Genomic DNA, 113038 nt, shown 5'->3' on the forward strand with positions numbered 1-113038 from the left:
CGCCACGAATCGCAGATTTGAAAGTGAACAGGAAAGTCAATGAAATCAACGATCTACCAACACCACCTCCGCGCCAGTGCTAGCTTTTCGTACCGTCACTTATTGCACTGAAAACGAGGAGACCCCGATTCGAAATCTTGTTGAAAAGCACGCTTGCAATACGCCTGACTCCGTCAGCAAAGTCATTCGTCCTGCCGACCAACGCATCCAATGGGACCTCAAGCCCGAGCCCTTCGGCCTGGACTGGCGGCCGTACTTTGCCGAGGGGTTGGCGATGTACGGGCGTGCCAAGAAGTCCTACGAAGAAGGCAAGTCCGCGATCAAGCGCGAAGACCGAGGCACCAAGCAAGTGCTGGGCGTGTTTGACCTGCACGCCTTCTTCGAGACCTTCCCGTTCGACGAGATTGACCCCGAGAACAAATCGCCCGACTACACGGCGATGATCAACGACTTCGCGTTCTACCAAATGGCCCCAGAGGACGCGCAGCAAGCCCTTGGCTTCGAAAACCAGCGCAAGCCCGTCGAGCAAGGCGTGGTCGCCATGCTGGCCCACGTGATCCGGCGCGACCCGAAGCGCACGGCGGCCTACCTGAACCTGGCCGACGCGCTGTGGCGCAACAGCAAAGACGCGCAGGCGGCCGGGTACTATACACAGTACGTCGCGCTCATGCAGCAAGCCGGCCAGTCCGCGCAGATTCCCAAGCGAGTCTTGCAGCGAACGCAGGTGGGGCGATAGGGCACGACCTGCAACGAGCCACCTGCACCTCGGCAATCGGGAAATATGGCGTAGCGGAGTAAACGCCCGCGCCGCTGGGCTGCGGCAGAGTCGACCTATTTCGGCGGGGGAAGCCTGACGATCAGCGGCTGTTGCTCGGCGCCGCTGTCGGCCCATCCAGGCGAATGACCCGGCGCGCGCGGCCTTCGGTGTCTTGCAGGGATTCGCTGACCAGGCGGTTGTGTTGCTCCCAGTCTTCGGCGCTGCGGATGATGCTGGGTTTGATCAGCACCACCAGTTCACGCTTGCGGCCGTTGTTGGCGCGGTTGCCGAACAGGGTGGAGGTGAGGGCGTTGCTGTCGGCGCCTGGCAGGCCAGAGCCGCGGCGGGTGGATTCCATCTGCATCAGGCCGCCGATGGCGACGATGTGCCCGTCGGGGATGCGCACCACGGTGTCGCTTTCGTTGACGCTGGCGCTGGCCAGCGGTAGGCGGAAGTTGCCCACCGAGCCCAGGTCCACCTGCTTGACCTTCTCTGTCACGCTGGACACCGAGGGGTGGATGTGCAGCGTGATCATGTCCGCCGCATCGATTTGCGGCGTGACGTCGAGCGCAATGCCGCTGAAGAACGGCGTCAGCGTGAGCGTCGGAATTTGGTTGGTGGTGCCATTGGTGCCGGAGTTGTTGGTGCTGCCGGAGTTGCTGCCGCTGATGCCGGTGATGAAGTAATCGTCAGTGCCGACCTTGAGCACGGCCTTTTGGTTGTTGAGCGTGGCAATGCGCGGGCTGGACAGGATTTGCGTGTCGCCGTGGCTTTCCACAAAGCTCAGCAGCGCCTGGAAACCGCCCCGGGCCAGTGCGAGGCCGAAGGTGCCGCCGCCCGCAGAGGGCAGGGGGATCAAATCGGGCCACGCGGGACTTTGGGTGCCGGTGGACAGCGTCGGCAAGCCGCGCGAATTGCTGACCAGCGGGTTGATGATGGAGCCCACGCCGCTGGGAATGGACGGGTTGACGCTGGTTTGGCCAATGGCACCCCGGTCGCCCACGCGGGACCAGTCGATGCCGCTTTGGTAGCCCTCGCGGAGTTCCACCTCGACGATCTTGGCTTCCAGCATGACTTGGCGTTCGACGGCTACGCGCGTGGCCTTCAGCCAGGCTTCCACGTGCCGCAGTTCGTCGGGCATGGCGCGCACCGCGACCGTGCCGGTTTGCGGGCTGGTGATGACGGTGCGGCCTTCGCCTGCACCCACCAGTGCCTTCAGGGCGTTGGCAGTTTCGGTCCAGAAGTCGCCAGACACCTTGGTGCTGAGTTGGCTGCTTTCCTGCTGCAGCACGGTGTTGTTGGCGCCGCCGGATGCAGGTGCGCCCGCACCCGGTGTGCCATTGCTGGCCGGTGCAGCGCCGGAGCTGACGCGAACTTCGCTGCGGCCCGAGCGTTGGTGGGCCAGCGCGTTGATGGTGAACACGCGGGTTTGCAGGGCCGGCGGGAACACGGTGATGCGTCGGCCGTCGATGGTGTAGTCAAAGCCGTAGACCTCGCGGATCGCGTCCAGCGACTCGCGCACGGTCACGCCTTTGAGCGTGACGGACAGCTGGCCCTGCACCGTCGGGTGCACGAGCATGCTGTAGCGCGTGTCCGTCACGAGAGACAAGAACACGTCGCGTGCGGGTGCGCCGTTCACGACCAGATCGAAGCGGGGCTCGGGCGGCAGCGCAGGCGCGACGGGCGCAACAGGTGCTGCTGCGACCGGGGCAACGGTTGCGGCCGACGCCGCCGCCGCGACGGCACCGGGCGCTGCGGGTGCCACACGCTGGGCTTGCAATTCATCGCGCAGGCTTTGGCTGGGTTGGGCCAAGCGCAGGGGCTTGTCGGCGCAGGCCGCCAGCAACAGCGCGGTGCTGAGCAACAGCAGACGGGGGGCGGGGGCCTTCATGGCTTCTCCTTGGATTTCTTGACGCCTGAGGCGACCGGGCTGGGCGTGGCAGCGGCGCTGTCGGGCCGCTTCTCCACGCCGCCGTACAGCGATTCGCGGCGCACGGTGCCGCTGGGCTCACGCAGCCAAACCGCGTGCTCGGTGATGCGTTCGATGCGCGCGCCGTCCAGGCTTTCGCCCACGGCGTAGCGGCGGCCGCGCTGCACAAGAAACGCGCGGCCCTCCACGAGCATGACCTGCCGCACGGCGGCGGCCGGCGCAGGGCCATCGACGCCCGAGGCTGCGGATGCGGCCTGCGCGGCGGCCACGGCGCTGCGCAGCGCGCTGGGCCACGTGGTGGGGTCGCGGGCCTCTTGCTGCGCCTGCGCGCAAACGGCGGCCACACACAGCAGCCCAACACCGGCCTTCATGGTGCCACCTTCAGTAAAAAGACTTGCACTTGCATGCGCGGCGCCTCCTGCCCCGCGCCCGCGGTGAGCGTGAGTTCACCCCAGCGCAGGCCGGGCAGTTCGCGCTCCAGCAATTGCACGTAGCGCTGCGCGGCGGGGTAGGGCCCTTGCACTTGCAGCTCTACGCCTTGCCAGCTCATGCCGGGCAGCAACGGCATGCCGTTTTGGCCGGGCTGCGCGGCGGGGCCGGACGCCGGGGGCGCGCTGACCGGGGCGTCTTCCAGCAGGCGCAGGCGCTCCAGCACAAGCCCGGGTTGCTGCGACAGCAGACGTTGCAGCACGGCTGACAAGCCCTCCGCCGAGCTGACCGCAGCGGTGTCGCGCAGGCCGTCGTCCAACCGGCTGCGTTCGGCCCGTGCGGCCTCCAGCTGTTGGCGCCAGGGCAGGGTGGCGTCGCCGGTGTTTTGGCTTGCCGCCACAAACTGCGCGCGAAGCTGAGCGATCTCGGTGTCTTGCTGGCGGCGTTGGTCAATGCGCGCCTGCTGCCGGGCAGCCATGGGCGACAGCACCCAGCTGTCAAACGCCGCAGCCAGCACCGCCACGAGGCACAGGAACAGGATGCCGCGCTCGCGCAGGCTCAATGCGTCGATGCGCTGCGCCTGGCGCGCCCACGCCGCTTGCAGCGGGGCGAGTTGCCGGGTGAGGAGCGCCCGGTCGATGCGGGTTTGGGCTTTCATCGCGCACCTCCTTGCGGTGCCGAGGCCGCTGCCGCGGGCGCGCTCACGACGCGAAAGCCCCACACCGGCAAGGCAGCCGGCAAGGCACCGGCATTTCGGTCAAACAGGTTGTTGGCATCGGCGGGCGAAGCGCCCACGCGGTCCACGCGCAGAGCGGTCAGCTCCTGACCTGCCATCAGCGGGTGCACGGCCAGTTGGCTCAACCAAGGGCGCAGCACCGCTGTGTTCAAGGTGCCACCGGCGAGTTCCAGGCGTCCGGGGGTGTAGCGCACTTCAGTCAGCCACGCGGCATGGGGCGCGCTGCGGGCCAGCAGGGCCAGCAGGTCAGAGTGCCTGAGCCCTGCGGCGTGGGCGCCATCGCGGCCTAGGCTCGTGAGCAGCGCACGGCGCTGCGCGTTGCCGGTTTCAAGTTGCTGCAGTTGTTGTTGCAAGGCGCTGGCGTCCTGCGGCGGTGGCAGACCCGCTTGGGCCACTTGCAACTGCTGGCGCTGCTGGGCCCACTGGGCCATCAGGGCTTGGTGCTCGGCTTCGGTGTGGCGCTCGCGCTGCTGCAGCCAGACCGATGCAGCCACGCCGGCCACGAGCATCACGGCCGTAGCCTGCAGCAACGTCAGCGCCGAGAAGTAGCGCTTGGGTGCCAGCAGGATGGGCGTGAGGAGGTTGATCTGCTGTGCCATCAGAGGGCCCGGTGTTCAGTGCGCAGGGCGGCGCCCAGCAGCGGCAGGCAGGCCGCAAGCGCGGCGCGCGCATCACCTTCGGGCGCTGGCGCTTGAGGCGCGAACGCGGCCCAGGGGTCCAGAGCCACGGTACGTTGGCCGAGTTCGCGCTGAATCAAGGCGGCCACGGCCGCGCCGTGGTCGGCTGTGACGACGTACAGCCGCGCCAGCGGCAGTTCGGGCCAGCTGCGCTCCCACACATCAATGGAGCGCTGCAACTCCACCACCAGGGGGGACTCCTGGTGGCTGGCGGCTTCAAAGTCACCGCCGGGTTGGTATTCGAACCCGAGCGGCACTTCGGCCGCGCTGGTGCTCGGCGCTTCACCGCGGGCGCGGGCCAACAGGCCGGGGTCGGCTTCCATGCGACGGGTGTAGAAGAGTTCGTCGCCCGCGCACACCACCAGCAGGCATTGGCTGTCGTCAATCAGCACAGCGGCGCAGGCGCGCGCACTGAGCTCGTCGCGGCGGGCTTGGTCGGCCAGCAGGTTGCGCAGGCCGGTCTCCCAAATGTCGACGATGGAGATCTCGGGGTGCACTTCCGCGGCGCCCGTGGTGAGCGCCTCGATGGCGCGGTTGCGGGCCGCCACCACGAACAGCTGGCGCTGCGGGCGATCCACATCACCGCCCACGTGCAGCACGTCCAGCGTCAGTTCGGTGCCGTCTACATCCACCATGTCTTTGATTTGCCAGCGGGCGGCGGCTTTCAGCTCCTGCTGAGGCACGTTGGGCGTGTCGACCTTGAGGATCTGGTAATGCGGCAGGTCCAGCACGGCAATCGCTTCACCGGCAGCCAGTGCGCGAGCTTCAGGCAGCAACCCCCAACGCAGCACCTGAGCGGGTTGCCCGTTGGGTGCGCCGTCGGTCAAGACAAAGGCGTGCTGCTCGCCCACGCGACGCAACACCAGGCGTTGCCCACTGCGGCGGGGCGACCAAGGCCAGCGCATCAATAGTTCTCCCGCTGGTAAATCACGCCATTGCTGCCGCGGTACAAGCCCCACACCGCGCGAGCGCTGGGGTCGCTGGTGGCCGCACTGCCGCACCATGCACCGCGCAATGCGGTGGCATTGGCACCCGTGGTGGCTGCGGTGGTGGCCGCCCAGCCGGCGGAGGTCTTGAGGCAAGACTGGTCGGTCGGCGGCGCACCGGCGCCCAGCGCAATCGCCAGGTCCAGGCTTCCCACGCGACCGCCGCCGGGGGCGGCGAGGGTGATGGCGCTGGTGCCACTCGGGTTGACCGTGACCGTGCTGGGGCTCATGACCGCATCGGCCGCGGTCAGTGTTTTGCGGAAGTTGCCGAAGCTCAGGTTCGCAGCGGTCACGCGGGTGCAGGCATCCAGAGGGTTGGTGATGAAGGCAGTGCCGTTCCAGTACTGGGCCGACAAGAGCAGCGTCAACGGCCGGTTGGCCGCGCTCATGCCATTTTGTAGGCGCAGCCGACCGTACCGAAGCGGGATTTGCCCCAGCAATGTGCGGTCCGTCCCATTTGCCGGTGAGTCGGTGTCGAGGTTGAAGCTCAGCATGCCCACGTTGTCAGCGTCCAACGGTGCGATGCCGAACTGTGCCGTGTCAAAAGGCCCGTCGGCGGTGGCCGCGCGCGCAGCCTTGGCGGTCAGGGTCACGGCCGCGGTGCCGGCGCTGCCACCGGTGGCCCAGGCGCCGGTGCTGGCCGAGGTGCTCAGCCGTCCGCCAGACTTGAACATGGTGGTGCCGCCAATGCCGGCCAAGTTGAAGTTGGCTGGCGTCGTCAGGCCCAGTTTGGCAAAGGTGTCGGTGTAGTTCTTCGTCGTGCCGCCGGCTGTGTTTTGTGCGGTGAGGGTGAAGCCGACGGTGAAATCTTCGTCCAGGTACGTGAAGCTGGATGCCGGCGTGCAGCTTTGCGCACTGCGGTGAACGGTGCTCACGCCGCTGACCGCAAAGCCGGCCGGCACAAAACGGCCCACGCGGTTGACCTGCGCGCCGCTGGCGTTGAACACGGTGGCGTCCAGCGCCAGGCCGCTGGACAGGAAGTTGGACACCACGCCCGTGGTGTTGAACTGGAAGCTGCCCGCCTCGCTGTAGCTCAGGTTGATGAACGACACCGTGCCCGAGCCTTGGCTGGTGATGACGCCGCTGCTGAACGTGCCGAGCACTCCGCCGACGGCGGCCGTGGGCGTTTGCGACCCGGCCAGTGCGGTGAGGGACACCGCCGTGCCGTAACTCGGCGTCAAGCCAGAGGCGGACACCTGGGCCAGCGTGGCACCGGCGTCGGGAATGCCGTCGCTGTTGCTGTCCGCCGTGCTGGACCAGCGGTAGGCGGACACCAGGCCGGTGAAGGCGGCGCCGGCTTTGCCAAACACGGCATCGGTGGCCAGGCTGCCACCCGGGTTCCCCACGCCCGACATGACCAGGCTGTTGATGGCCAACGTGAACGGCCGCACGATCAGGTCGCCGATGGAGCCACTGACCGTGGTGGCGGCGTAGGTGAGGGAGTCGTCGTCGAGGTTGAGCGTGTATTTGCCGATGTCGGTGGTGCCGAGGTTCAAGCTCGCCACGCCGGCGCTGAACGACAGGGCCAGGTTGTTGCTTGCTGGCCGCGCAGCGGGAATCGTCAGCGCCGGGCTCACCACGGTCGGCGCGGCCCAGGTACCGCCGCTGTCGGTGCGCCACAGCTTCAGGTTGCGTGTGCCGGTGAAGTCGGTGGCCACGCCGCAACTGCCCGTGGTGGGGTCTTTCTTGATGAGCGACACCTGCATGTCGTGCGGTCGACCGGCGACCACCACGTTGCTGCCCGCAATGCGGTTGCTCAGGTCCTCGGCCCAGACGAAGGCGTTGTCTCGGAAGCTGATCGTTGCGGACGTGGTGCTGGAACTGGGCACGGTGGGGTCCACCACCGTGAAGGTCAGGTTTTGGGCCAGGCTGTGGCTCAGACGCAATTGCACCGAGCCCGCATCGGCCACGGCGAACTGGTAGCTGGCCAGTCCGCTGTTCGCGGCACCTGGCGTCAACGTGCCTTGCGGCGCCCGGGCAAGGCCAGCTGTCCAGTCTCCGTCGGTGGTGGACGTGCTCAGGTTCACCGTGCCCGTGTAGTTCGTGATGGTGCTGCCCGTCGAATCTCGGGCCGTGATCGTGAGCGTTTGGGGCACGCAGGTCGACGCGGAACCCGTGCCGCTGATTGCAAAGCTCGCGACGGTGGCGGGCACGCAGTGGAACAGCTGCGACGCCGGGATGGCCACGTAGCTGCTGCTGCCGGGCGTGGCCCACTGAAGCCGGATCACAGCACCGCCCCCACGTTCGAAGAACTCCAGCGTGACCGGCACGTAGCTGCCGGCGTTCAGCGTCACGGTGCTGCTGACGTCATAGCTGGGGCTGTGGTCGGTCCAGTTGTCGATGACGTTGGTGCCGTTGATGTAGAGACGCACGCCGTCGTCCGACTGGGTGCGGAAGACGTAGTTGCCGGTGGTGGGCACGAGGATCAAGCCGGTCCAGCGGACCGAAAAGTCGTCGGCCCCGATGTTGGTGACGCCCGGCGTACCGCCCCCCCAGTCGAAGTCGACCGTGCTGTCGGTCCGGTCCACCTGCGTGCCACCAAAGTAGGCCCGCGCTACGCCGTTTTGGTTGTAGTAGGAACCGACCAGGCCGCCGGCCAAAGTGGTGGGCGCAAACGGAACGGACTGCGTGCTGTTGGCGAGGATGACATTGCCCGCCAGGTCTTTGACGTTGTTGACCGTCAGCGTTCGCGTGGCGGTCATGGCCGGCGTCATGGTCAAGGCCACGGCGGTACCGTCGCCCGCCAGCACCGCGCTGGTGATGGTGTGGCCGCCTGACAGGCTGTAGTTCGCGGCAGTCTGGGCCGTGGTGGGGTCCACGGTTTCCGAGAACGTGACCAGGATCTGGCTGGTGGCGCCGCAGGCCAACTGGGCGGAGCTGATGGTCGGCCGCGTGGTGTCGATCACGCCGCTGTACAGCCCTTGCGTGGCATTGCCCTTGGGCACCACCACGAAGGTGCTGCCCACCGGCGAGGGCCCGGCCCAGCTCAGCCGCACGCTTTGCTCGCCGCCGCGCTCGTAGTACTCCAGCTTGAACTTGTAGCGCGTGCCGGCGGTGAGGTTGTTGCTGCAACTGACTTGGTAGGCCGTGGTGGACTGGTCCACCCAGCGGTCCAGCAACAGCTCGCCGGCCTGGAAGATGCCGTCACCGTTGCAATCAATGCTCAAGCGAACGCCGTCATCCGCTTCCACCTGGAAGGTGTAGGCGCCGGTGCTGGGGATGAGGATGCTGCCGGTGTAGCGCGCCAAGTAGTTGTCGCTGCCCACGCCAGGCGCGGGCGAAGCGGTGGAGCGCAACACGGCGATGTTGGACTCGACCCGGTCCACCACGGCGCCCGAAGCCGGCACGGAGCTGGGTGGATTGCCGGTGTAGTTGAAATACTCCACGCGCACGCCCGGGGCGTCCTGCCCCCAGCTGACGGCAGGCCAGCAGGCGGCGCCGAGCGCGGCAACGCACCAGACCAGGCAACGCAGCAGCAAGTTCATGATGGGCTCATCGCGCCAGGCTCCGGCTGAGCTGGCGTTCGGTGTAGGTGGGTTCGTTGGACGCCGCATTCGGGCAAGCGCCGCCCGCGGGCAGGTTGCAGGCCGTGGCCAACAATTCGTAGAACACCAACGCGGTGCCACCGTCGCTCACGGTGCCGGAGCTGGGGGTGCGCACGCAGGTGACGGTGACGGTGAAGTCGGCCAACTGGCCGGGCAACTGGAAACTCTTCGTGGCCGGGCAGGCCGGCGGCGAGGTGGCCGTGAGCACCTGAAAGCTGCCCCACTCCAGCCCTGCCAGCGCGGCTTGGTAGGCCTTGGCGGCCGCGAGCTCGCCCGCGGAGCCAAGCTGCTGACGCTGGCTCAGTTGCGCGAGCGCCGTGCCCAAGGCGGCCAGCACCACCAAGATGAACAGCATGGACATCATGGTGAAACCATGGGCGCGATGGCGGCCACTGGTGGGGTGGGGCAGGGCACGCGTCATGGCAGGTTGTCCACGTGAACCGCGTGATACAGCGACACCGATTCGCCGTTGCGCGCCAGCGTGATCTGCAGCGACGCAAGTGCGTAGCGGGCACCCACGGCTCCGGCGCTGTAGGTGAATGTGCAGGCGCTGACGTCGCGACTCAGCACAGCGCTGGTGCCCGCTGTTGGCGGGTCAGGTTGGGTGCTGCTGAAGCCGTAGCCGGTGTAGCGGGTCAGCGTGCCGGCGGCGGTGTTGCATCGGTAGGTGACCGGCGGCTCGATGGCGTAGACCCGGTAGGGTGGCGCCATCAACGCGTTGGGCAGGGCCGCGCCGGTGAACGTGACGTTGCTGGCATTGCCGGCCGCGCTTGTGGCGGTGCGCACGTTGGCGAGGGTGTAGGCGTCGGCGTCGGCAATGCCGGCACCGAGGTTGAACCAGGCCAGCTGCTGGCTGGTATGGCTGAGCTTGCGCGGTGGGCCGATCACATCGAAACTGGTGTCCGCCGGCGAGGTGCCGAACTGCAGGGTGTCTCCCGACTCAGTGGCGTACCGCGCGCCGCCGCTGACCGGAATCAGCTCCACCGCCTGCGCGCTGGCCGACACGCGCACGCTGTTGGGCAGGGCGAGGGTCAGGTCGCGCGCCATGCGGCGCAGGGCGGTGTCGGCTTGGTCGCCCAGCTGAGCCCGCGAGCTGCTGGACAAATACGCGTTGGTGGCCGGCAGGATGAACACCGACACCACGCTGATGACGATGCCGGTGATGACGATCACCATCACCGCCTCGATCAGCGTGAAGCCCCGCTGCAGCGCCCAGGGGCGCGGGCGCTCAATCCGGCGAATTGGGCGCATAGCGGGTTCGCCAGCCTTGCAGGCTGAGGGTGGAGTTGTCAGGTGCGGTGACCGTGACGGTGATGCGCAGGGCGTCGGTGGACGCCACGGTGTCCAGCGCAGCCGCAGCAACGGCTACAGACGCGCTGTAGCCGCTGAGTCCCGCCACGGCGGTGTTGGCCGCGTCGCGGATGCCCGTCATGGAAAAGCCCGCGTAGTCGTTGACGTTGTTGAAGTAATTGGTGGGACCGTAGCGTGTCTGACCGGCCTCTGGCCCGCTGCTTTCGGCGAGCGTGGCGCAGCCGGATGCAGATGTGGCGGTTTCAACGTTGGCGTCGGTCGGGTCGCACCAGGTGAAGGGCATGAGCTCGACTTCACGCAGCAAAGATTCAGCGATGGCGAGTTGCTGGCGCCGGATCATGGGGTCGGCGCTGGCCAGCGTGGCGGTGGTGAACACGCGCAGCATGGCCGACAGGGCGATGCCCACGACCACCACAAACAGCAACAGTTCGATCAGGGTCAGGCCGTGCTCGCGCAGCCTGCGGTGCGAAGCCGGCATGGGCCGGATGCTAGCCGAGCGGTGCATGGGCAAAGGCTCAAGGAGTCGGATAAATCAGCCCGGTATCGGCCTCGATGCGGTAGGCCTGGCTGTAGCTGCCGTAGGCCACCGTGGCCACCAGTGCCGTGCCGGTGCTGGTGACGACCGCGCCGGTGTTTCCACTGTTGAAGGTGACGGTGCGACTGCCGCCTTCCGCGATGCAGGGCGACTCGGTGCTGGGGCAGCTGAGCGTGCCCAGGGCGGTGCCGTTGCTGTAGGCCCAGCTCACGCCAGAGCCGGTGAGGGTGGCCACGATGGGCCGACGCTGCTGCAAGGCCAGCCGCAGCATGCCCTGGTGGCGCGCCTGCAGGTCGTCTCCAAATGAGCGCAGCCGCCACATCGTGGTGTCCAGCACCTTGGGCAGGGCGAACACCGCGAGGGCGGCTGTGATCACGATGACGAGGATGAGCTCGACCAGCGTGAAGCCCGCGTCAGCGCGCGGGTGGCTCCGCATGGATCAGGAGATGCCGGTGGCCGTGAAGGTGGCCGTCTTGGCGCTCACGCCCGTCACGGTGCAGGTGGTGGTGGCGTCAGCCGCGATGGCGGCAGCAGTGATGGTGTAGCCCGACGGCAGGCCGCCTTGCAAGGCGTTGGCCACATCGGTGCAGTTGGCCACAGCCACGGTCTTGTTGGTGGCGGCGTTGCCGGTTTCGCCCTTGGCCTTGCGGCTGGCGTAGTTCACTGCAGAAGCCGAACTCAGCGCGCCAGCCACGCCGTTTACGGCGGCTTGCTTGGCGTCGTCGTCCACGTTGACGAACTTGGGCAGCGCCACGGCGGCGAGCACGCCCAGGATGACGATGACCATCACGAGTTCGATCAGGGTGAAGCCGGCTTGTTGGGACTTGTTCATGAAGACCTTCCTGCGCAGTTGCGAAACGCCCCGCTGGGGCAGTGCCTGAACTATCGGCCAGCCACAACCGCCCTCCAAGTGAATTGCGCACGCGTTTCGTGACAGGCTGCCGCTCGGCTGCAATCCGTTGCAGGCTTCACACGCGGCGCCACACACGTCACTTGCCCATGGCGGCCTGACCCAAGTTCCACAGCGGCAAGAACACGCCCAAGGCCAGCACCAGCACCAGCGCGCCGATGATGGCCAGCAGGATGGGCTCGATGGCGGCAGACAGCCCCTTGATGGCGTAGTCCGTCTCGCGCTCGTACATCTGCGCGATCTCGGTCATCAGGGTGTCGAGCTCGCCGGTTTCTTCGCCCACCGCAATCATTTGCAGCACGATGGGCGTGAACACGCCAGTGGCCGTGGCGCAGCGCGAAATGCTTTCGCCGCGCTCCACGCCGTCGCGCATTTGCTCGATGCGAGCGCCGATGTAGGCGTTGTCCACGGTCTGCGCCACCACCGTCATGGCCTGGCTGATGGGCACGCCCGAACTGCTGGCCAGCGCAAAGCTGCGGGCAAAGCGCGCCAGCGTGGCCTTGAGCACAATGTTGCCGGCAATGGGCAGCCGCAGCTTGAAGCGGTCCCAGGCGTAGCGGCCCGCCGGCGTGCCCACCCAGTGCTTCCAGCCATACACGGCCGCGCCTGCACCCGCCAGCACAGCCGGCCACCAGCGCACCGTCCACGATGAGAAACCCAGCAGGATGCGGGTCATCAGCGGCAGGTCCGTCTTGAAGTGCGCGAACACGTCCGCGAACTTTGGCAACACGAACAGGTTGATCACCATCAGCGCGATGCCCATCGCAATGATGACCATCATGGGATAGCGCAGCGCCTGTTTGATGCGGGCACGGATGTCGAGCTCGAACTCCAGGTGCGACGACAGGCGCTGAAACACTTCGGTCAGCCGGCCCGTCAGTTCGCCCACGCGGGTCATGGCCACGTAGAACGTGCTGAACACCGCCGGATGGCGCGCAAAGGCGGTGGCCAGCTCGCGGCCTTGGTCCAGGCTGGAGCGCACGTCTTGCAGCAGGCGGACGAGCCCCGGGTGCGAGGTGGAGGCCTCCAACCCCGCCAAGGAGCGCAGGATGGGCACGCCGGCCTTTTGCAGGGTGTAGAGCTGGCGCGTCAGCACCAGCGTGTCTTCCGCGCTGACGGGGCGGGCCAGCAGGGCCTCCAGCCAGCCGCCCTGCGTGACCGGGCCCGCCACGTCCTGCGTGGCTTCGATGCTGACCGGCACCACGCCGCCCGCCAGCAGCTGGCTGGCGACAGCGTCGCCGTTGACGGCGTCCATGACGCCTTGCACCAGTTCACCCCGGCCGTTGCGGCCCTTGAAGGCGTAGTTCATGCGGCAACCTCAGTGCGGTAGGTCGAGCCGGCAGCACGCGTCATTCGGTATCCACGCTGATGCGCACGGCCTCGGCCAGCGAGGTTTTGCCGGCGCGCACCAGCGCCAGGCTGCGGTCGGCCAGCGTTTTGCCGCGCAGCGAGCGGCGCGCGGCCGCCAGGAAGTCGCCCGCATCGCTGCGCTGGATGGCCAGGGCCATGTCGGGGTCGATCTCCAGCATCTCGTAAATGCCACGGCGCCCTTGGTAACCCGTGCCGTTGCATTCCGAGCAGCCCACGCCCTTCACGCTGGGCACGGGGCCGGGGGCTTCGCCGTTCAGCGTCAGCACCTCGTTGACCCAGGCCTGCTCTTGCGGCGTGGCCACATGGGGTTCGGCGCAGTGCTTGCACACGCCGCGCAACAGGCGCTGGGCCAGCACGGCCTGCAGTGATGTGGCCACCATGAAGGGCGGCGCCCCCATGTCCAGCAGCCGGAAGGGCGTGGAGAGCGTGTCTTTGGTGTGCAGCGTGCTCAGCAGCAGGTGGCCGGTGATGGCGGCGCGAAGGCCGATTTCAGCGGTCTCGGCGTCGCGCATTTCGCCCACCAGGATCACGTCCGGGTCTTGCCGCAGGGCCGCGCGCAGCACGCGGGCGAAGTCCAGCTCGATCTTGTCGTTCACCTGCACCTGGGTCAGCCCGGGCAAGCGGTATTCGACCGGGTCTTCCACCGTGATGATCTTCTGCTGCTCGGCGTCAATTTCTGCCAGTGCGGCATACAGCGTGGAGGTTTTGCCCGAGCCCGTAGGGCCGGTCACCAAAATCATGCCGGCGTCGCGCCCGAGCAGCTCACGGAAGCGCTTGAGCATGTCGTCGGGCATGCCGATGTCGCCCAGTCGGCGCAGCGCCGAGCCCTGGCCCAGCAGGCGCATGACGACGGATTCGCCGTACTGGCTGGGCATGGTGGACAGGCGCACATCCAGCGTGCGGTCGCTCAGGCGCAGCGTGAAGCGGCCGTCTTGCGGCAGGCGCTTCTCCGAGATGTCGAGGCCGGCCATCAGCTTCAGGCGCTGGGCCAGCGCGGGGGCGATGCGCTTGTCAGCCTGCGTCATGGTTTGCAGCAGGCCATCCACGCGGTTGCGAATCAGCAGTTCACCTTCCTGCGGCTCGATGTGCACGTCTGACGCGCCGGCGCGCGTGGCGTCTTCGAACACGCTTTGCAGCAGGCGCACCACTGGCGCGCCTTCCTGGCCGACGCTGGCTTGCAGGGTGCCAAAGTCCACCGCATCGCCGATGTCCTTTTCCAGCGCCTTGGCCAGGCCGGAGATCTCGTCGTTGCGGCGGTAGTGCTTGTCGTACACCGCAGCCAACTGGCTTTCGGCCACCACCGCCATGGCCAGGCGGCGCTTCAGGACCTTGGCCAGCTCGTCAAAGCCGAACAGGTCCAGCGGGTCGGCCATGGCCACCAGCAGCGTGTCGCCGCGCTCCTCCAGCACCAGCGCGCGAAAGCGCCGGGCCGGTGTTTCAGGCAGCAGCCGCACCAGTTCCGTTTTGAGCGGAAAGGTCTTGAGGTTCACGAACGGGGCCCGCAGCTGCCGCGCCAGCACGTGGGCCAGGGCTTCCTCGGTGATGAGGTTGGCCTCGATCAGGATGCGCCCCAGCTTCTTGCCGGTGGCCCGCTGCAGTTCCAGTGCCTGCGTGAGTTGATCGGCGGAGATGAGCTGCTGCTCGACGAGCACGTCCCCCAGGCGCAACTTGGGGCGGGGGGCGGCGGCGGTCTCGGCGGTGTCCGTCATGTGTTGCTGGTGGCGTGAACTTCAGCGATGGTGGTGATGCCCTGGAGCACTTTCAGAATGCCGTCTTGCCGCAGCGTGCGCATGCCCTCGGCCAGCGCGGCCTGCTGCAGTTCCTCGGCGCGGGCGCCGGTCTGGATCAGCCGGCGCAGGGTTTTGCTGACCGACAGCAGCTCGTGCAGCCCGGCGCGGCCCTTGTAGCCTGTGCCGCCGCAGGTGCCGCAGCCGGGGCTGGTGTGCTTCATCAGTCGGCCTTGCTGGCCGTGATTCTTGATCCACTCCGCCATCAGCGCGAGGCGGCTGGGGCGTGCATCGGCGGGGAAAACGTGCACATAGTCATCCAGCAGCTCGCCCAGTTCCGCCTCCGTCATGGGCACGCTGGTCTGGCAGGCCGTGCAACTGCGGCGCACCAGGCGCTGGGCCAGCACGGCCAGCAACGAGTCGGCGAAGTTGAACGGGTCCATGCCCATGTCCAGCAGGCGCGTGATGGTTTCCGGCGCGCTGTTGGTGTGCAGGGTGGAGAGCACCAGGTGGCCGGTCAGCGAGGCCTCGACGGCGATCTCGGCGGTTTCCTGGTCGCGGATTTCGCCCACCATGATGACGTCGGGGTCGGCGCGCAGGAAGGCGCGCAACGCCTTGGCAAAGGTCCAGTCGATCTTGGGGTTCACCTGCACCTGGCGCAGCCCGGCCTGGGTGATTTCCACCGGGTCTTCAGCCGTCCAGATCTTGCGCTCGGGCGTGTTGATGTGGCTGAGCGCCGAGTGCAGCGTGGTGGTCTTGCCCGAGCCGGTGGGGCCCACGCACAACACCATGCCGTAGGGCCGCGCCACCGCAGCTCCGAGCGCAGCAAAGTTGGCCGGCGTCAGCCCGATGCGGTCCAGCGGCATGGGCTTGCTGCTGGCCAGCAGGCGCATCACCACATCTTCCAGGCCGTTGTTGGTGGGAATGGTGGCCACCCGCAGCTCCAGCTTGTGCTGGGCCGAGAAGCGGGCGAAGTTGATCTTGCCGTCCTGCGGCTTGCGGCGCTCGGAGATGTCGAGGTCGCACATGATCTTGATGCGCGCGATGACCGCGTTGCGGTAGGTGTGCGGCAGCTCCAGGTAGGGCTGCAACACGCCGTCGCGGCGGAAGCGGATCTTGAGCTTTTCGCGGCCCGGGTAGGTCTCGATGTGGATGTCGGACACGCCCTGGCCGTGGGCTTCGATGATCATGGTGTTGATCAGCCGCACCAGCGAGTTGTCGCTCTGCTCGATCGACGACTCTTCTTCCTTGTGGCCCCGGTCGCTGCTGTCGCGCTCCAGGCTTTCGATCAGCTTGTTCGAGGTGTCCAGCGCGAAGTCGGGCTGGAAGTCCGGCAGCGTGTCGGTGTTGCTGCGGTTGACCGCCTCGGCGCCGAAACGGTCGAAAGCCGAGGGAATGGCGAACTGCAAGGTGCCGAGCTTGGTCAGCGTGGGCACCACCTTGAGCTGGGTGATGAACTCCACCTCGTCCAGCGCATCGCGGCGGGTGGGGTCTTCCATGGCCACGATCAGCCGGCCTTCGCGCAGCACCAGCGGCAGCACCTCCAACCGCTTGGCCACGGCATGAGGCAGCTTGCGCACCGCGTCGGGCTCGATGGCGAAGCGTTCGACGTCCACCACCGGATAGCCCATCTTGCGGGCCAGGGCCGATTGCAACTGCGCGCGGCTGATCACGCCCCGGCGCACCAGCAGTTCGCCCAAGGGCACCGAGCGGTCGTCGCGTTGCTGTTCCAGCGCCAGTTCCAGCTGTTCTGGCGTCACGAGCTCCAGCGCCAGCAGCGCCTCGCCGATGCGCACCATGGGCATGCGTGCCTGCTGCTCAATCGCCAGCAACAGTTGCTCGGCAGTCACGATCTGCCGGTCCACCAGGATGTCGCCCACCCGTCGCTGGCGCAGCGCCGCCTGCTCTGCCGCCGCGTCGTCCAGCACTTCGGGCGACACCAGGGCTTCTTTCACCAGCAAGTCGCCCAGGCGTTCGCCCACCTCGAAGTGCTGCAGCACTTCGCGTGGAATGAACACGCGCCGCACGCTGTCGTCGGTGTCGGACAGCGGGGGGAAGAGGAACAGCCCCAGCGCGTCGTGGTGGTGGCCGATGGTCACGCCCTTGAGCTCACCCCCGCCGTTGAACGTGACCCGGAAGTCCGCACGGGGCCGGTGGTCCAGGCTCAGCGGCGAGCCGAGGTCCGCCGGGTCGCGCGGTGGCACACCGATGGGCAACTGCAGCTTGATCGCCCGAAACTGGCTGAACTTCAGCGGCATGCTGTTGCGGGCCGGCGGCACGTTGATGTGCACCGTGCGCTGCGCCGTGTCCAGCGACAGCAGCTGACCCAGGCTTCGGCTGTTGTTCAGCCCCAGGATCTCGCAGGCCTCAGGTTGGCGCTGCACCTGCGGCTGCGGGTAGGCCGCATACGGCGGGCTTGGCCACGCGAAACCGTCCAGAGTGACCTCACCCGACGCGGGCGGCGTCGGGGTGTCGGCATGGGGCCAGGGCAGGGGCTGGGACGGGTCGATCATGAACTGCGGCAAGAACTTGCGTTCGATTATGAAGGCCGAGCCTGAAGTTCAGCCGCTGAAAAACACACGCTGCGCCGGCCTTGAAGCGGGCGTTTGAGCTCGCGCAAGGGTCAGAGTTCGGAGAATGCGCAGCCATGAACATCCTGCTCACCGGCTTCGAGCCGTTCGACGGCGACGCCATCAACCCGTCATGGGAAATTGCCCGCGCCCTGCACGGGCAGGTCATCGGGGGCGCCACGGTGCATGCGCGCTGCCTGCCGACGCGCTTCCAGGGCGCGCCGCAGGCGCTGCACGATGCGCTGCTGCGGTTCCGGCCGCAGGTGGCGGTGAGCCTGGGTCTGGCCAGCGGCCGGGCGGACATCTCCATCGAGCGCGTGGCCGTGAACCTGATTGACGCGCGCATTCCCGACAACGGCGGCGACCGCCCGCAGGATGTGCCCGTGCGCGCGGGCGCGCCGGACGCCTACTTCTCCACGCTGCCCGTGAAGGCCATGCGTGACGCGCTGCGTGCGGCCGGACACCCGGCGGGGCTGTCACTCACCGCCGGGGCGTTTGTGTGCAACCAGGTGTTTTTTGAGCTGCAGCATGCGCTGGCCGGGCAGGGGCGGCGCAGCGGGTTCATCCACGTGCCCGCGCTGCCGGAGCAGGCCGCCCGGGCGGCCCCGTCGGTACCCAGCATGGGCTTGAGCGCGCAAATCGACGCCATCCGGCTCGCCGTGGCCGTGGCGGTGGGGGCTGTGGAGGTGCCGGCAGGGCGGGGCGCGGACGAAGGCGCGCCCACGGCCTGATCAGTCGCCGCTGTACTGCCGCCAGCGGGCGCTGGCCTTTTGCATCAGCGCCAGTTGCCGAGCAAAGGCGCGGCAGTTGCGGCACACACGCTGGTGCAGGCGCATGGACAACCGCTGCGTCAGCGGCAGGCTGCGGTCTTCGGCCTGAACCGCCAGGCGCGTGGCCTCGCGGCACGTGATCATCCAGCCCTTCACTTCACGCCTCCTGCCGGCAGGTTGTCGAACCAACTCAGCTGCAGGCACTCGCGCAAGCGCAAGCGTGCCCGGTGCAGCATCACCCACAGGTTGGTCGAGGAGATCGCCAATTCCTTGCAGATCTCGTCGGTGTCCAACTCCAGCCACTCGCGCAGCATGAAGAGCCGCCCTTGCTGGCCGGGCAGCTTCTCGACGCAGGCTTCCAGCACCTTCATGAAGTCCACCTGACGCAAGGCGTCGTCCGGCCGGCCCCAGTCGTGCGGAGCGTCACGCCAGTGGCCGTCGGGCCCGAAGAGCAGGTCGTCCAGGTCTTGTTCGTCTTCGTCCGACGTCGGCAGCGCCGCCTCGCGGCTGTTCTTGCGAATCTGGTCGATCAGCTTGTGCTTCAGGATGCCAATCAACCAGGTCTTGAGCTGGCTGGCGCCCGTGAAGGCCTGGGGCTTTTCGAGGGCGGCCAGCAGGGTGTCGGACACCGCATCCTCCGCCCACGCCGGGTTTCGCAGCTGCAGCCCGGCGTACTTCATCAGCACGGGCCGAAGGGTTTCAATCTGGCGGGCAAACTCGGTGTGCGCGGTCATGGCGCGGCGCAGTGTAAGGATTTCGCCACCGCTTGCGACCGAAGGTGGCGCGACGCATCATGCGCCGCCGAGAACCCCCGTCAACCTTTTCAAGGACCGTCCCATGAAGAACCCCACGATCGTCTCCACCGCCCTGGCCACCGCCCTGTCGCTCGGCCTCGTGGCCCACGCGCAAGCTGCTGAAGGCGGCAAGGAGAAGTGCTACGGCATCGCCAAGGCGGGCCAAAACGACTGCGCCAGCGCCAGCGGCAGCCATTCGTGCGCCGGCCAGGCCAAGGCGGACAAGCTGCCCGACGAATGGAAGTTCGTGGCCAAGGGCACCTGCGAGAAGGAAGGCGGCAAGACCCAAGCGCCGGCCAAGAAGTAAGTTGTTGGCGGAGCCTCTTCACACGCCGGGCACGCCGCGGCCCGGTGCGGTGGGCATCGGCTGGCGCCAGCCTCACTACGAGGCGGTGCTGGCCGAGCTTCCGGCCGTGGACTTTCTGGAAGTCCACAGCGAGAACTTCTTTGCGGAAGGCGGCGTCAGCCTGGCCGTGCTGGAGGCCGGCCGGGCGAAGTACCCGGTCAGCCTGCACGGCGTGGGTCTGGGGCTCGGCTCTGCCGCGGGGCTGGACGCCCACCATGTGGACCGCTTAGCGCGGCTGGTGCAACGCATCGAGCCCGCGTGGGTGTCCGACCATGCCTGCTTCGCCCAGGTGGGCACGGGCCTGCATGCCGGCGACTTGCTGCCGGTGCGTTTCGACGACACCACGCTGGCCGACATGGCCCGCCACGTGGAACAGGTGCAAGAGCGCCTGGGCCGCAGCATCCTGGTGGAGAACATCAGCGCGTACGTCGGCTGGGCCGGTGACACCCTGGCGGAGCCGGAGTTCTTCAACCTGCTGACCCAGCGCAGCGGCTGCGGCTTGCTGCTGGATGTGAACAACCTGGTGGTGAATGCCCGCAACGAGGGGGCATCACCGGACGCTGCTGCGCGTGCCGCCATGGCCTGGATCGACGCCCTGCGGCCCGGCATCGTGGGCGAAGTCCACCTGGCCGGCCACGCCGTGCGGCCCGATGGTTTGGTGATCGACGACCACGGCAGCTTGGTGCCTGATGCGGTTTGGACGGCCTACGCCCATGCGCTGGAGCGCTGCGGCCCTGTGGCCACGCTGATCGAGTGGGACACCGATGTGCCGCCTCTAGACGTGTTGCTGGGGCAAGCCCGGCGCGCTGCACGGGGTGGTCATGTCGTTTGACGCCCGAGCCGAACAGCAGGCGCTGCTGGACGCGCTGCTTGGGCGTGGCGCCGCCCCGCACAGCCTGCGCAACTCGGAGCGGGGCCTGCCGGTGTACCGCGGCAACTTGGCCGCGCTGGCGGCGCAGGCCCTGGCCGTGTCGTTCGGCCGCCTGAAAGCCGCCTTGGGCGAGGCCGATTTCGCATCGCTGGCCTGGACTTTTTGGCGACACGACCCGCCCGTCGACGGTGACCTCGGCGAATGGGGCCAGCGTTTGCCAGAGTTCCTGGCCGAGCGAGCCGGGGAGGGCTCGGGCCTGCCGGACCTGGCCCGGCTGGACTGGGCGTTGCACGCCTGTGAACGCGCCGTCGATGGCGTGTTCGATGCCGCGTCGCTGCACCGCCTGGGCGACACGCCGGCGGAGTGCCTCATGCTGGCGCTGCGGCCGGGCCTGCGTGTGGTGCCGCAGCAGACCGGCGATGTGTTGGTGTGGCGGCTGGGCTTTCGGGCCCGCACGCGCGAACTGGAAGTCGGCGAGGCTGTGTTCTTTCGGGCGGTGTTGACCGGAGCGACCCTGGCCAGTGCATTGGCGAGCGCGTCGGCTGCCCCCCAGGTGAAAGGTTTGGCTGGCTGCACCGACTTTGACTTCAGCGCCTGGCTGCAAGCGGCCCTCCAAGAAGGGTGGCTGTGCGGTGTGCGTGTCACTCCTGCCACCTGATCGGACCCTTCATGAAAGCCTTCATCACCACCGCCTGGCGCCTGGCCAGCGATCCCGGCCTCGACATCCAAACCTTGCCTGCGCCCCTGCAGCGGGTGCAGTCGCACCTGCAATCGCTGGCCCTGCTGGCGGCGCGCCTGTACGTGGCGCAGGTGTTCTTCGCGTCCGGGCTGACCAAGCTGCGAGACTGGTCGTCCACGCTGGCCTTGTTCCAAGACGTCTACCAAGTGCCCTTGCTGCCCCCGGTGCCTGCCGCCTACCTGGGCACAGCCGGCGAACTGGCCCTGCCCGTGTTGCTGGTGCTGGGCCTGGCCGGCCGCTTTGCAGGCGCAGGCCTGTTCGTCGTCAACCTGATGGCGGTGCTGTCGCTGACGGCGGATGACCTGTCTCCCGCCGCCCTGGCTCAGCACGCGCTGTGGGGCACGCTGGCCGCGGCGATTGCCTTGTGGGGCGCGGGCCGCTGGTCAGCCGACCGCGTCATTCGCGGGGCCGGAAACTGAGGATCAAGACGGGCGGCACCCGGCCGTCCACATCGCGCGGCAAGGTTTCGGCCTTCTCGATGGCACGAAGCACCGCGCGATCCCAGTCGCCGTCGCCGCTGGGCTTGAGCACCTTGGTGCCCAGGATGCGGCCGTCAGGCCCCAGCGTGACCTGCACCTCGGCCGTCGGGTTGGCGCTGCCCTCATCGGCGTAAATGATGAGCGGGCGGATCTTGCCCTTGATGCGCCCCGCGTAGCCTGCCGACGGGGCCGCGTTCTGAGCCGCGGTGCCCGTGGAGCCCGGCGTGCCCCCGGCCATGCCCTGGATGCGGCGCAGGTTCTCCTGCCGCAGGGCCTCGCGGCGTGCATCCGCCTCCTTGGCTTCCTTCGCCGCCTTGGCGTCTTGGGCCTGTTTGCGGTCAGCCTCTTCCTTGGCGGCCTTGTCTTTGGCGGCCTTGTCGGCTTTTTCCTTGGCCAGCTTGTCTTTAGCGGCCTTGTCGCGGGCTTCTTTCTCGCGCGCTTCCTTGGCTTCTTTCTCCTTGGCGTCCTTCGCGGCTTTTTCCCGTTCGGCCTTGGCGGCCGCTTCGCGGGCCTTCTCGCGCTCCTCTTTGACTTTGCGGGCCTTCTCGATCGCGATCTCCGCCTCGCGCTGGGCCGCGGCTTCTTCCGCGGCGCGCTGCTGCGCGGCCTTCAGGTCCGGCTCGGGGGCGGCTTTGGGGGGCGGTGCTTCGGGCTCGGGTGGCGCTTCCTCACGCGGGGCAGCGACTTGCGGCACGGTGGACCACAGCTCGGCCTCGAACGCCGGGCTCGGGTCACTTCGCCATTTCAGCCCGTAGCTGAGGGCCAGCACCAGCAGGCCGTGGGCCAGCACTGCCAGGGCCACGCCCCGGCCCGTGCCAGCCGCCTCGGGGGGACGCAGAACAGCAGCCGTCATCCGTTGGACGCCGCGCCGCTCTTCACGGCCAGGCCGACGCGCTGGATGCCGGCGCGCTGCAGGGTGTCCATGACCTGCACCACCGCTTCGTACTTGACGTTTTTGTCGGCCGAGATCACGACCGGGCTGGTCGCGTCCTGCCCTTGGCCCTTCTTCACCCGCTCGGCCAGCCGGTTCATCGGGATGGACTCGGGCTCCAACTGGTCGATCTTGATCTTGATCTTTTCGTCAGTCCCGACGATGACCTGAATCACATGCTCCGGTTGCTGGCGGCTCTTGCCCACGCTGGGCAGGTCCACCAAGCCGGTGGTGATGAGCGGCGCGCTGACCATGAAGATGATCAGCAGCACCAGCATCACGTCGATGAAGGGCACCATGTTGATTTCATTCATGGTGCGGCGGCGGCGCCCGCCGCCTCGGCTGACGGTGGCGGCCATGTCAGTGACCCTGCGTGGCGTTGCGCTGCAGGATGTTGGAGAACTCTTCGATGAATGTCTCCAGCGTGATGGCGCTGCGGTCGATCTGGCGCGCAAAGCGGTTGTAGGCCAGCACCGCCGGAATGGCCGCGAACAGGCCGATGGCCGTGGCCACGAGGGCTTCGGCAATGCCCGGCGCCACGGTCGCCAGCGTCACCTGCGTCAGGTTGGACAGGCCCACGAACGCGTGCATGATCCCCCAGATGGTGCCGAACAGGCCCACATACGGCGACACCGAGCCCACCGAGGCGAGGAAGGACAGGTTGCTTTCCATCGCGTCAAGTTCCCGCTGGAAGCTGGCGCGCATGGCGCGGCGGGCGGCGTCGAGCAGGGCGCCGGAGTCGGCCACGCGTTTCTCGCGCAGCTTCAGGAACTCGCGCATGCCGGACGCAAAGATGCGCTCCAGCGGCGCACCGTCGGTGCGGTTGCCCACGGCCTGGTAGAGGTCGTTGAGGTTCTTGCCGCTCCAGAACTCGGCCTCGAAGGCGTCATTGCGGCGCTTGATCTGGCCCAGCCCGATCAGCTTGCCGAAGATCACGCTCCAGCTGGCCAGCGACACCAGCAGCAGGCCGGCAATGACAAGTTGCACCGCGAAGCTGGCGTGCAGGATGAGGGAAACGATGGACAGGTCTTGATTCATGCGGATGCACTCGGGCTGCCCACGGCGGCCAGCACGGCCGGGGGCAGACGTTGGGGTTTCAGGTCATGGTCGCGCACGCAACCGATGCGGATTTCACCTTCGCACAGCAGGGTGTCGCCCCGCCATGCCCGCTGGCGCACCACGAGGCTGGCGCGCCCCAGCGGCTCGGGTTCGACCGTGACGGTGAGCAAATCATCCAGCCGGGCCGGGGCGAGGTAGCGCAGCTCGGTGCCCGTCACCACAAACATCAGGCCGGTGTCGGCCCGCAGCTGTTGCTGCTCCACGCCGGCGGCGCGCAGCCATTCGGTGCGGGCGCGTTCAAAGAATTTCAGGTAGTTCGCATAGAACACGATGCCGCCGGCATCGGTGTCCTCCCAATACACGCGAATCGAGAACTCGAAGTTCACGCCAGCACCTCGCGAAGGCGCGCCATGGCTTCCTCGAGGTCGGCCTGTGCGGAGGCAAAGGACAGGCGCATCCACCGCTGCGGGTCGGCCACACCGAAGTCGCGCCCCGGCGTGAGCGCGACCTGGGCGCGCTGCAGCAAGTCGTGCGCGAACTGCCAGCTGTCGGCGTGGCGGGCGGAGACGTCCATCCAGGCGTAGAACGCGCCATCCGGTGGCACCGGCACGTGCAGGCCCAGCGACTGCAGCGCCGGCACGATGTAGTCGCGCCGGGCGCGCAGCGTGAGGCGGCGCCGCTCGAACTCTTCCAGCGCGGCCGGCTCGAAGCAGCTCAAGGCCGCCCGCTGGGCCAGTGTGGACGGGCAGATGTAGAAGTTCTGCGCCAACCGCTCCACCGCGGGCACGAGCGCCGGCGGCAGCACCAGCCAGCCCAGGCGCCAGCCGGTCATGCCGAAGTATTTGGAGAAGCTGTTGACCGAAATGACCTCGTCGCCCAGCCCGTTCGGCAGGGCCAGCGCCGTGTGGCCGAAGCGGTCGTCATAGCTCAGCGGCAGGTAGATCTCATCCACCACCAGCGCGCCGCCGCGTTCCGCCACGGCCTGCGCCATGTCCTGCAGTACCTCAGGCGCGATGGACGTGCCGGTCGGGTTGCTGGGCGAGGCCAGCAGCACGCCGCGCGTGGCGGGGGTCCAGGCGCGGCGCACCTGGTCGACGTCGAGCTGAAAGCGGCCGGCTGCATGGGTCGGCAGCAAGCGGGGCGTGGCGTCGGTCGCGCTGACGAAGTGCCGGTTGCAGGGGTAGCACGGGTCCGGCATCAAGACTTCGTCCCCGCGCTCGAAAAGCGCGAGGCAGGCCAGCTGCAAGCCGGCGGAAGCACCGGCGGTCACGACGATGCGCTCTGGCGCGACGTTCAGGCCGTGGCGCTCGGCGTACCAGCGCGAAATCGCTTCACGTAGGGCGGGCAGGCCCAGGGCGTCGGTGTAAGGCGTGGGGCCGAGGGCGGCTTGGGCTGCGGCCTCGCGCACGGATGGGGCCGCGCCGAAATCAGGCTCGCCGATGTTGAGCCGGATCATCCGGCGCCCACCGCGCGCCGGGTCGCACAAGGGCCCGGCCGCCATCTCGGCAGCGGCCTTGGCCAGTTCCATCACGTAAAAGGGCTCGATTCGATCGAGCCGCGAGGCCAGCTTCACGGGCAGGTTCAGCGCTTGGCGGCGAGTTCCAGCGGGCGAAGGTCGACGGCGGCGCGGTCGAGCACGCCATTGACGTACTTGTGGCCGTCGGTGCCGCCGAACGACTTGGCCAGTTCCACGGCTTCGTTGATCGCAACCTTGTAGGGCACGTCCAGGCAGTGCTTGAGCTCGTAGGCACCGATCATCAACACGGCGTGTTCGATGGGCGAGAGCTCGGTGGTCTTGCGGTCGACGTGGCGGGCCAGGATGGCGTCCAGGTCGGCGGCTTCGTGCACGCAGCCGCCCATCAAGGCTTCGTAGTGCTTCAGGTCCAGCTTGGCATAGCCTTCCTGTTCGCGGCCCAACGCAATGATGGCGCCGATGTCTTCACCGGTCAGCAGCCACTGGTACAGGCCTTGAAGCGCGGCTTCCCGCGAGCGGCGGCGCGCCGATTTCACCGGTGCGCGCTTGGCGCCGGGCTGGCCGGCCGTCTTGGATGCGGTCTTGGGTGCGTTCACTCGATGTCTTTCAGCAAATTGGCCATTTCCACGGCAACCCGTGCGGCGTCGCGGCCCTTGGGTTCGGCGCGGGCCCAGGCTTGCGCCTCGTTTTCCACGGTCAGGATGGCATTGGCAATGGGAATGCCGTGGTCCAGCCCCACGCGGGTCACGGCCGAGCCGCTTTCGTTGGCCACCAACTCGAAGTGGTAGGTCTCGCCGCGGATGATGCAACCCAGGGCGATCAGGGCATCGTAGTCATTGCTCTCGGCCAAGGCCTGGAGGGCCAGCGGCACTTCCAGGGCGCCGGGCACGGTCACGTGGCGAATCGCTTCTGCCGGCACGCCCAGCACCGACAGTTCGGCCAGGCAGGCGCTGGCCAGCGCGGAAGTGATGGCGTCGTTGAAACGCGCCTGCACGATGGCGACGGTCAGCTCGCTTCCGTCCAGTGCGCCCTCGAAGCTGGGCATGCCTTGTTCTGCGTGTTGCATGGGGTGCTCCGAATCAGCAGGTGGGAGAGGCGACAAAGCCCGTCACTTCCAGGCCATAGCCGGTCATGCTGGGCATGCGACGGGGGCTGCCCAGCAGCTTCATGCGGTGCACGCCCAGCGCCTTCAAGATTTGTGCGCCCACGCCGTAGGTGCGCAAATCCATGGCGCCCTTGGCGGCTGGTGCCGCATCGCTGCTCTGGATACGGGCCAGCACGCCCGCCGGGCTCTCGCCGCAATTCAGCAGCACGGCCACGCCCGCCGGGCTGGCCTTGAGCGCTGCCAGCGCGGCCGGCAAGCCCCAGGAGTGCCCGCAGCTGCCGGCTTCCAGCAGGTCCAGCACCGACAGCGGCTCGTGCACGCGCACCAGCACTTCGTCATGGGGCTGCCAAGCCCCGTGGCTGAGGGCCAGGTGGGTTCCGCCCGTGCGGTCCGTGAAGACCTGGCACTGGAATTCGCCTTGGGCCGTGGTCAGCGAACGCTCGGCCACCCGGGTGATCAGGCTTTCGTTGCGGCTGCGGTACTCGATCAGGTCGGCGATGGTGCCGATCTTCAGGCCGTGTTCCTGCGCAAACACCTCCAGGTCGGGCAGACGGGCCATGGTCCCGTCGTCCTTCATGATTTCGCAGATCACCGACGTGGCGGACAGCCCCGCCATGCGGGCGAGGTCACAACCCGCCTCGGTGTGCCCGGCGCGCATCAGTACGCCGCCGTCCTGCGCTTGCAGCGGGAAGATATGGCCCGGCTGCACCAGATCGGCCGCCTTGGCGCCCGGCGCCACCGCGGCTTGCACGGTGCGAGCGCGGTCTGCGGCAGAGATGCCGGTCGTCACGCCCGTGGCGGCTTCGATGGACACGGTGAAGGCCGTGCCGTGCTGCGTGCCATTGCGGCGCGTCATGGGCGGCAGTTGCAGGCGTTCGCAGTGTTCGCGCGGCAGGGTCAGGCAGATCAGGCCGCGCCCGTACTTGGCCATGAAGTTGATGGCTTCAGGCGTGACGCAATCGGCGGCGAGCACGAGATCGCCCTCGTTTTCGCGGTCTTCCTCGTCCACAAGAATGACCATGCGACCGGCCGCCATGTCGGCGACCAACTCTGGAATGGGGGAGATGGGCATAGCCAGTGATTGTAGGTGGCGACCCTAGGTTGGACGCAGGCGAAGCCGCAGATCCTGGCCGATGGGTGTGGCTTCCAGGAATTGCCAGCGTGTGGCCGTGTCAAGCCCGGCCAGTTCCTGCAAATGCGCCAGCGGCATGCCGGGGCCGATCAGCAGGGGCGCCATGTAAATGAGCAATTCGTCGGCCAGTCCGGCGGCGAGCACGGCCCCGGTCAACCGAGCGCCGGCTTCGACATGCACTTCGTTGATGCCTTCGGCGCCGAGATCCTGCATCAACTGCGCCAAGTCCACGTGGCCAGGCCCCAGCACCCGGGCTTGGCCCGGAGCCTCCAGCACACGGGCATCGGTGGGCATTTGGCCGTGCGGGTCGAGCACCACGCGCAAGGGTTGGTGCGCAGTCGGCACCAGGCGCACGTCCAGGCGCGGGTTGTCGGCCAGCACCGTGCCCATCCCGGTCAGGATGACACCGGCACGACGCCGCCAGGCGTGGCCATCGGCCCGGGCCGCATCACCGGTGATCCAGTGGCTGCGCCCGTCGGGCAAAGCGGTGCGGCCGTCCAGCGATACGGCCGACTTGACCCGCACGAACGGCCGGCCTCGCTGCATGCGCGAGAAAAAGCCGATGTTCAGTTCGCGCGCCGCGGTGGCGATTGCCGGGTCGGCTTCGTCGACTTGAACGCCGGCGGCGCGCAGGCGAGCCAGGCCCTGGCCAGCAACCGCGGGGTTGGGGTCTTGAATGGCGGACACCACGCGCGCAATGCCGGCGTTGATGAGTGCATCGCAGCAGGGTGGCGTGCGGCCGTGGTGAGAGCAGGGCTCCAGCGTCACCACAGCCGTGGCGCCGCGCACATCGTGCCCGCGTGCTGCGGCGTCGCGCAGCGCCATCACCTCGGCATGCGCCTGCCCGGCCGCCTGGGTGTGGCCGCTGCCCAATTCCCGCCCGTCGGGCGCCAAGATCACACAGCCGACACGCGGGTTGGGGTCGGTGAGGCCGATGGCACCTTCGGCCAGGGCCAGGGCGCGTTGAAGCGCAGCCTGCAATGGAGGAAACAGCATCCCGGCAGTCTAGCCAGGGCGCCTGCGGTGCGGCCGATGCCCTTGCGCCAAGCGCTGCGTCGTCAGGGCGCGGGCGAGGGCGCGACGGCCAGTGCGGCGGCAAAGATCGGGTCCACCTCGGCAATCACCGCATCCAGTTGCACCTGCTGCGGCGTGCCAGCCCGGTCCGTCCAACGCACGCCCACGCGCACCAGGCGGCCGCGGCCCGCGGTAGGCAGGGGCATCACGGTGTGCTGCACGTGGAATGTGGTGTTGGAGTCGGGGGGCGTCACGGGCAGCGGCTGGGACTGGTCGGTGATGTCGGCGTAGGCGCGGGTTCCGGGCGGGGTGGCGGCCGTGCGCGACAGCACGCCAAAGCTGCGCAGCGTGGCCAACTCGGCCCGCGCCAGCGTCAGGGCTTCGCTGCGTTGGCGCGCCACTTCCGTGGAATGCCGCGCGCCGGTGATCAGGCCCACCAGCGCCAGCATGCCGGCGGCCATGATGAGCAGCGCCACCAGTGCTTCGACCAGGCTCGCCCCCTGCTGGGTGGGGCTGCGGCTCACGGCGGTTGAATTGCGGGCAAGGGGCATCAACGTCTCACTGGGTTTCAAGGTCTTGCCAACCACCGGACACACGCACGTAGCTGCCGACTTGGTTGCGCAGCGCGTCGGCGATTGGGCCATTCCACTGCAACTGCGCAGCCCCCTCCAGGTGCATGTCGCCCAGGGCCAGCAACATGCCGTTCAGCTGTGCGGGTGCTGGGCCGAGGTTGCTCCAGTGCACATCACCCAGCACCACCAGCAACCCGTTGAACTGCAGCGGGCCGGTGAGGTGGGCATCGCCGGCCACCACCAGCACCAAAGGCGCTGCAGAGGTGCCCAGCACGCCGCCGCCCGTCCAGCGAAGCGGACCGTCCACCCACAGCATGCGAGATCCTGCCGCTTCGGCGGCATGCAGCGCTGCGGCGCAATCGGTCACGGGGCATGCCACCTCGCGCAGCGCGGGGTGCTGCCGGTAGCGCTGCGGCAGCCAGCCCATATGTCCGTGAAAGAGGCGGTCCACCGTGAGCGCTGACACCGCCCCATCGCTGAACCGTTTGCCCTGCGCCACGGTCATCCCAGGGCGGGTTGCAAGGCGGCTGTCGTCCAGCGCGGGAGACGACTGGCCCGACAGCACCAGTTGACCGGAGCCGGCCGGGTCGGTGTTTTGCAGGGCGAGGCTGGCGCCCGCTTTCAGCGTGAGGTGGCCGCGAACCGTCAGCGGCACGTTGGGCGGCGTCGGCACGGCAGCCACAAACCCCACGGCAGCCCGCTGACGGCTCACGGCCAACGCGGACTCGCTGCGCGTTTGCGCTGACGCTTGGCAGGCATCCGCAGCGGCCTCGGTGCACCCCCAGGACTCGATGATCCAGCTGCCGAGGTGAGGGTTCGGTTGATCCACACCCAGGGCCAGCGCGAAGCTGGGGGTGTAGTCCGCGCCAGCGGCCGCGGCGGCCGCGGGCGTTCGGCTGCCGGGTGCCGGGCAGCGGCACTCCAGCCCCGCAGCGGTGCGGGTGCAGTCCACCACCCATTGGCCGGCGGGCGCCTTGGGTTCGGTGCGCCGGTTAGCCGCGGAGACCGTCAGGTACCGGTCCACGAAACGCTGCCCTTGCAGGGCGGGCTTGCATTGGCTGTCGATCGCACCGGCATTGAGCAGGGCCACCGCCCAGTCGATGCCAGCTTCAACCATCTCGTCGGCCAGCGCGCCCCGGTAGTGGTGGCCGGCCATGCGTTGTTCCAGCATCAACGTTCTGGCGGCGAACGTCGAGATCAGTCCCATCACGAGAAACAGCCCGATGACGATGGCCAGGGTGCCCAGGCCGTGTTGTTCGCCGTGAGGCTTGGGTGTGCGCTTCATGGGCAACTCCCGCCGATGGCATCCGCGCGCAACTTCTCGGACACCGTCACGGTGCGGGTGAGTGCAGCGTCAGCCGCAGCGTGCGCTTTGATCGTGAATGTCACCCGGCGCACGGCCGATTGGGGGCAGGGCGTGCCGGCATCGCAAGCGCACAGGTCATCCAGGGGTACGGGTTGGCTGTCCACCTGTGCCGTGAATGCGTCGATGACCACGAGGTCCGGGTCGGTGATGGGCTGCCAGTTTGGCTGCCCGTTGGCGGCACCCAGCTGCAGGTACAGGGTACGGTTGTTGAGCCGCACGCCGAATTCCTCGTTGGCGGCCACCACATTGGTCCCGTTCATCGCAGCGGCTCCCACGGCGCGGGCGTAGCGGTATTGCAGTTCGGTGCCGCCGGCCAGGGTTTGCAAGGTTTCGTAGGGACTGGCTTGGGCCAGCCGGGCGGGTTGCGGTTGGCCAGCCACGAGGTGCGGCGGCGCCCACACGCCATTGGCAGCCACCCCACGAAAGCCGGCTCGGCGCAAGTCGCGTTGCAGCAATTCGGCCGCGGTGCGCAGGTCTTGTTGAAGCTGGACTTCCAGCATCAGGCGGCGATGCTCATGGATCTGACGCGTGGCCGTGGCGACCGCGCCCACAGCAACGAGCAACCCCACCGTGAGACCGATCATCAGCTCTACCAGCCCCATGCCGCGCTGATCGAGGCCGGGCGTGCGACTGCGGTGAGCTGGAGCCTGGAGTGACATCTGGGCAACTCCCGTGCTCATTTCGGCCAGCACAGCGCCGTGGTGTCACGCGACTGACCGGTACCGTCCGGGTCGCCGGTGGCGGTGTAGCTGGGGATGGCGCCCACCACGGTGAGGGTGAAGCGCTGGCAGCTGCGGTCGCTGGCTTGACGCCCGCCCGCGGTTGGCGTGGCGACGGCGATGTAACCTGTGTCGAAACTGCCGTTGGCCCCGGCGCCCGTGAGGGTGATTTGGTAATGGGACGTGAGCCGGGCCATGTCCAGCTTCAGGTCGTTCTGGAGCGAGCTGGCGTAGGCCGGCGCGTTGCTGCGGTATCGCTCCTGCGCCTGCAGGATGGTGGTCAGGGCGGCCAGCGCATCGGCGCGGCGGCTGCGTTGCACCTGGGCGCTGTAGGCGGGGTAGGCCACGGCGGCAAGCACCGCGGCAATCACGGTGGCGAGCATCAGCTCCACCAAGGTGAAGCCACGTTGAGCGCGGGCGGGCGAGGGCGTCGACACGGGGCAGCTCCTTGTCATGCGCACTTGGGCAGGCGGGCCAGGCGCTCGCCGACGTAGCAGCTGCGCACGCGGCCGGTGATGGCCACCACCTGGCGGATGCCGCTGCCATCGGCCAAGCGAGCTTCCACGGAACCGGTTTGCGTGACCAGCCCCTGGCGATGCTGGAACTCCAGCGATTCGGCATTGCTGCTCAATTGCACGGGGTGGCCGCTGCCCAGCCATTCCGCCCGCAGCACCGCGCTGCTGCTGGACTGGCAAACGGCGCGGCCACCCGTGCAATCGCAGTCGCCCTTGGTGCCGGTGTGCATCACGTAGCAGGCGTTGGCGCCCTTGCCACTCACCCGGAAGTGCACGGGGTGGCCCAGCCGCACGGCCTCGGCGCGGGCATAGCGCAGGTCAGTGGCCAGCGTTTCGGCGGTGGTGCGCAGCTTCTGCTGTTGATGGAACTTCGCGAACGACGGCAGCGCCTGGCTCGCCAGCACCGCGCAGATGCCCATGGCGCTGCAGGCTTCAACGAGCGTGAATCCGCGTTGGCGTCGGTGTTGAGGGGCGGTGTTCATGCGGCGTTCCAGAGTTCGTTGACTGTGGAACGCACTGTAGAAATCGCCGCCGCACATGCCTCTCCCCCGGAGGGCGGTGGGCCGACACAGACGGAGGGGGAGGGGCAGCCGGCATCCCCCGGCGGATCACCCGAAGGTGGGAAGGGTTTCCCCGGAGTCAGATCTCGCGGATCAGCTGACGGAACTCGTCCACGTCCTCAAAGCTCCGGTAGACGGACGCGAAGCGGACATAGGCCACCTTGTCGATGCGCTTGAGTTCCCGCATCACCAGCTCACCGAGCCGGGTGGAGGCGATTTCTCGTGCGCCGGAGGCCAGCAGTTTTTCTTCAATGCGATTGATAGCGCCGTCGATTTGCTCAACGCTCACCGGGCGCTTGCGCAGCGCCAATTGCATGGAGGCGCGAAGTTTGGACGCATCGAAGTCGGCACGGCGGCCGTCTTTTTTGACCACCGACGGCAGGGCGATGTCCGCCCGCTCGTAGGTGGTGAATCGTTTGTCGCAAGACAAGCACCGGCGCCGGCGCCGAACCACGTCGCCCTCATCCGATTCCCGGGTTTCAACGACCTGGGTCTCGGTGTGAGAGCAAAAGGGGCAACGCACGGCGCGGGTGCTTCAGCCGATCAACCGCGGTAGACCGGGAACGCGGCGGTCAGGGCCGCCACCTTTTCGCGCACCGCAGCCAGGTTGGCTTCGTCGTGCGGCTTGTCCAGCACATCGGCGATCAGGTGGGCCGTGGCGCGCACTTGGTCTTCCTTGAAGCCGCGCGTCGTCATGGCCGGCGTGCCGAGGCGGATGCCGCTGGTCACCATGGGCTTTTGCGGGTCGTTCGGGATGCCGTTCTTGTTGCAGGTCATGTGGGCGGCGCCCAGGATGGCCTCGGCTTCTTTGCCCGTCAGGTTCTTGGGGCGCAGGTCGACCAGCATGACGTGGCTTTCCGTACCGCCCGACACGATGCGCAAGCCACGCTCGATCAGCGTCTCAGCCAGCACCTTGGCGTTCTTGACCACCTGTTCCTGGTAAGCCTTGAACTCGGGCGTCAGCGCCTCCTTGAAGGCCACGGCCTTGCCGGCGATGACGTGCATCAGCGGGCCGCCTTGGATGCCGGGGAAGATGGCCGAGTTGATCTTCTTGGCGATGTCTTCCTTGTTCGTCAGGATGATGCCGCCGCGCGGGCCGCGCAGGCTCTTGTGCGTGGTGGAGGTGACGACGTCGGCGTGCGGCAGCGGGTTGGGGTACACGCCCGCGGCGATCAGGCCGGCGTAGTGGGCCATGTCCACCATGAAGTAGGCGCCGATTTCCTTGGCGATCTTGCCGAAACGCTCGAAGTCGATGCGCAACGAGTAGGCAGACGCACCAGCGATGATCAGCTTGGGCTTCTTCTCGCGGGCCAGGGCTTCCATCGCGTCGTAGTCGATGGCTTCATTGGCGTCCAGGCCGTAGCTGATGACGTTGAACCACTTGCCGCTCATGTTCAGCGACATGCCGTGCGTCAGGTGGCCGCCTTCGGCCAGGCTCATGCCCATGATGGTGTCGCCAGGCTGCAGCAGCGCGAAGAAGACGCCCTGGTTGGCTTGCGAGCCGGAGTTGGGCTGCACGTTGGCGAACTCGGCGCCGAACAGTTGCTTCACACGGTCGATGGCCAGTTGCTCGGCCACGTCCACGTATTCGCAGCCGCCGTAGTAACGCTTGCCGGGGTAGCCCTCGGCGTACTTGTTGGTGAGCTGGCTGCCTTGGGCTTCCATCACGGCCGGCGAGGTGTAGTTCTCGCTGGCGATCAATTCGATGTGGTCTTCCTGGCGGCGGGTTTCGTTCTGGACAGCGGTCCAGAGTTCCGGGTCGACCAGGGCGAGGGTGGAGGTGGTGCGGTCAAACATGGCAGTGTTTCCGAAGGTCAGGCGGTGAATCCCGGGCGCTCACGAGCGGGCGTGACAAACCAGGCTGCCCAGGCGAACGGCTGAAAGCGATTCGCGAGAACCGCCTCACGCTCCCCGGTGGTGGCCCACCTCAGGGCAGCGGGTGCCCCTGATCGCCAGTCGCGTGAAGCCCCAGTGTAGTGCAGGGTTCAGTGCAGCAACGCAACTTGCGCCGCCTCGGCGGCCGGCGCCGACGCGGCTTCGCGCAACGGGCGGGCCACGCTGGTGGCTGGCACACTGCGGCCCGAAACCACCGACTTGAGCAAGTCATGCTCGGCCAGCACGCGGGCGGCATAGCCGGCGTCTTCGGGCAGGTTGGCCGCCCCGACGTAATAACGCAGGCCTTCTTCAAGGCTGCCGGCGCGCTGGATGCATTCCTTCAGCACCTGCACGCCCACGCGCAAGTTGGTCACGGGGTCGAACGCGGCGAGCGTGCCGCCGAAGGCCTCGTATTTGTCGTCGTGAACGCGGGTCATGACCTGCATGAGCCCTTGTGCGCCGACTGCGCTCTGCGCAAACGGGTTGAAGCGCGACTCGATGGCCATGATGGCCAGGATGAGCGTGGGCTCAACCTTGGCACGCTGCCCCACGGCCCAGGCTTCCTGCACCAGGCGGCTGATGGGCTCGGGTGCCACGCTGTAACGGCGCGCCAGCCAGTGCGCCACGGCGGCTTGCTGGCGGTTCAGCTCACGGGGGTCGGTGGCGGTGGCACGGGCGATGGCGTCCGGCTCGGCCTGGGCTAGCAAGGTGTTGCCTTCCGCTTCAGCGCGGGCCTCGTGCCGCGCGTTGAGCCAGCCGAGGGTGGCCGACTCCACCCGGTCACGCAGGCCCGCCTGGCTGAAAAACACCAACAGCACGGACACCACGGTCAGCCCCACCAGCGCCAGGGTGTTGTGACTCACCACGAGCAAGCCGTTCCCGATGTCCTTCACGAACAACGAGGCGCAGGCGCGTGCCTGCGTGGCCAGATCGATGATGTCTTGACGTGTCGTCATGCGACTCCTTGTGTCACGCCGCTGTTCGGAAGCCCCTGGGATGGGGCGCCGTCGAGGGCGACAGTGATAATTTCTCGGCACGTGCTGGGCGGTCTGTGGCGACGTTTCGCTCGGAGGACCTTGCCGACTCGGGTTCAGTGGAAACCCGAACGATCGAATTTTACGGGGTCAAGATAACCAGTCAAGGTTGCTTGACCTCTCCAACATTACTTTTGGTTATGAAATACAGCGACCTGCGGGACTTCATGGCCGGGCTTGAACGCCTGGGTGAACTGCGCCGCGTGCGCGAATCGGTCTCGCCCAAGTTGGAGATGACGGCGCTCAGTGACCGGGTGCTGCGCGCTGCCGGGCCGGCGCTGCTGTTCGAGAACCCGACCGGCTACAACACGCCTGCGCTGACCAACCTGTTCGGCACCCCGCGGCGCGTGGCGCTGGGCATGGGGGCCGAATCGCTGGCCGAGTTGCGCGAAGTGGGGCGGGTGCTGGCCAGCCTCAAAGAACCGGAGCCACCCAAGGGGCTGAAGGACGCCGGCAAGTTGCTGCAGATGGCCAAAGCCCTGTGGGACATGAAGCCCTCCGTCCAGCGCAAGGCGCCGTGCCAGGACGAAATCCTGTCGGGTGACGAGATCGATCTGGGTCGCCTGCCCATCCAGCATTGCTGGCCCGAAGACGCCGCGCCACTCATCACCTGGGGTTTGGTCATCACCCGGGCACCGGGCCGCAGCCGGCAAAACCTGGGCATCTACCGCCAACAGGTCATCGGGCCGCGCCAGGTGATCATGCGCTGGCTCGCCCACCGCGGTGGGGCGCTGGATTTCCGGGAATTCGCGCTTGCGAACCCAGGCCAGCCATTCCCTTTGGCGGTGGCCTTGGGGGCCGACCCGGCGACCATCCTGGGCGCGGTCACGCCGGTGCCGGATTCACTGTCGGAATACCAGTTCGCCGGCCTGTTGCGGGGTTCGCGCACGGAGTTGGTGAATACCGCCGTGGGTAAAGACCAGCCGCTGCAGGCGCCCGCCTCCGCGGAAATCGTGCTGGAAGGCCACATTCCGCCTGCGCCGGCCGGCTACGCCGGCACCAGCGCGCACGGCGTGCCGCTGGAAGAGAAGGGCGGCTACCTGCACGCGCTGGAAGGCCCTTATGGCGACCACACCGGCTATTACAACGAACAAGACTGGTTCCCGGTGTTCGAGATCACCCGGCAAACCCAGCGGACGAACCCGATTTACCACTCCACTTACACCGGCAAGCCGCCCGACGAGCCGGCCATCCTCGGTGTGGCGCTGAATGAAGTGTTCGTGCCCATCCTGCAAAAGCAGTTCCCGGAGATCGTCGACTTCTACCTGCCGCCGGAAGGGTGCAGCTACCGGATGGCGGTGGTGTCGATCAAAAAAGCATACCCGGGGCATGCCAAGCGGCTGATGTTCGGCATTTGGAGCTTCCTGCGCCAGTTCATGTACACGAAGTTCATCGTCGTGGTGGATGACGACATCGACACGCGCAACTGGCAGGAAGTCATCTGGGCGATCACCACGCGCATGGACCCGGTGCGCGACACCACGCTGGTGGACAACACCCCCATCGACTACCTGGACTTCGCCTCACCGGTCAGCGGCCTGGGCGGCAAGATGGGGCTGGATGCCACCAACAAGTGGGCGGGCGAAACCAGTCGGGAATGGGGCCGCGGCATCCAGATGACTCCGGACATCCAAGCCCGCACCGACGCCTTGTTCGAAAAAATCTTCTTGAAAGCCTGACCAGCGTCGCCTAAGTTTTCAAGGCCTACTCAGGCGCTTCCTCTGGCGCAATCGTTGCGCGCCAGGAGCCCTGCGGCATTCGCCCGCAGAGCCCCACGGTGGCCTCGCCACCCGCCCCGCCCGGCCTGCAAGCCCGGCGGGGTTTCTATTTCCGGCGACTGCTGGCCTGCGCGTGTCTGAAGGTTCAGCGCCCCGCCCACCAGGCCAACTGTTCGTACAGCACGTAACGCACCCGGCCAAAACCTTCAACCGACGGGCACCAGTCGTCCAGGCTGCTCAGTGCGTCGACCCGAGCGCCGACGGGCGCCGGCACCACCTCAACACCCAGCGGCTGGGCCGCGGCCTGAAAAGCCCGCAGCGCGCGGCGCATGTGGGTGTCGTGCGTCACCAGCAGCACATGCTTCACGCCGGATGCGGCCAGCAGCGGCAGCGTCTGCGCCGCGTTCTCCCGGGTGTCGCGCGAACGCCCTTCGGCCCAAGTCAGCGGCAATTGATACAGCGTTGCCGCCGTGCGCCCCGCAACCAGCGCCTCTGGCTGCTTCAACTGGGTTGCCGTCCAGCCCACACCGCCCGAAAAACCCAGCGGCCAGCCGGTTTGCCGCGCAAGCCACGCCCCGTAGGCCAGCCGTTCCGCGGTGATGGCGTTCGGCACCGCCTCGCCGTACTCCGGCGCTTGCCGGCGCACGCCGCCTCCCAGCACCAGCACGGCGCCGCCAGGCTGCCCCCGCCATCGAGCCACCTCCGAGCGTGTCAACGCGGGTGGCGCTCCGACGGCGCGGCTCAGCAATTCGCCTGCCGCGTCGGTGGCCGAGAACCACAGCCCAAGCAGCGCCACGCCCAGCATGGCTAGGCCTGCGCGGCGCCCCCGGCGCAGCCGAAACCCACCCCAAGCGGCCAGCAGAATCAGTGGGGCCGGCGGCAGTGCTGCGGCCAGCAGGAAGGACTTGAATGCGGCATAGTCAATCGGCATCACGGGGGCATCATCGCCGACCCAATAATCTGGCCCAGTGAGCGGACGCTCGCGTGGCAGCTCCTGAGTGGGCGCCCGCCGCGTCCCACCATGCCCGGCGGGCTGCTGAGGCTTGGTCGAGAAAGAGGGAACGACATGTCAGAACAATCGCTGGAGCGCATCACCCTCGGTGGCGGATGCTTTTGGTGCCTGGACGCCGTGTTTGAACGGGTGCGGGGCGTCGAACGGGTGGAGAGCGGCTATTGCAACGGCCAGCACCTGCGGCCCAACTACGAGCAGGTGTGCAGCGGCAACACGGGCCACGCTGAAGTGGTTCGGCTGGATTTCGACCCGCAGGTCGTGTCGCTGCGGGAACTTCTGGAAGTGTTCTTCACCATTCATGACCCCACCAGCCTGAATCGGCAGGGGGCGGACGTGGGCACGCAATACCGCTCGGGCATCTATTGGCACACGCCGGCGCAGGAAGCCCTGGCCCTTGAGGTGCTGGCCGAGGTCAACGCCCATCACGCCGGCCGGGTTGTGACCGAATTGCTGCCCGAAACCAACTACCACCCCGCCGAGGCGTACCACCAGCAGTACTACGCCCGGAACCCCGACCAAGGCTATTGCGCCTTCGTGGTGGCCGGCAAGGTGGACAAATTCCTCGCCAGCTTCAAGCGCCTGGTCAAGTGATGCTGGCTTGGCGCGGGCTTCGATACGCGTACCCCCGCAGCGCGGCCATCGCGTACCCCGACTTCAGCCTGCGGCCGGGCCACCACCTGCTGTTGCGCGGCGCGTCAGGCGCGGGCAAGTCGACCTTGTTGGCGCTGTTGTCGGGGTTGTTGCGGGTTCAGGCGGGCGAGTTGCACGTGGCGGGCACCGCCTTGCACGGCATGCCGGCCCGAGCGCTGGATGCCTGGCGCGGCGCCACGCTCGGTGTGGTGCCGCAGCGCCTGCACCTCAGTGAGGCATTGACGGTGGCCGAGAACCTGGCGCTGCCGGCGTTGGCGGCGGGCCAGCCGGCGCTGCCGGAGCGGGCGCGCACGCTGCTGGACGCGCTGGATTTGTCCGGCCTGGCCCAGCGGCGGCCGCACCAACTCAGCGTGGGGCAGGCGCAGCGTGTGGCCCTGGCTCGCGCACTGATGCGCAAGCCGCAGATCCTGTTGGCAGACGAACCCAGCGCCAGCTTGGACGACGAACATGCGCTGCACATGCTGGCTTTGTTGCTGGATGCCGCCGAGCGCGAACGTTGCACGCTCGTCATCGCCAGCCACGACGCGCGTGTGACCGAGGCCCTGAGCGTGCGGGATGACGTGAGCGAACTCGTGTTGGCCGCTCCTGACGGCAGCGCGCAGGCGGTGGAAAACACCCGCCATTCCAGTGACCGCACCACCTACTGGGTAGACGAGGCGTCCCAATGATCCGGCTCGCGTGGCGATACCTGTGGTCCAGCCCGCTGACCACCGGGCTCAATCTGCTGCTGCTGACCCTGGGGCTGGCGGCGATGACGTTCGTACTGCGTGCCGGCGCCCAGGTGGAAGCGGGCCTGCGGCGTGATTTGGCGGGCATCGACCTCGTGGTGGGCGCCAAGGGCAGTCCAATGCAGCTGATGCTCGCCGGCGTGTTTCACTTGGACAGCCCGACCGGCAACATCCCCTTGAGCACGCTCGACAAGCTGCGCCATCAGCCGCTGGTGGGGCTGGCCGTGCCGCTCTCGCTCGGGGATACGTTCCGCGGCTTTCGTGTGGTGGGCACATCGCCGGACTACCTCGGCTTGTATGGCGGCCAGTTGGCCACCGGCACGCTCTGGAGCGGCCCACTGGAGGCGGTGCTGGGCGCCGACGTCGCGCGTGCCGCCGGACTCAAACCGGGAGATCGCTTCGCCGGCAGTCACGGACTGGGCGCGGGCGGCAGCGAGCATGCCGAGCGGCCTTTCCTGGTGGTGGGTGTGCTGGCGCCATCCGGAACCGTGCTGGACCGCCTGGTGCTGACCGACCTGCGTTCCATTTGGGCCTTGCATGAGGGGCACGGCACGCCGGCCAAGCCTGCAGGGTCTGCCGCGGCCGGCCCTCACGACGCGCATGGCGAACACGACGACGACCGCGAGACGACGCTGGTGCTCGTGCGCTACCGCAGCCCGCTGGCCGCGGTGATGTTGCCGCGCTGGGTCAATGCGCAAGACGGGCTGCAGTCTGCCGCGCCGGCGCTGGAAACCGCCCGCTTGATGCGGCTGATGGGTGCCGGCGTGGAGGTGCTGAAGGGCTTCGGCGGGGTGCTGCTGCTGGCGGCGGGCTTGTCGGTCTGGGTGGCGCTGATTCACGCGGTTCGCGCCCGCCAGGGCGACCTCGCCATGATGCGCATGCTGGGCGCGCCGGCCTGGCGCGTGGCGCTGCTGATTGGGCTGGAAGCCCTGCTGTTGGCGGTGCTGGCCACGGTGCTGGGCCTCGGGGCCGGGCATGCGCTGGTGCAGGTGCTGGGCTGGGTGCTGACCGAACAGCAGTCGCTTCGCCTGGGCCCACTGGGCTGGAGCGAGGCCGAGCTGTGGGTGCCGATGGCGGCGCTGAGCCTCGCGCTGCTGGCGGCGGCCTGGCCCGCTTGGCGGGCCTATCGGCTAGATGTGACCACGCTGCTGCAAGCGCCGCGCTGAAGTTCGACAATCCGCGCATGACGTTCAACTTCCATTTTTTGACGCGCGAGGCGGGCCGGGCTACACGCGCTGCGGTGTGCATGCTCGCCACAGTGGCCTCGCTGGGTCATGCGCAGGTGGCGCCCAGCATCGGCCAGGGGCCCGGTTATCACGATCCGCGCAGCCCGTTCAAGCCACTGGAGGAGCGCGCGGACATCGTGTCGTGGAAGCTGCTGTCGCAGGTCACCGCTCGGGCCGAAAAGAAAAAGATCGTGCCGACCTTTCCCGCCGCCGTGCAGGCCCTCGACCGCAAGACCGTCAAGGTGCAGGGCTTCATGATGCCGCTGGAGGCGGGCGACAAGCAGCAGCACTTCCTGCTGTCGTCGGTCCCCACGAGCTGCTCGTTCTGCGTTCCGGCCGGCCCTGAGGGCTTGGTGGAGGTGCGCACACGCAAGCCGGTGCGCTACACGCTGGAACCCGTGGTGGTGGAGGGCACGCTGGCCGTGCTGACGGACGACCCCTACGGCTTGTATTACCGCGTGGAAGACGGCAGCCCCGTCAATTGACGCAACGCGCCGCAGGCGGCGTCGGGGCCGCGCGCAGGTCGTCGCACCGTGGTGCAGGAGTCAGGGCGCCAACCGGGCACGCACCCATTCACCGTTTTCAAGCGTGAAGCGCAGGCGGTCATGCAGGCGAGAGCGACGGCCCTGCCAAAACTCGTAGCGGTCCGGCACCAGGCGGTAGCCACCCCAGTGTGGCGGCCGCTCGGGGTTCAGGCCGTGCTGCACGGCGGCTTTGGCGGCATTCGCCACCAGCACAGCGCGGGTGCTGATGACCTGGCTTTGCGGCGAGGCCCAGGCGCCCAGGCGGGAGTCCAGCGGGCGGCTTTGAAAGTACGCATCCGACTCTTCAGCCGCAGTCTTTTCCACGCGGCCTTCGATGCGCACCACGCGCTCCATTTCCACCCAGTGGAACTGCAGCGCGGCAAAGGGCAGGTGCGCTAACTCCTCACCCTTGCGGCTTTCGTAATTGGTGAACCACACCATGCCGCGTGCGTCGCAGCCCTTGAGCAGCACCACACGCGTGGACGGGCGCCCGTTCGCGCCCACGGTCGCCAAGGTCATGGCGGTGGGCTCGGAGACGTCATGCGCGATGGCTTCGTCCATCCACTGCTGGAACAACGCGAGTGGGCCGTTCGCGGCTTGTGCCTCGTCCAGTTCGCCCAACTCGTAGCTCTTGCGAAAGTCACTCAGTTTGCTCATGGGGCCACAGTATGCAGACCTTCCCCTAAAGGCCTTCCCCTAGGTGAACGTACCAGTTTCAAGCGCAGGGGCACTGGGCATGCTTGTGGCACTGCAGCAAACACCGGAAACCGCTGCGTCCAGTGGTTTTTTGGAAGGGATTGATTGCACATGACCCCACGACGCCCCGCCGTCGTCGTTCTGGCCGCCGGCCGAGGATCTCGCTTTCGAGGCGCCGGCCACAAGCTGGAGCAGGCCCTGGGCCACGCGTCCGGCAGTGACACCTTGCTCAGCCGCACCTTGGCGCACGCCATCGCCTCACGCCTGCCGGTGGTGGTGGTCACCACGCCGAGCCTCGCGCCTGTCGTCTACCGGCAGGTGGCCGCACGGGACGTGGTGGTGCTGGCGGACCGGGACGCCCAAGGCCGCCCCCAGCCCATCGGCATGGGGCATTCCATTGCCGCAGGCGTCGGGGCGGCAGGCGATGCGGCGGGCTGGTTGATCTTGCCGGCCGACATGCCGCTCGTGCAGCCCAGCACCTTGCAGGCCGTGGCGGAGGGCTTGGCGCGCTATCCGGTGTGCTACGCGCAGTACCGGGGCATGCAAGGGCACCCGGTCGGCTTCGGCACCGAGCTGTACTCCGAACTCACCGCCCTGCAAGGCGACGAAGGCGCACGGCGCATCGTGGCCCGATACGCGGCCCAGGCCATCCCGGTGAACGACCCCGGCGTGCACATCGATGTGGACACCGTGGAAGACCTTGCGCGCCTGCGCGGCTGACTGGCTCGACCGTTGAGGCGTTGACGCGCGGCTTCAGATCGTCGGCGTGCATAAGCCGTGTGCGGCCGCCAGGCGAGCCTGTCGCTCCAACTCCCGGTCTCGGATGCCGTGGGCGCGCAAGCCGTCCACCGTTCTCAGCAGATAGTCGAGCGTCGTGCCGTAGCGGCCACGCGCGTGCTGAAAGATGTGCAGCAACTCCGAGTCGCTCAGCGCGCCGCACCAGTTCGCGCTGCGGCGCGACAGCGTGAACCCGAGCGCCCGCACCGGGCCATGCGGCGTGTCGCACACCAGCCATTTCGGGTCGTACACACCGGTGGGCATCTCGCGGGCCCACAGGGCGGTCAGCACAGCTTCGGCGTCGTGGCGGGCCACGCGGTAGACCAAGCCCCGGCAACTGCCGCCCGACACCAACGCCAGCACCAGGCCCGGCGCCTCGGGTGAGCCCCGGTTCACCCGGGAGCGCATGCGCAGCACCCGGTGATAGCCCTGCACGCGTGCCGGCAGCGCCTGTTCCACCTCGAAATCTGGGCGCCAGATGAGCGAGCCATAGGCAAACAGCAGCAAATCGTCGCCGCTGGCTCGCCATTGAGCCTGAGTTTCTTCCAGCAATCGGGCGCTGCGGGCCGCCCCTTGAAGCATGAGTGCATGGGCCGATGACATCGCGCCATGTTGGCACGGCAGTACCCAGCCCGTAACCCGCACACCCCAGGAGGGAAGTAATATGGTTACTTAAATCCGCAAGAGCCAGTTACGACAGCAAGGCTCAGGAGACACAGACATGCATTCCATCCTCCAAGACGTCACCGCACGCATCCGCGAGCGCAGCTCGAAGCTGCGGGGTGACTACCTGGCCCGCATCGACCAACAAGCCCACCGCCAGCGTGGGTTCGAGCGCATGGGCTGCGCCAATGTGGCCCACGCTGTGGCAGCGCTGCCGGCCCACGACAAGCTGCGCATCGTGGCCGAGAAAGCACCGCACCTCGCGGTGGTGACGGCCTACAACGACATGCTGTCGGCCCACCAGCCGTACGAAGGCTACCCCGCGCAGATTCGCGCCGAGGCGCACCGGCTGGGCGCGACCGTGCAGGTGGCGGGCGGTGTGCCGGCCATGTGCGATGGCGTGACGCAAGGCCTCCCGGGCATGGAGCTGAGCCTGTTCTCGCGCGACACCATCGCGATGAGCACCGCCATTGCGTTGACGCACGATGTGTTCGACGCGGCCCTGCTGCTGGGCATCTGCGACAAGATCGTGCCCGGTTTGCTGATCGGCGCATTGCACTTCGGCCACCTGCCGTGCGTGTTCGTGCCTGCCGGCCCGATGAGCTCCGGCATCTCCAACAGCGAGAAAGCCAAGGTGCGCGAGTTGTACGCGCAGGGCAAGGTGGGGCGAGATGAGTTGCTCAAGAGTGAGTCCGCGGCTTACCACGGCGCCGGCACCTGCACCTTCTACGGCACGGCCAACAGCAACCAGATGCTGCTGGAAGCCATGGGCCTGCACGTGCCGGGCAGCGCCTTCGTGCATCCGCACGACGACCTGCGCGGCGCCCTCACGCGGGAGGCCGTGGCGGCAGCGCTGAACATCAGCGGCCGTGTGGCGGGTCAAGCGGCCAAGCCCATTGGCCACGTTGTGGACGAGCGCTGCATCGTCAACGCCATGGTGGCCTTGTTGGCCACCGGGGGCTCCACCAACCACCTCATCCACTGGGTGGCGGTGGCGCGGTCGGCCGGCATCTTGATCAACTGGACGGATTTCTCCGACCTGTCGGCCGTGGTGCCCTTGCTGGCCCGCGTGTACCCCAACGGCAGCGCCGACGTGAACCAATTTCAGGCCGCTGGCGGCCCGGGTTTCGTGATCCGTGAGTTGCTGGACGCCGGCCTGATGCACGAAGACGTGCTGAGCGTTGCGGGCGACACGCTGCGCCCCTACACCTGGGTGCCCCAGGCCGTGGGGCAGGGCGGCGAGGTGGTGCGCGAAGCGCTGCCCGCAGCCAGTGGCGACGACGCCGTGGTGCGCACGGCCACCGCGCCGTTCAGCGCGACGGGTGGCCTGAAGCTGCTGGACGGCAACCTGGGCCGTGCCGTCATCAAGGTGTCGGCCGTGCCGGAAGATCGCCACACGGTGGAAGCCCCGTGCCGCATCTTCACCACGCAGGAAGCCATGCTCGCCGCCTTCAAAAACGGCGAGTTGGAGCGTGATGTGGTGGTGGTGGTTCGGTTCCAGGGGCCGCACGCCAACGGCATGCCTGAACTGCACAAACTCACGCCCCCGCTGGCCGTACTGCAGGGCAAGGGCTTCAAGGTGGCGCTGGTGACGGACGGCCGCATGAGCGGGGCGTCAGGCAAGGTGCCGGCCGCCATCCATGTCAGCCCCGAGGCGCTGGCGGGTGGCCCGTTGGCGCGCCTGCAGGACGGAGATGTGGTGCGGGTGTGCGCCGTCACCGGTCAGTTGACCGCGCTGGTGAGCGAGGCCGATTGGGCTGCGCGCCCGGTGGCCACGCTGGATCCGGCCGAAGCCCTCGTCAACGCCCACGGCCTGGGCCGCGACCTGTTTGCCGGCATGCGCCGCAACGTCCTGAGCGCCGAAGAGGGCGCTTGCACCTGGTTGTGAACACGGAAAACCTCATGCTCGACACCCTCAGCCTCGCCAGCCTCGGCCCCGTCATTCCCGTCATCGTCATCCAACGCCTGGAAGACGCCGTGCCGCTGGCCGAAGCGCTGGTGGCTGGTGGCGTGAAGGTGCTGGAAGTGACGCTGCGCACGCCGGTGGCCCTGCAGGCCATGGAAGCCATGGCCAAGGTGCCGGGCGCCATCGTCGGCGCCGGCACGCTGCGCAGCCCGCAAGACGCCATCAACGCCAAGAACGCGGGCTGCCAGTTCGGCGTGAGCCCGGGCTTCACCGATGCGCTGGCCGGCGCGTGCCAGTCCGCCGGCCTGCCGCTGCTGCCCGGCGTCAGCACTGCGTCGGAGGTGATGCAAGCCAACGCCGCCGGCTACCACTTCCTGAAGCTGTTCCCCGCCGTGGCCGTGGGCGGCATCAATCTGCTGAAAGCCTTGAGCGGACCGTTCCCGGACGTGGCGTTCTGCCCGACGGGCGGCATCTCGCTGGAAACGGCACCGCAATTCCTGAAGCTGCCCAACGTGAAGGTCTGCGGCGGCTCGTGGCTCACGCCGCAAGACGCGGTGGACACCAAGGATTGGGGCCGCATCACGCAGCTCGCCCGCGAAGCCTCGGCCCTGCGCTGAAGCCTTGCCCCTGAGGCGAGGTTGTTGCGAAGCGGGCGCCGGTTGCATCCGGCGCTGCGGCGCCTGGACCGTAACGCACAGGCGCCACTCAGACCGTTCAGACCGCTCAGACCGCCCCGGAGCGGCTGACGCGCCATGAGCGCCGCTTCCGGTCAGGCGGCCAGCCGTTGCTCCGGCATACGCGCCGCGCTGCGCGCCCCGGCCCGCAACGCATCCAGCACCGGCCCTTGCCAGGGCAACAGGTACACCAGCGTGGCCAGCGTTGCGCGGCGGCGTGACGACAGCAGCGGCCGGCCCCGCTCGTCCACCAGCAGCACGTTGGACCGCACGTTCAACGGGTCGGCCTGCACCACGGTGCCCTCGGTCATCTCCACCCAGTCCCACTCCACCCAGGCCCGGGCGTCGGCATAGACGCGCTCCCACCGGGTGGAGCCGCTCAAGCGTCCATCGCTGGCACGCCCCGCATGCGTGCTGGTTTGGGCATAGCGAACATCCAGCGCTTCGCTCGACAGCGCCGACGCGGGCCAGCAAACACTGCCCACGGGCAGGCGAATCAGATGGGGCATGAAGTCTCCTCTCAATCCTTGGCAGGGGATGGGAAGGAAGTCTCTGGTTACGGCACTTCTCGAACAAGCTGGCAGACTTGTCAGGTATCGTGCGCGCCCCAATGGACTACCAGCAACTCATCGACGTCGGGCTGAGCGAGGATTTCGCCAGCTTTGAGCGCCGCCTCGTGGCGACGGCGGATGCGATGGGGTTTCCGCTGATTTCGGGCGTATTGACGCGGGGCAAGTTCGACGACCCTACGGTCCAGATTACTTCGCTCGGTAACACGCCAAAGGGCTATCTTCAGGCTGCAAAAGACCTCGGAGATGTCCGCAGAGATCCGGTGATGTCGAGTCTCATGACCCAGTTGGTTCCGGTTACCTACGATCAAAGTACTTACGTTCGCTCTGGCGTTTCAGACTTGTGGGACTTGCAAGCCTCGTATGGGTACAAGACTGGCATCGCTGTGAAGCTTCATCTTCCTGGCGACCGCCATTTCCTCCTTGGGGTCGATCGAGATGAGGCGCTGCCTGCCGCCGGGCCGCAGTTGATGCAGATGATTGCCGGCTTGCAATTGCTAGCGGCTCATGCGTTGACAGCGGCTGATCGGCTATTGACGCCGGCCACAAACGGCTCGGCTTTACCTCATTTGACGAAGCGCGAGATGGATGTCCTTGGTTGGACTTCGCAAGGAAAAACAGCTTGGGAAGTCAGCATCATCCTTGGAATGAGTGAAAAGACGGTCAACTTTCACTTGGGTAACGCCATGCGAAAGTTGGGAGTCACGTCGAAACACCAAGCCGTGCTACGGTGCGTCGCTGCTGGTGTTCTATGAACAGTCAATCCGGCAACCTAGAAGACTTGCTAGGTTTCTAGGGGGGCAAAAGGAGCGACAGTCTGACCATAGCTTGACTGTTGACTCATAGGCCCGACATGACCCTCTTCCAAATCATCCTAGAGACGCTCGGTCTTCCCCGCCTTGGGGGCTGATTTGCTCCCATCTACTCGCCTCGGGTTTTGCGGGCTGCTCGCTTAATGCGGTCCGTTAGCCGATTCGGATGACTAGCAAGACTGTGTCCATCTCCGCCGAAACCTACGCCCGTCTGCTCAGCCTGGCCGATCACGCGCCGGTGGATTGCCTGACGTTGGCGCCGCGGACTTTGGCGCATGCCAAGACCCTGGGCTACAACCTGATCGGCCAGATTCGCGGTGCCCCCAGTCACCGGCTGACGGCTGACATGGGAGCAGACCGCGCGGCTGAGCTGATGCGTGCGCTGGTGGCCTTCGGGATGCGGCAGCCCGAACCTGTTTGAGGCAGGCGATTCCCCATCACTCCTGTCGGCCCGGGGCGCTTCGGTGTTCCGGGCTTTTTTGTGCCTCGGCCGTGCGAGCATGTGGCCATGCAAGACCGCCTGATTCCCCTCGACACCTGGCCCCGCCGCGCCGCGCTGGCGCACTTTCGGCACATGGCGCAGCCGGCGTTCAGCGTCACGGTGCCGGTGGATGTGACTGGCCTGCGGGAACGCGCCGCGGCGCGCGGTGCAACACCGTGGCTGGCCTACCACCATGCCGCGCTGGAAGCCGCCAACCGCGTGGCGCCGATGCGGCAGGGCCTGATCCACGACGGCACGGCGGTGCGTGAATTTGCGGCCATCCACGCCAGCACAACCGTGCTGCGCCAGGACGGCAGCTTCGGGTTTTTGACGCTCCCGCGCGCCCCCGACCTGGCCCGGTTTGCCAGCGATGCCCGCGCCCGGTTGCCCCGGGTGCGTGAGTCCAGCGGTGACCTGTTTGCCGGCGACGACCCCGGCGAGGTGCGCGTGGAAACGCTGGTGCACATGACCGCCTTGCCGTGGCTGCCGTTCACGGCCTTCACGCATGCGCGAGGGCAGGGCGACGACCGGCCCAAGGTGGCCTTCGGGCGTTTCACCGATCAGGGCGGCCGCTTGCTCATGCCAGTCGCGGTGGATGTGCACCATGCCCTGTGCGACGGCGTGCACGTGGGCGAGTTCTTTGAGCACTTTCAGGCCTTGCTCGACGCGGTGTGAACCTGCGGCGGGCGCAGGTGCTGAGCGCGTGCTCGCTGCGCTGCACCTCCGTTGAAATGAGGTTGTGACGGGGGTGACAGGGTGCAAGACTGCCGCCGCCCGGAGACCCACCCCATGACCACCCCTCGCCAACTGGTGCTGCTGTGTGACGGCACCAACAACAACCTCAGCGGCCGCCATGCCGACACGCACGTCGTGTTGCTGGCTGAACTGCTGCGCCGCTACCCGTCGGACCAGCGCTTGGTGTATTACGACCCGGGCGTGGGCAACCCCGGCCAGCTGCCCGGCACCACGGTGGCCGACCAGGTGCGCCGGGCGCTGGACCGCATCGACGGCCTGGCCTTCGGGCGCGGGCTGTACGACAACATTGCCGAGGGCTACCGTTTCCTCATGGCGCATTGGCGCCCGGGCGACCAGATCTTTGTGTTCGGCTTCTCGCGCGGCGCTTTCACGGCGCGGTCGATTGCGGGTTTGGTGAATGCCTTCGGCATCATCGACAGCCAGCAAGACACGCTGGTGTCCAGCCTCGTGGCCACCTACTTTTCACACCCGTCGCCCGAGCGGCAGGCCATCACGGCGCAGGCGGCTCGCTTGTTTGGGCAGGGCAGTGCGCCGCAGCAGTGGCCTGAAATCCACTTCGTGGGCGTGTGGGACACCGTGGCCAGCGTGGGTTTGCCGCCGTTCGGGCTGAAGATCACCGCCAAGCCGGACTTGGCCGGCAAGCATTTCCGGCATGTGCGCCATGCGCTGGCACTGGACGAGCAGCGTGCGCAGTTCCTGCCCCGCGCCTATGAGCAAGACGATGGCGAGTTCCGCATGGCGCAAGGCGGCACCGGGACGGTTCGGCAGTGTTGGTTTCGCGGCTCGCATTGCGATGTGGGCGGCGGCAATCCGTACGCGCAAAGCGAGTTGTCGCGGGCACCCTTTGCATGGATGCTCGGCGAAGCGCTGGCTTGTGGCCTGGAGTTGCCCGCCAGGGCAGGGGAGCCGGTGCTCCGCACGGAGGCCGACGTGTTGGCCTTTCTGCCGACGCTGGACCCGCACCCGCCCGAGCGCTTGGGGCCGTGCATTCACAGCGAAACCCACGCCAACCCGTTGTGGGCATTGACCGGCCTGAAGGTGCGCGACACGCGCCACGCCGCGGTCGACACCGAAGCGCTGCCGCGCCCCACGGCCATGAGCGTTCACCCGTCGGTGCTCGCTTGGAAGTTTCCGTACCCCACGCACACGGTCTGGGCTTCATGGCAGCCACGCGCCGTGGGCTGGCAGTTGGCGGGCTGGGTTGTACTTGCCTGCTGGATGGTGCTGATGGGCCTGCAACTGGTGCCGCCTACCGGCTCCTGGCTCGACCCGACGGTGTGGGGTCAGGCCCTGCAGGCCAATGCCGCGCTGCAGTACTGGCAGTTCGGTTGGCCCGGCGAGGTGGGCTGGGCGTGCACCCCACGCCAGTGGGTCCATCCGGCACGAGCCCTGGCCATGGATGCGGTGTTGATTGGGCTGTACACCGCGCTGTTGGCGCCCGGGGTGTGCCGGGCGTTCGCCCATCACGCGGGTTTGATTGCGTTGGGCAACACGCCCTCGCGCTGGCTCAACCGTGCTGGCTGGGCGCTGCCCTTGGCAGTGGGCGCCGACCTGGTGGAAGACGGCGTGAGCGCCCTGTGCCTGTGGTGGCTGACCGACGCCCCCGGCGATGCGCTGTGGCTCTGGTTGCCGCGGCTGGTTTTGGCGGCGGCGAGCGTGGCGAAATGGGTGGGGCTGCTGGGCGTGGCGGCGCTGATCGGCTCTGCCGTTGTCCGCGGGGTCATGCGCCGTTTGTTCGGCCGCAGCAAGCCCTGACGCCCAAGCCGGCCCGCGCTCAAAGGTCCAGCGTCACTACCACGGGCGTGTGGTCGCTCGGGCGCTCGTTGCGGCGCGGGGCTTTGTCGATTTCGCAGGCCGTGACGCGCGGCTTGAGCGCGTCGCTGACCAGGATGTGGTCGATGCGCAGCCCTTGGTTCTTGCGGAACGCCAGGTTGCGGTAGTCCCACCAGCTCCAGCTTTTCGGGGGCTGCTCGAAGAGACGGAACGCGTCCGTCAGGCCGAGCCCGACCAGCTGCTGGAAATGCTCGCGCTCTTGCGGCGTGCAATGGATCTGACCAGCCCAGGCCACCGGGTCGTACACATCGCGGTCTTCGGGGGCGATGTTGAAGTCGCCCATCAGCACCAACTGCGGGTGCTCGGCCAATTGCTGCTGCAACCAGGCGCGCAGGCCGTCCAGCCACGCCATCTTGTAGACAAACTTGTCGCTGTCCGGTGCCTGGCCGTTCGGGAAGTAGCCGCCAATCACACGCACGCCGCCCACCGTGCCAGCAATCACGCGGGCCTGTTCGTCGGCAAAGCCGGCGATGTTCTTGGCGATGTCGGTGGCGGGCTCACGGCTGATCAGTGCCACGCCGTTGTAGGTCTTCTGGCCGAACCACTGAACCTGCCAGCCCGCCGCGGCGAACTCAGCGGCCGGGAACTTGTCGTCGGTCAGTTTGGTTTCCTGCAGCACCAGCGCATCCACCGGATTCGCCGCCAGCCAGTCCAACACCTGCGGCAAACGCACCGCGAGGGAGTTGACGTTCCAAGTCGCAAACTTTTTCATGGCGGCATCCTAGCTGTGCGCGGTGGTACGGCTTGGGCACATCGTCGTCGGTGCATCCATCCGAACAATCGACAATGTGCATTATGTCAACCAACAGAGACGATGAGATGTCGTAAGCGAATCTCCCCGCGGGCCAGCGTGCACATGCCTAATGCGCCCCCGCTGCGCCCGCTGGACCAAGCCGTTCAACCGACCACGCGCAACATCGCGCCGCCCGCTTCGGCGTCGCGGCTCACGACCCGGCCCATGACGGCTGCCGCCTCGAAGCCATGGCGCGCAAACGTGGCCAGCACCGCGTCCACCGTACTCGGCTCACACGACACCAACAAACCGCCGCTGGTTTGCGGATCCGTCAGCAGCGCTTGATGCTCCGCCGCGAAACCCGCCGGCACGCTGACATCGCGCCCATAGCCCGCCCAGTTGCGGCCAGACGCGCCGGTCACAAAGCCCTGCTGCGCCAGCGCCTGAACGCCGGGCAGCACCGGCACTGCCGGCCAGTCGATCTCGACGGTACAGCCCGCACCCCGCGCCAACTCCAGCGCGTGCCCGGCCAGGCCGAACCCGGTCACGTCGGTCAGCGCGTGAACGCCGTCCAGGGCGGCGAGGTCCGGCCCAGGGGTGTTCAGACGCGTGGTGGTGTCGATCATGCAGCCGTAGCCCGCCGCGTCCAACGCGCCTTTCTTCAGAGCGGCGCTCATCACGCCCACACCCAGCGGCTTGCCCAGCACCAGCACATCGCCCGGCCGGGCATCGGCATTGCGCTTCACGCGCTTCGGGTGCACCAGACCCAGCGCCACCAGGCCGTAAATGGCTTCTACGGAGTCGATCGTGTGTCCACCGGCGATCGGGATGCCGGCCGCGCGGCACACCGAGGCGCCGCCTTCCAGCACTCGCCCAATCGTCTGCGTGGACAGCACATTGATCGGCATGCCCACCAGCGCCAGCGCCAGGATGGGGCGCCCACCCATGGCGTACACATCGCTGATGGCATTGGTGGCGGCAATGCGCCCGAAGTCGAACGGGTCGTCGACGATGGGCATGAAGAAGTCGGTGGTAGCGATCAGCGCCTGCTCGTCGTTCAACTGGTAGACGGCGGCGTCATCCGACGTCTCGATGCCGACCAGCAACTCCTTGGGCAGCGGCATGGCCGCCGTGCCTTTCAAGATTTCAGACAGCACCCCTGGCGCAATCTTGCAGCCGCAGCCGCCGCCGTGCGAGAGCGAGGTGAGCCGGGGTTCAGGCGTCGAAGCAGATGGAGCAGATGCAGCAGGCGTGTTCATGCGGCCAGCATATCGGCACGGCGATTCACAGCGGCAAAGCGCCCTGCTTCATGGTGCGCAGCACGAAGCTGGACTTGCTGTGGCGGATGCCCGGAATCTTGTACAGCCGCTCCCGCAGCAGGCGTTCGTAGTCCCGCGTGCCGCGCACGGCGATGCGCAGCACGTAGTCGTAGTCGCCAGACACTAGGTAGGCCTCCAGCACCTCCGGAATGGCGGCCAACTGCTGGCCGAAGGCGTGCAGCGCGTCGTCGGTGTGGGCGTCCAGGGTCAGCTGCACGATCAACTGGTCGGGGTAGCCCACCGCCTCGGCGTTGACCTGAACCGTGTAGCCCGCAATCACCCCGGCGGCCTCCATGCGTTTGATGCGCGTCCAGCAGGGCGAGTTGCTCAGCCCCACCTCGGCACTCACCTCATTGAGGCTGGCCCGTGCGTCGCGCTGCAGCACGCGCAGGATGGCCAGATCGAACTTGTCCAGTGATATTTCTTGAGACATGGTTGATTGGCAGATTACTTTGCCGCCAATCATCCATCCACGAAGAAATACAGCAAAGCTTTTTGCGGCCATGAAACGAAACTTTCTGCATGAACGCACCGCAAGAAGCCCTTTGTTTTTCGCCTGATCCGCACACCCGTGCGCGGCCCCATTCCACGGCGCCCGCCCTGCCCTGCGGCGCTGAAGTTCTGTTGAACACCTTGCTGGCGCTGGGGGTGGACACCATGTTCGGTTACCCCGGCGGTGCGGTGCTGCCGCTGTACGACGCCCTCTACCAACAACCGCGCCTGCGCCACGTGCTGGTGCGGCACGAGCAAGCCGCCGTGCACGCGGCGCAGGGCTATGCGCGGGTGACCGGGCGGCCGGGCGTGGTGTTGGTGACCTCCGGCCCGGGCATGAGCAACACCACCACCGGCCTGCTGGACGCGTTGTCGGACACGACCCCCATCGTCTGCATCAGCGGGCAGGTCGCCACGGGCTCCATCGGCACCGATGCCTTTCAGGAGTGCGACGCCCTGGGCATTTCACGCCCCGTCACCAAATGGAATGCCCAGGTGCGGGACGCGGCCGACGTGCAGCGCCTGGTGATCGAGGCACACGCCCAGGCCACCCAGGGCCGCCCCGGCCCGGTGCTGCTGGACTTTCCGAAAGACTTGCAATTGGCCCGTGCGCCGCAGCGACTGCATGCGGATGGCACGAAGGCGTTGCCCGTGTGCGAGGCGGCGCCTGTTCTGCATCGCAGCCCGGCGCAGACTCCGTCACCCGATCCCGCCACGGTGCAGCGGGCTGTGCAAGCCCTGCTCAGCGCCCAGCGCCCGGTGTTCTATGGCGGCGGTGGCCTCGTGCAGGCCGGCGAGGCGGCCTGCCAGCGGTTCACCGCCTTGGTGGAGCGCCTGGCCGCCCCCTGCACGCTCAGCCTCATGGGCCTGGGCGCCCTGCCGGCCAGCCATCCGGCGTGGCTGGGCATGCTGGGCATGCACGGCACCCTGGAGGCGAACCTGGCCATGCACAATGCCGACCTCATTGTTTGCGTGGGGGCACGGTTCGATGACCGCGTGACCGGCCGGCTCGACGCCTTCGCGCCCGGTGCGCGCGTGCTGCACATCGACATCGACCCACGCAGCTTGAACAAGGTCGTGCCCACCGAAATTGCCTGTGCGGGCGACGCCCTGCCCTGGCTGGACGCCCTGCTCGCCGCCCTGCCGCCGGTGGATGGATTGGCGCAGGCACAACGCCTTCACCCCTGGTGGCAGCGCATCCATGCGTGGCAGGCGCAGCGCTGCCTGGCGTTTCAAGACACGGGCCCGGCCATCCTGCCGCAGGCGCTGATGACCCAGCTGAACACGGCGCTGCAGGGCCGCGACGCCATCGTGTCCACCGACGTGGGCCAACACCAGATGTGGGCCGCGCAGTTTCTGGGGTTCGAGCGGCCACGGCGCTGGCTGACCTCGGGCGGGGCCGGCACCATGGGTTACGGCTTGCCCGCCGCGATAGGCGCCCAGGTGGCGCACCCCGACCGCCTGGTGGTGTGCGTGAGCGGCGATGCGTCCATCCTCATGAACATCCAGGAGCTGGCCACCGCGCGCCAGCACCGGACCCCGGTCAAGGTCATCCTGTGCAACAACGGCCACATGGGCATGGTGCGGCAGTGGCAAGAGCTGATCCACGGCGAGCGCTACAGCCACAGCTACAACGAGGCGATGCCCGACTTTGTGGCCGTGGCACGCGGCTTCGGCTGGCAAGCTGACTGCGTGACGGACCGCGCGGAGCTGGACGCCGCATTGGCCCGATGCCTCCACAGCCCCGGGCCCTGCCTGCTGGATGTGCGCGTGGCGCCGCTGGAAAACTGCTTTCCGATGATTCCTGCCGGCGCCGGGCACCACGAGGTGCTGCTGAGCCGGCCGCAACCGGCTTGATCTCGGCGGCCCCGCACGGGCCACGCTCGCCCCAGGCCGCTAGAGTGGAGCCCGTGAAGATTTCCCTCGCTGACCTCACCGCCCGCCACCCCACGGCCCGCCGTGGCGCGCCCGATGCGTTGCGCCGCCTGACCCTGGCCATCGACTCGGGCGAGCAACTGGCGGTCATCGGCCCCTCGGGCGCTGGCAAAACCACGCTGCTGGAGGTGCTGGCCTGCGCGCGCCCGCCGGCAGCCGGTGAGTTCAAGCTGAACGACCAAGCGCCCTGGCGCCTGGCCCGCCGCGCCCTGCAGCGCTTGCGCGGCCAGTTGATTCTGGTGCCGCAGGTGCCGCCGCTGCCGCCGCGTCAGCGCGTCGTCACGGCCGTGTTGGCGGGGCGTCTGCCGCAGTGGAGCCTGTGGCGCGCGTTGCGCTCGCTGGCGTATCCGGTGGACATCCCCGCGGCCGACGAGGCGCTGGAGGCCTTCGAGCTCAGCGACAAGCTCTTCGAGCGGGTGGACCGGCTCTCGGGCGGCGAGCGTCAGCGGGTGGGCCTGGCCCGAGCGCTGGTGTCGCCCGCACAGCTGTGGCTGGTGGACGAGCCGCTGTCGGCGCTGGACCCGGCCCGCGCTCAGCGCGCGGTGTCGGCCCTGGTGCAACAGGCGCGAGCCCGTGGCGTCACCTTGGTGGCCACGCTGCACCAGGTGGACGTGGCGCTGGCGCACTTCCCGCGCATCTTGGGCCTGCGAGACGGGCAACTGATGTTCGACCTGCCGGCCAGCGAAGTCACGCCCGACAAGCTCGCCCAGCTGTACGCCGCCCACGAGCACGAACTGCGCGGTGCCCCGCCGGCCGATGAGCCGCCGGCACCCGCACCGCCCGTGGTGATGCAGTGCCGATGAGCACCGCACACGGCGCCGCCCACCGCCGAGACCCCGCCTGGCTGGGCCGGGTCAGCGCTGCACTGGCCGTGGCGGTGGTGCTGTGGCCGCTGCTGGTGGCGGCGGAGTTCAAGCCTTGGCAGTTGCTGGAGCCTGACGCCTTGCGCGTGGCCGGCCGCTTCCTCGCCAGCTTTGTACCGCCGGCGGTGGGGGCGGACTTTCTCTGGATGCTGGCGCGCGAAACCTGGCGCACGGTGGCCATGGCCACGGCCGGCATCACGCTGGGCTTGATGCTGGCCGTGCCGCTGACGTTGCTGGCCACGCGCAGCCTGTCGGTGTCGGCGCTGACGGGCCGCATGGCTGCGCTGCCCTGGGCGGTGCGGCAGGCCGTGCGGGTGCTGTTGATCGTGCTGCGCAGCATGCCGGAGCTGGTGTGGGCGCTGGTGTTCGTGCGGGTGGTGGGCCTGGGGCCGGCCGCCGGGGTGCTGGCCATCGCCCTCACCTACGGCGGCATGCTGGGCAAGGTGTACGCCGAGATTTTGGAAAGCGGCGACACCCAGGTCACGCAAACGCTGCTGCGCAACGGCGCGGGGCGGCTGCAGGCGTTTGCCTACGGATTGCTGCCACAGAACGCGGCCGAGCTGGCCAGCTACACCGTGTACCGCTGGGAGTGCGCGATCCGCAGCTCCGTGGTGCTGGGATTTGTGGGCGCGGGCGGCCTGGGCCAGCAGATGGACAGCGCCATGAAGATGTTTGCCGGTGGCGAAGTGATGACGATGCTGCTGGTGTTCGTGGCCTTGGTGGCCCTGGCCGATCAATTCAGCGCCGCGCTGCGCAAGGCTTTGGGATGACGCGCCACAACCGCCCCATCAACCCTGCGGCCCGTGCCGCCAACCGGCCATATCGGCTGCCGCCGCCGCTCTTTCACGCGCGCAGCCGGGCGGCCTGGTTGCTGGTGGGCGTGCTGGTGTTGGTGGCCGCCAGTTTTGCGTCGCTGGACCTGCACCTGGCGAGCTTCGCATCGGGCGAGGCCTTGGCCAGCATGGGGCGCTTTCTGGCGGAGTTCGTACCGCCGGACTTGAGCGCAGGTTTTGTGCACAAGGTGGCACTGGGCGCGTGGGAAACGCTGGCCATGTCGGCCGTGGGCACGGGCATGGCCGCTGTGGGCGGGCTGGCGCTGGCGGTGCCGGCCAGCCGCTGGCCGGGCCTGCGCGGCAGTGCGGTGCGTTGGCTGCTGAACGCGCTGCGCTCGGTGCCTGAGCTGGTGTGGGCATCGCTGCTGCTGATTGCTGCGGGGCTGGGCCCCCTGCCCGGCACGCTGGCGCTGGCCATTCACACCAGCGGCGTGCTGGGCCGTTTGTTCACCGAAGCCCTCCAAAACGCGCCGCCGGGGCCCGCCGCCGCGCTGCAGATCCAGGGCGCAGGCCCATGGCGGGTATTGGCCTACGCCACCCTGCCCCAGGTGCTGCCGCAACTGCTCAGCTACACGCTGTACCGCTGGGAGAACAACATCCGCGCTGCCGCCGTGCTGGGCGTGGTGGGTGCCGGCGGCTTGGGCCAGTTGTTGATGTTCCACATGGGCTTGTTCCAGATGGACAAGACCGCCACGGTCTTGATCGCCATGCTGGGCTTGGTGGCGTGTGTGGACGGCGCGAGCTTTGGCCTGCGCCGAGCGCTGACGCGCTGACGCGCTGCTGCGGGCCAGCGGCTGCTTCCGGGCGCCGTTGAGGCAGGTCAAGGCGCCGCGGGCGCGGGTGCCGGACAGTGGCGCTCAACGACGGGCGGGCTCCCACGATGAGGCCGCCGCCAGCCCAAGGACAGTTTGTGCGATTGAACACCCCCGTGACGGCCCAAGAGGTCGTCCTGCCGGATGGCGTGATGTTGGTTTCCACCACCGACACCCAAGGCCGCATCACCCACTGCAATGCCGCATTCGTGGCCATCAGCGGCTTTGACTACAGCGAGCTGCTGGGCCAGCCCCACAACCTCGTGCGCCACCCCGACATGCCACCCGAAGCCTTTCGGGATTTGTGGGCCACGGTGGGGCGCGGCCGGCCGTGGTCGGGCACGGTGAAGAACCGCTGCAAGAACGGCGACTTTTATTGGGTGCAAGCCAACGTGACGCCCGTAATGCGCGAGGGCCGCAACGTGGGCTACATCTCGGTGCGCCAGAAGCCCACGCGCGCCCAGGTGGCGGCGGCGCAAGCGCTGTACACCCAGATGAGCCGCGAGCGCGGCTCGCGCCCGAGCTTCAAGCTGCATGCGGGCGGCGTGCGCCGCGTGGGCTGGCGCGACTGGCCCCGCGCCGTGTTCCGCCTCACGCTCACCCAACGCTTGGGCGTGGCCCTGGCCGCGTGGCTGGGCCTGGTATTCAGCGCAGCGGCCCTGGGCGCTGCGGCCGGCGTGTTGGGCGCGTTGCTGCTTGGAGGCGGGGTGGGTTTGCTGGCGTGGTTTCACCGCTCGGTGGACCGGCCGCTGGCCCGCTGCTGGAACCTGACAGCGCAAATTGCCGGCTGCAACCTGCAGGGCGACATCGACTACGACATGCGCCACCCCGTGGGCCAGCTGATGCGCAACGTGAAGCTGATCAACCTGAACATGCAGGCCATCGTGGAAGACGTGCGCGCCGAAGTGGCGGGCATGGTGGAAGCCGCCACCGAGATTGCCGCCGGCAGCCAGGACCTGGCGCAGCGCACCGAGGAGCAGTCGGCCAGCGTGGAGCGCACTGCCTCGGCCATGGAGCAGATCACCTCCGTCGTGCAGCAAACCGCGCAAACCGCCCAACGTGTGGCGGCCACCAGCACGTCAGCCCGCGAGCGAGCCACGCACGGCGGACACAGCGTGGGCGAACTGGTGGCCACCATGCAGGCCATTGACTCCGCCTCCGGGCGCGTGGCCGAGGTCATTCGCGTGATCGAGGCGATCGCGTTCCAAACCAACCTGCTGTCGCTGAACGCGGCCGTCGAGGCGGCCCGCGCGGGCGAGCACGGTAAGGGCTTTGCGGTGGTGGCGGCCGAGGTGCGTGCACTGTCGGGCCGCTGCGCCGAGGCCACGCGAGAGATCCGTCAGCTCATCGGCAACAGCACGCAGCAGGTGGCGCAGGGCTCGGCCAACGTGGCTTCAGCGGCCGAGGTGATCCACAAGATCGTGCACTCGGTGACCGACGTGACCGCGCTGGTGCACGAGATCACCCAGGCCGCGCACGAGCAGTCCGGCGGCGTGGGCGAGGTGAACCGCGCCATCAGCGAGATCGAGCAGGCCACGCAGCAAAACGCCGCACTGGCCGAGCAAACCGCAGCCGCCAGCGAGACCTTGCAGGGCCGCGCGGGCACGTTGACCCGCTCGGTGCAAATCTTCCGGTAACGCGCCTCAGCGCAGCGCGCCGGGCAGGTGCGTTGCGTCCTGCCAGCCCAGCAGCTTGCGCAGGGGCTCAGCCACCGCAATGGGCTTCACGCCCTCGGGCACGCGGGCCAGCTCAAAGCGGCGCAGCTCCGGGCTGCGGAAGATGGACCCCGTCACGCCCACGGCGTCACGGCCCGTGCTTTCGACGCCCGGCACCGATTGGCGGAGCTGGGCCAAGTCGGCGAAGGTGGCCTGGCAGGCGGCGCCGGGCACGGGCGCCCAGGTCACCAGCGGCTGGCCGCGGCCGGCGCGCAGGTAGACGTTGCCGTCCAGCCGCTCCACCATGGGTGCCGTCACCGTGCCGCAGGTCACAGACGCTTGCTCCAGGCGCAGCAGCGGCCCTTTGAGGGCGGCATCGCCCACCAGCAGGTTGGCCGCGAACACATGGCCCACGCGCTGGTGCACGTCAGGCCCGGTTTGGGGGTGCCAGCCGAAATGGTCGCCCTGCGCGCTGCGCTCGTTCCGGTCGATCAGCACCGGCGAGTTCACGAAGGTGTTGTGCAGCACCCGGGCGCCCGCGCTGTTCAACACCCGAATGCCCTGCTGGTTGTTCACGAACACATTGCCCGCCACCGTCACGCCGTGGGAGATCTCGAAGAACAACCCGGCTTGGGTGCCTTCCACGTGGTTGTGGATGAACACCCCGTCGCGGTTGCCCACGTCGTACCAGACGCCGTTGGAGTGCGGGTGGTCGATCAGCAGGTTGTCGCGCACCGTCACGCGATTGGACTGGTTGAAGATCTTCACGGCCGCGGGGTAGTAGCCGGTGAGCTGACGCACGTTGTTGTGGCGGATGAGGTTGCGCTCCAGGAGCACATCGGCAGAGCCAATGACGTAAATGCCCTCGGTGCCGGTGTCGCTGATCAGCGAGTTCCGGATGACGAGCCCATCCCCCCGGAAGAACCCGGCCACGCGCGAGCAGTGCGTGATGGTCACGTGCTCCAGCACCGTGCCCACCACCTCCTTGCCATGCTCGGCCTCGGGCGTCGGGCCGACGGGGTCGTCCGTGGGCTCTTCAGACACCCGGGCGGACGGCTTCTTGCCCTCGATGTCCAGCGCCCGGTAGGCGTATTGCGTGAAGGTCAGCCCGCGCAGCGTGTAACCCCGGCGGTCCGACGGCTTGCCATGCACTTCACGCGAGGGGCGATGCAGCGCGATGTCGTGCGCGGTGATTTCCACCAGACGGCCCGCCGGGTTGGTGCCGATGTAGACGTAGCCCTGCGCGTAATCGATGAAAAAGCCTTGGGCACCCACCTCGCCCGGCCAGCCGGCGGACAGCAGCGGCTCGCCGTCGATGAACACCATGTCGTTGTTGAACCGGTGCAGCGGCGTGAGCATGCCCTCGCGGTCGGCACGCCACCAACCCAGCGGCTGGGCGGGGAACAGGCGGGTCCACTTCGTGCGCCACACGTTGTGGCCCAGCGCCTCCCACTCGGTCGCCTCCCGGGTGCCCTTCAGCACCGGCACTTCGCTCAGGTAGGGCTGCAGGGTCACCGCCTGGTTGAGTTGCAGCCCCCCGGTGCGATAGGTGCCGCCTCGCAGCACGATGGCGTCTCCCGTCACCACGCGGGCCACCGCGGCTTCCAGCGTTGTCGGCTGGGCCAGCGTCGTGCCCGGTGCCTCGGGGCGGCCGTCCGGCGCCACGAAGTACACGTGGGCGGCCTTGGGCACGGGGTAACTCTGCGCCACCGGGCCGTAAGGCCCGCCCGACGGTTGGGCCCAGGCGGCCGAGGTGGCCAGGGCCAAGGTCAACACCAAGGCGCCCAGCAACCCCAAGCTGGCCAGGGCTGTGATCCAACGGTGGGGGAATGACGGGGAAGGCATGCGGTCTCCAGTGTTGGGGCGGCGCCTGAATGCAATTTGGGTAGCGCTACCAATAGTTTTGGGAACGCTACCATGAATCGCGCAAAGCGGCCACGCGGATTGCCCGCCGCACCCAACGGCGCTCGTCTAGCGGCGCAGACCCGCCATCAACCTGCCCTCACCTCGCCCGCGCCCCCACCAGGCCCAGGGCCAGGGCAATGCCCACCAGCACGACGCCGCCGCCTGCCAGCATCTGCGGCGTGACCGTTTCATGCAGGAACACGGCGCCCCACAACATCGCAAACACGGGAATGAGGAAGGTGACTGACACCGCATTCGTCGGCCCCACCCGGCTCATGAGGCGGAAGTACAGGATGTAGGCCACCGCCGTGCACAGCCCGGCCAGCGCCAGCGCTGCGCCCCACGCCACGCCACTGGGCGGCGTGGCTGGCCACAACACCGCCGCAGGCCCGGCCAACAACACCGCGGCCGCGAACTGGCTGCCCGTGGCCACGGCCAGGGGCGACACCCCGGCCAGATATCGCTTGGTGGCGTTGGCCGCCAGGCCGTAGCACAGCGTGGCCCCGGCGCAGGCGGCCACGGCGAACAGGCCGCTGTGGTCCGCCCCGGGCTTGAAGCTGGCCTTGTCCCACGCCAAGAAGGCCACGCCGGCAAAGCCGATCACCAGGCCCAGCACGCGCGGCGCAGTGAGGCGCTGGTGCAGCCAGAGGTAAGCCACCACGGCCGTCCACAAGGGTGTGGTGGCGTTGACGATGCTCGACAAGCCGGCCGTGATGGACAGCGCCGCGAACGAGAACAGCGCAAACGGAATCGCGCTGTTCAGCGCGCCCACCACCAGCAACCCGCGCCAGTGGGTGCGCAACTCACCCAAGCCCGCGCGCGACGCCAGCAGCGGCACCAGCATCACGCTGGCCAGGCCCACCCGCACCGCCGCCAGCACCACCGGCCCAAACTCATGCGCGCCCAGCCGCATGAACAGGAAGGACGCGCCCCACAGCGCCGCCAGCAACACCAGTTCTCCAAGGTCAAACGCCTTCATGCCGCCCCGCCCTCCAGGGCCAGCAGTGCCTGCTTGCGGTGCAAGCCCCCGGCGTAGCCGGTGAGCGCCCCGCCCGCCCCCACCACGCGGTGGCAGGGCACCAGCACCGAGATGGGGTTGCGGCCCACCGCGGCACCCAAGGCCCGTGCGGCCGTGGCGCGGCCCAGCCGTTGGGCCAAGGCGCCGTAGGTGGCCGGCTGCCCCGGTGTGATGGCCAGCAGCGCCTGCCACACCTCGCGCTGGAAGGCCGTGCCCGCCGGGTCCAGCGGCGGCAGCGTGAACGGCTGGCCGTTGAAGTACGCCTGCAAGGCCTGGGCCGCTGCAGCCAGCACCGGGTCGCGCCCCTCGTCCACCGGCGCCGGCAACGGGCCGGGGTGATGCTTTTGGCCGTCAAACCACAGGCCGGACAGACCTGCCGCGCTGCGTGCCAGCGTGACCGGCCCCAAGGGCGTGTCGAGCCGCCGCTGCAGGATGTGATGGTGGGGCTTCATGCGTGTCTCCAGAGGTGCAGCACCGCGTAGCTGCGATAGGGCCGGTAGCGTTCGGCGGCCGCTGCGTAGGCTTTGGGCGAGAGCAGCGGCCCGGTGCCGCTGAGCGCCTTGCGCAGCACCACGTCGCCGGGCGGAAAGCTGTCGGGCCAGCTCCAGCCGCGCATCAGCATGTAGGCCGCCGTCCAGGGCCCGATGCCGGGAATCTCGGTCAGTTGCAGCGCGGCGGCCTCGGGCGTGCCCTCGCGCTGGGCGAACGCCAACTGGGGCCAGGCCTGCGCCAGCGCGATGAGGCTGTCGGCCCGGCGGCCGATGATGCCCAGCGAGGCGATGTCGTCACGGCTCGCCGCGGCAATGCGTTCGGGCGTGGGGAACAGCCGCTCGCACCCCGGCGGCGCGGCGGGCAACTCGTCGCCGAACCGCTGCACAAAACGCCCGGCGAGCGTGCGCGCCGCGGCCACCGTCACCTGCTGGCCCAGCACCGCGCGCACGGTCAGCTCGAAACGGTCCAGGCAGCCCGGCAGCCGCTGCCCGGGCACGGCGCCCTCGCCCAAGGCGGCAGCAATCGCCTGCGGGTCGGCATCCAGGTCCAGCCACTGGCGCAAACGGGGCAGCAGCGTGCCCACCGCCGGCCACAGCGTGGGCGACAGCTCCACCGCCACCTCCCCTTGCCGCTTCAAGGTCACGCGCAGCCAGCCGGCGTGCCGCTGGCCGCAGTGCTGCAGCGCCAGGCTGCGGGTCACGCTGCCGGCGTCCACCACCTCCACCCCGGCCACGGCGCGTGGCGCCAGGAAGGCCAGCACGCCGGGAGCGTCATACGGCGGGCGATAGCTCAGGCGCAGCCGCGAGGCTGGGGCGTCCGCCCGCGTGGCATCGGGCCGGCCGGCACGCCGAAGCGCGCTGGGCTGCAACCGGTAATGCGCCAAGAATGCCGCGTTGAACCGCCGCAGGCTCGCAAAACCGGCGGCGTGGGCCACGTCTTGCACCGGGAGCGTGCTGTCGGTCAACAGCGCTTTGGCCAGCAGCAGCCGGCGGGTCTGCAGGTATTGCAGCGGTGCCACGCCATGCTCCGCTTGGAAGATGCGGCGCAGGTGGCGGCTGGTGATGCCCAGGTGCGCGGCCAGGTCTTCCACGCTGGCCCCGGCATCGTCACAGGCGTCCAGCCACACGGCGGCTTGCTGGGCCAGGGTGCGCGACGCGTCGGCGGTGGACCACGGCAACGCGCGCGGCGCCAGCTCGGGCCGGCACTTCAGGCAAGGCCGAAACGCCGCGGCTTCGGCCTGCGCAGCGCTGTCAAAAAACCGGCAGTTCTCACGCCGCGGCAGCCGCACGCGGCACACGGGCCGGCAATAGATGCCCGTGGAAGTGACGCCCACATACAGGCGCCCGTCAAAGCGCGCATCGCGCGCCTGCAGGGCGGCGTAGGCGGCATCCGGGGGCAGGGTGTCAGGGCACATGCAGCCAGTCTAGGTGGCGGGGGCGCCCAGAACTGGCAGTTTTCGGACATGCCCCTGGCGCCGGGGCCGCAGCACCGTCACATGGCTTTGAACAGCGCCACGTACGCCCGGCTGACGGGCAGTTCGCGGGCATGGCCGCGCACCCGCACGAACAGGCGGCTTTGCTCGTCACGGCGCGTGCCGGCCAGGTGGTCGAGGTTGATGATGGTGGACCGGTGCACCTGCCAGAACAGGTCGGGGTCCAGCTGCGCGGCCAGCTCCACGATGGGCGTGCGGATCAGGTGCTCTGCCGTGGCGGTTTGCACCACGGTGTACTTGTCGTCTGCATGGAAGAACAGCACGTCGCCGACCGGGATCTGGTGCATGAGCTCGCCTTGTGCCGCCCGCACGTAGCGCAGGCGCGCTGGGGCAGCCGCGGCCGGCAGCAGGCGCTTCAGCGTGGCGGCCAACGCGCCGTCGTCCTGCGCGGGCGCCTCACGCAACCGGGCCACGCAGGCGGCCAGGCGGTCAGCCTTCAGGGGCTTGAGCAGGTAGTCCACCGCACGCGCCTCAAAGGCTTCCACGGCGTACTGGTCATACGCAGTCACGAACACCACGCGGGTGCTGCCCTCGATGCCCTGCGCCACTTCCAGGCCAGTGAGCCCTGGCATCTGGATGTCCAGAAACGCCAGGTCCGGCTCCAGCCGGGCAATGGCCTCGGCAGCTTCCACGCCATTCGCGGCCACCTGCACGATGTCCAGGTCCGGCCAGGCTTGCGCCAGTTGGGCTTTGAGGTACTGGGCGAGGTGGGGTTCGTCGTCGGCAATCAGCGCAGTGGTCATGGTGAGGGAGCAGTTGAGGAGGCAGGTGCAGTGACGGAAATCGGAAATTCAATGCGGGCCGAGGTGCCACCGCCCACCCGGGGTCTGAGCGTGAGGCTGGCGTTGGGGCCGAAGCGGGCTTGCAGCCGGGCGCGGATGTTGCCCAGCGCCAGGCCGTTGCCGGGGCGACGCTTGGGGGCGTCCAGCCCCTGACCGTCGTCGGCCACTTCCAGATGCAGCCGGCCGTCGGCCGACCAGGCGCGCACCTGCACGGTGCCGCCCGCGATTTGCGGCTCCAGGCCGTGGTGGATGGCGTTCTCCACCAACGGCTGCGCCAGCAGCGGCGGCAACTCGACGGCGCGCAACTCGGCCGGCAGGTCCAGGTCCACCCGCAGTCGTTCGCCCATGCGCAGCTGCATCAGGCCCAGGTACGCCTCCAGCATGGCGAACTCCTGCGCCAGCGTGCTGCTGTCGCCGCGCAGCTGGCCCAGGCTGGCGCGCAGGTAGTCGGTGAAGCGTTCCAGCATCAGCTTGGCCCGGTCGGGGTCGAAGTCGATGAGGCTTTGCACGTTGGCCAGCGTGTTGAACAGGAAGTGCGGCTCGATCTGGCCCTGCAGCAGCTTGAGTTGGGCCTCGGTGATGCGGGCTTGCAAGGCCTCCTGCTTCCAGCGCGAGCGGTAGCGCAGGCTCATCAGGCAGGTGATCAGGGCTGACACCGTCACGAACTCGCGCCAGAACGCCGGCGCCGTGAGCAGACGCACCAGGTCGCCTTGCAGCCAGATGCGATCCACCAGCGCCATGCCCACCACCACGCCCACCAGCGAGCACGTGATGGACAACCCCGAGAAGAACACGCCCGAGCGCCAATCGCGCCACGCGGTGATGGTGTCCAGCCAGCGTTGCGGCGCCAGCTTTTCAAAGCCACGGAACCCGACGAAGAACGAGAACGTGACGCAGGCGCTGACCAGCATGTGGCCGGGCAATTCGCCCCGCCACCACACCGGCGTGCCCAGCCGTCCGCTCATCACGCCGTTCACGGTCGCGAAGAACAGCCCGAATCCCACCAGCCAAACCAAATAGATCAGGGCTTGAAACTGCCAGCGGCCCGGCCGGTGCTTCATCAGCACGCGCTGGTGGCGCAGGGCCTGGGCGAACTCTTCCTTGAACGTCATGGAGCCGGAGTGTAGGAACGCGCCCCGCCCTGCCCCCGGTTACAGCGACGAATCGACAGCACGGCCGACGAACGAATCGTCAAACCCGCTGCCTACAATCCGGCCCGCTTTTCAAACCCGACCATTCGAGGCATTCATGCAGGTTCACGCATCCATCTTCAAGGCTTACGACATCCGTGGCGTCGTCGGCCAGACCTTGAACGAGGAGCTCGCCGAGCATCTGGGCCGCGCCTTCGGCACCGAAGCCAAGGCCGCTGGCGAGAAGGCTGTGGCCGTGGGCCGTGACGGCCGCCTGTCGGGCCCGGGTCTCGTGGCTGCGCTGGTGCGCGGCCTGAAGTCCACCGGCCTGGACGTGGTGGACATCGGCGCGGTGACCACCCCGATGCTGTACTACGTGGCCGCCACGCGCGGCGCGCACGGCTGCAACTCCGGCATCCAGGTGACCGGCAGCCACAACCCCAAGGACTACAACGGCTTCAAGATGGTGCTCAAGGGCGCCGCCGTGTACGGTGAACAGATCCAGGGCCTGAAGCGCCGCATCGAGGCCGAGGACTACGCCAAGGGCAAGGGCCGCGTGGCCAAGATGGACATCGGCGCCGAGTACGCCGCCCGCATCGTGGGCGACTGCAAGCTGGCCCGCCCGATGAAGGTGGTGGTGGACAGCGGCAACGGCATCCCCGGTGCGTCGGCCCCGGCCATCCTGCGGGCGCTGGGCTGCGAGGTCATCGACATCTATTCCAAGGTCGACGGTGACTTCCCCAACCACCATCCCGATCCGTCGCGCCCCGAGAACCTGGAAGACCTCAAGCGCATCGTGCACGCCACCGGCGCCGAGCTGGGCCTGGCGTTCGACGGTGACGGCGACCGCCTGGGCATCGTGACCGCCGATGGCGAAATGATCATGCCCGACCGCCAGATCATGCTGCTGGCCGCCGACATCCTGAAGCGCAACAAGGGCGCGCAGATCATCTTCGACGTCAAGTGCACGCAGCGCCTGGCCCCGTGGATCAAGAAGCACGGCGGCAAGCCGCTGATGTGGATGACCGGACACTCGCTGGCCAAGGCCAAGCTGAAGGAAACCGGCGCCCCGCTGGCGGGTGAACTGTCGGGCCACATCTTCTTCAGCGAGCGCTGGTACGGTTTCGACGACGCGATGTACACCGCCGGCCGCATGCTGGAGATCCTGTCGCGCGCCAAGGACCCGAGCGCCGTGCTCAAGGCCCTGCCCAACAGCTTCAACACGCCGGAAATCAACGTGCCCTGCGCCGAAGGCGAGCACCACGAAGTCGTCAAGAAGCTCAAGGAGCTGGTGACCCTGGCCGACCTGCCCGGCGCGTTGGAAATCAACACCATCGACGGCATGCGCTTCGAGTACGCCGACGGCTTCGGCCTGATCCGCCCGTCCAACACCACGCCGGTGCTGGTGCTGCGCTTCGAGGGCCACACGCCCGAGGCGCTGGAGCGCATCCAGCACGACGTGCTGGCGCAACTCAAGCGTGTGAAGCCCGACGCCACGTTCGCGGCAGGCCACTGATGGCGCTCTGGGTCTATGCCGCGCTGCTGCGGCTGCTGACCCCGTTCTACCTGCTGCGCCTGTGGCGGCGCGGCAAGCAAGAGCCGCTCTACCGGCAGGCGCTGGTTGAGCGGCTTGGCTTTTTCAGCGGCCCCACCGACCCCGGCCGGCTGTGGATTCACGCCGTATCGCTGGGCGAGACGCGCGCTGCCAGCGCGTTGATTGCTGCGCTGCGGGAGCGAGAGCCGGGGCTGCGCATCCTGCTGACCCAGTCCACCGCCACTGGGCGCGAGGCCGCGCAGGCCCTGCTGCGCGAGGGCGATGCCCTTGCCTGGCTGCCGTACGACACGCCGGGCGCGGTGCGCCGCTTCCTGCGGCACTGGCAGCCGCGGCTCGGCGTGCTGATGGAAACCGAGGTGTGGCCAACGTTGCAGCGCGAGGCCGAGGCGGCGGGCGTCAAGATGGTGCTGGCCAATGCCCGTTTGTCCGAAAAAAGCCTGCGCCAAGGCCGGCGCTTTGCCGCCCTGCTGCGCCCCGCGGCCCAGCGCATGACGTTGGCGCTGGCCCAGACCGAGGCGGACGCCGAGCGCATCCGCGCCATGGGCACGGCGCGCGTGGTGGTGGCAGGCAACCTCAAGTACGACATGGCCGTGGATCCGGCCTTGATCGCGCGCGGCCAGGCCTGGGCCGCTGCCGTGGGCCGACCGGTGCTGATGCTGGCGGTCAGCCGCGAGGGCGAGGAGCAAACCTTGCTGGACGCCTGGCGGCAGCAGGCCACACCCGCCGCCCCACCCGCCGCGAACCGCCCGCTGCTGGCCATCGTGCCGCGCCACCCGCAACGCTTCGACGAGATTGCCGGCCTGATCGAAGCCACCGGGCTGAAGCTCGCACGGCGCAGTGGCTGGACCGACTTGCCGCAGTCCGAGGCGCTGGCGGCCGATGTTTGGCTGGGCGACTCGATGCGCGAGATGCCGCTGTACTACGGCCTGGCGACAGTCGCCTTGCTGGGCGGCAGCTTCGAGCCCCTGGGTGGGCAGAACCTGATTGAAGCTGCAGCCTGCGGCTGCCCGGTGCTGACCGGGCCGCACACCTTCAATTTCGCGGAAGCCACCGACCTGGCCGTGGCCGCGGGCGCCGCACGCCGTTACGCGTCGCTCGCCGAGGCGATGCAAGCGGGGCTGGGCTTGTGTGCCAACGCAGGCGACCGCGCCGCCATGGGCCAGCAGGCGCTGGCCTTTTCAGCGGCGCACCGCGGCGCGGCGGGCCGCATGGCAGATGCTGTGCTGGCGCTGATGCGCGCCTGAGCGTCTGAGCGCCTGATCGGGTGAACGCCGATCAGCGGGCCGGCACCACGGGGCCCACGTCCATGCCGTCGTAAGACGCCACGCCGAACTTGGCCGCCAGCGCCTCCAGCTGCTGGTTGCGCTGGTGCAGCGACTGCGGGGTGTGGGCTTCCACCTTCTCGACATGCAGTCGGTGCAGCGCTTGCCCCTCAACGGGGCTCAAGGCCACCAGCTTGTAGCCCTGGCTGCGCAGTTCAGCGGACAGGCTGCGCAGCTTGGCGGCGTCGGCATCGAAGAAGAAATAGCCCCAGAGCAAGGGGCCATCCACGTTCCACGGCGTGCGGGCGCGCATGTTGGCGAACATGGTTTCCAACTGCGCGAGTTCGATGCGCGGCGCGGGTTCCGCCACGCTCGGCATGGCGGGCCACAGCAGGGCGAGTGACAGGCTCAGGGCAGCAGCTGCTTTCATCGGGAGGGCCTCCTTGCGGGAGCCCGAGTATTGCAGCCGCACGGCTCGATTCACCGGGCTCAACCGCCTGTAGCCGGCGCCCAGCCGCCGCCCAGGGCCTTCACGAGTTGGGCCGTGGCCGCCCACTGCGCGCCGCGCAGCTGGGCCAAGGCGCGCTCGGTGGCCAACGGGGTGCGCTCGGCCTCGGTCACGTCCAGGTAGCTGACGGCGCCCTTGTCGTACCGGCTCTTGGCCACGGCCAAGGCCTGGCTGCTGGAGGCCAGGGTGCGGTTCTGGGCGTCCATCGTCGCAGCGCGGCCTTGCAGTTCGGCCAGCGCATCGTCCACCTCGCGCAGCGCCTGCAGCATGCGACCGCGGAACGCGGCGAGCGACTCTTCCACGGCCGCCTTGCTGGCTGCGAGGTTGGCCTTGTTGCGGCCGCCCTCGAACAGCGGCAGCGAAAGGCTGGGGCCGACGTTGTAGAGGCGTGCCGGCGCCGACAGCAGCGAGCCCAGGTCTTCGCTGGAGTAGCCGAAGCTGCCGGTCAGGCGGATGGACGGGTAGAACGCCGCTTCGGCGATGCCGACCTGCGCCGTGGCCGCGTGCAACTGGGCCAGGCTTTGCGCCAGATCCGGGCGGCGCTGCAGCAGCTCCGACGGCAGGCCGGCGCGAATGGCGGGCGGCAGCGGCAAGGTGCCCGTGGCCTGCAACTTCAGCTCCGACGCGGGCTGGCCGGTGAGCGCAGCCAGTTGGTTCATCACCAAAGCCTGGCGGCGCGGCAGGTCGGCCACGTCGGCATCGGCCGCGGCGAGTTCGGCGCGCACGCGCTCCAGGTCTTGCGTGGTGGAGGCACCCGCATCAAACCGCGTTTGCGCCACGCGGAAGGCCTGGGCCCGGCTGTCGCGCAGGCGTTGCAGCGCGGCGGCTTCATCGGCCAGCGCGCGCCACTGCCAGTAGGCGGCCGCCACATCGGCCGTCAGCGCCACGCGGGCGGCCGCAGCGTCCAGCGTCGAGGCGTCCAGCTGCGCTTGGGCCGACTCGGCTTGGCGCTTCACGCGGCCCCACAGGTCCAGCTCCCAGCCAATGCTGGCCGACAGGCCGAAGGTTTCGCCGTCAAACACCACGGGGTGGCCTTGCAGCACCGGCGTGGTGGTGGCACGGCCCGAAGTGCGCAGGCCGCCAGCGTTGGCGCCCACGTCCACGCGGGGCAGCTCATCGGCCCGGGTGGCGCCGAACACCGCACGGGCACGCTGCACGCGGGCGGCGGCGGCGGCCAGCGTCGGGCTGGCTTGCAGGGCCTGGGCTTGCAGCGCGTTGAGTTGCGCGTCGCCGAACATCAGCCACCAGTCGCGTTGCAGCTCGGCACCCGCTGTCGCAGCCGGTGCGCGGTAGGCGGCCGGTGCGTTGGCGGCGGGCGCCTGGTAGTTGGGGCCCAACGTCGTGCAGGCGGCCAGGGCCGCGGAGAGGGTCAGGGTCAGAAGAAACTTGGCATTCATGTCGATCTCCGAATCAGAGCGTTCGATCCAGCAGGTGCCGCGGAACCGGCTTCGCCGGCCCGCTGGCAGCGCCCCGCGAGGGGGCACGCACAGCATGTCGGGGGAAGTCAGTGGGCGGCTTCGGCCGAGGCCGCACCGCCCATCACTTTCTTGCTCATCCACACAATGGCCACGCAGCTGATGAGTGCGATGCCCAGGATGAGGAAGGCATCGTTGTAGGCCATCACAAAGCTCTCGCGGCGCACCACGTTGTCCAGCGCTTTGGCGGCCATGTCTTGCGCGGTGGTGAGGTCAAAGCCCTTGCTCGCGAAGTTCTGGGCCAGCGTGTCCAGGCGCGTTTGCGTGGCGGGGTCGTACATCGTCACCGCCTCGCCGATGCGGGCGCTGTGCAGGTGCTCGCGGTTGGTCAGCAGCGTGGCCAGCGTGGCAATGCCGACCGAGCCGCCCAGGTTGCGCATCATGTTGAACATGCCCGACGCGCTGGGCAGCAGGTTGGGCGGAATGCCGCTCACCGCGAAGTTCGTCAGCGTGATCATGATCAGCGGCTGACCGAGGGCGCGCACCACCTGCGCGGCAATCAGCTCCGGCCCGGCCGTGTCGGCGCTCATGTGGGTGTTCATGAAGCACGACGTGGCGAACAGGATCAGCCCCAGGCTCATCATCACCCGGTTGTCCAGCTTGGTGGAGAGCTTGGCCGCGAACGGCATGATGAACAGCTGCGGCAGGCCCATCCACATGATGACCAGACCGATCTGCATGGGCGTGTAGTTGGCGATCTGGCCCAGATACAGCGGCAGGATGAACGCTGAACCGTAGAGGCCCATGCCCGTGGTGAACGCGATCACGCCAGCGATCAGGAAGCTGGGCCGCCCGAGGATGTGCAGGTCGATGAAGGTGTTCTTGCGCGTGAGCCCGCGCCAGGCCCAGCCATAGATGCCGCCGATGGCCAGCACGGCCGCCGTGATGATGAAGCGGCTCTGGAACCAGTCCTTGGCGTTGCCTTCTTCCAGCATGGCGGTGAGCGAACCCAGGCCAATGGCCATGAAGGCGATGCCCCACCAGTCCACATCCCGCAGCAGCTTCAGGTTCATCGGCTCCTTCTCCAGGCCGATGGACACGCCCAGCATCAGCAGCACGCCGGGCACCCAGTTGATGTAGAAGATGCTCGGCCAGCCGTACAGCTCGGTCAGGTAGCCGCCAATCGTCGGGCCCAAGGTGGGCGCGAGCGTGGCTGTCATGCCGAACAGAGCCAGGCCGATGGGGCGCTTTTTCAGCGGCAGCTTGCGCGTGACCAGGGTCATGGCCATCGGAATCATCACGCCGCCGGTGAAGCCCTGGGCCGCACGGAAGGCGATCATGGATTCCAGGCTCCAGGCCATGCCGCACAAGGTGCTGAACAGCAGGAACAGCGCCACGTTCCAGACCAGGTAGCGCCGCGTGGAAAACACCACCGACAGGAAACCCGCCAGCGGAATCACCACGATCTCGGCCACCAGGTAGGCGCTGGAGATCCAGCTGCCCTCTTCCTGCGTGGCCGACAGCGCACCCAGGATGTCGCGCAGCGACGAGTTGGTGATGGCAATGTCCAGCACCGCCATGAAGGCGCCCAGCAGGCTGGCCAGCACGGCCAGCCAGGTGCGCCCGCTGACCCGCTCGCCCGGGGGCGGCGGGAGGTAGTTTTCGTTGCCCATGGCCGCTTACTCGGCGATCTCGACCTCGACCTGCACGGACAGTCCCGGCACGATGCGGTTCGCCGCCTCGCCCAGCGACTTCAGACTGTCGGCATCGAACACCAGCTTCACCGGCACGCGCTGCACGATCTTGGTGAAGTTGCCAGTGGCGTTGTCCGGCGGCAGCAGCGCGAAGCTGGCGCCCGAGGCCGGCGCGAAGCTGTCCACCTTGGCGAGCAAGTCCTGGCCGGGGAAGGCGTCCACCTTCACGTGCACCTTCTGGCCGACCTTCATCTTGGCCAGCTGGGTTTCCTTGAAGTTGGCGACGATCCAGGTCTCGGGCTCGACGATGGCCGCCAGCTGCTGGCCGGCCGTCACGCGCTGGCCCACTTCCACGGTGCGCTTGCCGATGCGGCCGTCGCTGGCCGCCTTCAACTCCACGTAGCCCAGCTGGTTCTGCGCGTCCTTCAACTGCGCCTGGGTGGCGGCCTTTTGGGCCTGGGCCGACAGGCGGGCGCTTTCGGCAGCCGTCACGGCTTCCTTGGCGGCGGCGGCGCTGGCCTTGCGGGCCGACAGGTCGGCGCGGGCCACGTCGCGGGCGGCCAGGGCGGCGTCCAGCTCTTGCTTGCTGGTGGCGCGCAGCTCGGCGCCGAACAGCGACTGGCTGCGCTTGGCGTCCAGCTCGGTGCGGGCCAGCACGGCTTCGGCCTGGGCCACCTGCGAACCGGTGGCGGCCGCTTGGGCCTTGGCCTGGGCGATTTGCGCAGCGCTGGTGGCAATGGCGGCGTCAGCCTGTGCGATTTGTGCCTTCAGGCGCTCGATCTGCACGGCGGCGTCGGCCGGGTCCAGGCGCAGCAGCACATCGCCGGCCTTCACCAGCGCGTTGTCTTGCATGCGCATTTCGGTCACCACGCCGGCCACGCGCGTGGCCACCGGGTGGATGCGCCCGGCCACAAAGGCGTTTTCGGTTTCCACCAGGTGCTGGCTGCGCCACCACATGCGGCCGCCCAGGCCAACGCCGCCGATCAGCAGCAAGGCGCCCACGATCAGCAGGGGCACGGGCGGGCCGCTCTTCTTGGTGGCGGCGTTGTCTTGAGGTGCGTTCATGTCAGGCTTCCTTTGAAGGGGCTTGGGTGTGTTTGGGGTGGGGTCGGGGGCTGAGGCGGCCCATGCCGCCCGATTGAAATCGCTGCAGGGCGGCCACGATCTGGCCTTCGTCGCTCATCGCAAACGGGCCGTGGCGCACCAGGGGCTCATGCAAGGGCCGGCCGCTGAACACCGCCAGCCGCAAGGGGCTCGCGGCCAGCAGTCGTGCGCTGCCCGGGGCCGGCAGGCTCAGGGCCCGGCCCACCGACAGCGGCAGGCCGCCGGCCTCGCGCCCCTCGCCGGTGATGACGAGGGCAAAGCCCTGCTCGCCCTCGGCCAGGTCCGGCGTGTAGCTCGCGCCTGGGGCCAGGTCCACGATGCTCAGCGCCGCCGGCCACGGCAAGGCGACGTCGGCCCGGGGGCCGAACACCTGAACCGCGCGCCAGCCGTCGCCGGAGCGGTGCGGCATCTGCTCCGCCGGCCAGCGCATCACCGTCGGCTCGCGCAGCTTTTGCTCGGCCGGCAGGTTCAGAAAAATCTGCAGGCCATGCGCTTCGAGGCCCGGCTCCAGCGGGTACTCGTCATGCATGACGCCACGACCGGCCAGCGTCCAGTGCAGGCCGCCGGGCAAGATCTCGTGTTCACCGCCCAGCGAGTCACGGCTGACCATGCCGGTGGCAGAGTCGTCGAACAGGTAGGTGATGGCCGAGAAGCCTGCGTGCGGGTGCGGGGCGAACACCGACTCCCGCATGCGGAAGTGGTCCACCATGATGAACGGGTCCAGCAGCGCCAACGGCTCGCGCCAGCCTTCGGCCAAAAAGCCGGCGCCGATGCGGTGCGTTTGGGGTTGAAGCAGACGGGGCGTTGACATCGTGGCCGCGACTGTAGACAGTTCCATTTGCGGTGCATAGGCGCAAATTCCAAACGCACTGTTCCAGAAACGAAACGAGACAAAACGAGATGAAAGTCGACGACCTGCTGCTGTTGGCCCAAGTGCACCGGGCGGGATCGCTGTCGGAGGCGGCCCGTCAGCTGGACCTGCCCAAGGCCACGTTGAGCCGCCGGCTGACGGCGCTGGAGACCTCGGTGGGCGCACGGCTGTTCGTGCCCGGCGCCAGCCGCCTCACGCTGACCGAACTGGGTGAACAACTGGCCGAACGCGCCGCGCGGCACGACGACGACATTGCCGAAACCCGGCACTGGCTGGCCTCCCGCGAGGCCACGCCGCAGGGGCGGCTGCGCGTGTCGGTGCCGGCGGAGTTCGCCATGCTGGTGCTGGCCGAGAGCTTTGCGCGCTTTGTGCGCCGCTACCCCAAGGTGGAGCTGGAGTTGGACACCACACCCCGCCGCGTGGACCTCTTCAACGAGCCCTACGACGTGGCGATTCGCATGGGGCCCGTGGACGAGCCGGACCTGGTGGCGCGCCAGTTCATGGTGCTGGAGCGCGGCCTGTACGCGAGCCCCGTGTACCTGCAGGCGCGCCCCGCGCCGCAATCACCAGCGGAGCTGGCAGCCCATGACTTCGTCGTGCTGAGCCAGGCCAAGGGCATGTACCGCACGCTGCAAAACGGCAAGCAGACGGTCGAGGTGACGCAAAAGGGGCCGCTGGAGGCCAACTCCATCGGCCTCGTGCTGTCCATGACCCGCGCGGGCGGCGGCATCGCCAGTTTCCCGTTCGGCATGGTGGCGCCGGATGTGGCGGCCGGCACCCTGGTGCCGGTGCTGCCGGACTGGAGCTACCAGCCCCTGCCAGTGCACCTGCTGACCGCCAGCCGCAGGCTCATGCCGGCCAAGACGCGGGCCTTCATCGACCACCTGTTCGAGACCACACCCGAGTGGGCCAAGGCGGCGCTGCTGAGCCTGCCAGCCAAGGCCTGACGAGGCTGCCCCGCCTGCCGCCAGGCGTGTTTTCGACGCTCGCTTTACGCGGGCTGCCCTTGCAGCAGGGCCTGCAGTCCGGCTTCGTCCAGCACCGGCACGCCCAGCGTGCGGGCTTTTTCCAGCTTGCTGCCCGCCTCTTCCCCGGCGATGACATAGCTGGTTTTCTTGGACACCGACCCGCTGACCTTGCCGCCAGCGTCTTCAATCAAGGCCTGCGCCTCGTCACGGCTGAGCGTGGGCAGCGTGCCGGTCAGCACCAGGGTCTTGCCCAGCAGCGGGCGGGGCCGGTCGTCCGCCTCGCCCGCGCTTTCCTTCGGCGTCACGCCGGCAGCCAACAGCTGCTCCACCACCTCTCGGTTGTGCGGCTGGGCGAAGAAGGTGTGGATGCTGGCCGCCACGATGGGGCCCACATCCGGCACTTCCAGCAGTTGCTCGACGCTGGCGCCCATCAACTTGTCCAGCGTGCCGAAGTGGCGGGCCAGGTCTTTGGCCGTCGTCTCGCCGACCTGCCGAATGCCCAGCGAGAACAGGAAGCGCGCGAGCGTGGGCGTCTTGCTCTTTTCCAGCGCGTCCACGATGTTCTGCGCGCTCTTTTCGGCCATGCGGTCCAGCGCTGCGAGCTTGGCCACGCCCAGCTTGTAGAGGCCGGGCAGGCTGGTCACGATGCCGGCGTCCACCAACTGCTCCACCAGCTTGTCGCCCAGGCCCTCGATGTCCATGGCGCGGCGGCCGGCAAAGTGCAGCATCGCCTGCTTGCGCTGTGCAGGGCAGAACACGCCGCCGGTGCAGCGGTAATCCATGCCGCCACGTTCCCGCGCGGTCTCGGTGCCGCAGACCGGGCACTCGCGCGGCAGGCGGAAGTTGGGCACGTACTGCGGGCGCTCGCCGGGCACGCGGCCCACGACTTCGGGGATGACATCCCCCGCCCGGCGCACGATGACCTTGTCACCCACGCGCACGCCCTTGCGGCGCATCTCGAACAGGTTGTGCAGCGTGGCGTTGCTGACCGTGGTGCCGCCCACGAACACCGGGTCCAGCCGCGCCACGGGCGTGAGCTTGCCGGTGCGGCCCACTTGCACGTCAATGGCCAGCAGTGTGGTCACCTGCTCCTGGGCCGGGTACTTGTGGGCCACGGCCCAACGGGGTTCGCGGGTCTTGAAGCCCAGCTGGGCTTGCAGCGCGCGGGAATTGACCTTGTAGACCACGCCGTCGATGTCGAACGGCAGCGCATCGCGCTTGGCCGCCATGGCCTGGTGGAACTGCACAAGGCCGGCGTGGCCCTGCGCCACCACGCGGTCGCTGTTCACGGGCAGGCCGAAGGCGGCCAGCGCGTCCAGCAGGCCGGCATGCGTGGCCGGAATGTCCCAGCCCTGCACCTCACCCAGGCCGTAGGCGTAGAAGCACAGCGGGCGTTGGCGCACCAGGGCCGGGTCCAACTGGCGGATGGCGCCGGCGGCGGTGTTGCGCGGGTTGACGAAGGTTTTTTCGCCCTTCTCACGCTGGCGCTCGTTGAGCTTCTCGAACTCGTCGCGCCGCATGTAGACCTCGCCGCGCACTTCCAGCACGGCAGGCGCTGCCTCCGTGCGCAAGCGCAGCGGGATCTGGCCGATGGTGCGCACGTTTTGCGTGACGTCTTCGCCCGTTTCGCCATCGCCGCGCGTGGCGGCCTGCACCAGCACGCCCTTTTCGTACCGCAGGCTCATGGCCAGGCCGTCGAACTTCAGCTCGGCGGCGTATTCCACTGGCGGGTCCAGCTCGCCCAGACCCAACTCACGCCGCACACGGCCGTCGAAGGCGATGGCGCCGCCTTCCGTCGTGTCGGTTTCGGTGGTGATGGACAGCATGGGCACCACGTGCTGCACCGGCGTGAGGCCCGGCAACACGGCGCCGATGACCCGTTGCGTGGGCGAATCGGCCGTCAGCAGCTCAGGGTGCGCGGCTTCCAGCGCCTGAAGCTCGGCGAACAGCTTGTCGTACTCGGCGTCCGGCAGTTCGGGCGCGTCGAGCACGTAGTACAGGTGGGCGTGGTGATTCAGCTGGGCGCGCAGCGCGGCAGCGCGCTGGGCAACGTCGGCGGGTGCAGTCATGGCCGCATTGTCGCGGGGCATGGCGCCTCAAATGTGCACCCGACGCATGCCGCCGAGGGCCTGGTTCAGTCGGCGAACTGCTCGCGGATGTGCTGGCGGGCGGCCGCGTCGGCCAACAGCGTTTCCACGCAGGCGGCATCCAGCAGCCCGCGGGCCACCTGGCTGTGCAACTCGGCCGCGCAGGCCGGCTCGTCCCAGGCGGCCTTGTATGGGCGCACGGACGACAGCGCGTCATACACATCGGCCACCGCCACGATGCGCGCGGGCACGGGGATGTCCGCCATCACCAGCCCGCGCGGGTAACCGCTGCCGTCGCCCCGCTCGTGGTGGCCGGACACCACCTGCCGCATGATCAAGGCCGCCCCGTCCCCGGCCAGGCCCAGGTCGCTGATGATGTGATCCACCAACTGCTCGCCGATCGCCACGTGCTGCTGCATGAGGCGCCATTCGTCGGCGTCGAGCTTGCCGGGCTTGAGCAGGATGGCGTCGGGGATGCCCACCTTGCCGATGTCGTGCAGCGGCGCGAACAGGTGCATGTATTCCACGGTCTCGTCGCTCAGGCCGTACTGCGCCGCCACACCCCGGGCGATCAGGCGTGAGTACTTCGCCATGCGCTCCAGGTGGTGTCCGGTCTCCACATCACGGATGCGGGCGAGGCCCGTCGCAATGTCTACCGCCCCAATCAGGTGGTGCACGGCCGAAAGCCGCAGCAGGTAGAGCTGGGCAATGATGTCGGCGAACTGGTCAAGCACCAGCGTCACCTCAGGCGAGAACGCAGCCCGCTCGGTGGAGTCGAAAAACAGGAAGGCCGACAGCTCCTCCCCGCGAAAGATCGGCAGCGTGTAGCTGCTGCGGTAGTGCTGGGCTTTGAGCCAACCGGTGTGCTCGCTGGCCACCGGGAAGGTGGCGTCGATGTCGTCCACCACCCGGGCACTGCGACTGAGGCGCAGTTGTTGAAGCGCGGGCACGCTGGCCAGCGTGGCCTCGTAGCGCACGAGCGTGGGGCCGCCGTGGTTGCTGCTGGCAAAGGTCTTCAGCAGGTCGGTTTCGGGGTCGTACAGCGCCAGCGCGATGCGGCCCAGGAAGGGGTAACGCGCCAGCAAGATGCTGTGCAGGCTCTGGATGCGTTGCCCCAGGCCCGATTTCTCGATCTCCGCACGGTTCAGAACATGTTCCGACAGACGCATGGCTGGCTTGCAGTCGATGACTTCAGGGCCATGGTAGTCGCAGCAGCGTGGTTTTCGGGCCCTTACCAGCGCCCTTCCAGCGCCACGCGCACATTGCGTGGCAATTCTTCCCAACTGAACAGCGGCGACTTGACAGTCAGGCGCAGGTTGGTGGCGTTGTCCACCCCGGCGCGCAGGGTCAGGCCGTGCCCCAGGGCCACGCTGGCGTGCAGATTGAGCATCGTCAGCGTGGGCACGCCCTGCGGCGGCTGGCCGGCCACTGTGGAGGCCAGGCGCAGGCCGCTTTGCGTGGTCACGTCGCCGCCCGCGCGCCAGGGGCCTAGCGCCCAGTCCGCGCGCACACCCCAGGTGCGGCGGGCACGCTTTTCCAGCCACACGCCGTGGCCGTCGTGGGCGCTGAGCAGGCCGGCCTGGGCCTGCACCGTCCAGCTGCCGAATCGGCAGCCGGCAGCACCCTCCAGGCCTTGCAGCACGGCGGCGTCGATGTTGCGGAACTGGTAGGTGCCGCTGGCCGGCGTGCCGCTGAGCAGCACGGGCAAGATGAGGTGGCGAATGCGGTTGCGGTACGCGGTGAGCGACGCCCCAGCCGCGGCGGTGTCCCAGGCCAGCGTGGCCTCGGCGCTGTCGTTGGTCTCCGGCTTCAGGCCGGCCTGCCCGACGTAGGTGTTGGGCCCTTCGTCTTCCTTGTAATCCGGGTTGATCTGCTTGAGCGTGGGCGCCTTGAAGCCATGGCCCACGCCGCCCTTCAGCACCCAGCCAGCCGCCGGTTTCCACACCGCATAGATGCGCGGGCTGACCTCGGTGCCGAAGCGGCTGGCATGGTCGGCCCGGGCGCCGGCGGTGAGGCTCAGCGTGGGGCTGAGGCGCGCTTCGTCTTGCACGTACACGCCCGCGTGCGTGGCGCCGGCATGGCCGCCGGGCAGGCCGGCATTGTCCAACTGCTCGTCGCGCAACTCGAAGCCGGTGGTGAGCAATTGGGTGGCGCCGACGGGTTGGCTGGCCTGGCCTTCGAGCACGCGGTCGGTCAGCGTGTTGGGGCGCAGCGAGGCCACGCCGTTGGTCTTGACGTTGCTGACAGCCAGGCGGTTTTCGTACGCGCGCAGCAGGGTTTGGCGGCCTTCGCCCCAGTCGCCGTCCCATTGCACGGCGTGGTGGTCACGCACGAGGTGGTGCAGGCTTTGGTGGTAGCGCTTCAGGCCGGATCGCTCGCGGGCGTCCAGCCATCGCTGTTCGTCAGTGTGGCGGCTGTCGAGTGCCACGGTCTGGCCTGTCGCGGCCTTCCAGTCGAGCTTCAGCGCGGCCTCTCGCGGTTGCCGGCCCTCAACGGCGGTGATGCGCGCATCAGCCACCGTGGGGGTGGATTCACGGCGGGCGTCGCTCAGCGACAGGCCGAAGTTCAGCGCCGGCCCGAAGTTGCCCCGCAGCGCAGCGCCCAGCCGGTGACCGTCGCCGCCGTGCTGGCCACTGCGGCCCTCGACGAAGGCACGGGCCTGCAACTCGCCCGTCAGCGGCTCGGAGATCACATTGATGACGCCGCCCAGCGCCTCGGCGCCGTACAGCACCGACATCGGCCCGCGCACCACTTCCACGCGGGCGATGTCCACCGCACCAGTCCAGTCCAGTTGAAAGTCGGACGACCCCACCAGCCCGTCGCTGGCGGCGATGCGCTGGCCGTCCACCAGCACCAGGGTGTGGCGCGGGTCCATGCCGCGCAGCGACAAGGCCTTGCGCCCGCCCGTCGGCCGGCCGAAGGCGGTGACGCCAGGCTCCACTCGCAGGGCTTGCAAGAGGTTGTCGGTGCCGCGTTCGGCCACGGTCTCGGCGTCAACCACGGTGATGGCCGCCGGCGCATCGGCCAGCGGCACCGCATGGCGCGTGGCGCTGACCACAGTGCGCGGCAGGGTTTCGACATCGGCTGCGTGCGCGGCGTGGCTTGCGGCGAGCCCGGCCAGGCAGGCCGCAGCCAGTGCCGACACACCGAACGGAAGGGGAAGGGGAAGGGGAAGGGGGGTGTTCATGGCCGGCAGCGTCGCGGGCCGGGGCCGCCCGCGCCTTGATCGAGTTCAAGCCTGCGGGGCCGATCGGTGTTGTTCGCACCGTGTTTGACGCACATCAACACGCACCGCACCGGGGCGCAAAACTTGAACCGGTTCAAGGATCGCAAGGCGCTCTGTCGCAAGCATGCAGGCATCCCTACCGAAAGGAGCTTTCATGAGAACTGCCCTCCCCCGCGTGGCCGCACTGGCTGCCAGCCTGTTGTTCGCCTGGCCTCTGGCTGCGCTGTCTCAGACCTCGGCCGATGCCGCCAAGAAGGATGTGCTGCCGGCAGATGTGAAGTACCACTCGGGCCCCTCACCGCTGGCCGGCGTGCCCATGGTGGAGAGCCGCAACCCCAAGGCCCCGCCGATGACGCAGGCCGAGTTCGATGTGGCCCGCCGCATCTACTTCGAGCGCTGCGCCGGCTGCCACGGCGTGCTGCGCAAGGGCGCCACCGGCAAGCCGCTCACGCCCGACATCACGATTGGCAAGGGCACCGACTACCTCAAGGTCTTCATCGCCTACGGCAGCCCGGCCGGCATGCCGAACTGGCAAACCAGTGGCGAGATGAGCGAGCAGGAAGTCGACGTCATGGCCCGCTACATCCAGCACGAGCCGCCGACCCCGCCGGAGTACTCCATGGCCGACACCAAGGCCACCTGGAAGGTCATCGTGCCGCCCGAGGCGCGCCCGAAGAAGAAGCTGAACCACTTCAACATCGACAACATCTTCAGCACCACGCTGCGCGACACCGGCGAGGTGGCGCTGATCGACGGCGACACCAAGCAGATCATCAACATCGTCAAGACCGGCTATGCGGTGCACATCTCGCGCACGTCGGCCTCGGGGCGCTACCTGTTCGTGATCGGGCGTGATGCCAAGATCAACATGATCGACCTGTGGATGGAGAAGCCCGACAACGTGGCCGAAGTGCGCGTGGGCTTGGAGGCCCGCTCGGTCGAGACCAGCAAGTACAAGGGCTTTGAAGACAAGCTGGTGATTGCCGGCAGCTACTGGCCGCCGCAGTACACCATCCTGAAGGGCGACACGCTGGAGCCGCTGAAGATCGTCTCCACCCGCGGCAACACCGTGGACAAGCAGGAGTACCACCCCGAGCCGCGCGTGGCCTCCATCGTGGCCAGCCACTACAAGCCAGAGTGGGTGGTGAACGTGAAGGAAACCGGCAAGACGCTGCTGGTGGACTACAGCAACATCGATGCGTTGAAGGTCACCGAGATCGGCACCGCGCGCTTCCTGCATGACGGCGGGCTGGACTCCACCCACCGCTACTTCATGGTGGCCGCCAACCAGAGCAACAAGATTGCCGCGGTGGACCTGAAGGAAGGCAAGCTGGCCAAGCTCATCGACGTGGGCAAGATCCCCCACCCGGGCCGTGGCGCCAACTTCACGCACCCGCAGTTCGGCCCGGTGTGGAGCACCGGCCACCTGGGCGACGAGACGATCTCGCTGATCGGCACCGACCCCGTCAAGCACCCGGCGCAAGCCTTCAAGGTGGTGGCCACGCTGAAGGGCCAGGGCGGCGGCTCGCTGTTTCTGAAGAGCCACCCCAAGAGCCAGCACTTGTATGTGGACACGCCGCTCAACCCCGACTCGGCCGTGGCCCAGTCGGTGGCGGTGTACGACATCAAGGCGCTGGACAAGGGCTTCACCGTGCTGCCCATCGCCCAGTGGGCCGGCCTGACGGACGACGGCGCCAAGCGCGTGGTGCAGCCGGAGTTCAACAAGGCGGGTGACGAGGTCTGGTTCTCGGTCTGGTCGGCCAAGGACAAGCAATCGGCCCTCGTGGTGGTGGATGACAAGACGCTCAAGCTCAAGGCCGTGATCAAGGACCCGCGCCTGATCACGCCCACCGGCCACTTCAACGTCAACAACACCCAGCACGACATCTACTGACCGTCGACGGACCATCGGCGGACCCCAGGGCCGCTGCCGCCGGTCAAGGCACCGGCGGCAGCCCTGCGGAGATCGGCCAGGAGAACACACCATGCGAATTGCACTCATCACCGCCAGCGTGCTGACGCTGACACTCGCCCCGCTGGGCACGGCGTGGGCTGGCCCCGACGATGCCTTGGCCAAGGCCGGCTGCGTGGCCTGCCATGCGCAGGACAAAAAGCTTGTCGGCCCCTCATTCAAAGACATTGCGGCCAAGTATCGAGGCCAGAAGGACGCTTCCGCCACGCTGACCGACAAGGTCCGCAAGGGGGGCAAGGGCGTGTGGGGCCCGATTCCCATGCCGCCCCACGGCACCGACAAGATGGCCGACGCCGACCTCAAGGCCGCGCTGGATTGGGTGCTCGCCCTGCCCTGACCGCCGCGGCCTCAGCCCGGGTGCGCCACGTGGCGCGCCAGGGCGTTGGGGTCGCGCAGGTGGATGTCGCGCTTGTCGATGGCCAACAGCCCCGCGTCTTCCAGGTCGTGCAGCACGCGCGAGAAGTACTCTGGCGTGATCGACAGCAAGGACGCCACCGTGGCCTTGGCCGCCGGCAGGCTCACCACCGCAGGGCCGGGTTGGGCCGGGTCCACATCCCGCAGCAGGTAGCCCACCACGCGCTGCTGGCCTGACTGCAAGGCGCTGGCTTGCACGTCCTGCACCAGGCCATGCAGGCGGCGCGACATGCCGGACAACATGCGCAGCGCGAACTGCGCGTCGAGCTGCAGTTCCGCCATCAAGGCCTGGCGCGGCACCTGCAACACCACCCCGTCGCACAGGGCCTGGGCGTGCACCGGGCACGGCCGCTCCAGAAACACCAGCGCCTCGGCAAAGGCTTGCCCGGCGTTGACGATCTCGATCACCTTCTCGTTGCCATTGGGCGCCGTCATGTACAGCCGCACCTGACCGCGCACGACGATGAAGAACGCGTCACACGCCTGGCCGGCCCACAGCACCGGCTGCCCCCGGTTCACCTGCAGCAGGCGGCACGCGGCCGCCAGGCGTTGCAAGGCCGCTTGGTCCACGTCGGCAAACAACGGCTGGGTGCGGAGGAACTGAGCGGTGTTGAATGGAGCGAGCATGGCGAACCCTTGAGCGGCCGCATGCTCGGCGAGGTGGCCCGCGCCGCCCTTGATGCGGATCAAAGCCGCTGCAAACGCCGCGCAAATCGCCTACCCGGCGACTCAAACGTTATTCAACTACATGCTCAGAGTTCAGTGGAGCGCGACCATTCGTGACATCCCACAAGAGGCTAGCCGATGTTTCTAGGGATGCCGGCATCCATTAAGTAGTTTTCCTACGCTCCCGCGAGTTTCTAAGTCGATAGAGTGCGCCCACCTTCCCAAGCCGGGACAGGCGGCCAGGGCATGCAGTCGATTGGCCGGACCAGCCGCCCCACAGAGGGCGGTTTCACAACCACCGGAGACACCGCATGCACTTGCTGCCTTTGAGCCGCCGGCTCAACCACGCCCTGACCGCCACCGCTTCGGCCGCCGCCATGACGGCGCTGATGGGCTTCGCCAGCCCAGCTCACGCCCTCAACCCCAACAGCACCTCGGTGCAGATGTTCCAGTGGGGCTGGAACGACGTGGCCACCGAATGCACCCAGTGGCTCGGGCCCAAGGGCTTTGGCGGCGTGCAGATCTCGCCGCCCGGCGCCAGCAAGAACGCCAACGGCTGGTGGGGCGTGTACCAGCCCGTGAACTACGTGAACCTCACCAGCCGCATGGGCACGCGGGCGCAGCTGCAAAGCATGATCAACGCCTGCCACGCAGCGGGCGTGCGGGTGTACGCCGACATCGTGGTCAACCAGATGGCCGACGGCAGCGGCACCGCCACCGACGGCTCCACCTGGAACGCCGCCACGCTGACCTACCCCTACTTCAGCGCCAGCGACTTCCACGCCAACTGCAACATCAACGACGCCGACTACAACTCCCCCGCCGGCCGCAGCAACGTGCAGAACTGCCGCCTCGGCGGCCTGCCCGACCTGGCCACCGAAAGCGCCTATGTGCAGGGCCAGATCGCCAACTACCTGAAGGCGCTGCTGGCCATGGGGGTGGACGGCTTCCGCATTGACGCCGCCAAGCACATGCCCGCCACGGCCTGGACGTCCATCATGAACACCGTGAAGGCGGCCTACCCCAAGACGCTGCAGGGTGAGCCGATCTGGGTGACGCAGGAAATCATCAACGACGGCGAAGTGGACCGCCCGGCCTACTTCCCCGTGGGCACGCTCAACGAGTTCCAGTTCACCTCGGCCATGCGCGATGTGTTTCGCAATGCCAATGGGCTGAACCTCGCCAGCATCCCGACCGTGATGGGCACCTGGGGCAACTGGGGCGGCACCTGGGGCTTCATCCAGCCGCAAAACGCCACCGTGTTCATCACCAACTGGGACACCGAGCGCAATGGTGGCTCGCTCAACATCAACAACCAGCTGAGCAACGACGGCGCCAACCAACGCTACACGCTGGCCAACATCTTCATGCTGGCCCAGGGCTACGGTGAAGCGCAGCTGTACTCCGGCTACAAGTTCAGCGACACCAACGCCGACCGCCCCACGGCCAGCCCCTACAGCGGCGGCACGCCCCAAATCAACGTGAACTGGGACTTTGCCCACCGCTGGACGCCGCTGGCCAACATGGTGGCCTTCCGCAACGCCGCCATCGGCCAGGCGCAGCAGAACTGGACCGTGGGCAACAACGGCAACCAGGTGGCCTTCAGCCGCGGCAGCGTGGGCTTCGTGGCGCTGAATAACAGCGGCAGCGCCTGGACGCGCAGCTTCGCCACGGGCCTACCGGCGGGCACCTACTGCAACGTCATCAACGGCACCAAAAACGCCGCGGGCACCGGCTGCACCGGCGACAGCGTGACGGTGGACGCCAGCGGCAATGCCAACGTCACGGTGCCCGCCAACAACAGCGGCGGCAACCCGGCGGTGGCGATTTACACCGGCCAGAAGGTCAGCGGAACAGCCAGCACCTGCTCGGTCACCTTCACCATCGCCAACGCCAACACCACCGTGGGCCAAAACCTGCGTGTGGTGGGCAGCGTCAGCGGGTTGGGCAGCTGGGCACCGGCCTCGGGCTTCGCGCTCACCATCCAGGGCTCAGGCGCCAACGTGCCCTGGAGCGGCACCGTCAGCCTGCCGGCCGGCACCGCCATTCAGTACAAGTACGTGAAGTGGAACGGCAGCACGGCCGTGTGGGAAAGCAACCAAACCACCACCAGCGGCAACCGCGAGTTCACCAGCTGCGCCAGCGGCTCGCAGTCCCGCTCGGACGGCAACTTCAAGTTCTGACCGCACCGACCGAGGACGTGGGCGCCACCGCGGTGATCATCACCTGGTCCACGCGGTAGCTGTCCACGTCCACCACCTCGAAGCGCCAGCCGCCCCACTCCACCCCGTCGGTGCGGCGGGGCAGGCGGCGCAGCATCACCATGAGGAAGCCGGCCAACGTGTCGTAGGTGCCGGCCTGCGGCCAGCTGTCCACGCCCAGCGCGCGGCCCACGTCCGGGATGGGCGTGATGCCATCGGCCAGATAAGACCCGTCCTCCCGGCGCACGATCTGCTCTTCGTCGTGCGGGGCCACCAGGGCGCCCATCACGGTGCTCATCACGTCGTTCAGCGTCACCACGCCCACGACCAGGCTGTACTCGTTGACGATGACGGCAAAGTCTTCATGCGCCTCGCGGAACTGCGTGAGCATTTCCGACAGCGTCAGCCGGTCCGGCACGATCAGCACCTTTTTCACCAACTCGCCCGCCAGGCTCAGCGCCTCGCCCCGCAGCACGCGCTGGAACAGGTCGGTCGCGTCCACGTAACCGGCAATGCGGTCGATGTCGCCCTCGTCGCACACGAGGTAGGTGGAATGCGGCGCATCGGCAATGCGGCTGCGGATGAACACATCGTCATCGTCACGGGAGAAGAACACGATGCGCTCGCGCGTGGTCATCACGGTCTCTACCGTGCGGGTGTCCAGTTCGAACACGTTCTCGATCACCTGCTGCTCTTCGTCCGCCACCACGCCGGCCTGGTAGCCGGCCTCGGTCAGCGCGAGGATGTCGCGGTGGCTGATGGTCTCGTCGCGCTTCGCAGGCAGCCCCAGCAGGCGGATGAGCCCTTCCGTCAGCCCACTGAACAACCACGCCAACGGCCGCAGCACGCGGCACAGGGCCAGCATCGGCCCCACCAGCGCCATGGCCACGCGCTCTGGCTCGTTCATCGACAAGCGCTTGGGCACGAGGTCGGCCATCACGATGAACAGCGAGGTGATGCTGGCAAACGAGGCCGCAAACCCCAGCGTGGCGGCCTGTTCCGACGGCATCACCAGCCCGAACAGGGATTCAAAGTGCGGGGTGAACGCGCCCTCCCCCACGATGCCGGCCAGGATGGCCACGGTGTTCACGCCAATCTGCACCACGGTGAAGTAATCGCCCGGGTGGGCCTGCACCGCCAGCACCTTGGCCGCCCGGTGGTCACCGGCATCGGCGCGCTGCTGCAGGTTGAGCCGGCGCGACGCCGCCAACGACAGCTCGGCCATGGAGAAAAACGCGCTCGCCGCAATGAGCGCCGCAATCAGCAGCAGGCTGGTGGTCAAACGCGGGTTCCGGTGGCCGAGACCGGGCCAGTTTATGCCGCGGGGCGGGCCGGCGTGAACGGCACCACCGGCGGTCGGGCGCGCAGGAACATCGTGGCATCCGGCTCCGGCATGGGCCGGGCAAAGCCAAACCCCTGCATCAGCTCGCAACCCCAGTCGCGCAGGCAGGCCTCCTGGGTCGGCTCCTCCACGCCTTCCGCCACCACCGACAGTTGCAGGCTGTGCGCCAGCTGGATCAAGCCGCGCACGATGGCGGCGGCACTGGCATCACGCCCGAGGTCGCGCACAAAGCTGCGGTCGATCTTGAGCCGGTGGATGGGAAAGCGCCGCAAGTACGCGAGGTTGGAATAGCCGGTGCCGAAGTCGTCGATGGCCAACTGCAGGCCCAGGTCACGCAGGGCCGACAGCGTCGCAATCGTGCCCTCGGCGTCGTCCATCACGGCGCTTTCGGTGATCTCCAGCTCCAGGCTGGACGGGTCCACACCGGTCGACTGGAGCACGTCCCGCACCATGGCCATGAAGCTCGGGTGCTGCAACTGCCGCGGCGAGATGTTCACGGCCACCACCGGCTGGCCATAGCCCGCCACCTGCCAGGCCTGCGCCTGCCGGCAGGCCTGCTGCAGCACCCAGCGCCCGATGGGCACGATCAAGCCGGACTCCTCGGCCAGCGGAATGAATTGGTCGGGCGGGATCAGCCCGTCGGGGCTGCACCAGCGCAGCAGCGCCTCGAAGCCGGTGAGGCGCCGGTCGCTCAGCGTGCATTGCGGCTGGTAGAACAGCTCCAGCTCACCCCGCTCCAGCGCCTGGGAAAGGCGCGCCTCCAGCTGCAGCCGGTCCCGCTCGCGCACCAGCAAGTCATCGGTGTAGACCACCGCGCTGTTGCCCGGCTGCTTCTGCGCCGCCCGCATCGCCAGCTGCACCGCCTTGCCCACGTCGGCAATGCGCGCGCTGCCCGGGGCGCAGTCCGCGGCGCCAATGCTGAGCGTCAACGCCAGCTGCTGGTGCTGCACCTCGAACACTGGCTTGATGGCCAGCAGCAAGGCGTCCAGCAGCTCGGGCAGCGCGGTCGTGTCGCTTGCACGCGGGAGCACGGCGCCGAAGGACAGGCCGTCCATGCGGTACAGCCGGCCGCCCGCAGCTTGCACGAGCGGCAGCAGCCGCGCGGCGACCTGGCACAGCAACTCGTCACCCGCCGCGGCGCCCAGGCTGGCCATGATGCGGCTGAACCGATTGATGGCGATGCCCAGTCCGATGAACCCTTCGTGCTGCAGCACCTCCGCCCGCAACTCCAGCGCGCGCCGGTTCGGCAGGCCCGTCACACGGTCGTGCAGGCTCACGCGGGCCAGTTCGTCGTTGTGCGCCTGCAGCGCCAGATTGGCCCGCCGCGTGCGGCGCTGCAGTGCCACGGCCAAGAGCAACACGCCGCCCAGCGCCGCCGCCAAGCCCAGCGACAGGCGCAATTCGCTCTGATGCCGGGCCAACTGGCTGGCCTGCAATTCGTTGTCGTGCCGCAGGGCGTCCATGGCCCGCTGGGTTTGCTCGAAGCTGGAGCGGCGCTGCAGGTCCAGCACGGTGCTGACCCGGTCGTTACGCACCAGGTCGGCCTCCAGCCCCAAGGCCTTGCGAGACTCGCGCACCGCCCCCGCGGCGTCACCCAACTCCTCCAGCAGCTGCGCGTAGCGGTTCAACTGCTCCATGAGGCGAATGCGCTTGCCCCGGCGTTCCAGCGATTGCAAGCCTTGCGTCACCTGGGCCCGGCCCGCGGCGCCTTCACCGCCGCCCAAACGCGCCAGGCCCAGGCTGATGGTGGCGAGATCCAGCCCTTCCGGGTCAGCCTCGCGCTGTGCATGGCCCAGCGCCCGCTCGGCATAGCGCCGCGCCAGCGCGAAGTTGCGGGCGCTCAGGTGCAAGTCGGCCAGTTCCTGCACCACCTCCGCCTGCGTGTTGAACCAAGCCGGCCCGCCCGTGACCGGGTTGACCTCCGTGCCGCTGGCGGCTGCACTGGCGGCCGGGCTGCCAGCGTCCACCAACGCCGCCAACGCCCGTGCCTGCGTGTGGGCGCGGTCCCGCTCGGGCAGGCGACCGGCCTCCTCTTCGGTCAAGCCTTCCAGCAGCTTGGCCGCCAATTGCAGGCCAGGCACACGGGCTTCGGTGGCGAGGCGGTAGGCATCCTGTGCCTCCGACCGCGCCCGGTCCACCTGGCGCAGGGCCAGGCGCACCGGCGCCATGCCGAGCTTGGCTTGAGCGGCGCGTCGCGGGTTGTGCTGGGCCTGCGCCGACACCAGGGCTTGCTCGTACAAGCGCAAGCCCTCCTGCAGGCGCCCGGTCGCCAGGGCCACGTTGCCACCGGTCATGAACACCCAGTAGCGCAGCGGCTCGTCGGTGCTCTTTTCCACCCAAGGCAGCGACGCCGAGATCCAGTCATGCGCCGCCCCCAGCCGCCCAGACAACTGCAGCAAAGTGCCCCGCAGCGCAAAGGCCGACGCCATCGCACTGGCATTGCCCTCGCGCTCACCCAGGCTGATGAGCTCGGCAGTGGCCGTGTCGGCCACGGTCATGCGGTCCAGCGCACCGTGGGCGTAGCCCCACGCGGCCAGAAACACCCGCAGCGCGTCGCCCCCGGCGGTGCGCGCTTGCGCCTCCAGCGGCGCCAGGCGCGCCACCACCTCGGCGGGCTCGTTGCCGTGTGCCGCCTCGATGGCTTCCACCTGCCGCGCCAAAGCGGACGCGGGCACCGCTCGGGCATCGCCCGACAGCAGGGCCAACGCGCAGCACAGCGCGGCGATTGGGGCGAAGCGCGCCACCCACACCGGCGGGCGGCGCCCGTCGGTCACTGGGGTTCGGGGGAAAAAGAGGAAAACGCCGCTGCCCATCCAATCGCTGGGCGGCCCCGTTGAGGGCCGCCGCGCAGCGACTGTAGGCGCGGCAGGCCGAAAAGCCGGCGCGCGAGCCCGCAGGAAGCGAGCCCTATGTCACGCGGCTGGGGCTCAGCTGAACAGGCGGCGCGCAGCGGGCGAGCCGGCCGCCAGGTCGCGGGCGGCAAGCGCTTCGTACAGCTTCTTGAGCTCCACGTCGATGGCCGCGAACGCGTGCAGGCCCAGCACTTGGCCCCGGTCGTCGCACACGTCGGCTTCCAGGTCGCGCGCCAGCGCGCGGGCGGCTTCCTGCCAGGCCGCAAACGGCTCGGCCTCAGCGGGGGTTTGCGGCACATCCAGCTCCAGCGTCAGTTCGCGCAGCGACAGGGCCTCGGGGTCTTCCGCGAGAGCGGTTTGGGCGTCGAACTGCAGGGTCAGCACCGGCGGCGCGCCCTCTTCGGCCGAAGGCAGCACCAGCCGCCCAGGCAAGGCGCCGGCCACAAAGCCGTGGCGCGCCGCGCACTGGAGCACGAAGCCCGGCGTCCAAGCCGTGGCCTTGGCGCGCAGCAGCAGCGCCAGTTGGGCGTCATGGCTGGCGGCGAACTGGTCCAGCTCGCGCGCCCGCGCCACCACGTCCAGCATGTCCGGGAACTGCACGAAGCCGCCAATGCCGTCGGCAAAGGCCTGGATCTTCTGCACGAACTCGGAGTACTCGATCTCGTTGAGCGCCCCGCTGCGGTTGGCCAGCTTCAGGCCGGCCTGGAACTCGCCGTAGCGCTGCCCCGGCGCGGGCAGTTCCCAATCGCCTGTGGCGGCATTCAGGCCTTCGATCTGCAGCGGCTTGGTGCCGGCGCGGCGGCTGCCGGGCTGGTGCTGCAACGCCAATTCACCGGCCACCGGGCCTTCGATGGTGATGGTGGCGATCGCGTCGATCAGCGCGTCGATGCGGGCCGACGGGCGGCGCACCGGCCGGGCCACGGCGGGCAGCGTGGCGTCCATGGCGTCCAGCACCACTTCCGGCGTGCCGTCGGCGGCCTGCGGCGTGGGCTCGGCCTGGCCGCCGAAATGCGGCTCTTCCTGCAGCGGCGCGGCCCGCTTGGGGCCCGCCTTGCGCGCTGCCCAGGCGCCGTGCGCCACCACACCGGCCAGGGCCAGCCCGCCGGCAATCGCCAGCAATTGCGTCAAGCTGGTGCTCATGCTTCTGCCATGGCCAAAGCCTTGTCCATGTCCACGGCGACGATGCGGGAGACGCCTTGCTCCTGCATGGTCACGCCGATCAGTTGTTCAGCCATTTCCATCGCAATCTTGTTGTGCGAGATGAAGAGGAATTGCGTGCCCGAGCTCATCTTGCTGACCAGGCGCGCATAACGTTCGGTGTTGGCGTCATCCAGCGGCGCGTCCACTTCGTCCAGCAAGCAGAAAGGCGCCGGATTGAGCTGGAAGATCGCGAACACCAGGGCGATGGCGGTGAGCGCCTTTTCGCCACCGGACAGCAGGTGGATGGTGCTGTTCTTCTTGCCCGGCGGCTGGGCCATGACCTGCACGCCGGCGTCCAGAATCTCCTCGCCCGTCATCACGAGGCGCGCCTGCCCGCCGCCGAACAGCTCCGGGAACATGCGCCCGAAGTGGTCGTTGACCTGGTTGAAGGTCGAGCCCAGCAGGTCGCGGGTTTCGAGGTCGATCTTGTGGATCGCATCTTCCAGTGTCTTGATGGCCGCGTTCAGGTCGGTGCACTGGGAGTCGAGGAAGGTCTTGCGCTCGCGGGCGGCGGTGAGCTCGTCCAGCGCGGCCAGGTTCACCGCGCCGAGGGCCGCGATCTCGCGGTTGATGCGGTCGATCTCGCCCTGCAGACCGTAGAGCTTGACGTTGCCGTCTTCAATCGACTTGCCCAGCGATTCCAGGTCCACCTCGGCCGCTTCCAGCTGCTCGCGGTACTGCGCGCCGCCCAGCTGCGCGGCCTGCTCTTCCAGCTGCAGCTTGGTGATGGCCTCGCGCAGCGGGTCCAGGCTGCGCTCGAAGCTCATGCGCTGCTCGTCCGCCTTGCGCAGGCGCAAGCTGAGGTCGTCGTAGCTGGAACGCACGGCGGCCAGGGCCTGCTCACGCTCCAGCTTCAACGCCAGCGCGTCTTGCAAGCCGGCTTGTGCGGCGGCGTCATTGAAGGTGTCCAACTCGGCCTGCAGGTTGGCGGCGGAACTGGCGACGGTGGCGATCTGCGCCTGCGCGGTTTCGATGCCACGCTGCAACTCGCCACGGCGTGCGGCCAGCGACTGGGTGGCGAATCGGGCTTCTTGCGAGCGGCGCTCCAGCGTGCGCAGCTGTTCGCGGGCGTCGGCCAGCTTGCGTTCGGCCGCGATGGTGCCGTCCTCCAACTCCGCATGGCGCTGCTGGGCGTCGCCCAACTGGATGTCGAGTTCTTCAAAGCGGGCCTCGCCCACGGCGCGGCGTTCCTGCAGCGCTTCCTGCTGTTCGGCGATCTCGGCGAGCTCCGCATCCAGCGCGCTGCGCCGCTGCTGGCTGGCCTCGGCCTGCTGGGTCAAACGCAGCAGCTCAACCTGGATCTGGTGCGCACGCGTCTGCGCCTCGCTGGCCTCGCGGCGCAGGGCGGCCAGGCGGCCGTTGGCGTCGTTGAACTGGTGTTCGATGCGGGTGAGCGCCACCCGGGCTTCGTCGGCGATCAGGTTTTGCGCGCGCTGCGCGGTGGTCAGCTGCTCGATCTCCTGCGCGCGGGCCAGCAAGCCGGCTTGCTCCGAGTCGGGTGCGTAGAACGTGACCGAGAACTGGCCCACCGCGTGGCCCTGCGGCGTGAGGATCAGTTCGCCATGCGTCAGCCGGCTGCGGGCCGCCAGGGCTTCGTCCAGGTTCGTGGCGGTGTACACGCCTTCGAGCCAGTCGTTCAGCAGTGCCGTGAGCCCGGCGTCGTCCAGCGTCAGCAGGCTGCTGAGCTTGGGCAGGGTTTCGTGCGCGTTCGCAATCGCGCCGGAAGGCGTGGAATAGAACGCCAGTCGAGCCGGCGGCGCGTCAGCCTCGAACGCGCGCACGGTGTCCAGCCGGCCGACGCTGAGCGCACCCATGCGTTCGCGCAGGGCCGCTTCCAGCGCGTTTTCCCAGCCTTGGCGGATTTGCAGCCGCGTCCACAGGCCTTGCAAACCATCCAGCCCGTGCTTGGCCAGCCAAGGCTTGAGCTTGCCTTCCGTTTGCACCTTTTCCTGCAGAGCCTTGAGGGCCTCCAGGCGCGCCGTCAGCTCAGACTGCTTGGCCAGCTGCGCGTTGGCGTCTTGCTGCAGGGTGCGGCGCTGTTCCTCCAACTGGGGCAGTTGCTCGGCCAGTTCTTGCAGCCGGGCGTCGGCCAGGTCGCGGGCCTCGTCGGCCGCCGCGCTGCGTTCGCGCAAGCCCGCCAGGGCTTCGTCGTCAGGCGCACCCAGTGCACGCGATTCGGCCGTGAGACGGTCCTCGCGCTGGCGCAGCGCGCGGGCCTGTTCGTCCACGCTGCGGCTCTCGGCGGCCAGCACCTGAATTTGCTGCTGCACCTGCGCCACCAGCGCGCGCTGCTCGTTGGCCCGCGCCTGAGCGGCACGCAGCGCGTCTTCAGCCAGTGGCAACTGAGCCTGCTGTTCCTCGGCCTGCGCGGCCAGGATCTCGCTTTGCTCGTCGGCCCCAGCGATCTGCTCGGCAATGCCTTCCAGTTCCGCAGCCGATTGCTCCACGCGTTCGCGCCATTGCTGGTCTTGCGCATGCAATTCAGCCAGGCGCTGCTGCGCACGGTTGCGGCTTTCCACCACGAAGCGGATGCGCTCTTCCAGGCGGCTCACTTCCAGCTGTGCCTCGGCAAAGCGGCCTTGCGAGGCATGCAGCTCGTCGCCCGCCGCGTAGTGCTGCTGACGCACCTCTTCCAACTCGGCTTCCACGGCGCGCAGCTCGGCGGTGCGGGATTCCAGCGCGGTCAGTGCCTCGGCGTGGGCCAGCTTCACGCGGGTGGCCTCGTTGCCGGCGTCACGCAGCTTCAGGAACCAGAGCTGGTGCAGCTTGAGCGTGCCGGCATCCTGCAAATGGCGGTAGCTGGCGGCCACCTCGGCCTGGCGCTCGAGCTTTTCCAGGTTGGTGTTCAGCTCGCGCAGGATGTCATCCACGCGGGTGAGGTTCTCGCGGGTGTCCTTGAGGCGGTTTTCCGTCTCGCGGCGGCGTTCCTTGTACTTGGAGACGCCCGCGGCTTCCTCCAGGAACAGGCGCATCTCCTCGGGCTTGCTCTCGATGATGCGCGAGATGGTGCCCTGGCCGATGATGGCGTAGGCACGCGGCCCCAGGCCCGTGCCCAGGAACACGTCCTGCACGTCGCGGCGACGCACCGGCTGGTTGTTGATGAAGTAGGAACTCGTGCCGTCACGCGTCAGCACGCGCTTGACCGCAATCTCGGTGAACTGGTTCCAGGGGCCACCGGCGCGTGCGCTGCTGTTGTCGAACACCAGCTCCACGCTGGAGCGCCCCGCCGGCTTGCGGTTGCCGCTGCCGTTGAAGATGACGTCCTGCATGGACTCGCCACGCAGCTCGCTGGCCTTGCTTTCGCCCAGCACCCAGCGCACGGCGTCCATGATGTTGGACTTGCCGCAGCCGTTCGGCCCCACGACGCCCACCAACTGCCCGGGCAACTGGAAGGTGGTGGGTTCAGCGAAGGATTTGAAGCCGGCCAGTTTGATCGAATTCAGCCGCATGAAGCTTGGACGTAAGCCCTTGATTTGGCTAAAGAAAAGCGCCCTTCACAGGCGCTTCGACGGGGGCGGATGATAGCATTCGCCCCCTCTCTGAAAGACGCATTCCCATGGCCACCAAGAAGTCCGCCGTTGCCGCACCCGCCAAGAAGAACAGCAAGCCCAAGATGCGCGAGGTGCCGAAGAACCCGCCGTCCAAGCCCAGCAAAGACATCCTCGTCTTCCCCAATCCCAACCCGGAGCGGGATTACGTCATCCAGTTCCAGGTGCCCGAGTTCACCTGCCACTGCCCGCTGACCGGTCAGCCCGACTTTGCCCACTTCACGATCGACATGATCGCGGACGAGCTGTGCGTGGAGCTCAAGAGCCTGAAGATGTACTTCTGGAGCTACCGCGACGAAGGCGCCTTCCACGAAAAGGTCACCAACAAGATCCTGGACGACATCGTCAAGGTGACCGACCCGCGCTTCATCCGCATCACCGCCAAGTGGTACGTGCGCGGCGGCATCTACACCAACGTCGTGGCCGAGCACCGCAAGGCCGGCTGGACGCCCGCACCCCGCGTGGAGCTGCCGGCACACGGTTTCGAGTCGGGCCTGCTGCGCTGACGCAGCCCATGGGTGGGCGCGCGCCGGGCGTGCCCGCTCAGCCGCCGAAGTAAGGGTCGCCCGCCGGCCGCTTCTTGCGTGCCGGGCTGATTTGGGTGGGCACCGAGATGGCCGAGCCCGCGGCCTGCACCTGCACTGTCACCGGCGCGCCATCCACCAGCTGATCCGGATGCCAGATGCGGATGCGCGCCGGCCCCTCGGGCACGGATTGCAGCAACGCCTTGCCGTCCTCCCCCACCAGACGCGCCCACGGCGTGTCGGCCACATAAATGTGGCCTCGCATCGAGCCGTGGATGTGACAACCCAGCAAGTAAGCGCCGGGTTGCGAGAGCTGCTTGCTCTCGACCGCGGGCGCTTTGGCGCCCTTGAGCGCAGGAAGCCGGAACTGAGTGTTTTGCCCGGGATCGAGAAACACCCCACCCGCGCCCATCAGCCCGAGGATCACATGGTGGTCCCAGCCGTCCAGGTTGCTGAAGTTCACCTTGGCGCCCAGGCCCACCACCGTCACCGCCGGCACAAAGCGAAGCTTCTCTTGCGTGATGGTGGCCTCCAGCAGTGTGGCGGGGCGCGCGCCTTGCACGGCGCTGTCCACCAGCACCACGGCATCTGCCAGCGGCTTGCCATGGCGGTCGAGCACCGTCACGGACAGATCGGCAGCCCACACGACCGCACTGCTGAGCCCGCAGGCCAGGGCCATGAACAGTTGACGCATCACATCTCCTTGGTCTTGACCCGACCAGTGTCGAGCCCTGCCTACACTGACCCAATGAGTGCGAACCCCTGCCTGACCTGTGGCGCCTGTTGCGCCAGCTTTCGTGTGGACTTCGACTGCAGTGAACTCGAAAGCGAAGGCGGCCGCGTGCCCGATGGGCTGGCCGTACCCGTGACGGGCCGCCTGGTTCGCATGCGCGGCACCGACCACGCCCGACCGCGCTGCGCCGCGCTCAGCGGGCAAGTTGGCGTGAAAACCGCCTGCGGCATCCATGAATGGCGGCCCTCGCCGTGCCGCGAGTTCGGCGAGCGCGCACCGATGGGGCTGGCCGACGACGCCTGCAACCGCGCCCGCGCCAGGCACGGGCTTGCTCCCCTCTGACGCCGCACCTGGCTCAAAGCCCTGCTCAAAACCCCGCCCAAGGCCCCATCAAGACCCCGCACTGCCCCGCAACAAGCTGCGCGACCGCTGCTGCTGATCCCGCAGGTCGTTCAGCCAGGCAAGCTTTGCGCTGTACACCTCTCGGTCTTTGGTGGTGGCGCTGTTCTCCAGCGCCTTGGCGATGGCGCTCCGGGCCGCACTGACATCGCCCAAACCAAAATTGGCCAGCGCCAGCCAGAAGTGGAATTCCGGCACGTAGGCGGCCCGGTCCAGCTCCTGGCGGAACAGCTGGCGCGCTGCCGCGTACTGCCCGGCGCGCATGGCGGCCAAGCCCTCATCGAAATACTTGTACGGCGGCACCGGCTGCAGTTGCGCCAGCTGCCGGCCAATCACATCTGCCTCCGCCTTCCGACCCGCATCGTTCAGCACCAACATCAGGTTGGACAGCGCCTGCACGTTGGCCGGCTCACGCGCCAACACCCATTGCAGCGTGGACTCGGCGCGCTCCTGCAGGCCCTTGCGCCGGTACAGCACGGCCAGCGTGTTGTAGGCCGCGTGCCATCGGGCGTCTGAGCGAATCGCCTCGCGCGCCCACCAGTACGCCTCATCCACCTCACCACGCCCCAGCGCCTCGGCTGCGCGGTTGTTCAGGTACATGGCCAGCAGGGTGCTCTCCTCGATCACCCGGCTGCGCAAGCCTCGGGCCTGATCGGGCGGCAGGAAATCGATGGTCAGGTAGTCCGGCTCGCCAAACAGCGTTTGCGCACGCGTGGACAACGCCCGAGACAAAGTGATGTTCACGTGACCGGCCACAAAGTAGATGCCGTTGGCACGCGTCCAGCTATCTTCCGTGTAGACACTGTTGAAGCGAAACGGCAGGCCGAGGTGGCGCGCAAAAGCCGCCGTCATGAGCACCAGAGACATGCAATTGCCCCGCCGGGCCTCGAAGGCCTCGGCCGCAGTGCGGGTGATGTCGCTGTCGTAGTCGAGCTGCAACTGGGCGCGGCTGTACAGCGCATCGATCAAACCATCGCGCACGCCTTTGCGGCGAATTTCGGCGGCCATTTCGGTTTCCGCGAAACGTTCCATGGCGGGGCTGAGCGCCAGCGCTGCGCTCGCATCGATGGGCGCACGCGGCGGGCGGAACGCCGCATCCAGAAACACGCCGACCGGCGGCTGCGCCACTGCGCCAGTGGATGGCGGCGTGGCGCAGCCGCCCAGTCCCAAACCGCCCAACAGCCACGGCAACAGCCCCAACAGCCTGCGCAGCAATCTGTGTGTGTGCATGGCGCACCTCCTGCACGGGAGCTTAGCCCTGGTCGCCGTGGGTGTCCTCAGTCATTCCACGCGGCCTAGCGCCTTCGCTCAAGCAGAAGCAAAACTACATCCAAACTCAAATTTGGCGTAAACATGCGCGGCGCGCACAGAATCACGCCATGAGCTCGTGAAGAACTTGGCTGACGGCACCGGGATTCCACCAACTAACCAATGTAGTTTTACTTCACTAGCATGCGCGCAATTCCAAGGAGACTCGGACATGACAGCATGGACGATTGAGTTCGCGCGACACGCGCGGCGGTGGCTGGGTGCTGCAGCACTCGGCTTGAGCGGCCTGATGGCCGGATGTGGCGGCGGCAACGCCCCGGAACTCGGGGCACAAGCCAGTGCCAGCGTGAGCGCCGCGTCGGCCGACGGCGACGTCGAACTGCTGGCCGGCGTGCCAGCCGCCGGTGCAGCTCCCCGAGTCAAGGCGGCCGCCGTGGCCACGCCCGGCGCCCCGGCCACCTCGCTGCGCGTGCACTACCGCCGTGCGGACGGAAACCATGCCGGGTGGCAGATCCACACCTGGAACGCCGCCCAAAGCCCGAACTGGAATGGCGGCTGGAATGCCGCGGGCTCCGACGACTTCGGCGTCTACTACGACGTGCCCCTGGCCTCGGGCTCGGGCACGGTGGGCTTCCTGCTGCACAACGGCGACAACAAAGACAACGGCGGCGCCGACCAAAGCTACGTGCTGCAGTCGGGGGCCAACGAAATCTGGCGCTTGCAGGGTGACAGCAACAGCTACACCAGCAACCCGCTGCTGCTGCCCGTGCCGGATATCAAGACCCTGCGCGTGCACTACAAGCGCTTTGACGGCAACTACAGCGCCTGGGGCCTGCACCTGTGGAACGGCAGCGGCCTGAACGCCTCCGCCCTGCCCGCCGGCGTGGCCATCGAGCAATGGGGCCAGCCGGTGCAGCTGAGCAGCATGGCCAACTACACGCCCGACAACGGCGACGTGGTGTTCGACATCCCCGTGCTCAACCCACAAGGCGATGTGAACCGCAAGGCCCTGGAGTTCATCATCCACGGCATGCCGCCCAACGAAAACGACAAGGACGGCCGGCCCAACAACATCCGCGTGGAGTTCGCCGCGCTGAACATCCAAAACCAGATCGGTCACATCTGGATGGTGGAGCGAGACGCCACGGTCTACACGTCGGCACCCGACCTGCGCCAGGTGTCCTCAACCGACGCCCGCGCGGTGTGGCTGAACAAGAGCCTCGTGAAGTGGCCGCGCGTGACGGCTTCCGGCACCGTGCGCCTGTACCACTCGGCCACCGGCCAGATCAGCGTCGCGCTGGATGCCCCGGTGCAAGGTGCTGACGGCTTCATCACCCTCGATGCCTTCAGCGGCACGGTTCCGGCCGCTGACGCGCTGCGCTTCAAGTACGTGGCCAGCGGCGCGGTGTTCACCGTGCGCGCCGCCGACCTCGCCCGCCTGCCGTCGCTGCACCAGCAGCAGTTGGTGCTGGTGCAGGAAGACGCCAACGGCAAGGTCCAGAACGCCACCACCGCCCAAGTGGCCGGCGCCCTGGATGACCTCTACACCGCCGCAGCCAACGTGCCTGATCTGGGTGCCACCGTGGCCAACGGCAGCACGCGCTTCAAGGTGTGGGCGCCCACGGCCCAAGCCGTGTCGGCCGTGCTGACCACGCCGCTGGGCAACTCCGGCCTGACGCGCACCTCCACCGAACCCATGACCCGCGACGTCGCCACCGGCGTCTGGAGCCTGGCCAAGCCCGGCAACCTGCAGGGCACGCAGTACCGCTTCCAGGTGCAGGTGTTCGTGAAGGGCACGGGCCTTGTGAAGAACCTGGTGACCGACCCCTACTCCCTGGGCCTCACGCAAGGCAGCCAGCAGAGCGTGGTGGTGGACCTGCAATCGCCGCAGTCCAAACCCGCCGGCTGGGATCTCGGCGCGCCGCCCGCCACGGTGGCTGCACCGTCGGACCTGAGCATCTACGAGCTGCACGTCCGTGACTTCTCGATGAACGACGCGACGGTGCCGGCCGCCAAGCGCGGCAAGTACGGCGCGTTCACGGAAGCCGGCTCCAACGGCATGAAGCACCTGGCCGCCCTGGCCGCCGCCGGCCTGACCGACGTGCACCTGCTGCCGGTGTTCGACCTGGCCAGCGTCAACGAGAAGAGCTGCGTCACGCCCGCCCCGTCCGGCGCGCCGGACAGCGAGTCTCAGCAAGCCACGGTGGCCGCCACGGCCGGCACCGACTGCTTCAACTGGGGCTACGACCCCTACCACTTCACCACGCCGGAAGGCAGCTACGCCAGCAGCTCGGCCGACCCGATGGCCCGCGTGGTGGAGTTCCGCCGCATGGTGCAGGCCCTGAACGCGGCTGGCCTGCGCGTGGGCATGGACGTGGTGTTCAACCACACCACCTCGTCCGGCCAGAACCCGAACTCGGTGCTCGACAAGATCGTGCCGGGCTACTACTACCGCCTGAACGACACCGGCGGCATCGAGCGCTCGACCTGCTGCGAAAACACCGCGGCCGAGAACCTGATGATGGGCAAGCTCATGATCGATTCGGCCGTGACCTGGGTGCGCGATTACCGCATCAGCTCGCTGCGCTTCGACATCATGGGCCACCACCCGCGCTCAGTCATCGAGGCGCTGAAGGCCCGCGTCGAAGCGGCTGCCGGCCGCAAGGTGCAGATCGTGGGTGAAGGCTGGAACTTCGGTGAAGTCGCCAACGGCGCCCGCTTCGTGCAGGCCGAGATGCTGTCACTTAACGGCTCGGGCATCGGCAGCTTCAACCCCATCATCCGCGACGCGGTGCGGGGCGGCGGCTGCTGCGACACCGGCAACGCCATCGTCGCCAGCCAGGGCTACGTGAACGGCTTCTTCTATGACGCCAACGCGAACGCCTCGGGCCAAAGCCGCGGTGAGCTGATGTGGCAGGCCGACCGCATCAAGGCCTCGCTGGCAGGCTCGATTCGCAGCTTCCAGATGCAAACCAGCTGGGACGCGCAACTGCGCCTGGACCAGATCGACGTGGGCGGCATTCCCGCAGGCTGGGTGCTGGAGCCGGGCGAGGTCGTGAACTACGTGGAGAACCACGACAACCTCACCCTGTTCGACAACAACGCCTTCCGCCTGCCCACCGGCACCAGCCGTGAAGACCGCGCCCGCGTGCAAATCCTGGCCAGCGCCATCAACGCGTTCAGCCAGGGCGTGGCGTACTTCCACGCCGGCGTGGACACGCTGCGCAGCAAGAGCCTGGACCGAAACAGCTACGACAGCGGCGACTGGTTCAACCGCCTGGACTGGAGCTACCAGGACAACAACTTCGGTGTGGGCCTGCCCCCGGCGCGTGACAACGGCGACAACTGGGCCTACGCCCGCCCGCTGCTGGCCAACCCGCTGATCAAGCCCACCGCGGCGGACATCGCCTGGACGCGCGACGCCTTCCGTGACCTGCTCAAGATTCGCAAGAGCAGCACGCTGCTGCGCCTGCGCACGGCCGACGACATCAAGGCGCGCCTGAGCTTCCTGAACACCGGTTCGGCCCAGGAACCCACGGTGCTGGTCGGCCGGCTGGACGGCAACGGCTACGCCGGCGCCAATTTCAGCGAGCTGGTCTACCTGATCAACGTCGACAAGGCCGACAAGCAGCTCACCCTGCCGTCGCTGGCGGGCCATGCGCTCGGCCTGCACCCCGTTCACACCGCGCCAGACGCGGCCGACAAGCGAGCCGCCCAAGCCCGGTTCAACAGCGCCACCGGCACCTTCACCCTGCCCGCACGCACCGCCGTCGTGTTCGTGGCACGCCCGGCTGCGGCCCTCTGAAAGGACAACTGATGATCAAGTTCAAGCAACTCGCGGCCGCAGCGGCCCTGGCCCTGGCCGGCCTTCACACACAGGCGGCTCCGGTCGCCGTGGACGTGTCCGGTGCGGCCAGCCGTGGCCTGCTGGGCGATGCGGGCAACACCGTGTGGCTGGTCAACGTGGGCGCCAACGCCGTGCTCAACAGCCTGAACTGGCAGGTGCTGCTGGAAGCCTTCACACCCAGCTTGCTGTCGGAAATGCAGGTCAGCTTCGGCAGCTCCAGCGGGCTGGATCAAGTCACCCTCACCCCCGGCATGGCCGACGCGCTGAGTGGCACGGGTCAATACGCCGGCTCGGTCGACCTGTCCGGCTACGGCCTGAGCGTAGGCGCCGACGGCCTGCTTCGCCTGGAGTTCAGCGAAGCCTTCGTGGACGCCCAGGCGGGCGGCCTGGACGGCGTGTGGACCTCGGGCCAACTCACGTTCGACGTGGGTTCCGGCAACCTGCCCGAGCCCGCCGGCCTGGCGCTGGCACTCACCAGCCTGGCGGCCCTGGCTACGGCCCGTCGCCGCATGCGTGGAGGCTGAAGCGGGTCACCCGCCGGGCACCCCGGCATGACAAAGGGCGCCCCGTGGGGCGCCCTTTTGCTGGGGTGTGGATGAGGCCTGCGCAAGTGGCGAGCGATGCCATCAACGCGTCTTTAACGCGGCTTTAAAGCGGCTTCATCAAGCCTCGGCCGCGTTCACGACTCGCCGCCCAAAGGCTCCAAGCCCAACAGCTCGTCCAGCCGAGACAAACTGCCCTCGTCCTTGAGCACCTGGCGCAGCCACGCGTGCAAGGGCAACTCGCCCCACTTGGCGGCCTTTTCGGCCAGGTAGGCCACCGGACTGTGCGGCTCGGTGCGGCGGAAGTAAGCCGCGACATCCCGCAGCTGCTGCAACGCCTGTGTGCGGCTTTGCAACACGCCGGAGGCCGCAGCGGAGGTGGTGGCGGACGGAGCTGTCGAGCCCTCCTCCCCAGCATGGGCATCCTCCGAACCGGCGGCCAACGTCGTCGGCTGTGCGGCACCCAGCCCGCTGTCGCGCCCCAGCCGCTGCAAGCTCTCCGCCGCAGCCTCCAGCGCTTTGTGGGCCGCAGAAAACGCCGGGCCGTCATCCCCAAACCGACGGTCCGCCTCGACCTGAAGGTCGTGCAGCGCGGCGCGGGCCGCCGAGGCCGCGTTCATCAAGGCCTCGAAACTGCTGTGGCCGCCTTGGGCCAGCGCCCGTTGGATAGCATCCAGCGCGGGTTGCCCTTCGGGCGGAGGCGTGCCCTCGCGCTGGCGCTGGCGGGCCTGATCGACCTCCATCAGCGTGACCTTGCGCCGGTTGAGCGTGAGCACGGCCGCTTGCTGGGTCAGCGGCGCCACGCGCATCAGCAACCAGTTCAGCGCGCCAACGCGCTCATCCGGGTCACCACCTTCCATCTGCGGATGCACCGTGTCCCACTGCTCGCGCAGCAGTGCTGCCACCAGCCCCAAGCCATCGGCCAGCCCGCGCAGACCCTGCACATGCGAGCGGGCTTCTGCCCACCAGGCCCCCACGCGCAGGTCTTGGGTGCGGCTTTTCAGCAGCGCTTCGCAGGCTGCGGCTGCGCCCGGCCAGTCGGCCACCTTCAACGCGGTGACCCACTCGCCCTGGGCGAGCGTGGCGTCGTCTTCGCGCCGCAGCTCGGCAATCGCGTCGAATTCCGGCGACAGGGACAGGTCGACGCCCGAGGGCGCGTCGGGCGAGAGGACATGAACAAGGTCAGCGATACCGGTCATGGGAGGGTCATTGGCAATCAGGTGAAGAGGAAGCCGCCGCGGTCAGGCGGGCGAGCGGCAAGGTGGGCTGCGACGGTGGAAGCCGAGCGTGCGGTGGCGCCTGGCGGTGCGCCGCGTCACGCGAGCACACGAAACTCGATGCGGCGGTTGCGGGCGCGGCCTTGGGCATTGGCGTTGTCAGCGATCGGCCGGTCGGGCCCGGCACCGCGCGTGACGATGCTGGCGGCGGGCAAGCCGCGCTCCACCAGGTAGCGCTTGACCGCCTCGGCGCGTGCCTGCGACAGCGCGACATTGGCTTCGCGCACCCCGGCGTTGTCGGTGTGGCCGATCACCTCAAAGCGCCGGCCGTTGAACTGCTGCAGCACCGGCAGCAACTCGTCCAGGATGCGCTGGCCTTCCAGCGTCAGCGTGTCTTTGGCCGGCTCGAACTCGACGATGCGATCGGCCAAGGCCGCATCCAGCTGCGCCTGGCCGCCGCCCACGCGCAGCCCGTTGCGAACGCTGTACGTGGTGTTCACCAGGGCGGCGTTGAGCTGGCTGCCCAGCTTTTGCTGAACGCCGGCGTTGGCGACCTGGCCTTCGATGTCGATGGTGGTGCCGCTCACCCGCAACTCGCCCTGCGACACCTGCCGCAGTTCGGGCGTGATCAGTTTCGCCACCTGCGGCGCCCAACTGGCCGGCGCGCTGAGCTTGCCAATGGCCAGTTGGTCCACCACCTGCCGGTCGGTGCCGTAGACCTCGCGCACCCGCTGCAGGATGGCGCTTCGCGTGGCCTCGTCTGGCACGGTGCCCGACACGACGACGGGCTTGGCGCCCGCAGTCACCGGCTGCGCCACGACCGGCCCGTGGGCCACGGCCACCGCAGCCCACAGCAACGCGGCGCCGAATGGCTTGCTTGTGTTCATGTCATTCCCCCAAGAAGGCTTCGCGGAAGGTGCGCCCCACCTGTGCCAGAGACAGCCCTTGCTGCTGCAGATAGCTGGCAAGCTTGCGCACGGCGGGGTCTTGCTGGGCCGGTTCGTCGGCCCATTCCGGGTTGAGCAGGTCCACGTAGGGCGCCTCCTGTGGGCGGCGTCCGAGGTAGGCTGCCAGAGCAGGCGCACTGCCGCCGGCAAACCCGATGGCGATGGAAGCCGGCGCCTCGGGCGACTGCGGCAGCAGCAGCAACACCTCAAAGTCCGCCCGCGCCAGGAAGCCGCGCACCAGGTCGAGCCACCAGCTGGCCATGTAGGGGCGGTAGAGCGGGTCCATCGGCAACGGCAAGCGCACGCCCGTGTCCAGCCGGGCACTGCCGCTGGCCGGCACGGGCTGCAAGAGCACGCCCAAGCCCAGCACGCACCGCGCGAAATCCACTTCCCGCGCCGCATGGTTGAGCAAAGCCTGGGCGCTGCCCACGGTCTGCATGTCGGTGAAGTCAGCCGTCGGCGCGTCGTAGGCCGCAGCCGCCGTGTTCACCTCCACCCGGTGCTGGCCCAACGCAGCCAGCACCGAGGTCGGATCAGCCTCCTGCTGCGCCCGGCGGGCCCATTGGTCGCATTGGGTCCAGAGCCGGTTCAGGGCCAGGGGCGCGCGCCCCATGAACGAGGCCGGGTCATCCACTTCCAGCATGCCCGCCACCAGGAACGGAAACCGGCGGCCCGACCCGTCCGCACTCGGGCGGATGTGGCCGGCCACCACGTGCGGCCGCCGCGGGCCCAGCACCGCGAAGTGCAGTGGCTCTGCGCCGTCGTACAACTCCTTCCAGCGGGCATCCGCCGCCAGCAGGTCCAGCGCACCGCTGAACCAGCGGTCAAAGATCTGAACCAAGCCTGTGTGCGTGGCACTGCGAACAAAGTCGCCCCGACCCGGGAGCTTGCCGAAGTGCATCAGCTGCACTTGTTGTTGTGAGCTGCTCATCAGCGCTTCTCCCCAGCAGCCGACGCCGCATTGCGTGCGGCCGTTGCCGCGTTCATGGTGCCGGCTGCGGCCGGCGGCGTGGCATCGGTTCCCACCACAAGTGGCGGCAGCTTGAGCCCGCGCAACGCAGCCACGCCACCCACTGGCACGCCAGCGCCGCTGGTGCCCGCCGCCCCCGGCGCGGCCGGCGTGGGCGTGGCACCCGGCGCCTTCAGCAGGCGCAGATGCACCGTGACCGCGAGTGGCCCCTGAGACCAGCTCAGCTCGCTGTCGCCATTCGGCAGCTTGCGGATCTTGGCCTGATCGAACATCTTGTTCATGCCGAACGCGCCGCGTTCATCCAGGAACTCGACCTGCTTGCCTTCCAGCGTGACGCCGGTGATGCGCACACCGGGCTGCGGCGTGGGGTTGGGCCAGACCATGTCTGTCCAGGTCGCCGCCGTGTTGCGGTAGCGCAGCGACTGACCGTCGACGGTGATCGTGTACTCCAGCAAGCCCGGCGCGCCTTGCGGCAGCAGCTGGAAGGCCGTTTGTGCCGCAGCCGGCGCGGCTGCGCCGGCTGCCCCGGCGGCGCCAGACGTACCCGCAGACGCCGTGCCGGTGCCCGCGGCCGCCCCATCCAGCGGCGCCACCCACCCGCCGTAGCCTTGGGCGAACTCCGGCCGCAGCGTGATGCCCAGCTCCGCCCAGGTGCGGGCATCCACCATGGGGCCGCGCCGGTTCACCAAGCGGCCCAAGGTGTCGGTGCCGAACTTGGCAATCGCCCCCGCAGGGCCGAACACGGCGGCGATTTCTTCGGCGCCGGCCTCCACGCGGGCGGCCGCATTGAACGGGTACTTGGCCGCGAGGTTGCGCTGGAACGGGCCGTAGACCTCGGCTTCCCAGCGTCGGTTCAAGTCCACTTCGGCGCTGGGAATCAGCACCGCGTAGGCCTGAATCAACGGTCGCACCAGCAATGGCCGCAAGGCATTGCGCTGGCTGGCCGGCATGGCCGCCAACATGCTGCTGTCCACATGGTTGAGCGCTTCACCCAGCGGAGATTTCTGCCCCTCCAGCGTGGCGGCCATCAGGGCGGCAGCGCCCGGCCCTTTGTCGCCCTGGTTGTTCAGCGTGTTGAACGCCTCGCGCACCGTGGACAGTTGCTTGAGATATTCCTCGAGACCCGTAGGCTTTCCATCGCGTGCCAGCATGACCTGGGTCAAGCCGGCGAACTCTCGCCCCACCGGCCCCATCGGGATCTCTTTGGCCGCGGCGCCGCTGACGTTGACGCCCACCTCCACGCGGGACGGCGCCAGGTTGAGCACCGATTGCTTGAACCACTCCACGATGCCGGCTTGCGCCTTGCCCAGCCGTTCGTTCAACAGTGACGGGTTGTCCCACGACGTCTGCTCGAACAAGGTGTTGAACAGCGCCTTCAGCGGCGAATTCCGGGGCTCGCCCAGCCGGTTGAGTTGACGCACGGCATCGGCATAGTCCGCAAACCCAGCCACGCTCACGCCCTGCAGGAAGCGTTGCCACTCCTTGACGTACTCGGTCTTGTAGAGCTCGGTGAGCGCGGCACGAATCTGCTCCGGGCTGCCCTCCAGCGAAAGATCGTCCTTCTGCGCGGCGTTCAGCACCCAGTCCACCCGCTGCAACTCGGCGGTGGCGGCCTCTTTGATGGCGCCCTGCACATAGCCTTCCCAGGCCTGCCGCGTGAACGTGCCCGAGATGGCGTAGCTGCCCGCCAGCGGCGGCGTGCTGCCGACCTCAGGCGCCTGACCGGCCTCGGTCAGGATGCGAGCCACGGTCATCGTCGGGAACCGGGTGGCTGCGCGCGCCTTGATCTCGGCATACACGCGCTCGCGGGCCGGCATGCCCCGCATGACCCGGCGCAGGTTTTCACGCGTCTGGTCCACCAGGCCCAGGTTCGGAGCGATCACCGGAAAGGCTTCGTCCTGCAGATTGGCCAGACTGAAGGCCAGCACGCGCTCGGCGCTGCGCAGCAGCTGCTCGCGTGGCAGCGTGCCCCGGTGCTCGTCCAGCCACACACGCCAAAAGCGCGTCAGCTGGTCGGCCAGGTGCGACTGCTCCATGCGATTGCGCTCGGCGAGCATGAGGTAGCTCTTGAGGGCGTTGTAGGCCTCTTCGGTGTTGCCGGGCGACAGGTCGGTGAAGCGGGAGCGCACGGCGCTGCTGGTCACAGCGGCCACCGGTGAGCCGGCTGCTGCACCGGATGCCGCGGTGCCCGCAGCGGCGGCGGCTTCGGGCGCAGCGCTCATCGGTGCACGCACCACGGGTTGCAAGGCGGATGCGTTCTGGTTGACCTCGGCCAGGTAGCCCTCGATGCCTTGCTGCACTGGCTTGAGCAGCAACTGGCGGACCCCTTCGAAGTACTCCAGCCGGAGCTTCCGCTCGATGGCCTCGCCTTGGTAGAGCCCCAAGCTCAGTCCAACCGGCCGGTTGTCACGCAGGGCCTGCAGTTGCTCGATGCGCTGCTGCAGCAGTTCCAGCGCCTCGAGGCGCGAGGCCAGATCGGTGCGCTCGGCCTGAAGGCTGACCACCTTGCGCAAGTCGGCCTCCACGCTTTGCATCAGCTGCCGGTTGCCCTGGTAGGCCCACGCCCAGGCGCCGAGCATCAGGGCCAACACCGCGACGCTGCCGCCGAACGCGGCCAAACGCAGGCGCTGCTTGTTGCGGCTGGCATATTGCTTGACCAGCCCGCGGTCTGCGAACACGACCTGCCGGAACAGGTCGCGCAGGAAGTAGCCGGAGCCTGACAGGATGGTGGCGCTGCCGGTCAGCCGGGGGGGCTGCAGGCCGAATTGGCGCGCGACATCTGCGCTGGCATGGCTTTGAGCTTCGCCTTCCTGCACAGAACTCGTGAAGTAAAAGCCCCGGAACACCGGCTTGAACTGGAAGGGGTTGTCCTCGAACAAAGTGGCCACGAAGGCACGCAGGGCAGGCTTCAAGGCCTGGAATTCCAGCGGGAAGCTCAGCACGCCCACCGGCAGCGCCTGGCCCCGGGCGAGCGACATGCGCGCGAGGGTGGACTCCTTCAGCCCATCAGCAAGCTCATCGAAATGCTGGTCAAACGCGGCCACGGCATCGACCGAGGCGTCAAGCTTGTAGGGCAAGGTCGCGCCCCACACCTTCTCGCGCTCGTCCGTGTCACGGTCAGAAAAGAAGTCGACAAAGCCCGCCACCAAGTCCATCTTGGTGAACACCACGTACACCGGTGGGAACACCTCCAGCGTTTCGGTCAGCTCTTGCACCCGCTGCCGGAGGTTCTTGGCCAGCAGGTTGGCGGCTTCGGCCGACGCGGAGTTCAGCTCCGCGATGCTCACCGCAATCAGGATGCCGTTGATGGGCGCCAGCGGCCGGGTGCGTTTGAGCAGACGCAGGAAGCCCAGCCATTGGCGACGGTCTTCTTCATGCACCGCGTATCGCCCCGCGGTGTCCAGCAGGATGCCATCGGTGCTGAAGAACCAGTCGCAATTGCGGGTGCCGCCAATGCCTTGCACGGCCGCGCCTTGCTTGTCGGCAAAGGGAAAGTTCAAGCCGCTGTTGGCGATGGCGGTGCTTTTGCCCGCAGCCGGGTTGCCAATCACCATGTACCAAGGCAGCTCGTACAGGGCGGCCTTGCCCACCGACTGCCCGAGCTTGGAAGTGGTGATGGTGCTGACCGCCTCGTCCAGCCGGGCGCGCAGGTGGGCCACCTCGGCGCGGTCCCGCTCGTCTGCAGCGCGATCGGCCGCATCGGCCTCGTCCAGCCCGGCGGCCAGGCGCCGTGCGGCGCGCGCCGCCCAGAGCTTGCGCCCCAGCCACACGCCGCCGTAAGCCAGCACGGCCAGCAGCAGCAACGCGACCGCCCACATCAGGCTCAGGCGCAGCACGTCCGCCCCCAAGAACAGAAAGATGGCCAAGGCCAGCAGGCCCAGGACGCTCAGGACGCGAACGTCGAACAGAAAACGTAGAAACAGCTTCATGGCATGCGCCGCTCAAACTCAAATCAAACGGAAACAGGGGATGGCTCGGGCGCACTGACCAGCAGGCCCAACCGCCATCGAGGATCGTCCAGGTGCAACACCAGGCACGGCGAGGGCCGGTCGCTGTCGTCCGCGCCCGACTGCGCGACGCCATGCGCCGCCAGCGCCACGTTCGCCAGCAGACCGACCGTGCCTTGGTGGCCGCAGCCCGCCGCGAGCGCGCGAACGTCTTGGATGGCGTCCAGGTGCGGCAAGCGCGCGATGACCGCGGCGAACAACTCGCCGTTGCGCACGCCGTGGCGGTCGACATCGCAGCACAGGGCTTGAACCCCTTCAGGCGGCAAGCCTTGGGCCGCCAGAACCGCCGACATGGTGCGCTCCAGCGCCTCGCTGTTGACGCGCCCCGGCGCATCCACCGGCTGGCTGCGTTCGGTGCGCACCGCACGGTGAAGACACGCGAGCACCGCCGCCGACGCTGGCTCCAGCAACGCGTTTGACGCCTCGCCCCGCACCCCGCCTTGGCGCGCCCAACTTGCGGACGCCACCAGCAACGCGGCAGCCCCCTCGCCGGCCATCCGGCCCCGCGGTGCACGCTGGGCATCGAAGAGGCGCTGCTCGGTGTCCCAGCGGTCCAGCAAGTCGGGGTCGAGCTCACTCTGGGCCGCCGCCACCAACAGCAAGTCAGGGCGCCGCTCGCGCTCCAGCACCGCAAGCACCGACTCGGCGTGCTGCCACAGGCCCACGCCAGGTCCGCCGTGCAGCCACACCTCCACCACTCGTGCAATGCCCTCCAGCCAGGCCGGCGCCTGCGCTTGCAGCCACGCGTGGGCCGACTCGCGCTCGGCACCGGCCACCTCGTCGGGCAGGTGCACCAGCAGTCTCACCGCAGGGAGGTCGCCCTCGGCTGCAGGGCGCACGGGCCACCCAGCCGCGAGGTCCTGCATGACGGACATCAACGTCGCCAGTGCCCGCGCGGTGCGCGGCGAGGCTTGCGCGATGGCAGGGTCATGCGCCACCACGTCCATGGAAAGTTCACACCGTGCGGTGTGCAACGGCAGCCCCTCGTGGTTGGTCAACTCCGCATCGGGCCCCGGCTGCACCGTTTGCTCTCGCAGGGCCTCGTCCAGCGCCTCCACGCCGGTGGCCCCGGGCAGGTGCACCGCGCTGGCCAGCAGCAGAGCGGGGCGAGAACCGGCTCTGGCGTCTGCAGGCGCATTCGGCCCCGGCGCCTGCGCCGGTGCAGGACTTGCGTTGGGTGAGGCCTGCGCCATGCCCGGCAGCACGACCGCCCGCCACGCCCAGCGCAACAACACGCACGCGGCAAACAGCAGTGCCGGCAGCACCACCAGCCAGTACACGACGTCGGCCGTGGACACGTCGCGCCGGCTGTGTTGCCAGTGCCACAACACCGGCAGCCAGACCGCACAAACCACCAGCAACAGCAGGGCCAAGGCCCGGAACACCACCGTCACCGCTGCCCCTTTCGATCGCGCTCGCCGCTCAATCGAAGCTCACGCTTTGGGTGGCCAACAAGGTCGCGCCACAGGCCGTCTTGTCGCCATGCCGCGCGGCCGGCTTGCCATCGATCAAACAGGTGGGGTCACCACTGACGATCGTCGTGGTGCCGCCGTGCCCCTTCTTCGGGCAGCTGACCTTGTCGCCCACACGCGCGATGGCCTTGCCCATCACGGTGCTGACTGGCGAACCCTCCAGCACGACGCCGCCATGGTCGGTTTTGTCCCCAAGAACGATGAATGGCTTGCCCACAATGTTTCCTCTCAATCAGTTCAACAGTCAGCGCCCGCGAATCACGCCTGCGCGCGGAAGTTCGATGTGGCCCAGGTCTCGCAGCCGGGTCCAGGTGCCGCCCCAGGTCAGGCCCAACTCCTGCGCCAGCGCGCCGTACAGCTCGTAGCCACGCAGTGCCCACGCGTCGCGTTCACTGAGCACGATGCGCCCCTCGCGCACGAATGCGATGTCCGCCGCGAGCCCGTACTGGTGGTAGCTGTCGTTGGCGCCGGCCAGGGTCACCGTGGGCCCCAGCGCCTGCAATGCGGCTTGCCGCTCCGCACTTCGGTAGCCCTCCAGAAGCACCAATTCGTAACCGTGGCGCTCTTGCATGAGCCGAAAGATCGCCAGCAGCCGCTGACGGAATTCAGCATCCAGCAGCGCCCACTCCCGGTTCGCCGAGCCGATCAACGGACGTGCGCTTTGCACTTCGGCTTGCAAGAACAACTCGGGAGGCAGTGACGGCGGCGGCACCAACTGCTCCCCCTCCAACAGGGCCGCCACCTGCGCGTTGCCGGGGCGCTGTCGGGTGTGGTCGTACAGCTCAGGCGGCGCGGCCTGCCGCAGCCAGTACGCGGCCAACGGCACCGCCGCCAAAGCAACGAGCACCACCGCCCCCGCCCGTCCGCGCGAGAGCCACTTCGCGCGCAGCGCCCCCCCGATGCCCCTGGTTGCCGAGTGCGCACGACGCAGGACCACCAGCCCCTGCGCTCCACTCCCTGCCGCAGCACCACGGGCCTGCATCCACATGCGCACCGCACGTGCTCGCACGCCAGGAATGAAACACAACGCGGACAGTGAGATTGCCAACAAAAAATACAACCCAATAACAATAACTACATCAAGAAACATTTGTTTCCATCGTTACCCGCAGCACTTAAAACGCTGAATTGATTATCAAACATCAGCCCCAGTTTGAATTAGGGATGGAAAACCATTGAAAGTCGTGCATCACCACCCAACAAGAGCTGGCGATAAGCAAGCAACGTCGTCTACATCGCTCTTTCTGCACCGTATCGGCGCCAACACGCGAACAACTCTCACCATCGAACCAGGACCAAATAAACGCAGTCGAGACCAATCAATAATCAAAGCACCCCCGCGAAAACGGGGGGAGAAAAACACCCAGGCAATCGCGCCCACCTAAAATTAAATTCCTTCCAAACGAGCTGCCCGTGCACCCACGGCCAACAGCACATACTCACGCGCCACCGCAGCCATCGGTTCGGGGGACGCACTCAGATTCGCTGACCAAAGCGCCCCGCCCTCGCATGGACCGTCCTTCTCATCCCGCGGCGCCCCGCCCTCTGCCACACCGCCGTCCCAGCCTCCTCGCTGCCGGCGGCAACACCGCGGAAGACGACCAGGGCTTCAGCGTCAGCATCCTGTCGGCAGCCCACGGCGCACCAGCGCCACGCCGCGACCGACGTCCAAGGGGGCGAAGCGCCAGCTTTCAGGCGGCGGGTTACGCGATGTGGGCGGTGGGGGCGGCATTGGCGGCCTTGCTGACGTGGGCTGGCGTGCGGCACTGGCAAGCGCGCACTGACGCGTCGATCGCCACAACCCCAGCTGCAGCCACCTTGCCAAACCCGACCCCGGTCATGGATGCGGCAACACCTGCACCAGCCCTTCCCGCCGAACCGGCGGCCTCCGCACCGGGTGCTCTTGCGACGCCGACCGCTGAAGCTGCCGCCTCTGCCAACAGCACCAACCCATTCGAGCGCCTGTCCGAGGCCAGCCCGCCCAAGGCGGCACAGGCCGCCGCGCAAGCAAGGCCGTCACCGCGGCCTGCGCCCGGCAGCACCAACGCCAAGCCGACAGCAACGCCCACGACGGCACAGCTGTCCTCACCCACGCGAGACCGCGACGCCGAGCTCGTGGCGGCCCTCATCGCCAACGCCGATGCCGGCCGCGAGGTCACGCTGCCGGCCAGCGGCACCCAGCCCGCCGCAGGCCTGCCCGTCAGCGCCGCCGACCGCAACCGACTCGCTGGCGAGCTTCGCTCTTGCCAACAACGCCACGCCAGCAACACCGCAGCACGCGACGCCTGCCGAGCGGACGCCTGCCAATCTCATGGCATGACGGGTCGCATCAAGTCCTGCCCCGCAGTGGGCACACGCGCTGACAGCAGCAACTCTCCCGCCGGGCCCCGGGCCTGATTGCCATGCCTGACTTGAATCAACTGATGGACGAACTCCGCGCCGCGCTGCTGAGCGACGCACAGCGGCTGTACCGCCTGGAAGGCAGCGCCCCTTGCGACCAACTTCTGGTCGAGGCTTGGGCTGAGCAAGCCGTGCTCAACGAGCCTTGGTCGCTGGAGCTGTCAGCCCTGTGCCCCGACCCGTCGCTCGACCTGGACGCACTTCTGCTCTCCCCTGTCGCACTGCACACGGTGCTGGCCGATGGCAGCAGCTTCACCCGCAACGCGCTGGTGCTCGGCGCCACCAGCGAGGACGCCACGCACGGCCTGCCCCGGTACCGCTTGCAGTTGGGGCCTTGGTTCGCCTTGCTGCGCAACAGCCTGCACAGCCGCGCCTGGCAAGACGAATCGCTCACCACCATCCTGGACGACGTCTTCAGCGCCTATGCCCCATTCGCCACTTGGCGGTACGAGGCCTGCGTCGCACCCCACCTCGATCGCAGCCCCTTCCTGGGCACCGAC

104 protein-coding genes and 1 riboswitch (1 of these 105 cut by a window edge) are annotated in these 113038 nt (G+C 68.2%); of the genes, 36 read left to right on the top strand and 68 right to left on the bottom strand.

The annotated features are described in order from the left end of the window. Positions 1-76 precede the first annotated feature (76 nt). Positions 77-736, top strand: coding sequence for a hypothetical protein (locus tag ACG01O_RS20305; RefSeq protein WP_394387233.1), 660 nt, complete (start codon positions 77-79; stop codon positions 734-736). Between the two features lie 121 nt (positions 737-857). Here the strand turns inward: ACG01O_RS20305 and ACG01O_RS20310 are convergent, their stop codons facing one another. From ACG01O_RS20310 to ACG01O_RS20375, 14 genes are all read right to left on the bottom strand, one after another. Continuing rightward, a complete protein-coding gene (locus ACG01O_RS20310) occupies positions 858-2648 on the bottom strand; it encodes a secretin N-terminal domain-containing protein (protein ID WP_394387234.1) in 1791 nt (596 codons plus the stop codon). Continuing rightward, a complete protein-coding gene (locus ACG01O_RS20315) occupies positions 2645-3058 on the bottom strand; it encodes a hypothetical protein (RefSeq protein ID WP_394387235.1) in 414 nt (137 codons plus the stop codon). Before ACG01O_RS20315 ends, ACG01O_RS20310 begins: the two co-directional genes overlap by 4 nt. Further along, entirely contained in the window at positions 3055-3774 is a 720-nt protein-coding gene (locus tag ACG01O_RS20320; protein WP_394387236.1) for a hypothetical protein, read from the bottom strand. The genes ACG01O_RS20315 and ACG01O_RS20320 overlap by 4 nt, the downstream gene beginning before the upstream one ends. After that, entirely contained in the window at positions 3771-4451 is a 681-nt protein-coding gene (locus ACG01O_RS20325) for a hypothetical protein (RefSeq protein WP_394387237.1), read from the bottom strand. Before ACG01O_RS20325 ends, ACG01O_RS20320 begins: the two co-directional genes overlap by 4 nt. Further along, positions 4451-5434 (bottom strand): hypothetical protein, encoded by a 984-nt coding sequence (locus ACG01O_RS20330; RefSeq protein WP_394387238.1) that lies wholly within the window; start codon positions 5432-5434, stop codon positions 4451-4453. The genes ACG01O_RS20325 and ACG01O_RS20330 overlap by 1 nt, the downstream gene beginning before the upstream one ends. Further along, entirely contained in the window at positions 5434-9000 is a 3567-nt protein-coding gene (locus ACG01O_RS20335) for a DUF6701 domain-containing protein (protein WP_394387239.1), read from the bottom strand. Before ACG01O_RS20335 ends, ACG01O_RS20330 begins: the two co-directional genes overlap by 1 nt. A gap of 7 nt (positions 9001-9007) precedes the next feature. Next, on the bottom strand, positions 9008-9481 hold the full coding sequence (locus tag ACG01O_RS20340) for an agglutinin biogenesis protein MshP (protein ID WP_394387240.1): 474 nt from the start codon (positions 9479-9481) through the stop codon (positions 9008-9010). Then, positions 9478-10311, bottom strand: coding sequence for a type II secretion system protein (locus tag ACG01O_RS20345; protein WP_394387241.1), 834 nt, complete (start codon positions 10309-10311; stop codon positions 9478-9480). Before ACG01O_RS20345 ends, ACG01O_RS20340 begins: the two co-directional genes overlap by 4 nt. Further along, complete coding sequence (locus ACG01O_RS20350; RefSeq protein WP_394387242.1) at positions 10289-10849, bottom strand: type IV pilus modification PilV family protein; 561 nt, start codon at positions 10847-10849, stop codon at positions 10289-10291. The genes ACG01O_RS20345 and ACG01O_RS20350 overlap by 23 nt, the downstream gene beginning before the upstream one ends. A 37-nt stretch (positions 10850-10886) precedes the next feature. Then, positions 10887-11342 (bottom strand): Tfp pilus assembly protein FimT/FimU, encoded by a 456-nt coding sequence (locus tag ACG01O_RS20355; protein WP_394387243.1) that lies wholly within the window; start codon positions 11340-11342, stop codon positions 10887-10889. A gap of 3 nt (positions 11343-11345) precedes the next feature. Further along, positions 11346-11738 (bottom strand): type II secretion system protein, encoded by a 393-nt coding sequence (locus tag ACG01O_RS20360; RefSeq protein WP_394387244.1) that lies wholly within the window; start codon positions 11736-11738, stop codon positions 11346-11348. A 157-nt stretch (positions 11739-11895) separates the two neighbouring features. Beyond that, the gene (locus tag ACG01O_RS20365) at positions 11896-13125 is read right to left on the bottom strand and encodes a type II secretion system F family protein (protein ID WP_394387245.1); all 1230 of its coding nucleotides are present in this window, start codon (positions 13123-13125) and stop codon (positions 11896-11898) included. Positions 13126-13165: 40 nt separating this feature from the next. Further along, positions 13166-14896, bottom strand: coding sequence for a GspE/PulE family protein (locus ACG01O_RS20370; RefSeq protein WP_394387246.1), 1731 nt, complete (start codon positions 14894-14896; stop codon positions 13166-13168). Then, complete coding sequence (locus ACG01O_RS20375; RefSeq protein WP_394387247.1) at positions 14893-17427, bottom strand: GspE/PulE family protein; 2535 nt, start codon at positions 17425-17427, stop codon at positions 14893-14895. The genes ACG01O_RS20370 and ACG01O_RS20375 overlap by 4 nt, the downstream gene beginning before the upstream one ends. 134 nt (positions 17428-17561) lie before the next feature. Between ACG01O_RS20375 and pcp the strand changes: the two genes are divergently transcribed. Beyond that, a complete protein-coding gene (gene pcp / locus ACG01O_RS20380) occupies positions 17562-18215 on the top strand; it encodes a pyroglutamyl-peptidase I (protein ID WP_394387248.1) in 654 nt (217 codons plus the stop codon). Here pcp and ACG01O_RS20385 read toward each other — a convergent pair whose 3' ends face one another. Further along, positions 18216-18398, bottom strand: coding sequence for an anti-sigma factor family protein (locus ACG01O_RS20385; RefSeq protein WP_394387249.1), 183 nt, complete (start codon positions 18396-18398; stop codon positions 18216-18218). It abuts the gene before it with no gap. A gap of 8 nt (positions 18399-18406) precedes the next feature. After that, positions 18407-18988 (bottom strand): sigma-70 family RNA polymerase sigma factor, encoded by a 582-nt coding sequence (locus ACG01O_RS20390; protein WP_394387250.1) that lies wholly within the window; start codon positions 18986-18988, stop codon positions 18407-18409. Positions 18989-19091: 103 nt separating this feature from the next. On the opposite strand from ACG01O_RS20390, the gene ACG01O_RS20395 reads away from it, so the two are divergent. From ACG01O_RS20395 to ACG01O_RS20410, 4 genes are read left to right on the top strand one after another with little or no spacing between them, the layout of a single operon-like run. Continuing rightward, a complete protein-coding gene (locus tag ACG01O_RS20395) occupies positions 19092-19355 on the top strand; it encodes a BufA1 family periplasmic bufferin-type metallophore (protein WP_394387251.1) in 264 nt (87 codons plus the stop codon). A gap of 4 nt (positions 19356-19359) precedes the next feature. Next, positions 19360-20226: an MbnB/TglH/ChrH family RiPP precursor modification enzyme gene (locus tag ACG01O_RS20400; protein WP_394387252.1), complete on the top strand. Its 867-nt coding sequence runs from the start codon at positions 19360-19362 to the stop codon at positions 20224-20226. Continuing rightward, the gene (locus ACG01O_RS20405) at positions 20216-20923 is read left to right on the top strand and encodes an HvfC/BufC family peptide modification chaperone (protein WP_394387253.1); all 708 of its coding nucleotides are present in this window, start codon (positions 20216-20218) and stop codon (positions 20921-20923) included. Before ACG01O_RS20400 ends, ACG01O_RS20405 begins: the two co-directional genes overlap by 11 nt. 11 nt (positions 20924-20934) lie before the next feature. After that, positions 20935-21423, top strand: a complete 489-nt coding sequence (locus tag ACG01O_RS20410; protein WP_394387254.1) for a DoxX family protein — start codon at positions 20935-20937, stop codon at positions 21421-21423. Here the strand turns inward: ACG01O_RS20410 and tolA are convergent. The 12 genes from tolA to ACG01O_RS20470 all read right to left on the bottom strand — a co-directional run bounded on the left by tolA (position 21401) and on the right by ACG01O_RS20470 (position 30717). Then, on the bottom strand, positions 21401-22336 hold the full coding sequence (tolA, locus tag ACG01O_RS20415; RefSeq protein ID WP_394387255.1) for a cell envelope integrity protein TolA: 936 nt from the start codon (positions 22334-22336) through the stop codon (positions 21401-21403). The genes ACG01O_RS20410 and tolA overlap by 23 nt on opposite strands. Continuing rightward, entirely contained in the window at positions 22333-22773 is a 441-nt protein-coding gene (gene tolR / locus ACG01O_RS20420) for a protein TolR (RefSeq protein WP_394387256.1), read from the bottom strand. The genes tolA and tolR overlap by 4 nt, the downstream gene beginning before the upstream one ends. Position 22774: 1 nt before the next feature. After that, positions 22775-23452 (bottom strand): protein TolQ, encoded by a 678-nt coding sequence (gene tolQ / locus ACG01O_RS20425; RefSeq protein WP_394387257.1) that lies wholly within the window; start codon positions 23450-23452, stop codon positions 22775-22777. Continuing rightward, on the bottom strand, positions 23449-23859 hold the full coding sequence (gene ybgC / locus ACG01O_RS20430) for a tol-pal system-associated acyl-CoA thioesterase (RefSeq protein ID WP_394387258.1): 411 nt from the start codon (positions 23857-23859) through the stop codon (positions 23449-23451). Before ybgC ends, tolQ begins: the two co-directional genes overlap by 4 nt. Continuing rightward, complete coding sequence (locus tag ACG01O_RS20435; RefSeq protein ID WP_394387259.1) at positions 23856-25046, bottom strand: pyridoxal phosphate-dependent aminotransferase; 1191 nt, start codon at positions 25044-25046, stop codon at positions 23856-23858. The genes ybgC and ACG01O_RS20435 overlap by 4 nt, the downstream gene beginning before the upstream one ends. Before the next feature lie 8 nt (positions 25047-25054). Then, a complete protein-coding gene (nusB, locus tag ACG01O_RS20440) occupies positions 25055-25543 on the bottom strand; it encodes a transcription antitermination factor NusB (RefSeq protein WP_394387260.1) in 489 nt (162 codons plus the stop codon). Further along, positions 25540-26013, bottom strand: coding sequence for a 6,7-dimethyl-8-ribityllumazine synthase (ribH, locus tag ACG01O_RS20445; RefSeq protein ID WP_394387261.1), 474 nt, complete (start codon positions 26011-26013; stop codon positions 25540-25542). Before ribH ends, nusB begins: the two co-directional genes overlap by 4 nt. Before the next feature lie 13 nt (positions 26014-26026). Beyond that, on the bottom strand, positions 26027-27124 hold the full coding sequence (gene ribBA / locus ACG01O_RS20450; RefSeq protein WP_394387262.1) for a bifunctional 3,4-dihydroxy-2-butanone-4-phosphate synthase/GTP cyclohydrolase II: 1098 nt from the start codon (positions 27122-27124) through the stop codon (positions 26027-26029). A 24-nt stretch (positions 27125-27148) separates the two neighbouring features. Further along, positions 27149-28180: a bifunctional diaminohydroxyphosphoribosylaminopyrimidine deaminase/5-amino-6-(5-phosphoribosylamino)uracil reductase RibD gene (gene ribD, locus ACG01O_RS20455; RefSeq protein ID WP_394387263.1), complete on the bottom strand. Its 1032-nt coding sequence runs from the start codon at positions 28178-28180 to the stop codon at positions 27149-27151. Positions 28181-28242: 62 nt separating this feature from the next. After that, positions 28243-28749: a type IV pilus modification PilV family protein gene (locus ACG01O_RS20460; protein WP_394387264.1), complete on the bottom strand. Its 507-nt coding sequence runs from the start codon at positions 28747-28749 to the stop codon at positions 28243-28245. Positions 28750-28756: 7 nt separating this feature from the next. Further along, positions 28757-30055: a pilus assembly PilX family protein gene (locus ACG01O_RS20465; protein WP_394387265.1), complete on the bottom strand. Its 1299-nt coding sequence runs from the start codon at positions 30053-30055 to the stop codon at positions 28757-28759. Beyond that, positions 30052-30717 carry a hypothetical protein gene (locus tag ACG01O_RS20470; protein WP_474102678.1) on the bottom strand — a complete coding sequence of 222 codons (666 nt, stop codon included), beginning with the start codon at positions 30715-30717 and terminating at the stop codon, positions 30052-30054. Before ACG01O_RS20470 ends, ACG01O_RS20465 begins: the two co-directional genes overlap by 4 nt. Here ACG01O_RS20470 and ACG01O_RS20475 point away from each other — a divergent pair. Then, positions 30652-30792 carry a hypothetical protein gene (locus ACG01O_RS20475; RefSeq protein ID WP_394387267.1) on the top strand — a complete coding sequence of 47 codons (141 nt, stop codon included), beginning with the start codon at positions 30652-30654 and terminating at the stop codon, positions 30790-30792. The two genes, ACG01O_RS20470 and ACG01O_RS20475, sit on opposite strands and share 66 nt — an antisense overlap. 20 nt (positions 30793-30812) lie before the next feature. On the opposite strand, the gene ACG01O_RS20480 is transcribed toward ACG01O_RS20475, so the two are convergent. The 5 genes from ACG01O_RS20480 to ACG01O_RS20500 form a co-directional block, all read right to left on the bottom strand. Continuing rightward, complete coding sequence (locus tag ACG01O_RS20480) at positions 30813-31292, bottom strand: type IV pilin protein (protein ID WP_394387269.1); 480 nt, start codon at positions 31290-31292, stop codon at positions 30813-30815. Between the two features lie 14 nt (positions 31293-31306). Next, on the bottom strand, positions 31307-31852 hold the full coding sequence (locus ACG01O_RS20485) for a GspH/FimT family pseudopilin (RefSeq protein WP_394387270.1): 546 nt from the start codon (positions 31850-31852) through the stop codon (positions 31307-31309). A gap of 157 nt (positions 31853-32009) precedes the next feature. Then, positions 32010-32453: a transcriptional regulator NrdR gene (gene nrdR / locus ACG01O_RS20490; protein ID WP_394387272.1), complete on the bottom strand. Its 444-nt coding sequence runs from the start codon at positions 32451-32453 to the stop codon at positions 32010-32012. Between the two features lie 20 nt (positions 32454-32473). Further along, a complete protein-coding gene (gene glyA, locus ACG01O_RS20495) occupies positions 32474-33727 on the bottom strand; it encodes a serine hydroxymethyltransferase (protein WP_394387274.1) in 1254 nt (417 codons plus the stop codon). A gap of 59 nt (positions 33728-33786) precedes the next feature. Beyond that, positions 33787-33900: riboswitch (ZMP/ZTP riboswitch) on the bottom strand. Between the two features lie 15 nt (positions 33901-33915). Further along, on the bottom strand, positions 33916-34761 hold the full coding sequence (locus tag ACG01O_RS20500; RefSeq protein WP_394387275.1) for a lytic transglycosylase domain-containing protein: 846 nt from the start codon (positions 34759-34761) through the stop codon (positions 33916-33918). 218 nt (positions 34762-34979) lie between these two features. Between ACG01O_RS20500 and ubiD the strand changes: the two genes are divergently transcribed. Further along, positions 34980-36518 carry a 4-hydroxy-3-polyprenylbenzoate decarboxylase gene (gene ubiD, locus ACG01O_RS20505; protein WP_394387277.1) on the top strand — a complete coding sequence of 513 codons (1539 nt, stop codon included), beginning with the start codon at positions 34980-34982 and terminating at the stop codon, positions 36516-36518. A 184-nt stretch (positions 36519-36702) separates the two neighbouring features. On the opposite strand, the gene ACG01O_RS20510 is transcribed toward ubiD, so the two are convergent. Further along, positions 36703-37488 (bottom strand): YdcF family protein, encoded by a 786-nt coding sequence (locus tag ACG01O_RS20510; RefSeq protein ID WP_394387543.1) that lies wholly within the window; start codon positions 37486-37488, stop codon positions 36703-36705. A 135-nt stretch (positions 37489-37623) separates the two neighbouring features. On the opposite strand from ACG01O_RS20510, the gene msrA reads away from it, so the two are divergent. From msrA to ACG01O_RS20530, 4 genes are read left to right on the top strand one after another with little or no spacing between them, the layout of a single operon-like run. Beyond that, the gene (gene msrA, locus ACG01O_RS20515) at positions 37624-38160 is read left to right on the top strand and encodes a peptide-methionine (S)-S-oxide reductase MsrA (RefSeq protein ID WP_394387278.1); all 537 of its coding nucleotides are present in this window, start codon (positions 37624-37626) and stop codon (positions 38158-38160) included. After that, positions 38160-38888, top strand: a complete 729-nt coding sequence (locus tag ACG01O_RS20520) for an ABC transporter ATP-binding protein (RefSeq protein ID WP_394387280.1) — start codon at positions 38160-38162, stop codon at positions 38886-38888. Before msrA ends, ACG01O_RS20520 begins: the two co-directional genes overlap by 1 nt. After that, the gene (locus ACG01O_RS20525) at positions 38885-40114 is read left to right on the top strand and encodes an FtsX-like permease family protein (RefSeq protein WP_394387282.1); all 1230 of its coding nucleotides are present in this window, start codon (positions 38885-38887) and stop codon (positions 40112-40114) included. The genes ACG01O_RS20520 and ACG01O_RS20525 overlap by 4 nt, the downstream gene beginning before the upstream one ends. A 17-nt stretch (positions 40115-40131) precedes the next feature. Continuing rightward, entirely contained in the window at positions 40132-40659 is a 528-nt protein-coding gene (locus tag ACG01O_RS20530) for a DUF3299 domain-containing protein (protein ID WP_394387284.1), read from the top strand. A gap of 60 nt (positions 40660-40719) precedes the next feature. Here ACG01O_RS20530 and pdxH read toward each other — a convergent pair whose 3' ends face one another. After that, positions 40720-41355 (bottom strand): pyridoxamine 5'-phosphate oxidase, encoded by a 636-nt coding sequence (pdxH, locus tag ACG01O_RS20535; RefSeq protein ID WP_394387285.1) that lies wholly within the window; start codon positions 41353-41355, stop codon positions 40720-40722. Positions 41356-41505: 150 nt separating this feature from the next. On the opposite strand from pdxH, the gene ACG01O_RS20540 reads away from it, so the two are divergent. Then, on the top strand, positions 41506-42114 hold the full coding sequence (locus ACG01O_RS20540) for a nucleotidyltransferase family protein (protein ID WP_394387287.1): 609 nt from the start codon (positions 41506-41508) through the stop codon (positions 42112-42114). A gap of 33 nt (positions 42115-42147) precedes the next feature. Here ACG01O_RS20540 and ACG01O_RS20545 read toward each other — a convergent pair whose 3' ends face one another. Continuing rightward, positions 42148-42774: a gamma-glutamylcyclotransferase gene (locus ACG01O_RS20545; RefSeq protein ID WP_394387288.1), complete on the bottom strand. Its 627-nt coding sequence runs from the start codon at positions 42772-42774 to the stop codon at positions 42148-42150. A 118-nt stretch (positions 42775-42892) separates the two neighbouring features. On the opposite strand from ACG01O_RS20545, the gene edd reads away from it, so the two are divergent. Both edd and eda read left to right on the top strand, forming a co-directional pair. After that, entirely contained in the window at positions 42893-44722 is a 1830-nt protein-coding gene (gene edd / locus ACG01O_RS20550; protein ID WP_394387289.1) for a phosphogluconate dehydratase, read from the top strand. A 14-nt stretch (positions 44723-44736) separates the two neighbouring features. After that, the gene (gene eda / locus ACG01O_RS20555; RefSeq protein ID WP_394387291.1) at positions 44737-45357 is read left to right on the top strand and encodes a bifunctional 4-hydroxy-2-oxoglutarate aldolase/2-dehydro-3-deoxy-phosphogluconate aldolase; all 621 of its coding nucleotides are present in this window, start codon (positions 44737-44739) and stop codon (positions 45355-45357) included. Between the two features lie 152 nt (positions 45358-45509). Here the strand turns inward: eda and ACG01O_RS20560 are convergent, their stop codons facing one another. Beyond that, the gene (locus ACG01O_RS20560) at positions 45510-45923 is read right to left on the bottom strand and encodes a DUF4902 domain-containing protein (protein WP_394387293.1); all 414 of its coding nucleotides are present in this window, start codon (positions 45921-45923) and stop codon (positions 45510-45512) included. 101 nt (positions 45924-46024) lie between these two features. Between ACG01O_RS20560 and ACG01O_RS20565 the strand changes: the two genes are divergently transcribed. The 4 genes from ACG01O_RS20565 to ACG01O_RS20580 all read left to right on the top strand — a co-directional run bounded on the left by ACG01O_RS20565 (position 46025) and on the right by ACG01O_RS20580 (position 49787). Further along, positions 46025-46738, top strand: a complete 714-nt coding sequence (locus ACG01O_RS20565; protein WP_394387294.1) for a helix-turn-helix transcriptional regulator — start codon at positions 46025-46027, stop codon at positions 46736-46738. Between the two features lie 223 nt (positions 46739-46961). Next, entirely contained in the window at positions 46962-47216 is a 255-nt protein-coding gene (locus ACG01O_RS20570) for a hypothetical protein (protein ID WP_394387296.1), read from the top strand. 87 nt (positions 47217-47303) lie between these two features. Then, a complete protein-coding gene (locus ACG01O_RS20575) occupies positions 47304-47951 on the top strand; it encodes a CatA-like O-acetyltransferase (protein ID WP_394387298.1) in 648 nt (215 codons plus the stop codon). 114 nt (positions 47952-48065) lie between these two features. After that, complete coding sequence (locus tag ACG01O_RS20580) at positions 48066-49787, top strand: T6SS phospholipase effector Tle1-like catalytic domain-containing protein (protein ID WP_394387299.1); 1722 nt, start codon at positions 48066-48068, stop codon at positions 49785-49787. A 19-nt stretch (positions 49788-49806) separates the two neighbouring features. Here the strand turns inward: ACG01O_RS20580 and ACG01O_RS20585 are convergent, their stop codons facing one another. The 3 genes from ACG01O_RS20585 to ACG01O_RS20595 all read right to left on the bottom strand — a co-directional run bounded on the left by ACG01O_RS20585 (position 49807) and on the right by ACG01O_RS20595 (position 52338). Further along, the gene (locus ACG01O_RS20585) at positions 49807-50577 is read right to left on the bottom strand and encodes an exodeoxyribonuclease III (RefSeq protein ID WP_394387301.1); all 771 of its coding nucleotides are present in this window, start codon (positions 50575-50577) and stop codon (positions 49807-49809) included. A gap of 185 nt (positions 50578-50762) precedes the next feature. Continuing rightward, positions 50763-51857: a selenide, water dikinase SelD gene (gene selD, locus ACG01O_RS20590; RefSeq protein WP_394387302.1), complete on the bottom strand. Its 1095-nt coding sequence runs from the start codon at positions 51855-51857 to the stop codon at positions 50763-50765. Positions 51858-51882: 25 nt separating this feature from the next. Continuing rightward, a complete protein-coding gene (locus tag ACG01O_RS20595; protein ID WP_394387544.1) occupies positions 51883-52338 on the bottom strand; it encodes an Lrp/AsnC family transcriptional regulator in 456 nt (151 codons plus the stop codon). Positions 52339-52439: 101 nt separating this feature from the next. Between ACG01O_RS20595 and ilvB the strand changes: the two genes are divergently transcribed. The 5 genes from ilvB to ACG01O_RS20620 all read left to right on the top strand — a co-directional run bounded on the left by ilvB (position 52440) and on the right by ACG01O_RS20620 (position 58489). After that, on the top strand, positions 52440-54266 hold the full coding sequence (gene ilvB / locus ACG01O_RS20600; protein WP_394387303.1) for a biosynthetic-type acetolactate synthase large subunit: 1827 nt from the start codon (positions 52440-52442) through the stop codon (positions 54264-54266). 53 nt (positions 54267-54319) lie between these two features. After that, entirely contained in the window at positions 54320-55147 is an 828-nt protein-coding gene (locus tag ACG01O_RS20605; RefSeq protein ID WP_394387304.1) for a phosphonate ABC transporter ATP-binding protein, read from the top strand. Further along, positions 55144-55977, top strand: a complete 834-nt coding sequence (locus ACG01O_RS20610; protein WP_394387306.1) for a PhnE/PtxC family ABC transporter permease — start codon at positions 55144-55146, stop codon at positions 55975-55977. The genes ACG01O_RS20605 and ACG01O_RS20610 overlap by 4 nt, the downstream gene beginning before the upstream one ends. Further along, positions 55974-56813, top strand: a complete 840-nt coding sequence (gene phnE / locus ACG01O_RS20615) for a phosphonate ABC transporter, permease protein PhnE (protein ID WP_394387307.1) — start codon at positions 55974-55976, stop codon at positions 56811-56813. Before ACG01O_RS20610 ends, phnE begins: the two co-directional genes overlap by 4 nt. Before the next feature lie 137 nt (positions 56814-56950). Beyond that, positions 56951-58489 (top strand): methyl-accepting chemotaxis protein, encoded by a 1539-nt coding sequence (locus ACG01O_RS20620; protein WP_394387308.1) that lies wholly within the window; start codon positions 56951-56953, stop codon positions 58487-58489. 6 nt (positions 58490-58495) lie between these two features. Here the strand turns inward: ACG01O_RS20620 and ACG01O_RS20625 are convergent, their stop codons facing one another. The 6 genes from ACG01O_RS20625 to ACG01O_RS20650 form a co-directional block, all read right to left on the bottom strand. Then, a complete protein-coding gene (locus ACG01O_RS20625; RefSeq protein WP_394387309.1) occupies positions 58496-60352 on the bottom strand; it encodes a right-handed parallel beta-helix repeat-containing protein in 1857 nt (618 codons plus the stop codon). Positions 60353-60509: 157 nt separating this feature from the next. After that, positions 60510-61391 (bottom strand): DMT family transporter, encoded by an 882-nt coding sequence (locus tag ACG01O_RS20630; RefSeq protein ID WP_394387310.1) that lies wholly within the window; start codon positions 61389-61391, stop codon positions 60510-60512. After that, positions 61388-61882 (bottom strand): methylated-DNA--[protein]-cysteine S-methyltransferase, encoded by a 495-nt coding sequence (locus ACG01O_RS20635; protein ID WP_394387311.1) that lies wholly within the window; start codon positions 61880-61882, stop codon positions 61388-61390. Before ACG01O_RS20635 ends, ACG01O_RS20630 begins: the two co-directional genes overlap by 4 nt. Beyond that, complete coding sequence (locus ACG01O_RS20640) at positions 61879-63336, bottom strand: Ada metal-binding domain-containing protein (RefSeq protein WP_394387312.1); 1458 nt, start codon at positions 63334-63336, stop codon at positions 61879-61881. Before ACG01O_RS20640 ends, ACG01O_RS20635 begins: the two co-directional genes overlap by 4 nt. 77 nt (positions 63337-63413) lie before the next feature. After that, entirely contained in the window at positions 63414-64157 is a 744-nt protein-coding gene (locus ACG01O_RS20645) for a LytR/AlgR family response regulator transcription factor (RefSeq protein ID WP_394387313.1), read from the bottom strand. Beyond that, positions 64154-65308, bottom strand: coding sequence for a sensor histidine kinase (locus tag ACG01O_RS20650; protein WP_394387314.1), 1155 nt, complete (start codon positions 65306-65308; stop codon positions 64154-64156). The genes ACG01O_RS20645 and ACG01O_RS20650 overlap by 4 nt, the downstream gene beginning before the upstream one ends. 136 nt (positions 65309-65444) lie before the next feature. Here ACG01O_RS20650 and ACG01O_RS20655 point away from each other — a divergent pair, with 136 nt between their 5' ends. Together ACG01O_RS20655 and ACG01O_RS20660 are read left to right on the top strand one after the other, a co-directional pair. Next, the gene (locus tag ACG01O_RS20655; RefSeq protein ID WP_394387315.1) at positions 65445-66842 is read left to right on the top strand and encodes a phosphomannomutase/phosphoglucomutase; all 1398 of its coding nucleotides are present in this window, start codon (positions 65445-65447) and stop codon (positions 66840-66842) included. Beyond that, on the top strand, positions 66842-68125 hold the full coding sequence (locus ACG01O_RS20660) for a 3-deoxy-D-manno-octulosonic acid transferase (protein ID WP_394387316.1): 1284 nt from the start codon (positions 66842-66844) through the stop codon (positions 68123-68125). Before ACG01O_RS20655 ends, ACG01O_RS20660 begins: the two co-directional genes overlap by 1 nt. 31 nt (positions 68126-68156) lie before the next feature. Here the strand turns inward: ACG01O_RS20660 and ACG01O_RS20665 are convergent, their stop codons facing one another. From ACG01O_RS20665 to ACG01O_RS20685, 5 genes are all read right to left on the bottom strand, one after another. Beyond that, on the bottom strand, positions 68157-68573 hold the full coding sequence (locus ACG01O_RS20665; RefSeq protein ID WP_394387318.1) for a ribonuclease E inhibitor RraB: 417 nt from the start codon (positions 68571-68573) through the stop codon (positions 68157-68159). A 59-nt stretch (positions 68574-68632) separates the two neighbouring features. After that, positions 68633-70048: an efflux transporter outer membrane subunit gene (locus ACG01O_RS20670; RefSeq protein ID WP_394387320.1), complete on the bottom strand. Its 1416-nt coding sequence runs from the start codon at positions 70046-70048 to the stop codon at positions 68633-68635. A 107-nt stretch (positions 70049-70155) separates the two neighbouring features. After that, positions 70156-71739, bottom strand: a complete 1584-nt coding sequence (locus ACG01O_RS20675; RefSeq protein ID WP_394387322.1) for a DHA2 family efflux MFS transporter permease subunit — start codon at positions 71737-71739, stop codon at positions 70156-70158. A 6-nt stretch (positions 71740-71745) separates the two neighbouring features. Next, positions 71746-72825, bottom strand: coding sequence for an HlyD family secretion protein (locus tag ACG01O_RS20680; protein WP_394387324.1), 1080 nt, complete (start codon positions 72823-72825; stop codon positions 71746-71748). Position 72826: 1 nt separating this feature from the next. After that, positions 72827-73675 carry a pirin family protein gene (locus ACG01O_RS20685; protein WP_394387325.1) on the bottom strand — a complete coding sequence of 283 codons (849 nt, stop codon included), beginning with the start codon at positions 73673-73675 and terminating at the stop codon, positions 72827-72829. A gap of 89 nt (positions 73676-73764) precedes the next feature. On the opposite strand from ACG01O_RS20685, the gene ACG01O_RS20690 reads away from it, so the two are divergent. Next, on the top strand, positions 73765-74682 hold the full coding sequence (locus ACG01O_RS20690) for a LysR family transcriptional regulator (RefSeq protein ID WP_394387326.1): 918 nt from the start codon (positions 73765-73767) through the stop codon (positions 74680-74682). 44 nt (positions 74683-74726) lie between these two features. Here the strand turns inward: ACG01O_RS20690 and ligA are convergent, their stop codons facing one another. The 3 genes from ligA to ACG01O_RS20705 all read right to left on the bottom strand — a co-directional run bounded on the left by ligA (position 74727) and on the right by ACG01O_RS20705 (position 79977). Next, on the bottom strand, positions 74727-76772 hold the full coding sequence (ligA, locus tag ACG01O_RS20695; RefSeq protein ID WP_394387328.1) for an NAD-dependent DNA ligase LigA: 2046 nt from the start codon (positions 76770-76772) through the stop codon (positions 74727-74729). 65 nt (positions 76773-76837) lie between these two features. Then, positions 76838-77959, bottom strand: coding sequence for an HD-GYP domain-containing protein (locus ACG01O_RS20700; RefSeq protein WP_394387330.1), 1122 nt, complete (start codon positions 77957-77959; stop codon positions 76838-76840). Between the two features lie 62 nt (positions 77960-78021). Then, positions 78022-79977 (bottom strand): TonB-dependent receptor plug domain-containing protein, encoded by a 1956-nt coding sequence (locus ACG01O_RS20705; RefSeq protein WP_394387332.1) that lies wholly within the window; start codon positions 79975-79977, stop codon positions 78022-78024. A 193-nt stretch (positions 79978-80170) separates the two neighbouring features. Here ACG01O_RS20705 and ACG01O_RS20710 point away from each other — a divergent pair, with 193 nt between their 5' ends. Both ACG01O_RS20710 and ACG01O_RS20715 read left to right on the top strand, forming a co-directional pair. Continuing rightward, a complete protein-coding gene (locus ACG01O_RS20710) occupies positions 80171-81910 on the top strand; it encodes a cytochrome D1 domain-containing protein (RefSeq protein ID WP_394387334.1) in 1740 nt (579 codons plus the stop codon). A 91-nt stretch (positions 81911-82001) separates the two neighbouring features. Further along, the gene (locus ACG01O_RS20715; protein ID WP_394387336.1) at positions 82002-82325 is read left to right on the top strand and encodes a c-type cytochrome; all 324 of its coding nucleotides are present in this window, start codon (positions 82002-82004) and stop codon (positions 82323-82325) included. Between the two features lie 11 nt (positions 82326-82336). Here the strand turns inward: ACG01O_RS20715 and ACG01O_RS20720 are convergent, their stop codons facing one another. Then, the gene (locus ACG01O_RS20720) at positions 82337-83029 is read right to left on the bottom strand and encodes a Crp/Fnr family transcriptional regulator (protein ID WP_394387338.1); all 693 of its coding nucleotides are present in this window, start codon (positions 83027-83029) and stop codon (positions 82337-82339) included. Between the two features lie 350 nt (positions 83030-83379). Between ACG01O_RS20720 and ACG01O_RS20725 the strand changes: the two genes are divergently transcribed. Further along, the gene (locus ACG01O_RS20725) at positions 83380-85251 is read left to right on the top strand and encodes a carbohydrate-binding module family 20 domain-containing protein (RefSeq protein WP_394387340.1); all 1872 of its coding nucleotides are present in this window, start codon (positions 83380-83382) and stop codon (positions 85249-85251) included. Here the strand turns inward: ACG01O_RS20725 and paeA are convergent. From paeA to smc, 4 genes are all read right to left on the bottom strand, one after another. Further along, complete coding sequence (gene paeA, locus ACG01O_RS20730) at positions 85241-86551, bottom strand: polyamine export protein PaeA (RefSeq protein ID WP_394387342.1); 1311 nt, start codon at positions 86549-86551, stop codon at positions 85241-85243. The genes ACG01O_RS20725 and paeA overlap by 11 nt on opposite strands. A 32-nt stretch (positions 86552-86583) precedes the next feature. Further along, the gene (locus tag ACG01O_RS20735) at positions 86584-89385 is read right to left on the bottom strand and encodes a putative bifunctional diguanylate cyclase/phosphodiesterase (RefSeq protein WP_394387344.1); all 2802 of its coding nucleotides are present in this window, start codon (positions 89383-89385) and stop codon (positions 86584-86586) included. 153 nt (positions 89386-89538) lie between these two features. After that, positions 89539-90603 (bottom strand): cell division protein FtsZ, encoded by a 1065-nt coding sequence (locus ACG01O_RS20740; RefSeq protein WP_394387345.1) that lies wholly within the window; start codon positions 90601-90603, stop codon positions 89539-89541. Then, positions 90600-94112, bottom strand: coding sequence for a chromosome segregation protein SMC (gene smc, locus ACG01O_RS20745; RefSeq protein WP_394387347.1), 3513 nt, complete (start codon positions 94110-94112; stop codon positions 90600-90602). The genes ACG01O_RS20740 and smc overlap by 4 nt, the downstream gene beginning before the upstream one ends. A gap of 164 nt (positions 94113-94276) precedes the next feature. Here smc and queF point away from each other — a divergent pair, with 164 nt between their 5' ends. Continuing rightward, positions 94277-94717: a preQ(1) synthase gene (gene queF, locus ACG01O_RS20750; RefSeq protein WP_394387545.1), complete on the top strand. Its 441-nt coding sequence runs from the start codon at positions 94277-94279 to the stop codon at positions 94715-94717. A 37-nt stretch (positions 94718-94754) separates the two neighbouring features. Here the strand turns inward: queF and ACG01O_RS20755 are convergent, their stop codons facing one another. Next, on the bottom strand, positions 94755-95429 hold the full coding sequence (locus tag ACG01O_RS20755; protein WP_394387349.1) for a cupredoxin domain-containing protein: 675 nt from the start codon (positions 95427-95429) through the stop codon (positions 94755-94757). Positions 95430-95483: 54 nt separating this feature from the next. On the opposite strand from ACG01O_RS20755, the gene ACG01O_RS20760 reads away from it, so the two are divergent. Further along, entirely contained in the window at positions 95484-95810 is a 327-nt protein-coding gene (locus ACG01O_RS20760; RefSeq protein WP_394387350.1) for a YkgJ family cysteine cluster protein, read from the top strand. Between the two features lie 48 nt (positions 95811-95858). Here the strand turns inward: ACG01O_RS20760 and ACG01O_RS20765 are convergent, their stop codons facing one another. Continuing rightward, positions 95859-97097 carry a tetratricopeptide repeat protein gene (locus ACG01O_RS20765; protein ID WP_394387352.1) on the bottom strand — a complete coding sequence of 413 codons (1239 nt, stop codon included), beginning with the start codon at positions 97095-97097 and terminating at the stop codon, positions 95859-95861. 250 nt (positions 97098-97347) lie between these two features. On the opposite strand from ACG01O_RS20765, the gene ACG01O_RS20770 reads away from it, so the two are divergent. Continuing rightward, complete coding sequence (locus ACG01O_RS20770; protein ID WP_394387353.1) at positions 97348-100941, top strand: alpha-1,6-glucosidase domain-containing protein; 3594 nt, start codon at positions 97348-97350, stop codon at positions 100939-100941. Positions 100942-100952: 11 nt separating this feature from the next. Then, on the top strand, positions 100953-101507 hold the full coding sequence (locus tag ACG01O_RS20775) for a PEP-CTERM sorting domain-containing protein (protein WP_394387354.1): 555 nt from the start codon (positions 100953-100955) through the stop codon (positions 101505-101507). A gap of 155 nt (positions 101508-101662) precedes the next feature. Here the strand turns inward: ACG01O_RS20775 and tssA are convergent, their stop codons facing one another. The 7 genes from tssA to ACG01O_RS20810 form a co-directional block, all read right to left on the bottom strand. Continuing rightward, positions 101663-102724 carry a type VI secretion system protein TssA gene (gene tssA / locus ACG01O_RS20780; protein ID WP_394387355.1) on the bottom strand — a complete coding sequence of 354 codons (1062 nt, stop codon included), beginning with the start codon at positions 102722-102724 and terminating at the stop codon, positions 101663-101665. 116 nt (positions 102725-102840) lie between these two features. After that, complete coding sequence (locus tag ACG01O_RS20785) at positions 102841-103629, bottom strand: OmpA family protein (protein WP_394387357.1); 789 nt, start codon at positions 103627-103629, stop codon at positions 102841-102843. Position 103630: 1 nt separating this feature from the next. After that, positions 103631-104620, bottom strand: a complete 990-nt coding sequence (gene tagF / locus ACG01O_RS20790) for a type VI secretion system-associated protein TagF (RefSeq protein ID WP_394387359.1) — start codon at positions 104618-104620, stop codon at positions 103631-103633. Then, complete coding sequence (gene tssM / locus ACG01O_RS20795) at positions 104620-108588, bottom strand: type VI secretion system membrane subunit TssM (protein ID WP_394387360.1); 3969 nt, start codon at positions 108586-108588, stop codon at positions 104620-104622. The genes tagF and tssM overlap by 1 nt, the downstream gene beginning before the upstream one ends. A 23-nt stretch (positions 108589-108611) precedes the next feature. Further along, positions 108612-110060 carry a hypothetical protein gene (locus tag ACG01O_RS20800; RefSeq protein ID WP_394387362.1) on the bottom strand — a complete coding sequence of 483 codons (1449 nt, stop codon included), beginning with the start codon at positions 110058-110060 and terminating at the stop codon, positions 108612-108614. Positions 110061-110088: 28 nt separating this feature from the next. After that, entirely contained in the window at positions 110089-110355 is a 267-nt protein-coding gene (locus ACG01O_RS20805; RefSeq protein ID WP_394387364.1) for a PAAR domain-containing protein, read from the bottom strand. A 27-nt stretch (positions 110356-110382) separates the two neighbouring features. Next, on the bottom strand, positions 110383-110985 hold the full coding sequence (locus ACG01O_RS20810) for a M15 family metallopeptidase (protein ID WP_394387366.1): 603 nt from the start codon (positions 110983-110985) through the stop codon (positions 110383-110385). A 992-nt stretch (positions 110986-111977) separates the two neighbouring features. Between ACG01O_RS20810 and ACG01O_RS20815 the strand changes: the two genes are divergently transcribed. Beyond that, positions 111978-112535, top strand: coding sequence for a hypothetical protein (locus tag ACG01O_RS20815; RefSeq protein WP_394387368.1), 558 nt, complete (start codon positions 111978-111980; stop codon positions 112533-112535). Positions 112536-112540: 5 nt separating this feature from the next. Next, positions 112541-113038: the beginning of a type VI secretion system Vgr family protein gene (locus ACG01O_RS20820; protein ID WP_394387369.1), read on the top strand. The gene runs 2667 nt beyond the window's last position; the window shows 498 of its 3165 coding nt (coding positions 1-498); it begins with the start codon at positions 112541-112543; the stop codon falls past the right edge of the window.

Origin of the sequence: Pelomonas baiyunensis (assembly GCF_043555935.1) — a bacterium.
In the GTDB taxonomy this organism is placed as follows: Bacteria; Pseudomonadota; Gammaproteobacteria; order Burkholderiales; family Burkholderiaceae_C; genus Pelomonas; species Pelomonas baiyunensis.

Coding starts and splice junctions, on each gene's coding strand:
- ACG01O_RS20310 (WP_394387234.1), bottom strand. CDS start 2,648: ATGAAGGCCCCCGCCCCCCGTCTGCTGTTGCTCAGCACCGCGCTGTTG.
- ACG01O_RS20315 (WP_394387235.1), bottom strand. CDS start 3,058: ATGAAGGCCGGTGTTGGGCTGCTGTGTGTGGCCGCCGTTTGCGCGCAG.
- ACG01O_RS20320 (WP_394387236.1), bottom strand. CDS start 3,774: ATGAAAGCCCAAACCCGCATCGACCGGGCGCTCCTCACCCGGCAACTC.
- ACG01O_RS20325 (WP_394387237.1), bottom strand. CDS start 4,451: ATGGCACAGCAGATCAACCTCCTCACGCCCATCCTGCTGGCACCCAAG.
- ACG01O_RS20330 (WP_394387238.1), bottom strand. CDS start 5,434: ATGCGCTGGCCTTGGTCGCCCCGCCGCAGTGGGCAACGCCTGGTGTTG.
- ACG01O_RS20335 (WP_394387239.1), bottom strand. CDS start 9,000: ATGAACTTGCTGCTGCGTTGCCTGGTCTGGTGCGTTGCCGCGCTCGGC.
- ACG01O_RS20340 (WP_394387240.1), bottom strand. CDS start 9,481: ATGACGCGTGCCCTGCCCCACCCCACCAGTGGCCGCCATCGCGCCCAT.
- ACG01O_RS20345 (WP_394387241.1), bottom strand. CDS start 10,311: ATGCGCCCAATTCGCCGGATTGAGCGCCCGCGCCCCTGGGCGCTGCAG.
- ACG01O_RS20350 (WP_394387242.1), bottom strand. CDS start 10,849: ATGCCGGCTTCGCACCGCAGGCTGCGCGAGCACGGCCTGACCCTGATC.
- ACG01O_RS20355 (WP_394387243.1), bottom strand. CDS start 11,342: ATGCGGAGCCACCCGCGCGCTGACGCGGGCTTCACGCTGGTCGAGCTC.
- ACG01O_RS20360 (WP_394387244.1), bottom strand. CDS start 11,738: ATGAACAAGTCCCAACAAGCCGGCTTCACCCTGATCGAACTCGTGATG.
- ACG01O_RS20365 (WP_394387245.1), bottom strand. CDS start 13,125: ATGAACTACGCCTTCAAGGGCCGCAACGGCCGGGGTGAACTGGTGCAA.
- ACG01O_RS20370 (WP_394387246.1), bottom strand. CDS start 14,896: ATGACGGACACCGCCGAGACCGCCGCCGCCCCCCGCCCCAAGTTGCGC.
- ACG01O_RS20375 (WP_394387247.1), bottom strand. CDS start 17,427: ATGATCGACCCGTCCCAGCCCCTGCCCTGGCCCCATGCCGACACCCCG.
- pcp (WP_394387248.1), top strand. CDS start 17,562: ATGAACATCCTGCTCACCGGCTTCGAGCCGTTCGACGGCGACGCCATC.
- ACG01O_RS20385 (WP_394387249.1), bottom strand. CDS start 18,398: ATGATCACGTGCCGCGAGGCCACGCGCCTGGCGGTTCAGGCCGAAGAC.
- ACG01O_RS20390 (WP_394387250.1), bottom strand. CDS start 18,988: ATGACCGCGCACACCGAGTTTGCCCGCCAGATTGAAACCCTTCGGCCC.
- ACG01O_RS20395 (WP_394387251.1), top strand. CDS start 19,092: ATGAAGAACCCCACGATCGTCTCCACCGCCCTGGCCACCGCCCTGTCG.
- ACG01O_RS20405 (WP_394387253.1), top strand. CDS start 20,216: ATGTCGTTTGACGCCCGAGCCGAACAGCAGGCGCTGCTGGACGCGCTG.
- ACG01O_RS20410 (WP_394387254.1), top strand. CDS start 20,935: ATGAAAGCCTTCATCACCACCGCCTGGCGCCTGGCCAGCGATCCCGGC.
- tolA (WP_394387255.1), bottom strand. CDS start 22,336: ATGACGGCTGCTGTTCTGCGTCCCCCCGAGGCGGCTGGCACGGGCCGG.
- tolR (WP_394387256.1), bottom strand. CDS start 22,773: ATGGCCGCCACCGTCAGCCGAGGCGGCGGGCGCCGCCGCCGCACCATG.
- tolQ (WP_394387257.1), bottom strand. CDS start 23,452: ATGAATCAAGACCTGTCCATCGTTTCCCTCATCCTGCACGCCAGCTTC.
- ribH (WP_394387261.1), bottom strand. CDS start 26,013: ATGCAACACGCAGAACAAGGCATGCCCAGCTTCGAGGGCGCACTGGAC.
- ribBA (WP_394387262.1), bottom strand. CDS start 27,124: ATGCCCATCTCCCCCATTCCAGAGTTGGTCGCCGACATGGCGGCCGGT.
- ribD (WP_394387263.1), bottom strand. CDS start 28,180: ATGCTGTTTCCTCCATTGCAGGCTGCGCTTCAACGCGCCCTGGCCCTG.
- ACG01O_RS20460 (WP_394387264.1), bottom strand. CDS start 28,749: ATGCCCCTTGCCCGCAATTCAACCGCCGTGAGCCGCAGCCCCACCCAG.
- ACG01O_RS20465 (WP_394387265.1), bottom strand. CDS start 30,055: ATGAAGCGCACACCCAAGCCTCACGGCGAACAACACGGCCTGGGCACC.
- ACG01O_RS20475 (WP_394387267.1), top strand. CDS start 30,652: ATGGATCTGACGCGTGGCCGTGGCGACCGCGCCCACAGCAACGAGCAA.
- ACG01O_RS20485 (WP_394387270.1), bottom strand. CDS start 31,852: ATGAACACCGCCCCTCAACACCGACGCCAACGCGGATTCACGCTCGTT.
- glyA (WP_394387274.1), bottom strand. CDS start 33,727: ATGTTTGACCGCACCACCTCCACCCTCGCCCTGGTCGACCCGGAACTC.
- ACG01O_RS20500 (WP_394387275.1), bottom strand. CDS start 34,761: ATGACGACACGTCAAGACATCATCGATCTGGCCACGCAGGCACGCGCC.
- ubiD (WP_394387277.1), top strand. CDS start 34,980: ATGAAATACAGCGACCTGCGGGACTTCATGGCCGGGCTTGAACGCCTG.
- ACG01O_RS20510 (WP_394387543.1), bottom strand. CDS start 37,488: ATGCCGATTGACTATGCCGCATTCAAGTCCTTCCTGCTGGCCGCAGCA.
- msrA (WP_394387278.1), top strand. CDS start 37,624: ATGTCAGAACAATCGCTGGAGCGCATCACCCTCGGTGGCGGATGCTTT.
- ACG01O_RS20520 (WP_394387280.1), top strand. CDS start 38,160: ATGCTGGCTTGGCGCGGGCTTCGATACGCGTACCCCCGCAGCGCGGCC.
- ACG01O_RS20525 (WP_394387282.1), top strand. CDS start 38,885: ATGATCCGGCTCGCGTGGCGATACCTGTGGTCCAGCCCGCTGACCACC.
- ACG01O_RS20530 (WP_394387284.1), top strand. CDS start 40,132: ATGACGTTCAACTTCCATTTTTTGACGCGCGAGGCGGGCCGGGCTACA.
- pdxH (WP_394387285.1), bottom strand. CDS start 41,355: ATGAGCAAACTGAGTGACTTTCGCAAGAGCTACGAGTTGGGCGAACTG.
- ACG01O_RS20540 (WP_394387287.1), top strand. CDS start 41,506: ATGACCCCACGACGCCCCGCCGTCGTCGTTCTGGCCGCCGGCCGAGGA.
- ACG01O_RS20545 (WP_394387288.1), bottom strand. CDS start 42,774: ATGTCATCGGCCCATGCACTCATGCTTCAAGGGGCGGCCCGCAGCGCC.
- edd (WP_394387289.1), top strand. CDS start 42,893: ATGCATTCCATCCTCCAAGACGTCACCGCACGCATCCGCGAGCGCAGC.
- eda (WP_394387291.1), top strand. CDS start 44,737: ATGCTCGACACCCTCAGCCTCGCCAGCCTCGGCCCCGTCATTCCCGTC.
- ACG01O_RS20560 (WP_394387293.1), bottom strand. CDS start 45,923: ATGCCCCATCTGATTCGCCTGCCCGTGGGCAGTGTTTGCTGGCCCGCG.
- ACG01O_RS20565 (WP_394387294.1), top strand. CDS start 46,025: ATGGACTACCAGCAACTCATCGACGTCGGGCTGAGCGAGGATTTCGCC.
- ACG01O_RS20570 (WP_394387296.1), top strand. CDS start 46,962: ATGACTAGCAAGACTGTGTCCATCTCCGCCGAAACCTACGCCCGTCTG.
- ACG01O_RS20575 (WP_394387298.1), top strand. CDS start 47,304: ATGCAAGACCGCCTGATTCCCCTCGACACCTGGCCCCGCCGCGCCGCG.
- ACG01O_RS20580 (WP_394387299.1), top strand. CDS start 48,066: ATGACCACCCCTCGCCAACTGGTGCTGCTGTGTGACGGCACCAACAAC.
- ACG01O_RS20585 (WP_394387301.1), bottom strand. CDS start 50,577: ATGAAAAAGTTTGCGACTTGGAACGTCAACTCCCTCGCGGTGCGTTTG.
- selD (WP_394387302.1), bottom strand. CDS start 51,857: ATGAACACGCCTGCTGCATCTGCTCCATCTGCTTCGACGCCTGAACCC.
- ilvB (WP_394387303.1), top strand. CDS start 52,440: ATGAACGCACCGCAAGAAGCCCTTTGTTTTTCGCCTGATCCGCACACC.
- ACG01O_RS20610 (WP_394387306.1), top strand. CDS start 55,144: ATGAGCACCGCACACGGCGCCGCCCACCGCCGAGACCCCGCCTGGCTG.
- phnE (WP_394387307.1), top strand. CDS start 55,974: ATGACGCGCCACAACCGCCCCATCAACCCTGCGGCCCGTGCCGCCAAC.
- ACG01O_RS20625 (WP_394387309.1), bottom strand. CDS start 60,352: ATGCCTTCCCCGTCATTCCCCCACCGTTGGATCACAGCCCTGGCCAGC.
- ACG01O_RS20630 (WP_394387310.1), bottom strand. CDS start 61,391: ATGAAGGCGTTTGACCTTGGAGAACTGGTGTTGCTGGCGGCGCTGTGG.
- ACG01O_RS20635 (WP_394387311.1), bottom strand. CDS start 61,882: ATGAAGCCCCACCATCACATCCTGCAGCGGCGGCTCGACACGCCCTTG.
- ACG01O_RS20640 (WP_394387312.1), bottom strand. CDS start 63,336: ATGTGCCCTGACACCCTGCCCCCGGATGCCGCCTACGCCGCCCTGCAG.
- ACG01O_RS20645 (WP_394387313.1), bottom strand. CDS start 64,157: ATGACCACTGCGCTGATTGCCGACGACGAACCCCACCTCGCCCAGTAC.
- ACG01O_RS20650 (WP_394387314.1), bottom strand. CDS start 65,308: ATGACGTTCAAGGAAGAGTTCGCCCAGGCCCTGCGCCACCAGCGCGTG.
- ACG01O_RS20655 (WP_394387315.1), top strand. CDS start 65,445: ATGCAGGTTCACGCATCCATCTTCAAGGCTTACGACATCCGTGGCGTC.
- ACG01O_RS20660 (WP_394387316.1), top strand. CDS start 66,842: ATGGCGCTCTGGGTCTATGCCGCGCTGCTGCGGCTGCTGACCCCGTTC.
- ACG01O_RS20665 (WP_394387318.1), bottom strand. CDS start 68,573: ATGAAAGCAGCTGCTGCCCTGAGCCTGTCACTCGCCCTGCTGTGGCCC.
- ACG01O_RS20670 (WP_394387320.1), bottom strand. CDS start 70,048: ATGAATGCCAAGTTTCTTCTGACCCTGACCCTCTCCGCGGCCCTGGCC.
- ACG01O_RS20675 (WP_394387322.1), bottom strand. CDS start 71,739: ATGGGCAACGAAAACTACCTCCCGCCGCCCCCGGGCGAGCGGGTCAGC.
- ACG01O_RS20680 (WP_394387324.1), bottom strand. CDS start 72,825: ATGAACGCACCTCAAGACAACGCCGCCACCAAGAAGAGCGGCCCGCCC.
- ACG01O_RS20685 (WP_394387325.1), bottom strand. CDS start 73,675: ATGTCAACGCCCCGTCTGCTTCAACCCCAAACGCACCGCATCGGCGCC.
- ACG01O_RS20690 (WP_394387326.1), top strand. CDS start 73,765: ATGAAAGTCGACGACCTGCTGCTGTTGGCCCAAGTGCACCGGGCGGGA.
- ligA (WP_394387328.1), bottom strand. CDS start 76,772: ATGACTGCACCCGCCGACGTTGCCCAGCGCGCTGCCGCGCTGCGCGCC.
- ACG01O_RS20700 (WP_394387330.1), bottom strand. CDS start 77,959: ATGCGTCTGTCGGAACATGTTCTGAACCGTGCGGAGATCGAGAAATCG.
- ACG01O_RS20705 (WP_394387332.1), bottom strand. CDS start 79,977: ATGAACACCCCCCTTCCCCTTCCCCTTCCCCTTCCGTTCGGTGTGTCG.
- ACG01O_RS20710 (WP_394387334.1), top strand. CDS start 80,171: ATGAGAACTGCCCTCCCCCGCGTGGCCGCACTGGCTGCCAGCCTGTTG.
- ACG01O_RS20715 (WP_394387336.1), top strand. CDS start 82,002: ATGCGAATTGCACTCATCACCGCCAGCGTGCTGACGCTGACACTCGCC.
- ACG01O_RS20720 (WP_394387338.1), bottom strand. CDS start 83,029: ATGCTCGCTCCATTCAACACCGCTCAGTTCCTCCGCACCCAGCCGTTG.
- ACG01O_RS20725 (WP_394387340.1), top strand. CDS start 83,380: ATGCACTTGCTGCCTTTGAGCCGCCGGCTCAACCACGCCCTGACCGCC.
- ACG01O_RS20740 (WP_394387345.1), bottom strand. CDS start 90,603: ATGAGCACCAGCTTGACGCAATTGCTGGCGATTGCCGGCGGGCTGGCC.
- smc (WP_394387347.1), bottom strand. CDS start 94,112: ATGCGGCTGAATTCGATCAAACTGGCCGGCTTCAAATCCTTCGCTGAA.
- queF (WP_394387545.1), top strand. CDS start 94,277: ATGCGCGAGGTGCCGAAGAACCCGCCGTCCAAGCCCAGCAAAGACATC.
- ACG01O_RS20755 (WP_394387349.1), bottom strand. CDS start 95,429: ATGCGTCAACTGTTCATGGCCCTGGCCTGCGGGCTCAGCAGTGCGGTC.
- ACG01O_RS20760 (WP_394387350.1), top strand. CDS start 95,484: ATGAGTGCGAACCCCTGCCTGACCTGTGGCGCCTGTTGCGCCAGCTTT.
- ACG01O_RS20765 (WP_394387352.1), bottom strand. CDS start 97,097: ATGCACACACACAGATTGCTGCGCAGGCTGTTGGGGCTGTTGCCGTGG.
- ACG01O_RS20770 (WP_394387353.1), top strand. CDS start 97,348: ATGACAGCATGGACGATTGAGTTCGCGCGACACGCGCGGCGGTGGCTG.
- ACG01O_RS20775 (WP_394387354.1), top strand. CDS start 100,953: ATGATCAAGTTCAAGCAACTCGCGGCCGCAGCGGCCCTGGCCCTGGCC.
- tssA (WP_394387355.1), bottom strand. CDS start 102,724: ATGACCGGTATCGCTGACCTTGTTCATGTCCTCTCGCCCGACGCGCCC.
- ACG01O_RS20785 (WP_394387357.1), bottom strand. CDS start 103,629: ATGAACACAAGCAAGCCATTCGGCGCCGCGTTGCTGTGGGCTGCGGTG.
- tagF (WP_394387359.1), bottom strand. CDS start 104,620: ATGAGCAGCTCACAACAACAAGTGCAGCTGATGCACTTCGGCAAGCTC.
- tssM (WP_394387360.1), bottom strand. CDS start 108,588: ATGAAGCTGTTTCTACGTTTTCTGTTCGACGTTCGCGTCCTGAGCGTC.
- ACG01O_RS20815 (WP_394387368.1), top strand. CDS start 111,978: ATGGATGCGGCAACACCTGCACCAGCCCTTCCCGCCGAACCGGCGGCC.